Here is a 115343-nt window from a genome sequence, read left to right as displayed (position 1 = left end):
TAAGATTCCTCCTGCATTCTGAAATTTTGCTGAAGCTATTCACTTTTGGCAAATTCATCGGCCAGTTTATTAAACTGTGCATCACTTGTTTTTCCTGAAGTAATAACGGTTCTGTACCTGAAGGTTACAGACTGATTTGGTTCAAGCGTATAATTCAATTCTTTTTTACCGTTTGTAAAAACCTTTTCTCCGAGCGGGTTAGCAGCAAATAAACCATAACCTCTTGCATGCCAATACGTTGGATAATTTACATTTTTAGGGTGATCAATAATACAAATTGAAATATCTTCATTTTTGATTTTTCCGCCTAAATTAGCCCATCTTGCCCTTGTACTCCAGGCAGCTTCTCCATCTATATTTTCGCTGGTATGGTATTTCCCGGTAATTCCTGTATTATCAAGCTTATCTACTTTTGTCTGAATACCATTAGCATCTACAAAAACATCAGGTTTATCAGAAGGATGCTCCAATTCACGGGCCACACGGATTGCAAACATTCCGTCTTTCACATCATTGAAGACAACCTTTTCATTCAGAGCTGTTAATGTTGTAATACGATCTATGATTCTCTGATCTCCGTTTGCATGGAAAACGTAGGTAGTTTTTTCCTTCAATAAAGTCTTTCCTTTTCCATCCGTGTCGATCCAGTCAGCAGTAACCTTTAAAGTAGCTTTGCCGTAACCTCCGTTTGTCTGCACAATTCCGGTATGTTTGATTGTTCCATATTTTGATCTGTCTTTAATAGCAGTCGAGTTATTCCAGAAATCAAAGCCATTCACCGACTCATAATTAAGCCACATGCCTACATGGTGCGGGTGATCTACACGCTCGCCTGCTCTGGTAGCAAACGGATATCCCCTGGTAATAGTTGTTCCTTTTGAGGTTAAAATCGGGAACAAAACAGGCTTTTTCAGGATAGAATCACTTGGAAAGAAATAATCAGTAAACGGTTTTCCATCCACTAATACATTAATCTTATGTTCAGCATCCTTAATAACAAGTTGAATCCGGTCTTTTTTATTTTGTGCATATAATCCTGTACCAAACAAGGTCAGAGCAGCCATTATAAAGTAACGTTTCATAAATTACAGATTTAAAAGAATTGGTTGTGAATTAAACGATTTAATAACCAAAGTTGAAATAATGCATTTTTTACTCAAAATAAAGAGTATTATTCATACTAAAAGACACTGGTACTCCCCTTAGTTTCAATAAAAAAGCCGGGCAGATTGCCCGGCTTTCAGATAAGCATGTTAAATTAATACCCCGGGTTTTGTGGGAATCCGGATGCTCCTCCCTGCGATCTGTCGATCTGCGTCTGAGGAATCGGTCTCAAAACGTGAGTATCTTTAATATTCGCTGCAGCATCAGAGTTATATTGTTTAACTCTTGGAACAAGATTTCCCCAACGTTTCAAATCTAACCAGCGGGTTTGTTCACCAAGCAATTCACGACCACGTTCTTCCATCAGGAAATCCATTGTCATCTGTGCCTGAGTTATTTCCATAGCCGATTCTTTTCCCGGCCAGGCCGCACGGCGGCGAACCATATTGATAGCATCTGTTGCTTCTTTAGTTTTGCCTTGCAACAACTGCGCTTCTGCTAAAATCAAATATGTATCAGCTAAACGGAAAGCTAAATAATCACGGCTACCAGCTTCGTATGTTTTATCAGGACGAAGCGGATCCATAAATTTAACCAATGTCGGGAAAAGCGCCTGGTTATATAAACTTGGTACCAGAACCTGATAAGGTTTTGCTGCACGCTGAGCCAGAGTCCATTCTACTCCAGGAATATAAATGGTTGTATCACCCGGTTTGAAAGTCACAGATTTTTTAGAGTTATCAAATACGTTGGTAAATGTTCCTCCGGCTGTGTTACACAACCAGGTATCTCTGAATGTCTTTTTATAACGGCTATCGTTCACACGATCTTTAAATACAGTCTCCAAAGCATAAGTAGTAGGTTTCAAACGCTTAAATGGTCGGTCATAAATAATATCACGCTGCATACCGGCCTGAACATCGTATTGCATACCAAAATACAAGTGAAGTGTATTTCCGGCACCATCTGTCAATGGATCTGAAGTATATTGAATAGAGAAAATCACCTCATCATTGATCTCTCCGGCACCTTGCGTAAATACACTGGCAAAGTCAGGTAATAATTTGAAACCGTAACTGCTGATTACAGTCTGGGCATAAGTAGCAGCCTTTGCATAATCATCAGAAGCTTTTGCAGAAGAAGTTGCTTTTGTCAGATAAACACGGGCTAACAAATGCTCAGTAGCAGCTTTAGTGGCACGGCCATAGTCTGACGCTTTTGCTGTTTTTTCCAGATCAGGCAATGCAGCTTCCAAATCAGCAATAATTGCTTTATACATATCTGCTTCAGAAGCTCTCTTTGTTACTTTAGTTGGTACAACTGTTTCAGAAAGGCGTAAATCTACCCCGCCGAATTGCTGTAACAGGATGAAGTAAAAATGAGCTCTCAGAAATTTCATTTCTGCAACTCTCTGTTTTTTAACCGCATCTGTAATTCCTGTGATTTTAGGAGCTCTGTCAATTACTGCATTACAGGTATTGATTCCTTTATAAGTTTCATCCCACAACTCCTGAATGATACTTACTGTACCGATTAATTGGGAATCATAGAAATGGAAACCTTTAAAACTACCATCAGCACCTGCCTGATAAAGGTCGGTACCGTATTCTGTCATGGTTACCCCTCTTTCTGTACCATAGAAACTTCTCAATGAAGAGTATGCAGCATTCACTGCAGCATTGAAGCCGGCAGCAGTATTAATGTAATCACTGCCAATGTTGGAGATTACTTCCTCCTTCAGAACATCTTTACATGATTGGCTGACAAACAAGCAGGCCAAAACACTTAAGGTTTTTATTGATTTTATAAAATATGAATGTTTCATTGTCTTTCGAATTAATAATTGTAAGTAATTGAGAGTCAACATTAATGACTTGAAGTTTTGAGTATTAATCCAAATACTTAGAACTTAACATTTAAACCAAATGTCATAACTCTTGTTGCAGGTGTAACGTCGTTGTTTACGTTTCCATCTGAAGTCTCAGGGTCAACACCGTTGTATTTTGAGCGGTATGATGAGAAAATAAATGGTTGCTGAATACTTGTGTAAAGACGTAACGACTGCATACCGAATTTCTTAGCAACTTTATCAGGGAAAGTATAACCGAAGTTAATGTTACGAACTTTCACGAATGAACCATCAAAATAAATGATTGCAGTGTTGTAAGCAGGGAATTCCTGGTTAAAGTTTGGTCTTGGGAATTCGTTAGTCGGATTGTTCGGAGTCCAGTAATCAACTTTAATCTGGTTGTAACGACCTTGAAGATAGTTACTGTTCTGGTGGAATTTACTCAAAATCATCTGACCTACGCGGGCATAGACAAAGAATGATAAATCAAAACCTTTGTAGCTGAAACGGTTTGTGATACCTCCGCTGAAATCAGGAATATCAGAACCTAACAATACGCGGTCATCTGCTGTAATTTTACCATCACCGTTTGTATCCTGTACTTTAATCTGTCCGACTGTACTTCCATAAGATTTAGCAAGATCTGCTTCGCTTGTCTGCCAGATACCTGCTTTTTTGTAATCATAGAATTCTGTAAGCGGATAGCCGATGAACCATTTGTTACCCGGATCATCAATTGCTCCGTTGTATAAAGAAAGAATTGCTTCTGAGTTTTTAGTGAATGTGAAATCAGTTGACCATTTGAATCCGCTTTTTGAATCAACGTTAACTGTTGACAAACTTAACTCAATACCTCTGTTACGGGTTTCACCAACGTTACGTGTAACTGAGTTGAAACCAACTGAAGTAGGCAATTGATCAGAAAGTAATAAATCTGTAGTATTTGTCTGATACAATTCCAATGAACCTGACAATCTTCCTCTGAAGAAACTAAAATCTACCCCTATGTTTTTAGAAGTTGATGTTTCCCATCTCAAATCAGGGTTACCGATTGTATTTGGACGATAACCGTATGCAGCAGTGTTATTCCATGCATAAGATGTACGGCCTAATAAACCTTGTGTCTGATACGGAGCAACCCCCTGGTTACCTACTGAACCATAGCTGGCACGGATTTTCAACTGGTCAAGGCTGGTAATATCTCTCATAAAAGGCTCATTACTCAAATTCCATGCTACTGCGATACCCGGGAAATTACCGTATTTGGTATTTTCTCCGAAACGGCTTGAACCATCACGACGAAGTGTCAGTGTCAGTAAGTATTTATCATTGTAGTCGTAGTTGATACGAGCCATATAAGAGTTCAATGTCCATTCAGTAAGTGAGCTCTTATAATCTAATACGGTACTTGCGTTACCTAAATTATAAAACTGCTGAGTTTCAACCGGAACGCCCTGTACACCGATACCAGTCACTTCATAATTGTCTCTCTGGATTGAGTGTAAAGCTGTAAAGAGGAAATTGTGAACTTTATTGAATCTTTTGCTGTAAGTAACAATGTTTTCAAGGGTATAGTTAAAGCCTAATCTTGTAGTATCAGCTGCTTTAGGGTTACCACCTTTGATATCATTCGTTTGCGCACCAATAAAACGGCCGATTCTTTGTGTATTAAAGTCAGGACCAAAGTTTACACGGTATTTCAAACCTTCAAGGATATTAACCTCAGCGTAAATACTATTGAAAATACGGTATTTTTTAGTTTCATCTACCTGAGCACCCGGAACAAGTTCTGCCATCGGGTTTGTAAGCAAAGCATCACTGGTTTGTGAGAAAATGATATTTCCCTGATCATCATATGCTTTAGCCAACGGGTTTTGAGCCAGCGTTGCACCATAAGGGCTTCTGTTAGCACCATTTCTCAAGCTGTACATCATATAAGAAGAAATACCGACTTTTACCGCTTTATTGATCTGGTGATCAATGTTAACACGAAGAGAGGTACGTGAATAATCCAACCCCGGAATAATACCTTTATCCTGGAAGAAACCACCTGAAATATAAAACTGAGTTTTTTCATTACCGCCCTGCACACCAATTGTATGGTTTTGCTGGAAACCCTGACGAAGCATCATTGACTGATAATCAGTTGTTCTGTTATTGGCAATACCATCTAATTCCACAGCTTCGAATAATTTTGAGTCAGCAAAAGCATCAGCTACTCCTGTCGGAACAAGGTTTCCGTTTGCATCTTTATAAGTACCGATTGTTCTGCGGGACTCACGTTTCATTTCGGCATATTCTGCTCCGTTAAAAAGTTTGATTTTATCCAAAGCATCTGTAACACCTACATAAGTATCATAGCTGATAACGGTCTTTCCTTTCGGCGCACCTCTTTTTGTTGTAATAAGTACAACTCCGTTTGCTCCTCTTGCTCCATAAATCGCTGTAGAAGAAGCATCTTTCAGAATTTCCATTGAAGCAACGTCATTTGGGTTAAGGTCTTCATAACCACCTGCCAAAGGAATACCATCTACTACATAAAGAGGATCGTTACCAGCGTTAAATGAACGACGACCACGAATCAATACTTTCGGAACTGTACCAGGTTTACTACCTGACTGTGCAACGTCCACACCGGCAACGCGTCCCTGCATAGCCTGTCCCAGGTTGGTAATCGGCATTTCAGTGATTTGCTTTGCCGTAACAGATGAGATAGCTCCGGTCAACTGGCTTTTCTTTTGAGTACCATAACCTACTACCACTACTTCACTTAATGATTTGATGTCAGATTCAAGTACTACGTTAATAACACTTTTTGAGCCAACGGTTATTTCCTGTGAGTTAAATCCGACTGCACTGAAAACAAGTACGGCTTTATTATTAGCTACAGAAATTTTAAAATTACCTTCTCCGTCAGAATTAGTACCCTTCGTTGTACCTTTTACTGAAATACTCACGCCCGGAACACCTTTTCCATCCTCTGCCCCGGTGACAGTCCCCGAGACATTGATCTGCCCGAAGCTGGATAGGCTTATCAGAACGCCAACGGTGCCTAATAACCACTTTTGTAATAGTTTTTTCATAGGATTTTTTGTTTTAGTATATGTTTATTTTTTATTAATTGTTTTACAGATCGATTCCCAGAGCTTGTCAATTTCAGTTTCGTCGAGCTGGTCCTCTGTCTGTTCTTTTTGAATTAATTCTTTGGCTAACTCCATTTCAGGGATTTTTTGTGGAAAAAATAGTTGAAACGTTTTCCAGAAATCTGAAAGTACCTGATCATCCGGGTTCCTGACCCAATGAATAAATTCCTTATCCGAGATAAAATCTTCGACTTGAAATTGCTTAATACTGGCAAACCTCTTTTGATTCATAAAATTTCACTATTCTAAGAATAATTTACACTTTATACCCAAAGCCAAGCCCCCTGGTTTTCTACTCAAAAGATTTAAAAAAAATGAAAGTTGGAACTTAGTATTATGCAGATGCTACTACATGAAGATGTCCGATACTGACTGTACGTTAAAATATTAAAGAGGTTTCAAATTCAGCATGAGCGGCAATAAATTACCGCTACCAATGTTTTTGTCAGTTCAAAATCAGCATATTAGCAAAGGATTAATAAAACAGGAAGTACAGAGTTTTCTCAGAGTAATTGCAACAAAGCAATTATTCCGTAATAATTATGACTCTTTAAGTACGGGAAGAAATCGGATTAATACCAGGCCAGCTGTTCACCCCGGAGATGTTCCTTCAGAATTTTCAAGGCTCCGAAAATCAGATTATAAACAGACTGAGGATTAATTTTCATGAAAGTTGAAATCTGATCAGTATCCATGTCATGAAAGTAACGAAGAGAAAGTGCCTCTTTCTGACGTTTACTTAAAAACCGGAAAGAATCATTCAGAAGAAAACCAACCTTATTTTCATCCTCAATAGAAAGCATGGCCGTTTCATGAGAAAGCACAAAATCAGGATTCTCGGAATAGTAATTCGCCTGATGCTGGAAATGTTTCTGCTGATTTTCCAGTTGACGAACTAATTTTCTTTTGATTGAAGCCATCAGATAATATTTAATCGAAGTAGTCTTGCCTATTGTAGCATGATTTCTCCACAATTCCACAAACAAATCATGCAAACAATCTTTTATAAGTTCACGGTCCTGGGTTATACCTGTACTGTAACTATAAAGCACATTTACATAGCTTTTGTAAATCTTAGTAAATGCTTCATGGTCACCTGTTCTGAAAGCATCCCATAACGCTTCTTCGTCGTAAATTTTAGTCATTGATTTTTGAGGAAAAGTAAAATTTTTATCCATCTTGGTTTTGTCTTCAATTAGGTCTCTGAAAATGGAAATAGCCCCGTTTTCCTGAATCCTTTCACTAATTTAATAGTATAAAATAGTATTATTCAAGGCTTTTTTTGAATATTTTTCTGTAAACGTTTACGGAAACGTTTACATTCAGAATTTCAGAAAAACTTATTTTTAAAGCTGAAAACAAAAGATTCTTTTCCCTAATTAAATGACCGCATCTGATTTCAAAAACAAATCGCCCTAATTACAGCATATCATTTTTTAATCGGCAATGAAATTCTGCTTCATTGATTATATTTGTGTAACCGAAATACTTCAATTAACAAAAGGCAATTCGGGATAATTTTTATTTACTTCATTACCTAAAAATCAAAACTCTATGAGGAAACTCTTCAGAACCATTTGTTTATTATGGTTGTCAGCAGTAGCATTACACGCTCAGACACTCACCTTCCCTAGAAATGGTGTTCAGGACGAAAGACCTAACCTGTACGCCTTTACAAATGCCACAATCATTCAGGATGCCGGTACTACAATTGAAGGAGCTACTCTTTTAATTAAAGGTTCTGTTATCGAAGCGGTAGGCAAAAACATTGCTATTCCCGCCGGAACCACCATTATTGATCTGAAAGGCAAACGGATTTATCCTTCCTTTGTTGAACCCTATTCTTCCTATGGTTCACCTGAAACCAAAAAAGAAGCAAGAGCTTTCAGAGGAGATCCCCAATTCGAATCTAAAAAACCGGGAGCTTATAACTGGAATCAGGCTATTCTTCCGGAAAATGATGCGGCAGCTCTTTTCACAGGAAATTCAGCTCAGGCTGAAGAATTAAGAAAACTCGGGTTCGGAGCAGTAGTATCTCATATTCAGGATGGTATTGTAAGAGGAACGTCTTCCTTGATTGCCCTGATTGACGGAAGAGACCAGGAAGCTTTGTTAAAAAGTAAGGTTTCTGCACATTATTCTTTCTCAAAAGGGAGCTCAACGCAAGATTATCCTAATTCATTGATGGGTTCTGTTGCGCTGCTCCGCCAGACATACTATGATGCGGATTGGTATAAAAAAGCAAAGAAAAACACGGAATTCAACATCTCATTAGATGCCTTTAACCAGAATCAGGGTATTCCGCAGGTTTTTGAAGCAAATGACAAACTCAATATTCTTCGTGCTGAAAAAATAGCCAAAGAATTTGGCGTTCAATATATTTACAAAGGTTTTGGTGATGAATACCAAAGAATTGATGATATTAAAGCAAGCGGAGCAGCTTTAATAATTCCACTGAATTTTCCTTCTGCCTATGATGTTGAAGATCCTTTTGATGCAAGTGTAGTTACATTGGCAGAAATGAAACACTGGGAGCTGGCTCCGGCAAATGCATCCTATTTAGCCAAAGCTAATATTCCTTTTGCTTTTACCTCAAGCAATTTAAAGAACAAATCAGACTTTTTGACCAATCTGCGCAAAGCCGTTGAATATGGCTTAGATGAGAAAGCGGCTTTAGCAGCCCTGACTTCCGTACCTGCACAGCTTTTAAAAGTAGAAGATAAAGTAGGCAGCCTGAAACCGGGATTACTGGCCAATTTCTTAATCACTTCCGATAACATCTTTAAAGACGGAAGTATTGTTTATGAAAACTGGGTAAAAGGTAAAAAATATGTTTTGGCTGATTTGGCCGTTGCTGACCTTAGAGGAAATTATGATTTGATACTGGGTTCTAAATCTGGTTTAAAATTGAATATTTCCGGAAAGGCTGAAAAACCTGAATATCAGATTATCGTAACGGATTCTATCAAAGTAACGCCTAAAGTAAGCCGTTCAGGAAATCTCCTGACCTTTATTTTCAAGACGGATCCTAAGAAAGACAAGGGCGATACCAGAATCAGTGCATTATATGATAAAAATACCATCAAAGGCTCAGGTGAAAATGGCGAAGGTACATACACTTCATTTCTTGCCAGTTTAAAAGACGCTTACAAGGAGACTCCGGCGAAAGCTGATACAGCAAAGAAAGCGGTTCCTGAATTGGGAAAAATCACCTTCCCTTTTGGTACTTATGGCAGCGAAGAGAAGCCTAAAACCGAGACAATCCTTATTAAAAATGCTACGGTATGGACTAACGAAAAAGGAGGGATTCTTCAAAATACAGATGTTTTGCTTCAAAACGGAAAAATTGCACAGGTTGGTAAAAACCTTTCTTCAACCGGCGCAAAAGTAATTGACGGAACAGGAAAACATCTCACAAACGGAATTTTTGATGAACACTCTCATATTGCGCTGGTATCTGTCAATGAAGGCACACAATCTGTTTCTGCTGAAGTAAGAATGGAAGATGTTGTTAATCCGGAAGACGTAAACATTTATCGTCAGCTGGCCGGTGGAGTTACTTCTTCTCAGTTATTACATGGTTCTGCTAATTGCATTGGCGGTCAGTCAGCTATTATTAAATTAAAGTGGGGAGAAACGGCTGAAGCAATGAAGATTAAAAACATGGATGGCTTTATCAAATTTGCTTTAGGAGAAAACGTAAAACAGGCAAACTGGGGAGATCGTGCAAGAATCAGATTCCCTCAAACCAGAATGGGTGTGGAACAGGTGATGATGGATGCATTCCTCAGAGCAAAAGAATACGAAAAATCATGGAATGACTACAATAAGGCTGCGAATAAAGCCTCTTTAACACCTCCCCGCCGTGATTTGGAATTAGATGCTTTGGTTGAAATTCTCAATAAAAAACGTTTCATTACCTGTCACTCATATGTACAGTCTGAGATTAACATGCTGATGAAAGTAGCTGATTCTTTAGGTTTCAAAATAAACACTTTCACACATATCCTCGAGGGTTATAAAGTTGCGGATAAAATGAAAGCGCATGGAGCAAGCGGTTCGACTTTCTCCGACTGGTGGGCTTATAAAATGGAAGTAAAAGAAGCCATTCCTTTTAACGCTGCGTTGATGTCTAAAGTCGGAATTAACACTTCTATCAACTCTGATGATGCTGAAATGGCTCGTCGTTTGAATCAGGAAGCCGCAAAAACCGTATTGTATGGCGGAATTTCAGAAGAAGAAGCCTGGAAAATGGTAACCTTAAATCCTGCTAAAATGATGCACCTCGACAGCCGTATGGGAAGTATCAAAGCTGGCAAAGAAGCTGATGTTGTTCTATGGAACAACAATCCGCTCTCTGTATATGCAAAACCTGAAAAAAGTATTATCGACGGAGCTATCTATTTTGACATCGAAAAAGACCTTGTCTTACGTGAAAAAATTGCCTCTGAGCGTAATCGCTTAATCCAGAAAATGCTGAGTGCAAAAGCAGGTGGTGCTGCTACCGTGAAACCTGAAGGTAAAAAGGCCAAATTAATGCATTGTGATACCATGGAAGAAGGAAGTGTTATCGTAGGAGCCGATGCTGAGACTACACACAGCGATTCAGGAAAATAATAATTCAAAAATTGACGACAATCAGATGAAAAACATCAAAAATATATTCAAAATCTTAATGCTGGGAGGTTTGGGTTTCCTTGGAAATTCATCTTATGCGCAGAATCAGGCTCCTGGTGGACCTCAGGGAAAAGCAATTGCACTCACCGGTGCAACAATTCACGTTGGAAATGGTCAGGTAATTTCAAATGGTACGATTGTTTTTGACAAAGGAAAAATCACTGCAGTTGGAGATGCTTCTACAAATTTTGACAAAACCAATACCGAAATAATCAATGTTTCCGGAAAACATGTTTATCCTGGCTTGATTTCTCCGGCCAATCAATTAGGTATGGTTGAAATCTCGGCTGTAAGAGCGACGGATGACCAAACAGAAGTTGGTGCCATTAACCCTCACGTGAGATCTTTAATTGCCTATAACACCGACTCAGAGCTGATTCCTACAGTAAGAGGAAATGGTATTTTACTTACTCAGGCGACACCGCTTGGAGATATTATCACCGGGATGTCATCTGTAATGCAATTAGATGGCTGGAACTGGGAAGATGCTGTTTTAAAGAAAGATGACGGTGTACATTTGAACTGGGTAGGTTATTTCAAACGTGAACTCAACGTTGAGACTTTTACTTTTATCCAAAAGAAAAACGATAAGCGTGATGAACAGCTGAGAGAAATTGATAAAACCTTTAATGATGCCATTGCCTATGCACAAATCAAAAATCCTTTTCCGGTTAATGTAAAAATGGAAGCGATGAAGGGTTTGTTTGACGGAAGCAAAAACCTGTACATCGGAGCAGATTATGCCAAAGAAATTCTTGAAGCAGTACAGTTTGCCAAGTCAAAAGGTGTTAAGAAAATCGTTATCATCGGCGGAGAAGAATCATTATCGGTGGCTGATTTCCTGAAGGAAAACAGTATTCCTATCATTGTAAATACTACTCACCGTTTACCAAACCGTCCGGATGATGACACGGACTTACCTTATAAATTACCTCAGTTATTGTCGCAAAAAGGTGTGTTGGTCGGTTTAGGTTATATCGGTCTTAACTGGCGTACCCGCAATCTGCCATTCCTTGCCGGAACAGTAGCAGGCTACGGTATGAGCAAAGAAGACGCTTTGAAACTGATTACTTCAAATACCGCTAAAATCCTGGGAATTGACGAAGTAGTAGGAACGCTTGAAAAAGGCAAACATGCTACACTTGTTGTTTCAGAAGGAGATTTGCTGGATATGCGCACCGCTAAAGTTGAGCAGGCTTTTATTCAGGGCAAGAAAGTTGACCTTGATGATAAGCAAAAACGTCTTTACCGAAAATACGCTGAAAAGTACGGTAAATAGTTATAAATATCTCTGGAGTGAAAGCCCGTTTCAAGTTGAAACGGGCTTTCACTTTTTATAATCTTTCAGGCTTTGCTGAAAACAGATACTGTTAATTATTCAAATAATATTTCATAAATTCCCTTTTATAAAATCAATGTCAGATTCATAAACCAATTCAAGCCATTTAACTAAATGCTTCTTAAAAACATACGCATCTTCTGTTTATTGCCCGCTCTTATTCTGTTTTTCAAGGCAGAAGCGCAGAATAACACTTTGATTGCCCCGGATATTCTCACTTATAAATGGAAGGCAGAATGGATTGCCCCTCCTGGCGTTTCTCTAAAAGATTTTGGAGTATTTCACTTCAGGAAAACCTTCGAATTATCTCAGAAACCCAAAAGTTTTGTCGTACATGTTTCAGGAGACAATCGTTATCGCTTATTTGTAAACGGACATTATGCACTTGCAGGACCTGCAAGAGGAGATTTAATGCATTGGAATTTTGAAACTATTGATATTGCACCATTTCTTCATGCGGGTACCAATGTGATAGCTTCGGTAGTCTGGAATTTCGGAGAAGATAAACCCTGGGCGCAAATCAGCAATAAAACAGCCTTTATTTTACAGGGAAATTCAGAAAATGAAGCTATACTTAACACCAATAAAAGCTGGAAGGTTACAGAGAATAAAGCCTATAAAAGCATCCCCATAGATGGTGCAAAAATGCAGGCTTTCATGGTAACAGGCTGCGGAGAAGATGTTTCCGCCTCCGCTTATATTTTCGGATGGGAAAAACCTGAATTTTCAGATATTTCCTGGCAAAATGCCAAAGGACTAGAGCCAGGTTTTCCATACGGGGCAGGAACAGGAGCCGGCTGGTATCTGGTTCCCAGGCAAATTCCTCAAATGGAGGAAAAAGAACAGGAAATTCAGGAAATCAGAAGAGTCAGCGGTTTAACATCTCCGATTCATACCGACTGGTTAAAAGGCAAAGGGATACTGACTATTCCGGCGAAATCTAAAGTCACCATTTTACTGGATCAATCTTTTGAAACAACAGCCTATCCGGAACTCAGCGTTTCAGGAGGTAAAAACGCTTCAGTAAAACTAACTTATGCGGAAGCTTTAATCGATGCGAAAAGACAAAAAGGTAACAGGAATGTCATAGAAGGAAAAGAGATTTCAGGCAATTATGATATTTTCAGACCGGACGGAACTGCACTGCGAACCTTCAGACCTTTGTGGTTCCGGACTTACCGTTATATAGAACTGAACATTGAAACCCAAAATGATCCGCTTATTATTAATTCTTTCAAAGGGATCTTCACGGCTTATCCTTTTGAAGAAAAAGCATCTTTTTCAAGCAATGACCAGAATCTGAAAAATATCTGGAATGTAGGCTGGCGTACGGCACGCTTATGCGGAGGCGAAACGTATTTCGATTGCCCCTATTACGAACAATTGCAATATACCGGAGATACCAGGATTCAGTCATTAATCTCACTCTATGTAAGCGGCGACGATAGATTGATGCGAAAAGCATTAACGGATTTTGATAATTCGATGTTATCGGAAGGGCTTACGCAAAGTCGTTATCCATCCAATATTGTACAGGTGATTCCTCCTTTCTCCCTTTTTTGGGTTTCTATGAATTATGATTATTGGATGCACAGAAAAGATGATGCCTTTTTAAAGCATTTTTTACCAAATATTGAGAAGGTTTTAGCTTGGTATGAACAAAGAATTGATCCTCATAAAAACATGCTCGGACCAATGCGCTGGTGGAATTTTGCTGATTGGAATACTACCTGGCCCTGGGACTCAAAGAAAGATAACGGAGGTGTTCCTGAAGGGGCTTCTGATGGCAATTCTTCAATCCTGACTTTTCAATTTGCCTACACGTTAAAACAAGCCTCCGCTTTGTTTGAGTATTTTGGCAATAAAGAAAGAGCTATTTATTACCGGACCTTAGCCGATGTGCTGGCAAAATCAACCTACGAACTTTGCTTAGATGAAAACAGGAAAGTAGTTGCCAATACTCCTGAAAAGAAAACATTCAGTCAGCATGCTTCAATCTTTGCTGTACTTTCCGGAGCTGTACCCAGAACGGAAGAACGGGCTTTGATGGAGAAAGTTTTAAATGACCAGTCTTTAAGTCAGGCTACTTTTTATTTCAGATTTTATCTGACACAGGCTTTGAAAAAAGCCAATATGTCTGACAAATATTATGAATCATTAACTCCCTGGAGAGAAATGCTGAAGTTAGGGCTTAGTACTTTCGCAGAAAATCCGGAGCCTGTCAGATCAGACTGCCATGCCTGGTCTTCTTCTCCTAATTATGATTTTCTGGCAACAATCTGTGGGATTATGCCGGAACAACCGGGTTTTGAAGAAGTCCGGATTCAACCTGCATTTGGAGAATTGGATAAAATTGAAGGCAAAATGCCACATCCGAATGGTCAGATTTCCGTAAAACTGAGCAGGAAAGGAAATGGCGTTAATGGAGAAATTATCCTTCCCGATAATGTTTCCGGAAAATTTGTCTGGAAAGGAAAAATCCAGCCTTTAAAAGCGGGCTTCCAAACTATAAGTATTGAGTAATTGTGTTCAAAAAAATCCTGCTTACAATCAAAAAGCTGTAAGCAGGATTTTTACTGAGATTCGCCGCAAATACTATCTCGCCACTTCAATTTTATATTTCTTACCTTTCATTTTTTCTTCTCTGATGCGGTTAAGTAAATCTTTTACTTTTTGTTTTTTAACCGCCGCAAATGAGATAAAATCTTTTACTTCGATAAGACCCAGATCTTCTTTTTCAAGTTTCCCTTTTTGGGAGAAAAAGCCTACAATATCGACCTTATTAATCTTATTCTTTTTACCTCCGCTGATGTAAATGGTCAAAAACTCCGGAGGCTGAGGCAGAGGGTTATTCTCTGAAAGGCTCAGTTCTTCCAGGGAATCATCTACATAAGCCGGACGGTGTTCATTTCTGTGAAAAATCAGATAAGCCGTGCCTGAAGAATGCATCCGGGCAGTTCTGCCATTTCTATGCACAAATTCATGCTCCTGTAAAGGCAGATGATAATGAATAACATGCTTCATTTCCGGAATATCAAGTCCTCTGGCTGCCAGATCGGTTGTTACCAGATAATTGACGCTTCCGTTTCTGAATTGAATCAAGGCCCGTTCGCGGTCATCCTGATCCATTCCACCATGATAAAACGCAGAGTAAATCCCAGATTCGTTCAGTAATTCACTCGTACGCTCGGCAGCATCTCTGTGATTACAAAAAATCAAAGCTGCTTCTGAGTTTAAAGAACAGATCAAATCAAATAATGTATTGACTTTATCCTTTTCTTCAGAAATTACTATTTTCATCTCCAATCCTGTCTTAACTTCTTCCTTAGGAATGAAATTAAGCAGTGTTGGTGAAGAAACTCCGGCAAATTCAGGAATTTTAATCCCGGCAGTAGCCGAAACCAAAACCCGCTTTTTAAGCTTACTGAGTCCCACGATAATAAAGGACATCTGATCCTGAAAACCCAAATCGAGCGACTTATCAAATTCATCCAATACGAGCGTATGAATGCCGGAAAGAGAAAAAGTTTTTCTGGTTAAATGATCTGCAATTCTTCCCGGAGTACCAATGAGTAAAGCCGGAGGATTACTCAGATTTTGTATTTCTGTGGCCATCGCATGCCCGCCGTAGCAAACATTCACTTTAAAACCCGTAGCCATTTTCTTCCAAACCTGTTCGATTTGGATAGCCAGTTCTCTCGATGGTGTGAGAATAAGGCATTGAACTGCATTTTTATCAGGATTAAGCAATTGCAGAACCGGCAAAAGAAATCCCAGTGTTTTTCCGGAACCTGTCGGTGAAAGTAAAAGTGTATTTCTGTCGTTAAGAATTGCCTTTTGAGCTGCTTCCTGCATTGGATTAAGAGACGGTATCCCTAAATTCGACAAAACTTGTTGAATCTGATTATTGGTTTGCATACCACAAAGGTAATACTAAAAGAGTTGATGAAGTTCTTTTTTTAGTTCTGACACAAATCCGGCAAGTCACTAAAGCAATTTCTTACGAACTCTTTTAATTTTCTGTTTAAAGTCTTCCAGGACTTCTTTTTCTACTATGTCGTCGGGAATTTCAGGAATTTCCGACTCATCATAGTCATCATCTTCGACTTCAGATAATTGAGGAATGTCGGCTTCCGGAATATTTTCTCTGATTTTTTCCAGGTCTATACTTTTAAGGGCATCTTCCCTGGACTGGCCGATGATCGGGATATCCCATGTTTTTTCCTCCTGATTCGGTGTTGCAGTTCCCTCTTCCGCTGCATTACTGATTTGTTCGAAATGATTTTGAAAAAATCGTTTCCACTTTCCTTTCATAATTTTAATTTAAGATGGCTTAGTAGCAAAAATCACAAATAACTATACCATCAAACAGTGAATAATGTTTTGGGAAATTTTATTCTCAGGCGGAAAATTTATTCTCAAACTGTAGATTTTAAGGTAATTTGCAAAACAAAATGACAATTTTAGCAAGAAAATCATCATGATTCCGGTAAAAGACTTATTATTTTTTGCATTGGCAGCATTTGGACTGGTGATTAGTCCGGGACCGAACATGATTTATCTTATTTCCCGGTCAATAACACAGGGGAGAAAAGCGGGGCTTATTTCATTGATTGGCGTAATTTGCGGTTTCCTGTTCCATATTGTTATGGTCTCGGCAGGCTTAACCGCCGTGCTCTTTGCCGTTCCTGTGGCTTATTCAATTCTAAAAACTTTAGGCGTATTTTACCTTTTATATCTTGCCATTCAGGCGGTAAAACCAGGCAGCAAGGGGATTTTTGAAATGAGAAGTGATTTAAAAGAAGACAGATCAGTGAAACTTTTCAGCATGGGATTCTTTACCAATGTACTGAACCCCAAAGTTGCTGTGTTTTATTTATCTTTCTTTCCGCAATTCATAAAACCGGAATATGGTTCTGTTCTGTTACAAAGTCTTCAGTTAGGTCTGACGCAGATTTCGGTAAGTTTTACGGTAAATGCTATTATCGTTTTATCGGCGGCCAGAACTGCTGTCTGGTTTGCACAAAATCCTGCCTGGATAAAAATACAGAAATGGTTTATGGCAGGAATTTTAGCAGGATTGGCCTTAAAAATGGCTTTCAGTAAATCAAAATAAAGTTTTTGAGTCTTAAGCCTTTGGTGAATTTACCGGAGAATTTTTCTTTTCTTCCTTCGGGCCTCTCAGGTGAATAACCAAACCGTTGAGAAAATTCCTAAGAATCTGATCTCCGCAAGGTTTATAATTAGGATGGTCTTCACTTCTGAAAAATGCACCAATCTCCGCTTTGGAAACCCTGAAATTCACCAGTTTAAGAATCTCTACAATCTCATCGTCTCTCAATTGAAGAGCCACTCTGAGTTTCTTTAAAATATCGTTGTTTGACATAATTTTGAAAGGATTTATTACGCAAAGTTAACTTTTCCTTCCGGATTTCCTGCAAAATGCATGTTCTTACGATACCTCGCAATTCATCATACAGTTTTTGAAAAAAGCCTTTCTTCAGATTTTCCTCTTAACATCCTTTTGTCAAAAGCCATGCAAATATTTCGGAGAAAAGCCTTCCCTTTTTCGGTAACAATCAGGTTATTTCCTGTCATTTTCAATAAACCATCGGCTTCAAAATCAGCCATTTTTTCCATGAAAACATTTTTTTCCTCAAAATCCCGGTCATCTTCATTTATCTGTACGGATAAATTACACATAATATCAAGAATCTGTTTTCTGGTAACAAGATCTTCATCGGAAAGTATATGGCCTTTCACAACCGGCAGTTGGTTTGCATTAATCATTGCATAATATTTATCCAGATCTTTGGTATTCTGGGCAAAACCATACCATGAATCACTGATAGAAGAAACCCCTAAGCCAATCAGCACTTTGGTCTGGCTGGTGGTATAACCCATAAAGTTTCTGTGCAGCTGCTGATTCCCTGCGGCTGCAAACATCTTATCTCCCGGAAGTGCAAAATGGTCCATTCCTATTTCAGAATATCCTGCTTTTTCGAATAAATCCCTGCCCGTTTCATATAATTCTCTCTTCAAAACAGCTGAGGGTAAATCCTCCTCTCTGTAACCTCTTTGTCCGTTTCCTTTCAGCCAGGGCACATGCGCATAGGAATAAAAAGATAACCTGTCGGGTTTAAGTGCAATCGTTTTCTCAATCGTATCAATTATTCCTGATAACTTTTGAAAAGGCAATCCATAAACTAAATCATGGCTTATGGAGTCATATCCGATTTCCCGGCTCCAATCTGTTACCTTTCTGACATGTTCAAAAGGCTGAATGCGATGAATAGCTTTCTGAACTATCGGATCATAATCCTGTACACCGAAACTTACCCTCCTGAAACCAAGATCATACAATTTTTGTAAGTGTCCGAAAGTGGTATTATTAGGATGTCCTTCAAAACTGAATTCAAAATCTTTTGAAAGACTGACCGTATTGAGAATCCCCAGCAAAAGCTTTTCCAGTGATTCCGCTGAAAAAAAAGTCGGCGTCCCGCCACCGAGATGTATTTCTGAAACTATCGGTTTCTCATCAAAATACCCTGCATAGAGACTCCATTCTTTTAATAAAGCCTGAATATAGGGCATTTCCACTGCATGATTTTTTGTAATGCGCTTATTGCAACCACAGAATGTACAAAGACTCTCGCAATAGGGTAAATGAATATAAAGACTGATTCCTTTCTCTGAATTAGTCTGAGAAAATGCCTTTTTTAAAGACCCGATCCATAATTCCTCCTTAAAATCAGCTGTCTGCCAGTAAGGTACAGTTGGGTAACTCGTATAGCGCGGTCCGGGGACATTGTATTTCTCTATAAGATTCTGCATGGTTTTCAGGGAATTATGATCTGACATTTTCTGAGAACAAAATTACCTGCTGCAATCTTTCCGCTTAATGACTTTTATCAATTGTCAAAATGACTCATATTATTACAATAATTGGTTTTATGCTTTTCAGACAGGTTTAATGCATTTGTAAGAATGTTGTTTTTTTGCTTTATTTGAACATGGAAAAACATCAACAATTTAAAAGAGAGTTAGGATTACTTGATTCAACGATGATTGTCATCGGTTCAATGATTGGCTCAGGCATTTTTATCGTCTCGGCAGACGTTACCCGTAATCTGGGATCTCCGGGTTATTTATTACTTGCCTGGGTTATTACAGGCATAATTACTTTGATTTCCGCACTCTCCTATGGAGAATTAGCAGGAATGATGCCCAATGCCGGAGGACAATATGTCTATCTCCGGGAAGCGTATAACCCTTTGGTTGGTTTTCTTTTTGGTTGGACTACCTTTCTGGTCATAGAAACAGGAACCATTGCTGCAGTGGCAGTAGCTTTTGCCAAATATACTGGTGTTCTCTTCCCGAAAATTATTGGTACAGAACATAAATTTCTCATCTTTGATACACAACAGTTACTTGCCATTGCCCTTATATTATTTCTCACATTTGTCAACCTGAAAGGCGTAAGAAACGCAAAACTTGTCCAGTTAATTTTTACAGTAACTAAAATCGGAGCTTTACTGGCTCTTGCCGTAATTGGTATTATCGTGGGTACTAAAGTAGGTATGTGGGAAATTAACTCTTTAGAGTTCTGGACTCCTCAGACTATCATTTTCGAAAAAGGCAAAATTGTCGATATTAAATACCTTTCAGGTTTAGGTTTATGGTCAGCAATGGGACTTGCTTTAATTGGTCCTCTATTCTCATCTTCTGCCTGGAATAACATTACTTATACGGCCGGAGAAGTTAAAGATCCGAAACGTAACATTCCCTTGAGCTTATTATTGGGGACACTTACGGTAAGCGCACTTTATATTCTGGCAAATGTGGCCTATTTAATGCTTTTACCTGCCAAAGGCTCTCCTGCAGGCGCAGATACATTGGCAAGAGGTATTATGTTTGCTTCCAATGATCGTGTGGGAACGGCTGCGGCTGAAATGATTTTTGGAAATCCGGGTGTATTTATCATGGCTATTTTCATTATGATCTCTACTTTCGGATGTAACAACGGAATTATTTTATCAGGAGCGAGAGTGTATTATGCAATGGCAAAAGATGGACTTTTCTTCAAAAAAGCAGGGGATTTAAATAGCAAAGGTGTTCCGGGATTTTCATTGGTTATTCAATGTGTATGGGCATGTTTACTATGTTTATCAGGCACTTACGGAGATTTACTTGATTATACAGTTTTTTCTATTCTTGTTTTTTATATTCTGACGATTGCCGGGGTATTTATTCTGAGAAAAAGACAACCGGATGCTCCCAGACCTTATAAAGCTTTCGGCTATCCGCTAATTCCGGCAATTTATTTGATTTTTGCCGTTGCTCTATGCATCAATCTCCTGATTTTCAAGCCAGTTCCTTCATGGGCGGGCGTAGGCATCGTAGCTTTGGGTATTCCGGTCTTTTATTTCTGGAGAAAGAAAAAAGCTGATTAATCTATTTACCTGGTCAATTTCAATTTAACCATTTTAAACTATGACTAAAAAACATTTTTGTCTGAAACTTATTCCTGCAAGGCCTACTTTTGCACAGGATATGACTGAAGCGGAAAGAGAAATTATGCAAAAACATGTCGTTTACTGGAAGGAACTCATGGATCAGGGACTTGTTATTGTTTTCGGTCCGGTTTCGGATCCTGCCGGAACTTATGGATTGGGAATCGTGGAAGTTGAAAATGAAGAACTCCTTAAAAGCATGACTGAAAATGATCCGGCAAGCAGTATCAATCATTATGAGATTTATCCTATGAGAGCCATAACACCTCAAAAATAGAAAAACGGGGATAGCATCAAGGTGCTATCCCCGTTTCCGTTAAAATAAGACCTATTCCAGAATTAATTCTATAACCGGCACTTCAGTATCCGGCTTTTTAACCGGAAGTCTTAATACCAGGTTCTCCCCTTCTTCTTTAAATTTTACCTCCGAACCATCATTCAGGATTTGAGCGTATTTCACTTTTCCTTTATAACCATCCAGACTTAAAACATCGATCGGCCATTCCAAAACATGTACATAAAGGCGTTTTCTGTCTGCATTATAAGTCAGTAATGAATTATCAGGCTTTTTAAAACCTGCGGGAGCTGCTGTACAGCCATATATCGCACGGCTGTTATATTTCATCCACTCTCCTATTCCCTTCAGGCGTTCATCCGCTCTGACGTCAAACAAACCTCTTGAGGTCGGTCCTACATTTAAAAGTAAATTACCTCCTTTACTAACGGTTTCTATAAGCATACTGATTAACTGCGGAACACTTTTCCAGCTTGTTTCATCTCTGTGATAACCCCATGACCCGGAAAAAGTCTGACAAGTTTCCCAGTTTACTTTTTTCCCTTTTTCTGATACCCATTCTTTAGGCATAAATTGTTCCGGCGATTTAAAATCCCAGCCCCAGTCGGTATCTCCCAGATCCAGACGATCATTCACAATAATTCCCGGTTGTAATTTTCTGATTATTTTAAGAAGATTTTCCGAATCCCAGTCCTCATGTCCTTTTCCATCTTTTCCCGGATATGAAAAATCAAGCCAGAGTTCATCGATTTTACCAAATTGAGTCAATAATTCAGTAACCTGATTTTTAAGGTATTGCTGATATTTTTTAATATCTTTTTTAGAATTTGCCGCTCTGGCCTCCGCATTATCCCGCATCGGATGAATGTGATCTACCGGGAAATCAGGATGATGCCAATCGATCAGAGAATAATAAAATCCGACTTTCAGTCCTTCCGCTCTGAAAGCATCTACCATTTCCTTTAACAGATCACGCTTTATCGGAGTATTTGTCACTTTGTAATCAGTATATTTAGAATCCCAGAGACAAAAACCTTCATGGTGCTTTGTGGTAATTACGAAATATTTCATACCCGCTTCTTTAGCCTTCCTTGCCCATTCTTTCGGGTTATACAAATCAGGTTCAAAATTGTTGAAATATTTCTCATACTCTTCATTTGAGATCTTTTCATGATTTCGTACCCATTCGTGTCTTGCGGGCATAGAATATAGTCCCCAATGAATAAACATTCCAAAATGGTCATTGTGCCACCACTTCATTCTTTCTTCTTTTTGCGCATCTGTTTCATTGGCCCATGCGGGTCTGGTCTGCGCAAACAGAACCTGCGACAACGAAATAAAGAGAAGAATAATTGCAGGTAATTTTCTGATAATTTTCATAACACGCTTTAAATTAAGTTTCAGATAAGATATTTTATAAAAGTTTCCGGTCCTTTTCTCTAAGAGTTTTGAAATTCAAATAATACTCTCAGTCAAAAAAAGTACGAAAGCAGTTAGGTGAAAACCGCCCTGAAAAGCCTTTTTTTTACCATGCCTTATAGGGTTTCTTTTTCTTTCAGCATAAAAACAGGAGTATTGTTGCATTTTCAGCAAAAAACTTTCAAAAGGTCTCAGCAATTTCTATATTAGCCGGAACTTCATCTTAAACAACCTTAAACTTCTTGAAATATGGAAATGGATGAATGGAGTAGTTTTACCAAAAGAGTAACCATAAATGCCGGAATAGAGACTATCCTGAAGGCCTGGTGTACTCAGAAAGGTTTGGAAAGCTGGTTTCTGAGAACTGCGCTTTTCCGGGATTCTGAAAATGAACTCAGAAATCCTGACCAGTTTATTGCTGAAAACGACAATTACGAATGGAAATGGTTTGGCTATCCGGATTATGTGCAGGAAGGCAGAGTTATGAGCAGTAAGGAGGAAAACAGCCTTTCATTTAGTTTTACGGAAAATTGCCTGGTTACTGTAAAAATTATGAAAGAAAACGGGGAAAATCTGGTAGAACTTACACAAAAGAATATTCCCTTCGATATTAATCCCAAAACCAATCTTTATGTTGCATGCGGAGAAGGCTGGACATTTTATCTGGCAAATCTTAAATCCGTTCTGGAAGGAGGAATTGATTTAAGGAACAGGAATGATCTTATTCAAAATGTCATAAATGCCTGAAAAAGCTGAGGTTCTGATTTGAACCTCAGCTTTTAGTTTATTTTTTCAGTAATCCCATTGAATCAAGCCAGTTTTTAGCTCTTTCTATCCATTTGTCAGGGGTTGTTTTGTTATTTAATCCGAAACCATGCCCGCCTTTCGGATAAACGTGTAATTCTGAAGGAACTCCGTTTTTCTGCAAGGCTTCATAAAACGACAGGGAGTTTTTTACAGGAACAGCATTATCATCTCCGGCATGAACCAGAAAAGCAGGAGGCGTTTGAGCCGTTACCTGTTGTTCATTTGAATATAATTTCACAAGCTCTTCCGAAGGGTTTTTACCGATCAACTGCTCCGCTGATCCTTTATGGCCAAAGTCACCGAAACTGATAACCGGGTATATCAGAAGCATAAAATCAGGCCGGACATTACTGGCATCAGCATTGTCACCGACAGGTTTACTGAAATGTGTTCCGGCGGTAGAAGCCAAATGCCCTCCTGCTGAAAAACCCATGATACCAATTCTGTTTGGGTTAATTCCATATTTAGAGGCATCTTTTCTCACAATTCTGAGGGCTTGCTGCGCATCCTGAAGCGGCGCTATCGTTCTGTCAACCTGTGCATTTTCATTGGGGATACGGTATTTCAGTACAAAAGCTGTTATTCCCATTTTATTAAACTCTTTTGCTACATCTGAGCCTTCATGACTTGCAGCCAGAATTCTGTATCCTCCACCCGGACAAATAATAACCGCTGTACCATTTGCTATATCTTTGGGAGCCGGATAAACGGTAATTGCGGGAACAGATACTTCAGAGATTCTTAAAATCCCGTCTTTCCCCATTTCTGACTTTTCAGTGTTCGCAACAGATTTGGAATTAGGGACAGCTCCTGCATAAAGAGGCATTTCATTCTGAGCGTACGAGAAAGTCATCGACATAGAAAGACTTAAAACTGTAATAATTTTCTTAAACATAGTTAACTTTATTAGAGAGTATATTAAAAATCCGGTTCTTTTACCGGACTGACCTTAATTACTTAAAGTCCGTTTCTATTCAAATTTAATCTGTTTTGATTTTAATTCTGTGCTTTTCTGGTTTCTCAGGGTAATCAGAATCACAGCTGATATGATAAATAAAGCCGCGACAAGCATTAAAGGATTTAACTGTTCTCCTCCCAGAAGCCATCCTAGCATTAATGCTACAAGCGGATTTACATAGGTATAAGTAGCAACCTGTGTAGGAGGTGCCACTTTTGATAACCAACTGAATACCGAAAAACCTACAATTGACCCGACAATATAAAGATAAGCAAACCACAGATAAGCATTTACCGGAACATTTGCTAAATCAACATGGTTCCATTCTCCCAAAAGCCCACTGACTACCAACGTAACAATCCCTCCCGGAATCATCTGCGCAGCGGCAATCTGAGAGGTAGGGTAATTGTTAATATTTGCTTTTTTAACGATAAAAACACCCAGATCCCATCCCAAAATGGCAATAAAAAGTAGTAAAACTCCCCAGAAGAACATCCCTTCACCTCCTTTTAAGGCGACGTTTTTCAGGCTCATTAAAATTATTACACCTATTACTCCCAGTGCAGCGCCAATCAGTACATTTCTCCTGGGCTTTTCGCCGTCAAACCAGAAAATAATTACCAGTAAGATTGGACTGATTGCAAAGAAAAGAGAGGAGAATCCGGAAGGTACCCATTTTGCAGCGATAGACAGCAAACCATTTCCAATGGCAAGCATTAATGTCCCGGCTATAGCATTAACCCATAAAAATTTAGAGTCCGGTCTTTTGAAATTCTTAGAAAAAATCGCCCAGAGTAACAAGGTCGTCCCGGCAAGAACATTTCGCATACCTGAAGCAAACATAGACGGCACGTTTTCCACTACAAATCGTATAGCAAGGTAAGTTGATCCCCAAACCAAATATAAAGTTCCAAGTCCTGCCCAAATTCTTAACTGTTGATTTTTACTATTCATAATACGAAATTGGGAATTTTCAGGGAATTTTTTACTGATTTTTCCGGAAGTTTTTAACATAGAGTTCCATATTTACCGTTCTGAATTTTTGAAAACAGTTTTCTTTATTCAGATAAGTACCCCCTGAAAAAGCTGTTTTATCTATGTTTTAGGGCAACTTATGGTATTTCCTTCCGTTTCTTGATTAAATTTTGTAATTTTTGCTATCCATAAGTACTGTTTCCATTATTTAATCGGGCATTTCATCTAACTAAACAACACATGAGAAAAAAAGCATTACTCTTTTATTTTTGTTTACTGTCATTTGCCACGGCTTTCGGCCAAAAACTCCCTGGTATTTCCGAGAAAACTGCTTCTTTTAAGAAATATGAAGGATATTTTACTTTCTGGTGGGATGAGGATGCCGGAAAAATCTGGCTGCAAATCGATAAATTCAATCAGGATTTTCTTTATGTTTCTTCTCTTCCGGCAGGGTTAGGGTCTAATGACATTGGTCTTGACAGAGGTTTGCTCGGCGATGAAAAAGTTGTTTATTTCAATAAAGTGGGCCGGAAAATCTTACTGGTACAACCTAATCAGCATTACAGAGCACTTTCATCAGACCCTAATGAGAAAAAGGCAGTTGATCAGTCTTTTGCCTCTTCAACGCTGGCCGGGTTTACCGCAGAGGCTGAAGAAAACGGTAAATTTCTGGTAGATGCCACAGACTTCTTGCTCCGGGACGTCATGGGTGCAGCTGAAAGAATCAGAGACATGAAGCAAGGCTCTTATTCGCTGGACAAATCCCGTTCTGTGATCTATTTACCAAGAACGAAGAACTTTCCGCTGAATAGTGAACTTGAAGTATCCCTGACTTTTACCGGCGGAGATGATGCCGGAAACTTCGTAAAATCCGTTACTCCTTCTACCGAGGCAATTACTTTGAGAATGCATCATAGTTTTGTTCAGTTGCCTGATAATGATTACAAACCCAGAGTATTTGATCCCCGCTCAAGTTTTAATACTATTTCATATTACGATTATTCGACTCCCGTCTCAGAACCAATTGAAAAATATTACATTACCCGTCACCGATTAAAGAAAAAAGACCCTTCTGCAAAAAGTTCAGAAGCAGTAAAACCAATTATCTATTACCTCGACAACGGAACGCCTGAACCTATACGCTCGGCATTATTGGAAGGGGCAACCTGGTGGAATCAGGCATATGAAGCAGCCGGATACAAAAATGCCTTTCAGGTGAAAATCTTACCGGATGATGCCGATCCGATGGATATACGGTACAATATGATTAACTGGGTACACAGAAGCACCAGAGGCTGGTCATACGGTGCATCTGTAACAGACCCGAGAACCGGTGAAATTATCAAAGGTCAGGTTACTTTAGGTTCGTTGAGAGTTCGTCAGGATTATCTGATCGCACAAGGCTTACTTTCACCTTTTGAAAACGGGCAAAAACCCGATCCGGAGAAAGATCCGATGTTAAAAATGGCATTATTCAGGTTAAAACAATTGGCAGCACATGAGGTTGGGCACACGTTGGGATTAATGCATAATTATACAGCCAGTATCAATAACCGTGCTTCGGTGATGGACTATCCGAGTCCAACGGTAAAACTGAATGCCAAAGGAGAAATTGACATTTCAGACGCTTATGCCTACGGAATTGGGGAATGGGATAAGTTTTCAATCACTTTCGGTTATCAGGATTTTCCTGCAGGCAATGATGAAAAAGCAGGATTGAATAAAATTTTGCAGGATGCCAGAAGCAAAGGACTTCTGTTTCTGACAGATCAGGATGCTCGTCCTGCCGGTGGGGTAAGTCCGGTTGCACACTTATGGGACAACGGTAAAGATCCTGTAGAGGAACTTAAAAACACTTTAGCGGTAAGACAGAAAGCGCTGAGCAATTTTGGAGAAAAAAGCATTCGTGAAGGAGTTCCGATGGCATTCCTTGAAGATGTGCTGGTTCCGATATTCAATTTTCACCGCTATCAGGTTGAGGCAGCTGCTAAAGTGGTAGGCAGCTTGGATTACCGTTATGCGTTGAGAGGAGACGGACAAAGCCCTACCCTTGCCGTAAGTAAAGAGGCCCAGCAAAAAGCCCTGGATGCTGTTTTAGTCTGTTTAAGTTCAGAAACCCTTACTTTACCCGAAAACATCATCAAACTCATTCCTCCACGCCCGGCGGGATATTCTTCTTCAAGAGAATTATTCCGCAAGAGAACCGGATTAGCATTTGACCCTTTGTCAGCCGCAGAATCAGCAGCAGATTTTCCGCTGCAATTTCTTTTTCATCCTGAAAGAGCTTCAAGAATGATAGAATATGAAGCAAGAAACGGAGGTTTGGGGTTGGAAGAAATGATTAACCAGGTCCTTGAAAAAACATGGAAATCAACAAGATCTTCAAACCTTAACCGCAAAGTTCAGTTTATCGTCGAACAAGTTGTTCTGACACATTTAATGGCATTAAGCACAAATGATGCGGCGAACTATCAGGTTAAGGCTGTAGCGGGAAAAACACTTAAAGATTTAAAAGTTTATCTTGAGGAAACCAGAAAAAACACAAAGGACTCAGATTATCAGGCACATATTGATTATGCGCTTGACAGAATGAAGAATCCTTCTGCTGCGAAAGTGGCTGTTCACAAAGAATTACCTCCGGGAGCTCCGATCGGATGTGATGAAGAATAACTGATTGTTACACATTTTATAATGCCAATGGACAGGTTTTTATCCTCTGTGCATTGGCATTTTTTTTATGGAAAAATGAGCATTATCTATCAGTCGATAAGCCTTTTTCCTTTTGTTTCTTTGAGAAATAAAGCTCCGATAATAAACGTAGTTCCTGCCCAGAAAATCGGGTAAAAAATTCCTGAAAAGATAGAGCCTGTTGCCTCACCCAGCCATGTTGCCACAAAAGGTGCGCATCCTCCGAAGACGCCGTTAGCGAAATGATATGGAATGGAAAGAGAAGTATACCTGATTCTGGTTGGGAATAATTCTACCAGAAATGCTGCAATCGGGCCATAAGCCATCGTAGCGAATAGCACTAATGAAAAGCATATCAAAATCAGATAAAAAATCCCCGTGTAGGTCAGTTCAACAGTTCCGTTAATCAATGTTCCTTCAGCAGAAACAATTGTTGCCATTAATCTGAATAAAGGATAATAACAGACTGCGGCTAAAAGCATTCCTGTGAGCATGACTTTCTTTCTTCCGATTTTATCAGAAAGAGTTCCGAATATTACAAAAAATGGGGTGCCAAGTAACAAGGCAAAGGCAATTACAACATTGGTAGTGACAAAATCGACATTCAGAATTTTACCGATAAAGATCTGAGCATAAAATTGTCCGGTATGCCACACTACACCCTGCCCGATAATAGCTCCAAACATAGACAGCGCCATGAGTTTAATATTCTGAGAGCTAGCAAATGCCTCTCTGAGTGGATTTTTGGAAACAGTCCCTTCTGCTTTCAATTTTGCAAACAAAGGTGATTCCTGCATATTTTTCCTGATAAAATAAGAGACAATCACCAAAAATCCTGATAAACCAAATGGAATCCGCCAGCCCCATTCAGAAAAAGCGTTTTTACCTAAAAGAGCCTGACAACTCAGAATGACAATAATTGAAGTAAAGAATCCTAATGTTGCGGTTGTCTGGATATAAGAAGTGTATTTCCCCCGCTCACTGTCGGGTGCATGTTCAGCTACATAGGTGGTTGCTCCGCCATACTCACCCCCGAGTGCAAGTCCCTGGAGAATCCTTAGAACCAGTAAAATAGCCGGAGCCAAAAGCCCGATAGATTTATATCCCGGAATAAATGCAATGGCGAATGTAGAGCCTCCCATTAGTATTAAAGTGACGAGAAAAGTATATTTCCTTCCAACAAGATCTCCAAGTCTGCCAAAAACAATCCCTCCGAAAGGTCTGGCAATAAAGCCAGCTCCGAAAGTAGCAAGTGTAGATAAAAAAGCTGCGGTAGGGTTATCTTTAGGAAAAAATGCTAAAGAAAGTATCGTTGTAAGGCTGCCGAAAATATAGAAATCATACCATTCAATCACTGTTCCTACAGAAGAAGCAGTAATCACTTTCCAAAGCTTACTTTTATCAACCAGGTTATTATCAAAATCTGAAGTATTGACCACGAAACAGGAATTATATGATGTAATGAAAACTTTGAATAAAATTAGAGCAATTTTGTACTAAATCATTTTTTTAATAAATTTTTTCATGAAAAAATCTTATGTATTCTGATATTTCATATTAACTTGACATTGAATCTATTAGAAACCTCATATCCTAACCCTTCTCATTTAAAAGTCTACTTTTTTAGTAGAACGCTACTTTAAACGTTTAAAAAGCCTACTTTTGTTTATAAATTAGTTCAATCTAAAATTCCCGCCGTGAAAAAAATCGTAAATTTCTGTCCAACAGGGACTCAAACGAACAAAGAAAATTCCTTTGCACCCATTTTCGCCAATGAAATTATTGAAGAAGTATTAGCTTGCTATGAAATCGGGATTACAATGGTTCATCTGCACGCCAGAGATGAGCTGGGATTAAACACTTACAAAAGAGATACCTTTCAGGTTATCATTGATGGTATTAAAAAATACCTCCCCGATCTGGTTATTTGTGTTTCATTAAGCGGAAGATATTTCAATGAAATTTCGCTTAGAACAGAGGTGCTGAGTTTAGAACCTGATTTAGGTTCACTTACAATGTCATCTTTAAACTTTGCCCGCCAGGCCTCAATAAATGAACCGGATGTAATTCTGGCACTAATTGATAAAATGAATGAATTCGGTGTTCATCCGGAGATAGAATGTTTTGACTCCGGTATGCTGAATTATACTAATTTCCTTATCAAAAAAGGTATTTTAAAAGACCCCGTTTATATCAATGTAATCTTCGGGAATGTCTTTAATGCCCAAACGGATCTGGCTACAGTCAGTTCTATCCTGCAAAATATACCTGAAAATGCCAAAACCTGCTTTGGGGGTATCGGAAAAGATCAGTTAAAGGCAAATATTCTCGGTTTAGTTGAAGCTGATGGAATAAGAATCGGTTTAGAGGATAATCTCTATTTCAGAAATAAGGAAAAGGCCAGTAACGAGCAATTATTAAAAAGAATACACACAATCATGCAGGAAATGGATTACTCCTGTATGAGCTCTCTTGAATTTAAAAACTTAGGTTATGGAAATAAAAAAGCTTACCATTTTGGGTAAAAGTGATGCAACAATTACGATGATATTTGACAATCTGGAATCACTGAATTTATTTCCTGAAATTGATATTATTAATAACCTGAATCTTGAAATTGAAAAGCCGGTTGCCAATCCGAAATTTAACTTTCAATTGTTCAATTCTCTCCAGGGAAATACGATTTCTGCATTCCAGTTAGGCGTTATTCAGGTTAAAAGTAAGTTGAAAGTTTTTGAAAACTTTGGTATAGATGAAGAGAAATTTTACACATTAATTCATAAATCTGCCTGTATATCTTCTACAAGCGTATTAGGAAATGGTTGTCTGGTAAATTCTCTGGTATCGGTTGCAGCTCATACGGCCATCGGGAATTTTGTTTCAATCAATAGAAATGCCTCTGTTGGCCATCATACAACTATAAATGATTTTGTTACAATCAATCCCGGATCTCAGATTGCGGGGAATGTTACGATCGGCAGAGCTACTCAAATCGGAATGGGGGCCATCGTAATTGATGGTATTTCTATCGGGGAAAACTCAGTAATCGGTGCCGGTTCTCTGGTTACCAAAGATATCCCGGCTAACGTTATGGCATATGGTTCACCAGCCAAAATCATTAAAGAAATTTAAAATTTATGTTACACATTGCCACACCACTTTTCAGATATGAGTACCTGGAACAGATTTATGAATCCATTCCTAAAAATGAAGATATCATCTGGCATATCTCTAAAATTAAAGAACGACCTGCGCTGACATTCGATTTTCTGGCCGATCCAAGAGTCCGGGTTTATGAGTGTGATTGTCTGGATACGGATACTGTTACCAAAAGAAATGTAATTTTTGACCAGATTAAAGATGGTTATTTCTGTTTACTGGACGATGATACTGTTTTTGAACAGGAGATGTATAATGTTTACAAATCATTTTCTGAAAAACAGTTTAAAGGTATGGTCATCGGAGCACAAAAGTTTTCATCCGGAAAAATCAGATTGAAACCCACCTATCCGCATAATGGCACTTTTAAATTGACAATTGATACTGGAATGATACTTTCCAATTTTACTGTACTTAATAAGGTAAGATGGGAGTTCTCGGAAACGATTCCGAATGATGCACATTTCTGGTATAGATGTTATCAATTTTATGGAAAAGAGCTAACTATCTTAATACCTGATACAATATCTTTATATAACAAATTTGCCCCTTTCACGAGAATAAAGAAACAGATATTTGGTCGGCAAATAAGGTTTGAAATTCAAAATATAGTAATATTTCGTATCATCATTCTTATCTCCTCTATCCTAAATTTCTTCAGAAGATTATTTGGGATAAAACGTACATTTAAATTTCCTTAAACACAGATTAAGTTATCCTAATATTTATTGTTCTATTTTCCCAGGGGAAATGGTTATAGATTGGCTCTGCTCCTACAAATTGACAAAATCTGTGATATGCATCAGATTCCTTCAAATTCAGAATCAATAAATTATCTTTTCCCTTAAAATATTCTATAATCTCATTATTATAAGCATTGTAATGCCCAAGTAAAATTTGTTTATTATAGGGATCTTCAGGAGCAGAGCTGTATAAAGCTCTGTTGGCCTCCCACATCCAGCCTTTATAAACATATCTAGCATTTTTGAGGTCATCTTGACCAGGGATATCTCCCCTACCATAGAGTTTACCGTGAAATTTTGTGATTGAGTTATACCATTCTTCCGCTGAATCCCGGATGGATAAGATGAATTTACTCGCTTCAAATCTTTGGTCTAAATACCTGAAGGTACCTGGATATGAAAATGGAAAATCCTGAAAAACCTGAGCACTCTTACAATATTTAAGGATTGGCTCAAAATTACCTTTTCTGTATTGGGGTAACAATAACTCCGCTCTCCTCTGATCTCCTACATGAAATTTCAAATCCTGAAAAGCCTTCATCAGCGAGGTCGTTCCTGTTTTATTTCTTCCTATGCAAAATATTTTAGGATATGTATTATTGTTTTTACTAAAAGAAAAGGAAGTTTTTAAGGCATATAAATTACTGGCAATGAAATGATTCATAAATATTAATATTTAGTCCTGTGTTTAATCATATTGGTAAAATAATTCAGAAATAATTTAAAGATTTTTTCGTCTCCATTTCAGGTATCAATTTATGTATTTCCCTCCGTTTGTTAATGATTGTTAATAAAAATCTATCTACTAAACCATCATGTTTCTGATAAATCTAAACGACATAAAACAACAAAACATATGAAAAACAGCACATTCATTAATCAGACAATCAGAATCGCTGAAATAATTAAATCAGGTTTTTCAGCTTCACTTTTCACCCTGGTTCTGGGAGGTTTTCTTAGCCCGGTTCCTGTAATAGCTCAACACGGAGACCGTGAATTCCGTAACCGTGAAAATGACCAGCGAGACAGAGTTGAGCAACCTCGTCATGAAAACCGGGACAATCATAACAATTATGATAATAAGCAACGATACAATCAACCTCCGAGAACAGAGATGAGAAGATATCCCGGCAATCCTGCTCCTCGTCCGCGTTATGTTGAAAGAAATACGGTAATCATTGATCGTTCAAGACCGAGCTGGCAATATGCTTCTTTACCCAGAAGAAATACTGTCATTCAGGCGGTGCCTTCAACCTCGGTTTCCATTGCATTCGGTGGTATAAATTTCCGTTATAACAACGGTATCTATTATAAACCTTACAGAAATACCTATATCGTTGCTCCTCCTCCATTCGGAATCCGGGTGCGTTATTTACCTGTCGGTTTCAGAGTAGTAAATGTTTATAACAGAACTTATAACTATTACAACGGAGCTTACTACGAACCTGTAGGAAACGAATATGTCGTAGTTCCTCCTCCTGTTGGCGCATTGGTTGAGAGTATCCCTGACGGATACGAAACGCTTCAGATTAATGGAGAAACCTATTATATCGTAGATGGAGTACAATACAGAGCTGTAATCAACAACGGAGAGATCTGGTATGAAGTAATAAAAGTAGGTTAATTGAAATGTACCTTTTGATTCTGAACAGGGTATGGGAAATAAATACCATGCCCTGTTTGTTTTTTGAATTTTCAAACCTATCAGATTAATCCTATCAGAAAAATATCTCTAAATGCTACAATTAATTGATAATTAGCACAATTAAGCAAATATACTCAGTAACAGACTATCTGTCCTACCGACTAAACCAGCACCATTATCACGGAATAATTATAATTTTAAAAAAAAGAATCCTTTTAATTGTAATTTTCGTTAACTTTTAAAAGTTTATCACAATTTTATTTTGATTTAATAAATAATACATTTAACATTGGGTAATATTATTTGATAAAACCAAATAATATATCGCTTTATCAAAAAACACAGACAAACTAATAATTCTATTAAGTACAAATTATCAATTGGGTCAGCAACCTGTATTTTACAATTTTTTTCTGACGTTACAGCTTTCCAAAAACAACCCTTCAACTTATAATTGCTGGCTTTCTCATGGTTACCGATTTGTCGTGATGACAAGTATGTGTATTTAATTTATTCTGCAGAATATTTTCGAATCACTATGTTTCAGGTATAATATCAGTACCCGATCAGGTAATCATTTCTCACCAAATCCTTGCATAAAATCGCCACCCTGTCATACGGCAGGGCTGAAAGCTATTTGCCCTTGCATTCCATTTGATTTCATTTATATAACTTAAAAATGTGCAGTATGAAAAAACGACTATCTTCATTTCTCATTATTTCCTGTTTTCTGCTTATCAGCTTTATTTCAAATGCTCAGAACAAAATAATCACCGGAAAGGTACTGGATGTAAATGAGCCTATGCCGGCGGTAAGCATTGTATTAAAAGGAACAAATTTGGGTACAAGTACAGATGAATCCGGGAAATTTAAACTTTCAGTGCCTTCTTCAGGAGGAAAATTAATTTTTTCCTTCATAGGATTTACAACCAAAGAAATTGAAATAGGTACTCAGACTGAGATAAATATCACAATGGTTCCGGATGTTACTCAGTTAGCAGAAGTAGCCGTTGTCGGTTCAAGAAACGCGAAAAGAACACAATTAGATACTCCTGCTCCGGTTGATATTATTAATGTAAGTGAACTGGCATCAACGCTGCCACAACCGGATCTTGCACAAATGCTTAAGCAAATTGCACCTTCATTCAATGCTCTTAATGCTATCGGGGCCGACCTTGATTCACACGTTACGCCCGTTCAGCTGAGAAATCAACCTCCCAATCAAACACTCCTTCTGGTAAATGGTAAAAGAAGACACGTTTCGGCATTATTGCAGTTATACAATAAAACAGGACCTTCAACCTCTGCCGATCTGATGACCATTCCTTCTGCTGCCGTCAATAAAGTTTCAATCCTGCGTGATGGCGCGGCTGCACAATATGGTTCTGATGCCATTGCAGGTGTAATGAACCTTGAACTGAAAAGTACAGTCAATGAACTAACTGCCAGCTACTTCAGCTCAATTTATAAAGCCGGCGATGGCCTGACCAACCAGTTCATGATTAATTATGGACTTCCTTTGGGAAATAAAGGTGGTTTCATCAATATGTCAGGTGAAATTACAAACAGAAACAAGACCAGCCGTACACCGGATGGCGGTTACAGCGGTTCTATTTACGGAGATGCCTACCTGAATAATCAAATTAAGGATGAATACGGCAAAATTCAGATTACCAATCCGGAAGCCCTTGCAAATCCTGACAATGCTGCTTTGAAAACCGATGAAGGCCTGATGAAAGCAAGAGGTTTATCCCGAAGTGATTTCCAGATGATTAATGGTTTAAGTCAGATGACAAACGGGACTTTTTTTGTAAACATGGGCGTTCCATTGACTGCAACGAGCAGATTTTATGCTTTTGGAGGTCTTAATTACCGAAATACACTAAGTGGTTGCTATTACAGATTCCCCCGCCAGCAGGAACGCTCCAATTATGATATCTACCCGAATGGATTCCTTCCGCAACTTACTTCTATTCTGGCAGATAAATCTCTCGCAATGGGAGTTCAGGGGAAAATGGGTGTTTTTGATGTGGATTTCAGCAATACCTTTGGATCCAGCAGCATGGACTACGGCATGGTAAATACGCTGAATGCCTCTTATGGCAATGAATCCCCCACTACGATGAATCTGGGAGCTAATATTTTCAACCAGAATACCACCAGTATTGCTTTTTCTCATTATTTCAATGAGGCATTCGGCGGAGCCGTAAAAGGGGTAAACCTTGCTTTTGGTACAGAGATGCGGGTTGAAAATTTCACGATTAAACAAGGACAGGAAGAATCATATACCAAAGGTACTGCCGGTATCTTTGTGGCACCATCCGATAATTTCAATTACACAAAAAATATCAATCCCGCAGTAAAAGACGACAAAGGAAATGACATTATTCTTTCCAAAAAAGGAGATAAACTAGACTTCAAAAACTATTCTCCAAACTGTCAGTGCTTCAGAGGGTTTGCGCCGAATCAGGCAGCAGATGGTAAACGTGACATCATTGCGGGCTATGTGGATGTGGAAGTAGATGTAAGCAAAAAACTATTGATTGCCGCAGCTACCCGCTTCGAACGTTACAGTGATTTCGGAAGTGTTCTCACAGGAAAATTAGCGGCAAGATATTCTTTACTGGATAACTTAAATTTAAGAGGATCGGTAAGTAATGGTTTCAGAGCCCCAAGTTTACATGAATTATATTACGCTCAAACCTCAACAGGATTTACGCCCGCGGGGGTCGCTTTTGATGTAGGTTTCTATACCAATGGAAGTACTGCTGCAAAGGCACTGGGTATTCCTAAATTAACGCAGGAAAATTCTCAGAATGCCAGTTTGGGAATTGCATTCCAGCCATTATCAGGTTTTGAAATTACAGCAGATGCTTATGTTTTTACCGTGAAAAACAAAGTGATTCTTACAGGAAACTTCGAAGGAGATGCCGTAGGCGGACAATTTAAGAAGGTAGTCGGAGGAGGTGCTGCACAATTCTTTACAAATGGTGCTGATGTAAAATCAAAAGGGCTTGATTTAGTAATGAATTATACAAAAATCATTGGTTCAAAGAAATACATTGCCACTTTTGCTGGAAACTGGAATGATGTAGCTTTCGTTGCCGTTCATCCTGCCAAATTGAATTTAGGAACTGATGGAACACTTACAGAGGCACAAATCCAGGATTTATACCTTAGCCGTGCCGTTAGAGCAAGTTATGAAGAAGGGAATCCTAAACAAAAATATATTGCTTCGCTGACAGTACTGGACAAAAAATGGTCTGCTATGGCAAGAGCGGTATATTATGGCTCCGTAACTTCAAGAAGCGCATATGATGATGGCAAGGGAAATTATTATGATTATGATTTAACAGCAAGAACTACGATTGATGTTAGTTTAGGCTATGAGTTTCTCAAAGGTATGAAACTTTCTGTAGGAGGAGACAACATTTTTGACGTTTACCCAACCCGTATTTTACCTGATCTTGCCGACAATAATCGTTTTGGATATGAAAACTATCAGATGGGTTTTCAGGGAGCTAATTACTATGCAAGGTTAAGTTTCAAATTCTAATAATCTGTTCAATTTTTACATCAGGCCCTTGTCTGTTATCAGTGCAAGGGCTTCTTTATCCGGCAAGTAAAACGATCCCCTTTACAAAGAGCTTCTTAATTTCAGATAAAAAGGGTTCTCCACATGCCTTTTCGAATTATTCAGAACTAATTCTGCCGTACTTTTTCCCATTGCCTTAAAATCTGTTGAAATGGTAGTAAGTCCGTTGAGAATCAATCGCTTCAATGGTGTTTCATTGTAAGAAATTATACCTACGTCCTGTCCTAAAATCATCTGTTTCCCCATGATTTTATCAATAAGTGTTACCAGATCATCTTCCATCAGGTTAACGTAGGCTTCACCCTTCATAACATCCTCATTTTCAATCGAGTGCACTACCTCATGATCAAAAGCATAATTCTTGCAGAAGTTTTCAAAACCCTTGATAATTTCCTGAGGAAAATAGCTGTTTTCAGGGAAGATAATTTTGAGCTTTGTGTACTTCGACAACCTCTCAATTGCCTGTCCGAGCGCATGGTAAATATCGTTTTCAAAATTTTCATAAACAGCCCCAAAATCTCCCGTAATCTGAGGGACAATTTTATCAAGCAGAATCAGCTTTTCTTTAGGCAATGTATTTATTACCTGATAAGCCATTTCTTCTCCATCAATAAAATGAGGAATTATCACATAATGGGTATAATCTTCTTTTCTGTTATTAATCAGCCTTTTAAACAGGTTAAAATCATTGTTATAAATGTAAAAATCAATCGCAGCCTGGTCTCCCAATGCCTCTACAAATGAATCATAAATGATTTTTTTGTGATTACTCAGCTTATTGAAAAGTAAAAAAATCTTCAGATCCTGGGAATAATCCGTGCTTTTAATGTAGTATCCTTTTCCGGGCACAGAACCCAATACCCCAAGTCCGCGGAGGTAATTATAGCCCTTTTCTACTGTTACTCTGGCAATATTAAATTCAAAACTTATTTCATTGATTGAAGGCATAGAATCACCTTTTTTAACAATGTCCTTTTGAATGGCTTCCAGAATCGAATTGGCTAACTGATGGTACTTTGGCGTTGAAGAAAATTCATCAATTCTGATGACATCAATAATTTTGGGAGGCTTCATTATGTCAGGACTGTGTTACAACAGAAATTAAGATTACATGCCTTAATGGTTTTCAAAGCTATCACAGAATTAAATCAAAGCTAAATTTTACCGTTACTTTTTGCGAAAAAATATTGTTTTCCCGCTTTTCCGGCAATAAATATTTTCTCTTTTTCAATTCCAGGGCATAAAAAGAGGTTTTTCATACCTGAAAAACCTCTGTACTTTAATATTCCCTGATTGTATTTTTACTTTTCAGGGCCATTCCGGCAATTTCATCCTTTCGTCTGAAAACAACTCCTTTTTGCTTTAAAGCGTACTCAAAAAACTGCTTTGCCGCATTTACAACCTGTGGCGTTCCGCCTATTCTGTCATGAAAACTAACAGACATCATTCTTCGTTTTGTGGCTGATTCTGCGTACAACTGGTCAAATTCCATTTTCAGTTGAGCAAGAAACTGATCGGCTGAAAAATGCCGGCCTTCAATCAGTAAAATATCATTACACCTCAAAGTATAGGGAACTACCGCGAAATCCTTTTCCTTTACTTTAACAATAAAAGGCTCATCTCTGCTCAAATCATCAATATGGTATAAAAAACCTGCTTCCTGTAAAATTTCAAGTGTATGTTCACCTCTTCTTAACCAATTGGCATTATATCCTACCGGAGTCACTCCTGTTACCTTTTTCACAGCTTCCACTCCATCCATGATAAACTTTTTCTCCTCTTCGTATGAAAGGTTATATTGAGAAGACCAGTTCATACCATGTGCGGCAGCTTCATGTCCTCTTCCGACAATTTCTTTAGCAATCTGAGGGTTATTCAATACTGCGGATCCGACCATATGTGAGGTAACCTTAATGTTGTATTTGTCCCAGAGATCCAGCATTCTCGGAATACCTTCCTTATAACCATACTGATACCAGGTTTGGGCAGGCAGATCTTTAAAACCAGGCTGAAGATTTTGCGGGAAAGGACTTTCAGCATTATCCGGTTGTCCCCCGGCCTCAAATTGCATTGAAACTGAAATAACAAGCCTGGAGCTATCCGGCCAAAATCCTGATTCAGGCTTTTCAGCAGAAAATGCCTTATTTGAATCTAATAACCCTAATAAACCAAATCCGGTACCCATTTTCATAAAATCTCTTCTTGAATTCATCATTTTTGCAATTCCGATTTCTTAAATAATTGATTTTACGACTCCCCCATCCACTCTCAATGCCGCTCCATTTGTCGCGGACGAAAGCGGACTTGAAACATAAGTTACCAGATTGGCCACTTCTTCAGTGGAAGCAAATCTCTGAATCAATGATGACGGCCTGCCGTTTTTGAAGAAATCCTTTTCTACCTGCTCAGAGGTACTATTCTGCGCAGCAGCTAATTCCTCCAGAAATCCGGTAACTCCTTCGGATTTTGTAGGACCAGGTAAAATGGAGTTAACTGTTACATCTGAACCTTTGGTCAGTTCAGCCAAACCCCGGCTAACAGCAAGCTGAGCCGTTTTACTAACGCCATAATGAATCATTTCTTCTGGAATATTTACCGAAGATTCACTGGAAATAAAGATGATTCTTCCAAAATTATTCGCCAGCATTCCCGGGAAATAATGGCGGGATAAACGCACCCCACTCATGACATTTATCTCAAAAAATCTGAACCAGTCTTCATCTGTAATTTCCACAAACTCTTTTGGTTCGAAAATTCCGGCGTTATTGATCAGAATATCTACGGAAGGAACTTCTTTTAAAAGGCTGTTTATTTCCTCAATTTTAGCAAAATCTGCCACCACACCGGTAACAGAAGCACCCGGAACCAGCTCTTTCAGGGATTTAATTGCAGCATCAACCCTTTCCCGGGTTCTGCCGTTAATGATAACCTTTGCACCTTCCTGTAATAATTGCTTTGCAATAGTAAATCCGATTCCGGCAGTTGATCCGGTGACAAGCGCCGTTTTATGTTTAAGTTGTAAATCCATGTTAAGTCGTTTTTAAATTTTCATTTTTCCTGAAAACAATTACTAAAGCTATTAAAAAACCAGCAAAAGCAAGGCCGGCTCCTACCCATTCCGGGGAAGTATAACCTAAACCGGCCGCAATCGGCAATCCACCCAAGTAAGCTCCGATGGCATTTCCGATATTAAATCCTGCCTGACTAAGTGAGGAGGCAAGCATTTCCGATCCTTTGGCAGCATTAATCATTAAGATCTGAATAGGAGAAGCTACCGAAAAAGCCAGAGCTCCGGTTACAAAAGCCATAGCCAGGGCAGGAATCTGATATTGTGACACCAGAGAAACAGTAATTAATGAACCTACCATTGCCAGTAAAAGCAGGCAGGTGGCAATAGCCGGAGAGTGAGAATCAGCCAGTCTTCCGCCGATAAAATTTCCCAGCGCCATCCCTAATCCGGTAAGAACCAGAATCGGAGTAATAGCATTACTGCCAAAACCGGAAACTTCAGTTAGCAACGGGGCGATATAGCTAAACCACGCAAAAAAACCTCCGGTGCCGATCGCAGTGATGCCTATTACCAGCCAGGGCTGTAATCTTGTGAAAAGTTTCAGGTCTTTTCTGATATTTTTATTCTTGGCAGCCGGAAGCTCGGGTAGCCAGCTTTTAATACTCCAGATTGCAAAAAGTCCGATAAGGGCAATAATTACAAAGGTGATACGCCAGCTGAAATTATGTCCGATAAATGTGCCTAAAGGAACACCGATAGTATTTGCAATAGTAAGCCCTGCAAACATCACAGACACGGCTCTTGCTTCTCTGCCGGGATCAGCCAGCCTGCTCGCAACAACTGCCCCTACCCCAAAAAAAGCGCCATGAGGCAATCCGGCGAATAACCTTGAAATGAATAACAGCTCATAATTAGGGGCGAATGCAGACAATCCGTTGAAAATGGTAAACATTACCATGAGACCAATCAGAATCTTTTTAGGAGGATAATTCCCTGCTAATCCAACCAAAAGAGGCGCTCCCAATACTACGCCTAAGGCATAAGATGAAACCAGATACCCGGTAACAGGAATTGAAACATTCATGGCATGAGAGATGTCGGGCAAAATACCCATCATAACAAACTCTGTCATTCCAATACCAAACCCACCAATTGTGAGTGTAATCAAACTCAATTTCATTCTTCGGAGATAATAAATTAGTAATCGTAAAATATAAGTTTTCCCTTTAATATTTTCGGGAAGAAAAGACTGTTGATCTGTAAAATTAATGCCAGGCACTGGCATAATCCAGTAGTATTATATCTTCATTACGCAGTTTCAATTTTGTTGCTTCTATCAAAGCATCCAGCTGATTGAGATTGGTAGCACTTGCAATTGGGGCAGTAATTCCGGGTTTAGCAATTAACCAGGCGATAGCCACACTGGCCGGACTTGTCTGATGCCTTTCGGAAACGGTATCCAAAGCCTTCAGTATATTTAAACCTCTTTCATTCAGATAGGCATTCATTCCGCCACCTCTTGCACTTTTACCAAAATCAGCTGCGGAGCGGTATTTCCCTGTAAGAAAACCACTTGCCAATGAATAATAGTTAATGATACCGATGTTATTTTCAAGGCAAATTCCGAGTAATTCTTTCTCCAGTCCTTCTCTGGCATAAAGGTTATATTCCGGTTGAAATGTCTGATAAACCGGAAAATTATATCTTTTCGAAGCTTCCAGAGAAGCTTTTAATCTCTCTGCTGAAAGATTTGATGCCCCGATCCAACGGACTTTCCCTTCTTTTACCAATTGGCTATATGCTTCAAGGGTTTCTTCGACCGGAGTTGATTCAACATCCCAATGGGTCTGGTATAAATCTATGTAATCAGTTCTCAAACGTTTTAAGGAATCTTCAACCGCTTTAAGAATATATGCTTTTGAAATATCACGCTTTCCCTGACCCATATCCGAACCAACCTTTGTAGCAATGATTGCTTTATCGCGATTTCCCCGAAGTTTTAACCAGTTTCCAATAATGGTTTCAGATTCTCCACCTGAATTACCTGAGCCCCATCTTGAATAAACGTCGGCTGTATCTATCAGGTTAAAACCTCCTGAGACAAAAGCATCCAGTAATTCAAAAGATGTTTTTTCATCAATTGTCCATCCAAAAACATTCCCACCGAAAGTAAGCGGGGCGACTTGCAAATCTGTATTACCTAACTTTTTCTTTTCCATTGTTCAGCTTCTAAATAGTAAAACACCTTTTTATTCAATTCACAATCTTTCAAAAAGATTCCTTCGGTGTTTTATTTTTTGATTAAAGCATCAATACTGAATGCATTATGATTCAATGAGGAAAGCATTATAGCAAAAAAGAAAACATGAATCAGCTGAGAGGGAATAGCTGACCATTCTTCAATCAGACAGGAACCAAATACCAGTAAAATCATAACAATACCTCCGGAAAATAGGGTTTGACGGGTAAACAAGCCTAAAATCAGTAATATTCCGATCAAAAACTCTGCAACCGGCAGGACATAACTAAATGGAATCACCAATGCCGGAGGCAGCAGCGATTTTTCAAATTGCCCCACCATCCAGGCACTGAATCCGTTTAATTTAGGTAATCTGACCAATCCGTGGCCAAACATACTTGCACCGATGGCAAGTCTCAATAATAAAAATGTACTGGCTGTGTTAATCATATCTGGTTAAAATTTAGATTGTTACTATGACTTTACCTCTGGTACTTCCTGATTCTACCTGTAAATGTGCCTCTCCCATTTCCTGAAAAGAAAATACTTTTGAAATATGAGAACGAATGCTGCCGTCTTCAAGGAGTCCGGCAATTTCTTTCATATCTTCTCCATTAGATTCAACCAGAAAGAAGAAACCATTTAAGCCTAAAGCTTCTGCTTTTTCCGTAATCTCTGCATTTAACCCTGACGGAATGCTAATGATGGTAGCCCCTTTTTTCATAGTCAGAAAAGAACGGTCAATATTGTCTCCGCCAATAGTATCAAGCACGAAATCTACTTCTTTCACAAGGTCTTCAAAACGATGTGCTTTGTAATCAATATGCTCATCTGCTCCAAGGCTCAGTACAAAATCTCTGTTGGCTTCAGAAGCCGTACCAATGACGTATGCACCCAGGCGTTTTGCGATTTGTACAGCGAAATGTCCAACTCCGCCCGCCGCAGAATGAATAAGAACCCTAAATCCTTCTTTTATCTTCGCTTTTTGCGTCAGACCCTGTAAAGCAGTAAGGGCTGCCAAAGTAGCTCCTGCCGCTTCTTCATGAGAAATGCCGGAAGGTTTAAGTGCCAGATGGGTAACCGGAGCCGCTACATATTCTGCATAAGCATTTCCGAGACCGGGAAAGTTTACCATTCCGAATACCTCATCTCCCCTTTTAAAAGCTGTTACATTTGTACCGGTTTCAGTTACTGTTCCGGAAATATCCCAGCCCAAAATAATCGGGTGCTGATCCTTAATTCTTCCTGCTAATCCTTTTCCTGATCTTGTTTTAACATCTACAGGATTTATACTGATCGCTTTTACCCTGACTAATACCTCATTATCTTTAATTTCGGGAAGAGGAGTTTCATCTATGACCAGATTTTCTGTTCCTCCGAATTCTTTTAAAACAATTGCTTTCATAATTTTTGTTTATTTGATGACACAAAGTTCCCAAGAAATGTCGGCCCTGCACTTGTATAATTACAGGTTTATCCGGTAAATTTACGGGCATGAAAACAGAGAATTTATATCAGCCTTTTGAGGTAGAATACAAAGAATTAGATGAATGCCCGATTACGGCACATGTTCATAATTTCTTCGAATTGGTCTATATTGTTGAAGGTACCGGCGTACAATGTATTAATGATAACAAATTTCACTATCGCCCGGAGCATTTCTTTCTCTTAATGCCACAGGATTGTCATTCTTTTGAGGTAAAGACTGTCACCAAATTCTTTTTCATTCGATTCAATGACATCTATCTGAAAGCTCAGAAAATACAGAATCCTTACGGAGCACTAAACGACTGGACCAGGAAACTGGAATTTATCTTTCAGAATACCAACCATTTACCAGGCTGTATTTTAAAAAACAAAACAGATAAACTGTTGGTCAAGGCATTAATTGATGCTATTATCCGTGAACATATCAACCAGCAGCAATATCACCAGGAATTAGTACAACAGATTGTGAATACCCTAATTACCATCGTAGCCAGAAATATCTCATTTAATACGCCGCAAATAACCAAGAAAAGCGTCGTAAATGAAGTACCGCTGGATATTCTTCATTATATCCATCAAAACATCTATATGCCTGAAAACCTGAAAGTTGAGCAGATTGCTGCTCATTTTAATATTTCCGCGACCTATATCGGAGAATATTTTAAAAAGCATACCGGAGAAAATATTCAGCAATATATTACTAATTATAAGTTAAAATTAGTTGAAACCCGTCTGCAATACAGTGATTTAAGGATGAACGAAATAGCTTATGAACTCAATTTTACCGATGAAAGCCATTTAAACAGAATCTTCAAGAAATATAAAGGAATAAGCCCTTCAGAATTCCGGAAACAATTAACTAAAGTCTAAAGGCGGATCAGGCTTTGAACTTTTGTATTATTTAAGGAAAGCCTGTTTACTGAGTTTAGCACATTGATTTTTTGGGGTAAAAAGATTATATTTGTAATAATGGTTAATATAATTATTTCCTGAAAAATCTTGAAAAAACTAATTTCAATATTCCTTGTCGGACTCTTACTTTACAATATGATGGGTTTCTCCATTGTTTATTGGATAGGGTTAGAGAATCCTTTACAAAGGATTGAATCTGTTCCTCAAGCCACAAAATCAGAACAGGAATTTATAGTTGTCAAAATCCCCGTTTCTCTTCCCTATCAAAACGACTGGAAAACGGCGGTTCCTGCCGAAGGAAGCATTCATCAGGATGGCCGGTTTTATCAGATTGTTTCACAGCAATTAGTCAATGATACTTTATATACAGTCTGCAAGCCAGATATTAATGCAAGAGATCGTTTTTTCGACTTAGCAGCTCATATCAATGACCATATCAAACAAAATTCAAATACTTCAGGAAAATCATCAGAAAATCTGCTTAAAAGCCTTATTAAAGATTACATGGTTTCCAGAAAAACCCATGTCTTTTTTGTATTTGAATGGTTAGTGCCTAAAACAGTCCCTTCTTTCAGATTACCAGTAATTGCTGTCCATCTGTTTGTAGAATCACCCCCTCCGGAATTTGCCTGAAATTTCCTGCGATTTAACCTGGCGTGAAAACGATACAGGATCTGAATGATCAGAATCATTCACAGGATTTCTATTTCCCAGACATCGGTTTTGGTAAAAAACCAACAGGACTTATTTCAGATAAACAGGAATAAATCTTTTTGTATTTTTCTCAGAATTCTGTGTTCTCAATTCCTGACATTTCAAGATAAAATTTCTGAAAATCAGAATTTTACGGTACGTGTTTTCAGGGCAAATGATTCTTTCCTGATTATTTACAGCAAATATCCCATGGCACATATAAAATTATTAAACGAAGAACTTCCGGGCATTACCGGACTTTTAAACTATCGCCCTGAAACGGCAAAATCCCTGTTAAATCTGGCAGAAACACTTTTGAGGTCAGAATCGACCCTTACCAGCGGAGAAAGAGAGCTGATTGCGTCTTATGTATCACATCTGAACGGCTGTCATTTTTGTCATACCTCACACGGTGCCGCAGCGGCAGCGCATTTACAATGCGATCTGGATCTGATTGATGATATTAAACAAAACTTTGCCACTACCGGCATTTCACCAAAATTACGGGCTTTACTGAATATAGCAGCCAAAGTTCAGAAAGGTGGGAAAAATGTACTTCCCGAAGATATTACCCTGGCCAGAAATGAAGAAGCGACAGACAAGGAAATTCATGATACGGTATTAATTGCAGCGGCTTTCTGCATGTTTAACAGATATGTGGACGGACTGGGAACCTTTGCTCCCAAGGAAAATGAAGCTTATCGGCAAATGGGAGAAATGATGGCATTTGCCGGATACAATCGCCCCAGATAATATTCAAAATCCCTGACTCAAATCTCTAATCGAACCTAAAATGCCACATATACCACTTCCCGAACATTTACCGGGTATTACCGGCTTACTTGAATACAGCCAGGATACCGCACAGCCAATCCGTGAGCTAACGCAATTTCTGCTCAGAGGAGAGAACACACTCAGTGCCGGAGAAAGAGAACTGATTGCCACAATTGTCTCCCACAATAACGAATGTAAATTCTGTACTTCTGCTCATACCGCAGCAGCTGATTTACTGCTGGGAGAATCGAAAACCTGCAAGATTATCAAACAGGACATCGATAAGGCTGAGATCAGTGAAAAGATGAAAGCGCTTTTGAAAATTGCCAAAATGGTTCAAAAAAGCGGAAAATCTGTAACTAAGGAAGCCATCGAACTGGCGAAAAACAATGGTGCAACTGATCTTGAAATTCATGACACAGTGCTGATTGCCGGTCTTTTCTGTCTTTATAACCGATATGTAGATGGCTTGGCAAGCGTCACTCCTGCTGACCCCGGATTTTATGAATACCTGGGCGAACGCATTGTTAATCACGGCTATAACAGATTACCTCAGGGATACGATCATTTGAAAAACAAATAGAAAAATAAATATTCCGGCCATTTTCCAGAATCCGGCCGGAATATTAAACCCGACCAACAGATGAAACTATTATACAAACTCTATATTTTAACTATTCTCCTTCTTGGCAGCTTTTTCAGTCTTGCCCAAAACCCGGCAATTTCAGGTAAAGTTACGGATGCTGAAACGAAGAAGCCCTTAACAGGTGTAAGCATTTACGTAAAAGGAAAAATTTATGGCACGGTTTCCGATGCTCAGGGAAATTTCAACTTAAATATCTCTCCGCCAGCCACTTTGGTCATCTCTATGATAGGTTATAAACGGGTAGAGATTGCAGCCAGCACTTCTCCGATGAACCTTAGTATGCAGCCTTCTTCTGAGGAATTAGATCAGGTGGTAATTTCGGCTTCCAGAATTGAAGAAAATATCCTTCGTTCTCCGGTCAGTATTGAGAAAATGGATATCCGGGCCATTCAGCAAAGTCCTTCAGCGAACTACTTCGACGGATTGGTGAATCTTAAATCTCTTGATATGGTTACAAGCAGTCTTACATATAAACAAATCAATACAAGAGGTTTTAACAGTACAGGAAACAGTCGCTTCCTGCAATTGGTAGATGGGGTTGATAATCAGCCTTCAGGATTGGGTTTTGCCATGGGAAACCTGTTCGGTCCGCATGATATTGATGTGGAAAGTGTAGAATTAATCCCGGGTGCCGCTTCGGCTTTATATGGCCCGATTGCCTTTAATGGTATGTTAAATACACGCACTAAAAACCCTTTTATTTATCAGGGTTTAAGTGTACAAACAAAATTCGGGATTAACCATATTGGTGACGGAACAGGATTGGGAGCTAAACCGATGGGGGATTATGCAATCAGATATGCAAAGGCTTTTAATAACCGCTTCGCATTCAAACTGAATACCTCTTATTTAACGGGAACTGACTGGTATGCAAATAATTACACTGACATTGACCCCAATACGCCTGAAGCTAACAGAGGTCCTAATAATCCCGGGAGAAATGCGCTGAATATCTATGGAGATGAAGTGGCCAAAACCATTGATAAAATCGGCAGAGTTTCCAGAACGGGATATGAAGAAAAAGATCTTGCAACGTATGGTGTTTACAGTTTAAAACTGAACGGTGCACTGCATTACAGAATTACCGATAACCTGGAAGCTATTTATCAGGCTAATTTCAACCAGGGAACCGCTCAATATACCGGAAGCAGCAGGTTTGTCATCAATGATTTCAGGTTCATTCAGCATCGTCTGGAACTGAAAGGCAGTAATTTCTACATCAGAGCCTATTCAAATCAGGAACTTTCTACCAATTCTTACAATACCCGCTCATTGGGACAACTCATTAACAGAACCTGGGTAAGGGATTTAAACGGCAATGTCGTTTCACCGGATAAAGCTGATGCTACCTGGTTTGACCGTTATACTGCGGCTTTTAACGGAACAATAAATGGCGTAAGCGGTCAGAACAACAGCCTTGCCAGAGCCTTTGCTGATCAGGGAAGATTGCTTCCCGGCTCTACCGAATTTGAGCAGGCAAAGGATAAGCTGATTCAGACCAGAGGTTTAAGTGGTGCCGGGATTCTTAGTAACTGCAGTCTGAAACATATTGAAGGTTTATATGATTTCAGCCAGTATCTGAAAGTTTTTAACCTTCAGGTCGGTGGAAATTACAGAAAGTATTACCTGGACACGGAGGGAACACTATTTGATGACAAAGGCAAAAATCTAACCAACGAGGAATATGGAGCTTTTGCGCAGGTTTCCAAAGATTTATTGAATAAGAAACTGAAAGTTACTTTTTCAGGACGTTATGACAAGAATGAGAATTTCGACGGAAGATTTACGCCGAGGGCTTCTGCGGTCTTCTCTCCTTCTGACCAACATCATTTCAGAGCTTCTTATCAGACAGGTTTCAGAAATCCTACGATCGGAGATCAGTACATTAAACTGAATGTCGGACCTATTATTATTCTTGGAGGAGCTCCCGTAAATGCAGCAGGAACCAATGCTTATGAAAACTCTTACACAGCTGCCTCAGTAGGCGCTTTCGGGAGTGCTTTCGGAGCAGATCTGGCAAAAGGCGTGCCTTTTCCTCAGGCGGTTGAAAACAATAAAAATAAGCTGAAGAAATCGAATGTTCCATTCATAAAATCTGAAAAAGTACAAAGTTTTGAAATTGGCTATAAAGGACTTCTTTCTCCTCAGGTTCTCTTTGATGTCAACTATTATTACAGCCAATACACTGATTTTCTTATCAATACGGTCGTTATTCGTCCAAATAGCAATGTAACCTCTCCGGATGGCTCTATCAATACGCAGGCTGCTACAGATATTTTAACAGGAGGAACGCAGGCATTTCAGCTTTATACAAATGCTGCCGATAAAGTTTCTATTCAGGGAATAAGCGCAGGTCTGACACTTTCTTTACCGAAAAATTACCGGTTAAACGGAAATGCTACCTGGATAGATTTTAACCTGATGAATGCTGATCCTAATAATATTCCTGCATTCAACACACCAACCTGGAAAACCAATCTGACACTCAGCAATTCAAACGTAGCTAAAAACCTGGGCTTCAGCCTTGCCTGGCATTGGCAGACGGCATTCGACTGGTACGGAACTTTCAATGAATTACGCCCGGGACTTGTACCTGCTTACAGTCTGATTGATGCGCAGATCAGCCTGAAAGTACCGGCTTTGAAATCTGTCATCAAGCTGGGAGCCTCTAATCTGACGAACCAATATATTACACAGGCTTACGGTTCTCCGGCAGTTGGCGGCTTGTATTATGTCAGCCTGAACTTTGATGAATTACTGAGATAAAATAACCGGGTATCTCCCTGATCCTGATAAACTTAAACACATTTAAACAAGCATTTTATGGATACAATTGCTATATCTCCCCCGAAAGTAAATACCAGACACTGGTTTGCCTTCGCGCTTTGCATGATTAGTTATCTGTTTGGAGGGACAGTTTCAACCATTATGTCGGTTTATTTACCCGTTGCGATTCCCGAGCTGTTAAAAGATCATGCTTCTGAAGCCAGATTAGGAGAAATCGGAGCATATATAAGTGCGATTTTCATTTATGGCTGGATGTCCGGTGGTTTATTGTTTGGCATTATCGGAGACAAAATCGGCCGCAAAAGAACACTGACACTGGTAACAGGTCTTTACGGAATTGCAACTCTCCTGATCGTTTTTGTAAAAGACTGGCAAATTTTAATGCTTTACAGATTCCTTTCAGGAATGGGTGTCGGAGGGGTCTTGTTAGTCTCAACAGTATATATTTCAGAAATATGGGAAGAAAAAAGCAGAGCCATTGTTCTGGGAGTTCTGGCCGTTTCTTTCCCGCTTGGTATTGTAGCTTCTGGAGGATTAAATGTTCTTTTTCCTGTTTGGAGACAGGCATTCTGGCTCGGACTCATTCCAACAGGTATTGCCTTATTAATCTTATTCTTTTTACCGGAATCAACGAAATGGCTGCAATCCAAAAATGAAAATACTGATGAGAAACCTCCTTTCATTTTTGATGCACGGAATCTTCCGAATCTGCTTTCAGGTTCCTTGATCTTCGGTGCGGTTCTGATCGGATTATGGGGCATTTTCTCCTGGTTACCAACCTGGGTTCAGAGTTTACTTGAAGCGGGTCAGGATGGTAGAAAAGAACGCGGATTTACTATGATGCTTTTGGGTATCGGTGGAATTTTGGGAGGAATTTTATCAGGATTTCTGATCAATAAATGGGGAAGCCGTAAAACATTAATGGGAACTTTTATCGGTTGTTTTATAGCCTGCGGTCTGCTTTTTATTACCAATCAGCATTTCAGCAAAATCATTTATTTTGAAACAGCCTTTCTTTCACTCTTTTTCGGGATAAGCCAGGGTTCATTGTCCAGTTATATTCCGGCATTATTCCCGATTGCCATCAGAGCTACAGCTTCCGGTTTCTGTTTTAATGTCGGCAGGTTTTTTACGGCTACAGCGGTCTTTTTTGTTGGAACACTTGTCTCATTTTTCGGAGGTTTCGGAAATGCTTTGCTTACGTTTTCAATCACTTTTGTCATTGCTTTTATCGCAGCTTATTTCAGTAAAAACACTAAGTAAACAACCGTTTTTAAAACAATCATTATTAAAACGACTTTATAATATTTAATAAAATGGCATATATAACACTTCCCGAAGAGGATCTATTACCGGGCATCCGCGGATTAATGGCATTTAGTCCTGAAACATCCAAACCTCTTAATGCACTGGCGCAAGTGCTTTTGCATGATACCGACAATACTTTGTCGCCGGGAGAACGTGAAATGATCGCTACCTTCGTGTCTTCTGAAAACGATTGTATGTTTTGCAAAAGTGTACATGGAGCAGCCACGCGATGTTACCTTGAAGACGATGGCACGATAGTGAATCAGGTAATGTACAATTTTCAGGAAGCAGCTATTTCTGATAAAATGAAGGCACTTTTAAGCATTGCCCAGAGTGTTCAAAAGGGAGGAAAACATGTCAAAACCGGGCAAATTGAAAAAGCCAGGGAAGAAGGAGCCACAGATAAGGAAATTCATGATACCGTACTTATTGCTGCGGCTTTCTGTATGTTTAACCGTTATGTTGACGGACTGGGAACCTGGGCACCAGACAATCCGGCCGCTTATCTTCCCCGGGGAATAAAAATCAAAGAAGAAGGTTATGCCAATTATGATCCTATGAAAACAATTGTCAGATAGGATTTATACAACAAAAAACTGGCAAAGATGAGGCTTTTCTGAAAGACTACTCTTGTGCCAGTTTTAACAACAATCTGCATTTAACTTAATAAAACTTTGTCCTGCTTATTGTTCTTTTTTTCCGGTATCCTTTTCAAAATCCAGGGCCAGAGAGTTTAAGCAATAACGTAAACCTGTAGGACGCGGGCCATCTTCAAAAACGTGTCCTAAATGAGCTCCGCATCTGCTGCAAAGAATTTCTGTTCTTTCCATGCCGAAACTATTATCTGCTACTTCAAGAATGGCATCCTTATGAATAGCTTTGTAAAAAGAAGGCCAGCCTGTTCCTGAATCAAATTTAGTCTGGGAATCGAATAATGGTAATTTACAGCAAACACATTTATAGATACCTTTTTCATGGTTCTTCCAGTAAGCTCCGGAACATGCCAATTCCGTGCTTTTTCTCCGTGTAACTTTAAATTGTTCGGGAGTTAAAATTTTACGCCATTCATCATCCGTTTTTACAACAGTGAATTTATGCTCAGTGTTTTGTGCCATGCTATTACAAGATGTGAGTATGATACTTATAAATAACAAAAAGAGTCCATTTTTCATAAGATTACATTGTTTTTATTTACAATCATAATTACGAAATAAAACCCGTTTTAGTTGTCAATGGTTAAAGAATATTTGAAGAAATGTCAGCTATATGACCAAAAAGGCCGGAAACAAATGCTCCGGCCCTGAAATATTATCTTAAATGCATTTTAGCTGGGCTTATTTTTTCCTTTAGCAATCGTTAATAATAAAGAAGGTAAAAGAATCAGGTTCGTCAGCATAGCAACAAGCAATGTAATAGAAACCATTACTCCCATCGCAGCGGTACCTCCGAAACTGGATGCCGCAAAAATTGAGAATCCGCAGAACAAAATAATCGCTGTGTAAACCATACTCAAACCTGTGCCAAAAATGGTATTGGTTACTGCCTGAGAAACACTGTGACCTTTTTCATAAAGTTCCTGACGATACCTGGTCAGAAAATAAACCGTTCCATCAGAAGCAATACCGAAAGTAATACTGAATACCAGAATAGTAGATGGCTTGAAATGAATATCCAGAAAACCCATAATTCCGGCCGTAAGTGCCAAAGGAATTAAACAAGGCAGTTTCGACAAAATGATAATCGGAATTGATCTGAATAAAGCCATACCGACAATGGCAATCAGCACAATGGCAATCAGTAAACTCTCATACAGGTTATCAAGCAAATAATCATTGCTTTTCAGAAAAACAAGACTGTGCCCGGTCAGGCTTACTTTATATTCTGAAGGCTTGAATATTGAATCTACTTTCGGACGAATTTCATCCATCAGTTCTTTAATTCTTACCGAACCTACATCAGCCATCTGAAAACTCACCCTTGTGATACTTTTATCTTCATTCAGGAATGATTTCAATTGCTTGGCACTCGCCTTTCCATTCTGCACATATTCTGCCACTTTCGATAATTCCATTACGCCCGGCATAACAAAATATTTTGCGTCCCCTCCCCTGTACGCCTGATACAGAAATCGGGTTGCTTCTACAATTGAAACGGGTTTTGAAAACTCTTTATAGGCCGCAATTTTATTTTGCAGGGCTTTGATTTTGTACAATGCCTCAGCCTGGTTTCCAAAAATCCCATTTGGTTTTTTGGTATCAATCATTACTTCAAAAGGCAATACACCATTGAAATTCTTCTCAAAGAACTGCAAATCGGTATAAATCGGATCATTTTTCGGTAAATCATCTACTACAAAACCAATTACCCTGACTTTCGTCATGCCATAAATGGAAAGCAAAACCACCAGAATAACCGTCGCATAAATCGCATTTCTTTGATGATGAACCAGGTAATCAATCTTTTTCAGGAATATTTCAATCCATTTTACTTCAAGATGTTTTAAATGTCTGGCCTTCGGTAATCCCATATAATGCAGGAATATCGGAATCAACAAAATACAGATGACATAGGTAACCATTACATTGAGCGCAGCGACTACCCCGAATTCTACCAGCAAACTACTGTTGGTAAAATAAAATACCCCAAAGCCAATAGCTGTAGTGGTATTTGCCAGTAACGTGGACAATCCTATGCCCGAAACCATATTTCTGATAGCCTCTTCTTTATTACCATGCGCCATAAGCTCCGACTGATACCTGTTAATCAGGAAGATACAGTTCGGCACTCCGATTACAATAAGCAAAGGAGGTATCAGACCCGTTAAAATTGTAATTTTATAACCCAGCAACTGTAAGGTTCCGACGGAGAATACCACTCCGATTAATACCGTAAAAATAGAAAGAATGGTAAAACGGAAAGACCTGAAAAAGAACCATAAAATCAAGCCTGTTACCAATACTGCAAGTCCCATGAACAGTTTCATTTCACCAGAAACCTTCAGCATGGTAGCAGTTCTGATAAAAGGCATTCCCGAATAATGAAGCTCCGTTTTATGCTTTACTGAAAAATCATTAGCCAGTTTTCTGATTCTGTCAACGATGGCAATTCTTTTAAATGAATTAAGGTCCTTATCATTAAAAGTGATCGCCATAAGGGTCGTATTCGTCTTACGATTAATTACCACTCCTTCGTAGAAACGCAGGCTTTCAATGCTTTGGCGAAGGGTATCAAGTTCTGCCTGACTTTCCGGAGCTTTTGTCAGCAAAGGCTTTACATCGAAAGTCTTCTTTTCATCATTCCGCTCTAATTTATAGAGATTTGCCAGCGACAAAACATTCCTGATTCCCTCAGTATGTCGGATGTCTTCGGTAAGTTTATACCAGTCTTTGAATTTATCCAGCTCGTATAAGCCCGGCGACTGCCAGCCAATTACCATAATGCTTCCATCTTCACCGAATAATTTGCGAAAATGCTGGTATTCCTGCTCAATCGGATCATCAGCCGGAAGAATTCTGGAAAAATTATAGGAAAGTTCTATTTTACTTGCCTGATAGCCCATAAAACCGGTAGAGGTGAGTACTAAGACTATCCAAAAAACACGGTACTTTATTATCAAATCAGCGATTTTATTCCACATTTTAAAATTAGATTGTTTTACTCAAATCACACTTTCCTGCAAAAGTAATGATTACTCTTATTAAGTGCTGAAATAACCCCGTCATGATTTGAATATTACAGTTTTTACTGATTAAAATACAAAATCATTTCTCTTCCGGAAGCTGTCAGCCTTTATCCGGCATTCTTAATGCAATGGCCGTTTTTTTATCATTCCACCTTTGGTATCATTGATAGTATGTTGAATCACAAAGGCTTTCGGGTCTATTTTTTCTATCTCAATTTTCAGTTTCTGAACTTCCAGACGGGTTACAACTGAAAAGATAATTTTGCGGTCATTTTCTACCAGTCCGTTTTTTCCGAAACCTCCTTCACCTTTATAAACTGTAACGGCGATAGCGAGTTTTTTAACCAGAACTTCTTTTATTTCTTCTGCTCTTTCAGAAATAACAGTTACACCGATATACTCTTCGATACCTGTAATCAGGAAATCAACTGTTTTAGAAGCGGAAAGGTAGGAAAGCATTGAATAAAGCGCCGTTTCCAGATTGATTAAGAATGCGGAAGCGGCAAACAGCAAAACGTTAAAAACGGCAATAAAATCCCCTACAGATAAACTGGAATTACGGCTTACAAACACAGCAAGCACCTCCGTTCCGTCAATGACGCAGCCCCCTCTCATAGCCAAACCGATACCTGCGCCCAGGAAAAAGCCACCAAATACGGAAATAAGTAATTTATCATTTGTAAGATGCTGCATTTCAAAGAAATGAACAACGAGAGCAAGGCCTGCCACAGCCAGAAATGTTCTGATGGCAAATGTTTTGGAAATCTGTTTTGATCCGATGTAGATGAAAGGAATATTGATACAAAGAATCAGAATGGAAAGATCAATTCCTGTTAACCGGCTGGTAAGCAATGAAATACCTGTTACCCCACCATCCAGGAAGCCATTCGGCAGTAAGAAACCTTTTAGCCCTAAGGTTGCAAGAGCGATTCCGGCACAAATTAAGATTGCATCTTTAATATATTGTCTGAAAACCAGCCGTTGAACACGGGCTGGCTCTTCAAAGATTTTTAACTTTGGTGTCTTCATAATTTTCAATAGTTTACATATAATTAAAACAAAATAAGGAATGCCATTCCCTTTAATCTGACCCTCTCAGGGAATAATCTGCAAGGGAATGGCATTCTTCAAAATCAGATACCCTCTGTTTATTTAACAACACTCAGCGGTGCGGGTTCCGTAATAGTCTTCTTTTTCTTGCCGGTTCCTAAATCTATGACAATCGGAGCTGCCACAAAAATGGAAGAATAGGCCCCGAAAACAACCCCGACAAACATAGCAAACGAGAAACCTCTCAATACATCTCCACCTAAAACCAGCAAAACCGTAACTACCAGAAAAACTGTCGTAGCAGTCATTACCGTTCGGCTCATGGTATGATTTATGGATCTGTTAATCGTTTTCATAATCAATTCCTTGTCGTTCAGGTCGGCATCAGAACCGATTTCTTCTCTGATCCGGTCAAATACTACTACCGTATCATTAATAGAATAGCCAATTACGGTTAACACTGCGGCGATAAAAATCTGGTCTATTTCCAGTTCAAAACCAAATAAACGGGTAATACCAACCATTCCTAAAACGACCAGCGTATCATGCGTCAGGGCGATAATCCCACCCAGTGAATACTGCCATTTGCGGAAACGTATCAGGATATAAATAAAAATGGCAATCAGGGCATAAATGACTGAAATAAAAGATTGTTTAAGAATGTCATCAGCAATAGTCGCTCCTACTTTCGATTCGGATAAGATTACAGGTTTGGCATCTTTAAATTCCTTCAAACCATTTTCCAGTGCGGTACGAACTTTCTGATTAGCCTGAATCGACTCATCTTCAACCAGATAAGAAGTGGTAACTTTTAATTTCGTATCTCCGTTGAAGGTTTTTACTTCCACACCTTTTTCTTCAAAATTATCTTTTAATGCCTCTTTTACCTTTCCGGCTTCAACAGGTTTTGAAAATTCAACCACATAAGAACGACCTCCTTTAAAATCTACCCCCAGGTTAAAACCTCCCTGAGCCACAATGACGATCATTCCCAGGGCAATAAGTGACCATGAGAAAATATATGAAATCTTTCTCTTTCCGATAAAGTCGAAATTCATTCCCTTGAAAAGATTTCTGGAAATAAATGTTTCGAAAGTTACTTCCTGCTCTTTTCCGGCTTTTATCGCACGTTCAGCCATCCAGTCGACCAAAATATGAGAAATGTAAACCGCAGTGAAAACGGAGGTTACCAGACCGATGCATAATGTTACCCCAAATCCTTTTACTGAACCTGAACCGAAAAAGATCAGAATAATCCCGATTAAGATAGTTGTAACGTTTCCATCAATAATGGCAGAAAGTGCCTTTTCATAACCAATCTTTATGGCATTACGCAGGCCGGCACCCCGATGGAGTTCTTCCCTGATCCGTTCATTGATTAACACATTGGCATCAACTGCCATTCCCAGGGTAAGAACAACCCCGGCAATTCCGGGTAAAGTCAGGGCAGCCTGAATCTGAACAAGAACTCCGGAAATGAAGAAAACGTTAAACAAAAGGGCAATATTGGCCATCCAGCCTGGTTTTCCATAATAACACACCATAAAGATGATTACCAGAAACAAACCCAGACCCATCGACAGATATCCCTGATTAATTGCTTCCTGACCTAATGACGGGCCAACAAACGCATCTTCCACGATGTGTGTCGGAGCCGGTAATTTCCCTGCTTTTAATACATTTGCAAGATCTTTTGCTTCTTCAACGGTAAACGAACCTGAAATGGAAGAACGTCCGTTAGGAATTTCACCATTAATCATCGGAGCTGAATACACGTAATTATCCAGTACAATTGCCACACGCTTACCAATATTGGAAGCCGTAATATTTTTCCAGATTCTGGCTCCGGTTCCATTCATGGTCATGGTTACTTCCGGTCTCCCGCTCGGATCAAAATCCTGGGTAGCATCTGTAATTACATTCCCTTCCAAAGGAGCGGTTCCACCTTCTCCTCTTTTAATGGCTTCAATCTGAATGATTTCATCTCCGTTATTAGCTTCGATTCCTTTAGCATACCAGACAAGTGACAAATGGGAAGGAAATAAAATCTTTACTTCAGGGCGGCTTAATAATTCATTGACTTTTGCGGTGTCTTTTCTGAAAACACCCCAGCTTCTTCCCTGGTTATCAAGCGGAACAAATAATTTCGTCAATGCCGAACTCGCTGTAGAATCTTTTTTCACATTCCCGTCTGCTCCGGCCTTTGAAGAAAGCTTTCCGGCTAATCCTCCGTTTTTAGCAGAATCCGCTTTTGTTCCGGATAAATCCTGATTCAATATCGAAGCAGCACTTTTCTCCAGTTTCTCCTGATTGGATAAATATTCTGCCAAGGCATTAAGACTTTGCCCCCATTCATCAATCTCAGCCACTTCAACAAATTCCAGTTTTGCGGCCCCGGAAAGTAACTTTCTGGCTCTCTCAGGATTGTCTACACCTGATAACTCCACCTGGATTCTGTTTGTACCAGGTAAACGTTGTATATTAGGGTTAGCAACTCCGAATTTGTCAATTCTTGCCTGAACAATCTTATAAACCCGATCAACAGCACTGTCAATTTCCTTGTTAATTACTTTCCTGACCTGCGCATCTGAAGAAGTCGATTTCAGTTTGTCACGATTGACAGAATTAGCAAATATTGTAGCTAATCTCTGTTGAGGAGCTACGCTTGCAAATGCTTCAAAAAATAGCTCATTAAACGGTTTAGCAGAATTTACCTGGTTTTTTGCAGCAATTTCAATTGCTTTCTCAAAATTAGGATCACTACTCTTTCCGGATAATGCTCTCAGGATTTCTATAGGAGAAACTTCAATTACAGCATGCAAACCGCCTTCAAGATCGAGCCCTTTATGCAAAGCATAATTTGTTACTTCCTGATAGGTAAATCCCAGATAGACAGGCTGTTTCCAAAGCGAATCAATGTATCTGATTTTTCTGGAAGGGTCAAATTTCCCGTCTTTGGTGGTAGCATATTTAATAGCATCATCACGAAGGGAATTTGCTTTCCAGGTAAATGATAAAAAAAACAGGCATAAGGCTGAGATAATTCCCGTCAGCCAAAGAATCACACTTTTATAACGCATTTTAAGATTTTATTTTACGAATTAATTTTCCGATTTTAAAGATGATTGAGAGAATAGTTGTTCAGGGCAAAACAATGCCGTTAAACCCTATCCGAAAGATTCAGATGGGAGCATTACACATGAACAAATTGTAAAATCTTTAAATCAGGGAGCATTCGTAGCTATAAAATTCTCAAAAAGAATCTCATTGAGCGGAAAAGAGGAAACCGATACTTTCCTGAAACGGAGTTGACAGGAATACGATTTCGAAAGAAATGTAGTAAAAAACAGGGGGTCATTCGGATAGCAGAGGTCAACCCCTGCCGGAGCATGCTGTATTTCCGAAAAAGTCCTGAGAGATGAGCCTCCAAACTGGTTAATATGCTCATTTGACTGCTCCAGCTTGTATTTCTTATCCCCGGAACTATGTGCCTGCTCTACTGAAAATGCTTTACCGTAAACAGAAAACAACAATATCTGGCACATTAAAAATGTGCTGAATAAGCGTATTATGAGTTTCGTTTTCTGCATTTTGAATTACAAAAGTACTATCATTTTGGCAAGTATTCAAGGGAATTACTATTTACTAAACTTTTGACAAGCCTTAAAAATTGCCTTTCTGCGATTCTTTTTCGATAAATTAATCTGAGAAAAACAGTTTTTGTACAAAGATTGTCACAATATCTCCCGGTATTTTAGAGTATTATTTTACCGATAACAACTCTGTAAGAAAACCCATTTCAGGATATGAATCTGAATTAAATGTAATTAATTGGACAGAAATCATCCTGAAGCTTTAATTTATTCCGTAAAATCCTTTTTATAATCTAACATGAAAAAAAGAATTCTTCTTCTGTTTAAAACTATAACACTGCTGCTTGCTGCCATTTTATCAAATGCACAAAGTGATCCGGCTGCACTTCAATCCTGGAAAGACCAGAAATATTCTATGTTTATTCACTGGGGAAGCATTTATTCAGTACTGGGAGGTGTTTGGAAAGGACAGCCCGTTTCAAGAGGTTTGAGTGAGCAAATCCAGGCCCATGCCGGAATCTATAGTGATACCTATGCTAAAGTAGCCAAACAGTTCAATCCGGAATTATGGAATGCAGACTCCGTTGTTTTGCTGGCAAAAAGAGCCGGAATGCGCTCGATTGTTATCACTACCAAACACCATGATGGTTTTTGCATGTTTAAGACCAATACGACTGATTTTAATGTGTTTGATGCTACGCCGTTCAAAAAAGATGTAGTAAGAGATCTGTCTGAAGCCTGTAAAAGACATGGTATTCGTCTTGGTTTGTATTTCTCTCTTATTGACTGGCGTTTCCCGCAGGCGATGCCTATTTCAAGCCATAATTCAGATCAGGTGACCCCTGAGCTCCACGAATACAATAAAAAACAGGTAACGGAATTATTGAGTAATTACGGCACTATCTCCGAGCTTTGGTTCGATATGGGTTCTCAAAGTATTCAGCAAAGTAAAGAGCTCAGAGACCTTGTGCATAAATTGCAGCCTAATTGCATGGTTAGCAGCAGATTAGGAAACGACATGGGTGATTTCAATGTAATGGGTGACAATCAGGAGCCTGATTATATCATCGGAGTACCGTGGCAGTCTCCGGCTTCATTTTTTGACGAAACCTGGGGTTATCGCTCATGGCAGAAAAGAGGCAGTGAGGAAGACAAATTCAATGAAAAGCTGACAAGTCTTATCAAGGTTGTCAGTCGTGGCGGTAATTATCTTCTGAATATCGGTCCTAAAGGAGATGGTTCTGTTGTAGATTTTGAGAAAAATGTATTGCTGAAAATCGGAGCCTGGCTGAATCGTAATGCCGAAGCCATTTACGGAACCGGTATGGATCCTTTTCATGTGACTTTTGATTGGGGGCAAGTTACCAGCAGACCCGATAAATTGTATCTGCATTTGCTTAAAAATCCGGAACAGGGCGCGATTCTACTTCCAGGCATAAAAGGAAAAATCAGTAAAATCTATGTACTCGATGAAAAGGAGAAAACTGCAATTTTCAAGGAATCTAAAAATGGAATAACTATCACAGTACCAAAGAATCTTAAATCGGGTGAAGGTTTCAAAGTACTTGCCGTGGAATTTAAAAACGGATATTCAGTGGATCCTGCCAATGTGGTTCAGGCTTCAGGTAATGAGCTTACTTTAAATGGCCATAATGCTTTCAAATATTACAGCAATTCGGGAATTGACTATAACAGCCGTTTTAAAAGTACCGTAAAAGAAGTATGGACGCTTCAATCCGCACTCAATACAAATCTTAGCCCATATTTGATTTACAGTAATCAGGAAAAAGGAAAAGAGATTGATGTTACTTTTAACAATAAAGTCCAGACGGTAAAACTTGACGGAGAAGATGCACTTGTACTTGAAAATGACCTGATGGGACTTACCTGGGGACATATCTATCTGGCAGGTCCGTTCTCAAGCGGGATTGATGAGGTTCCCGGAAAAATCGGAGAGATTGACCCTTCCAAAGGCTGGCCGGGAAGCAGCAACAAACCCTGGGAAGTAAAATCAAACTGGAAAAATGATGTAGTATATTCATTGCCTGCCGAAACTTACGAAGGTTATTATCTTTTGCAGGATATCAATTCTCCTAAAGATCAGTCTATTCTGGTAGAAATAACCAGCGGCGACGGCGTTTTGGTAATGTTAAACGGCAAAGAACTTTTTGTTCATAATAACCCGGCTAAAGCGGAAAGTCAGAAAGACATTATTATGCTTCCTTTAAAAAGCGGGAAAAATCAGCTTCTGGTAAAAGTAAGCAATACTTTCAAGAAAAATATCCCAGTTTCAATCAATACCAACATTCAGCAGGTACTTTACCGCAAAGCACTTGATCAGTTTTCGTTACAAAAAATGCAGTTTTATCCTTTGAGCTGGCAGCTACACAATGCTCCGACTCTTCATCAAACCTTGAATCTGCCAAATCTTTCTCTGAAATTACAAAAGAAGTAATACGATATATTAAGCTAAAAAGGCTTTGATCCAAACAGATCAGAGCCTTTTTTCTTTTCAGGCTGATTCTCTGTTTTGAGATATAATCCTCCGTACACAAAAAAGCCATCTCACTACTAAAGTACATTATTCCGACTTTAATAATAAGATGGCTACGGTTAAAGCCTGGCTCGGTTTTACGATTCCAAGTACTGACCGAAAATCGGAAAGAAAGGCATTTTACCGAAAATGGAAATAATTCAGAGGTTAAACGTGGAAAAGCAGAATGCTCAGAAAGAATCATTTAATTAAAGTAATGGCTGGCATACTGCTTTCCGGTAAAATTCATAAAATATGCCGGAAATCAGATCATTTCACAGCGATAGCCAAGCTGGCGAAGTACCATAACGATTCTTTCCGGAGGGGTAAAGCCTTCTACTGCTACCTGAAGAATCTTATTAACATCCTGAAAATCAATATTAAAACTGCTTACATTCAAACTTTTAAGGGCATCCCAAACAGCCTGAATACCAATCGGCGAGGAGATATTTGTTTTAAAGACCAGTATTTTCATAATTACATTGTGTTTATTTGGGGTTTTTAACGAAGTACTTATCCATCAGCCACATTTGCGCGTCTGAACGGTTGTCAAAGATATTAACGTCGCAACCATAGGTTTTCTTGGCCAGATACTGAGAAACATTTTTCCAGATCGTCAGCATGAAGATAGAATTGGTAACCATAGCTACCCCAAAACACTTCTCCTGAAAATCTTTTCGGTATCCTCTAAACCATTCATTTTCAATCTTTACCACGCCCCTGTCCTTTGAAGGCTGACCATCAGGGTAATCGAACAGAAGCCCGAAACTTCCTCCTTCAGCAATCATTTTACTGATTTCAGAAAGGTACTTTTTTGTTTCCTCTTTAGTCATTTTCTGTCCCATTCTTAGTGTAAAGACCGGGCATTGGTAATGTTTGGTTATTTGTACCATGGCTTAATTGGCATGTATGGTATTCCGGAAAATCATCTCTAAATCTACTCTTTCACAGGCTAAATGAAGCAAATGCCTGAATTCCTTTGCCTCTTCCACCGTAAGAAACATACCTGTGGCAGCAAAATCAGAATGAGAAGGGTTTTTATCCCGCTGACTTGAGGTTTCTATGATATAATAATTGCTGCTTTCAGGGGCATCATCTAACCGCTTTATGAAAGTTACAAGGGATTTCCAGTCTAAAGCCAGAAGAATATTTTTGTACTGAATCTGAATTTCAGTACAGCAATTACATTGTGAAATGCAGGAAAATTCCGTTTGAACCAGAATTTTATGAAATACAGTATCTCTTTTCATTTTTGCGATAGATTTTGTGTAAGTTTAGAAACAGCCCCGACATTGTCAGGGCTATTGACTGTTATTTTGTAAAGTATGATAACCATGCAACACTTTACTGAAATGCAATTGGTAGGAACTTTCTCAACAGAATCAAGTCGTTGCCCAAGTCTTGAGTTCCAAACAAGGCTTTTGACGTTATGTTTGAAAATCAAGTACACTCACTATTTTGTCAAAATTTATTTCTTTTCCTCTCCTGAAATTCAACGATATATCTGAGAAACCAGAATCAGAATCAATAATTCATACTTTTTTGTAATTCAGAAACCAGCATGCTTTTCTAAATATCAATCCGGGAACAGTTCATTTGAACGATATTGTATATACGCAAAATATCAATGCGACAATGCCCGAATCATTCTGTCAAATTAACCCTCACCCACTTCTCTTTTACCTTAGCTCTGAGCTGTTCTGCAATTATTACATTACAAAGGTAAACACTTATTTAGAAACATTCCAAATAAAATCAATATTATTTTGAATTAGTCTAAATAAATACTAGTTTTGTCGTGTCAGAAAAATATGATGACCACCATTTAAAATTTCTGGTAATGATTCCGAAAACGGGATTTAGCAGATATTTATTCACTTTAAAATAATTAACTCATTATGAACAAGATTGCCAAAATTTCAACCCTTCTACTACTAAGTGCTAACGTTTTCGCACAGAAGTCGCAGGATGTTCAGGCTATCAAAGGCCAGTGCGGATGTCATGAAGTAACTTTCGAATACGCCGAAACATTTGCTCCTAAAAAGGATTATAAATTTCACGACCGGAAAAAAACCGGAGGTCTGGAATGGGTTTTTGTAGATGAAGAATCTAAGGATAAAGTTGTAATCCAACATTTGTTAGTGGTTGGAGATACTATGATTATTAAGCATTGGAGAGAAGACTGGCAATATGAAAATACTGATTTGCTGGCTTATCAGAAAGATATGGACTGGAAACCATTGGTTTTGAGCAAAGATCAGGTGAAAAAGCAATGGACTCAAAAGGTATTTGAAGTGAATGATGCACCAAGATATGAAGGAACTGCACAATGGATTCATGCAAACGGAAAGCATTACTGGGAAAATACAACAGACGCTCCTCTTCCGAGAAGAGAATATACCACCCGTTCAGATTATAATGTTTTAAGAAGAACCAATCATCATGAAATCACTGATAATGGTTATATCCATGAGCAGGATAACGATAAGGTAATTCGTTCGGCTCAGGGAGATGAGGTGCTGGTGAAAGAAAAAGGCTTGAATATTTATAACAAAGCGGATGATTCAAAATGTAAAATCGCTTCGGAGTGGTGGGCCAAAAACAGAGCTTATTGGGTAGATGTCCGTAATGTCTGGGGACAAATTCTTGCTCAGAATAAAGGATTAAGTCTTAAATCAAAATCTGAAGATGGAAAGATGATGTGGAAAGAGCTTGATGATTTAGTTGAAGATTTCAAGAAGAAAAATGTAACTGATTCAAATGCCCGTCAGACAGCGATCAGAACAGTCATCAACAAATATCTGAATAACAAAGAGTTATACTCATTCAGAAACTAAAAAAACGAATTACAAAGGGTTTTCGGGTAGATTTCTATTCGAAAGGTGTTCGAGGTTGCTTACCAGTGTTTTTTGTAAAAATAAATGGTTTCATAAGTTCTTTACTATAAATTACTACACGAATAGTTAGAATAGCGTAATCCGGCTTGGATTACGCTATTTTTGTTTTATCAGCTTAAGAACCAACTACTCTGATCTTAAATCAATATTGATAATTTTTGTCGGAAACCATACTTTCATTTCTCCTACTCCGCGATTCGAGCGTGCAAAATAAGGAATTGCTAAAAAGTCCTGCGTGCGGGTAGATACACTCTGCTTGTCTTCGCTGATAATTACAGCTTTTGCCGAACCTTTCAGGGTCATTACACCATTCAGTAAATCAGGACGAAATTCAGCATTGAGGTTTACATTTTCAGGTAACAATAAATTGCCTGTAAGACCACTGTTATCCGAAAATTCAGCACAATAAACCAATGGCCCACGCTCTAAAGCGATTTTTCCGATATCATCTTTCACATTTTCATTTGCTTTTACTTTTCTGATTTCCATTGGTAAATTCAATTCAATCAAATCTTTTTTCTTCCATTCTCTGTTTAAAACAGCATATCCGTTTTCCAGCTGATAATCAACTTTCTGTCCATTGATTTTCAAAGAAATTTCAGGCTTTTTGCCATCAGAGTAGGTATAAAGATCTGATGGGAACGGTTCATTTTTCGCCCAGCCCGGAATACGGACATATACTTTGAAAGAAGCATTTTTCAAAGGCTCAACATTTATCTTAATATTGCCATCCCAGGGATAATTACTCTGCTGGCTGATGCTTACACTATTTTTAGCGTCCAGCTGAAACTGAGTACTGCTGCTGATAAACAAATTCAGGTACAAACTATTGCCTTTCTGGGCATAAATATATCCCGGAACAGAAGGAATGAGTCTGCTGATATTTGTAGGACAACATGAACAGCCAAACCAAGGTGAGCGCTTATTTTCTCCGCTGATTGTACCGTCTCTCATATTCATTTCCAGCGGATTTGTGTAATAGAAAGACAGTCCATCCAAGCCGATTCCGGCAATAAGTCCATTGTAAAGCGTACGCTCCAGTACATCAAAATATTTGGCATCTCCGTGAAAAGAGAACATTCTTAAGTTCCAGTAAACACTTCCGATTGCGGCGCAGGTCTCACAATACGCTGATTCATTTGGCAAATCATAGTTTTTGCCGAAACGTTCTCCGTCACCTGCTGTCCCAATGCCTCCGGTCAGATAGGTTTTCTTTCCAACAGCATTTTCCCAGATTTTATTAATTGCATTCACATAAGCCTGATTATCAGTTAATGCCGCTACATCTGCCATTCCTGAGTAAAGATAAACAGCTCTTACCGCATGTCCGGTTGCTTCGGTCTGCTCAATTACAGGTTTATGATCCTGCCAGTATTCTCCGGTTTCCCAGACATTATCAGATTCCTTGGAAGTTTTGGCATACTTTCTTTTTCCCCGGGCGTCGATAAAAAATCTGGCTAAATTCAGGTATTTTACATTTCCGGTGGCACGGTATAATTTCGCCAGACCCATTTCAACAATCTCATGTCCGGGTGCTACGGAAAGTTTGCCTTCTCCAAAAACCTGATCCAGTAAATCTGCATTCCTGATAGCAATATTCAGTAAACTCCTTTTCCTGGTTGCCTGAAAATGAGCTACTGCTGCTTCGAAGAGATGACCGGAATTATACAATTCATGACTTAATTCATGCTCTTTCTCCCAACGGGCTTTTCCCATCCAGGCATGGGTGCTGTTCATGGTTCTTGCGGTATATAAATATCCGTCCGGCTCCTGGGCATTACCGACAATAGTAATCATTGAATCGAGGTACATTTCCAGTTTTTTGTCCGGATGTAAACTCAATGAATAAGAAGCCCCTTCAATCGTTTTATAAATATCCGTATCATCAAAAGGATATTGCGTGCAAAATTTGCCTTCATGATTCGCTGCCTGTATGAAATTTTTAACCCTGCCGGTTTCTTCCGACTTCTTAAAAGCAAGGGGAATAGTTGCTGTTCTGTTCACCTCAAGGCGATGAGACCAGAACTCATCTGTCAGTTTTACCTCTGTAAAAGGAATCGGTTTGTAAGGATAATCTTTATTCTGCGCATTGGTCTCAGCAATAAACGACAGCAATGTCAATAAGATCAGTATTTTCTTCATCATATAAATAGTTTAAAATTATACTCTTTTGGTTAAAACAAGGGATTATTATACAAAAATAGATATTTGCGTAAATTTGACACAATCATACTGGCAGAAAAGATTTTCTGCTGTTACTTTCTATTTCACTACCGGAAAAGCAACAATTCTAAGTCTACTGCATCCGTAAGGAATCAGGGTAATATCATAAATCCGGTCTTCCACTTCTCCCTGATAAATCCCTTCTCTGGTAGTAACAGGTTGACGGGCAACACCTTCCACGAGTTTCCAGTTGGGAATTTTTCTGGCTTTTGTCTTAATTTCAACCGGTGAATTAGCGGCATTCCAGACAAAATTACCTGTAAGGTCTTTTAAAATTACCTCTGAATTTTGAGAAGGATTATTGAGGAAAGCCTTTGGCAATCCGTAATTCCAGTCACTTTTCGGCGTAATTTCATAGAACGTTCCTTCTTCTTTAATTTCCTTTTTAGTCCATTCTTCTTCAATTTTTAAAGCGTAAACCAAAGGCCCTCTTTCAACCGTTCTGGAGTTTCTGGCCCAGTTTGAGGTATTAACCTCCATCGGAAACTGAAGGGTTAATTTGTCGTGGTTGCTCCATTTTCTTTGAATTTTAATAATCTGACCACCTTTAGCAGTTCTTAACTTATTACCGTTTAAAGTAATTATCGCTTCCTTACACCACGCGGGTATTCTCAATTCCAGGGGAAAACTGACGGATCCGGAAGTATTCAGTGTAAAGTTTATGCCCTCGCCAAAGGGATAAGCGGTTTCTTCATCGATACTAACCTCCTGTCCGTTTCCTACTTTCGCTTTAATGGTATTTGGCCCGTAAACCAAAGCAGCTAAACCTCCTTCCGGTGTTGCATACCATAAATGTTCGACATATTTTGTCCATCCCTGATGCATATTGGAAGTGCAGCAGGTATATCCGGCATAATGTCCGAAAACATTATTCATCCCTCTTTGGAAAGGAAGTGAGAAATCATACACCCCTCTGCTTACCTGTACCTGATTGGCAATCTGAAAATATTGCCTCGACATGTAGTCATCAGTAGTTTGCGTAGGAAGTGCATTAAAGGTCATTCTTTCCAGCGCATCCATATAGGTTTGATCTCCGGTAATTCCGATAATTTCTTCGAGAGAAAACATGGTTTCCACAATGGCACATAATTCCGTTCCCTGAGTTGGCTCGTTGCCATGTAAATCTTCATCTCCGGAAAACATACCATGAGGCAGGCCATGCAAAGTCATTATATCATTCCAACCTGTTTTTAAAGCATTCAGCAACAAAGGATTCTTTCTGGCCTGATAATAAATAGCCGGTAATTTGATGCCCATGCCAACATTTACGGCATGTCTGTCCATCCATTTATCTCCGGTCTGATTAGCAGCGGCCTGCATTACCCAGTTCCTTTTTCCCAAATAATCTGTCCAGGGCGTGGTTTGGGTGTAAATAATATCACCAAGTTCCAGCAGGAAAGCCTCTCCGGTAATATTGTACAACCAATAAACAGCCATCAGATTATCCCCGCCTCTTGATTTTGACCATTCGTTCCAATGTACCAGAGGGCATGTTTTCAGGTTGTTAAATTGATACCGGAAGTAATTCGTCATGAATTTAATGACACGCTGGTCATTGGTAGCTGTATAATATTGCTGTAAAACTTTCAGCATAACCATTCTCGGCCACCAATCTTCTCCCTGCTCACAGGATTCTATGGTTTTATGTTCTAATTCATGTTTGGTGTAAGGACCGAAGAAACCATTCTTTCTTTGCGTTGAAATCGACCAGTTTACATACTTTAAAACCTTGTCTTTTAACAGCTGATCGTCCAGCAGATAAGCCAGAGGCAACGCTCCGTCAAGCCAGTAAGGGGTTTCCTCCCAACCATCTCCCTTTCCTCCCAACCAGCCATTATCGTCTTTTATTTTGGGGAAATATTCATCCAGGTGTCCGGTAGCACCATTCTTCATAACGGATAACTGCTGATGCAGCCAGCCTTTTGGTTTTATATTTCCCAAAGGAATTTCGAGGTATTTCAAAGGCGCCAAAGGAGCTCTATTGTTCATATACAAAGGTTTCTGAGCCCTGGTAACAGTCAATCCTGACAAACCTGTTAACAGCGTAATGATTATTTTTTTTAGCATTTTAATACATTGTTTGAGCAGGTAAATTATTCATTAATTGTTACATTTCTGACCTTTGCAGGAAGCCAGACCTGCATCTGATTTGCGCCTCTGTTGCACCAGGTATAATATGGAATTGCTGTGATATTCCGGTTAACAGTCTGAACATTCTGCCCGTCTACAGAAATAATCAGTGAAGGGACACTTGCTTTCAATGCCACAACCGACTCTCCTGCAACCTCCTGATTTTCAGGAGAAAAAATCGTTTTTTCAGGCAGGATAATGTTGGAAACTTTTCCTTCATTATCTGCTCCTTCCACACAATAAACCAATGGTCCTCTTTGAACCGCCAAACGATCATTATCTGCTTTTACCTCATTTCTGGCAGTAATTTTCCTGATTTCCATCGGAAGATTCACGCTTACTTCATCTCCTGCATTCCATTCTCTGTCTATTTTCGCATAACCCTTTTCTACTGTATAATCAATCTCTTTACCGTTTACTTTTATTACAGGTTTTTCTTTGGAAATTTCGGTATAATGGTACAAATCTCCGGCAATAGATTGCTCATTTACCCAACCAGGTATTCTGAAACTGACGATAAATCTGCTCTTTTTCTTAGGACTGACATTGAGCTTCACCAGGCCATTCCAGGGATAATTCGTTTGAAGCTGCACTGCTACCTCGCCACTTTTCAGCGGAATAATGGTATTACTTCCCACAAACAGGTTAACCCAAATCCCATTCTCGGATTTACTGTAAATATAATCTCCCAGAGAAGCAATTAAGCGGGCGATATTTGAAGGGCAGCAAGCTGTGCCAAACCATTCACTTCTCTGATAATTTCCGGAAGAAGCCAAAGGATTTCCGTAAAAGAATCTGTCTCCTGAAAGCGAAAGCCCGTCTAAAGCACCATTGTAAAGACTCCTTTCAAGAATATCCATGTATTTTCCTTCTCCGGTAAGCATATTCATCCGCTGATTCCAGAAAACCATGCCGACAGAAGCACAGGTTTCACAATATGCATGTTCGTTAGGCAAATCATAATCCTTACTGAAACCCTCATTACTTCCACTGGATCCGATTCCTCCGGTGATGTACATATTCCGGTGAACCACATCATCCCAAACAGTTTTCATTGATCTGATATATCCTTCATCTCCTGTAATCGAAGCCACATCGGCAGCTCCTGTGTACAGATACATCGCACGTACCGCATGTCCGGTGATTTCAGTCTGTTCTTTTACCGGAACTTTATCCTGGCAATAAGCAGGATCCTTCCAGTTATCCCAGATTACACCTTTCCCGTAACCATGTCCTCTTTCAGAAAGATACCAGTCAGCCAGTTTCAGATAACGCTCGTCGTTTGTGGTTCTGTACAACTTGACAAGTGCCAGTTCTACTTCCTGATGCCCGGTAATCCAATGTCTGTTTGCCAGTCTGAACGTTTCATCAAGATGATTGGCAAATTTTATAGCCACATCCAGTAATTTTCTTTTTCCGGTTGTATTAAAATAAGCGACAGCTCCTTCGATTAAATGCCCGGCATTATAATCTTCATGTTTTTCCATATCAGTCCAGCGCTTTTCCAGACCATTTAAGGTATAATAGGTATTCAGATATCCGTCAGGCTGCTGTGCCGCTGCAATTTTATCAATCCATTCATCTGTTTTCTTTTCAAGACTGGCATCAGGGTGATTTTTCAGAGAATAAGCTATCGCCTCAATGGCCTTAAAAACGTCAGAATCATCATAATAAATACCTTCATGCTTCTCTCCTGCCTTTCTGGCAACTTTTTCAAAATTCCTGATTCTCGGTGTTTTTACTTCTGTCTGATAAATACAGGTATTCAGTGTTGTCGTTGCTACTTTATCAAGTTTAGGTTTCCAGAAGCTATCGGTTATATTTACTTTTGAAAAGCTTACAAAAGTTACTTTTTGCAAGGGCTGCTGTGCAAAAGAATCAAGTGTCAATCCGCACATTGCAAGAGCAAGAACTTTATTTTTCAGGTTAATTTTCATGTTAATCATTTTTATTCAGGTAGTTTTTCATTTTGACTGTTTATTATTTCTTTGATGTTTCTTTAAAAAAACGATTTCTGCATCGTTTCTGGCAAAGGCATAAAGCGCTTTATTATCCGCTTGTCTGATCTTTTTTATATCTCTTACTTCTCCGGAAATATTGATCCCTGAAGATAAAATGCTGATGGCTCTCAGACCATTTTTCTGATTACTGAGATAAAGATTTCCATAACCTGCATCATAACGGCCTTCAAACGGGCTTACTCCCCAAAAATTACCCGCTGCAATCACATCCGGCTTTAGGTCTTCATTAAAATCATCCACTAAAAAAGAGAAAACCGGAGCATACTGCGCTGTATTCGGAAGTTTCTGAACAGACATTTTTTTTCCTTCATTGATCAGGGCAACAGAACAGAGCATTTGGGCATTTAATACCTTATTCATTCCTGAAATGCCTTCAAAAATCTCCTCTACAGAATTTCCGGCAAAGCTTTTATAATCGGTAAATTTCTTCCTGAATATGCCAGGAATGGCTTTTTCCAGTTCTTCCTTTCCCAAAAAAGGATAATACCTGCTTTTTTTCTCAATAGCCAGTATAGGGTCAATCAGTCCGTTTCCATCCAAATCTTCGATATATAGTTTTAAGGGAAATTGTTCGCTGGCATGTAATTTGGAATTTTCGCCAAGGTTCCCGACAAGTAAATCCATTTTTCCATCTGAATTGATATCGGCAGATTTAATGCAATTCCACAAGCCATTTGTAGCTGACAAACCAAATTCACTGGTATAATTCTTTAATTTCCCTTGTATATTTCTGAAAACCGAAACCGGCATCCACTCTCCTGCCAATACCAGATCCTGCCATCCGTCAAGGTCTAAATCAATCCAAATGGCATCGGTAATTAATCCTGCTTTTTGCAATTCCGGACAAATCCTTTGGGTAGCGATGGTAAATAAACCTTTGCCATTATTTAAAAGGATGTAAGAATCAGGGATTTGCCCGTAATTTCCGCTGACGACCCTTCCTCCGACAAACAAATCCAGATCGCCGTCGTGGTCAATATCACTCGGAATGGCTACCGATTTATTACCAGATAAAGCTGGAAAATTCCAGGATCTGCTAAAATTTCCTTTCCCGTCATTTAAGTATAGCCGGTCAGACAATGCTTCATTTTTTTCATTCAATTCATTCCCTCCGCTTACCACATACAAGTCTGAATCTTTGTCGCCATCGGCATCAAAAAACATCGCATTTACATCTTCAGCAATGGCATCTTTCTCAAAATTTGCCTCGTTACTGGCTTTAAACTTCCCGTTTTTTTGCTGTATAAACAGTTTTCCGGCCTGCAAGGCGGCACCGCAAACATAGAAATCTTCCAGTCCATCGCCATTTACATCTGAAACCGCCAGTTTCGGGCCTTGCGTAGAAACTTTATGCGGGATTAAAGGTTGGGTATTAAAGTCAGTAAATTTATTTTCTTCATGTTTATAAGGCAATCCGATCTGTCCGCTGACATCCTCAAAAAGAGGCGGTTCATTCGCTTTATTTACAATAATTCCTTTCGCATCTTTCTGAAAAAGCAGTAGTTTCTGATCAGCTTTTACCTTGGTCAAAATCTGAATCCGCTGATCCGGCCAGAGAATTTCAAGGGTATCAATGACATCATTTTCTCCTAAGCCAAAATGAATATTTTTCCAGGAACTGCTTTGAAAACCACGGTTTCCGGTGAGAAAATTAAGCTGTGTCCTGCCTTTACATTTAAGGGTCACTCTTGCTCCAAATCCGGCTGAATTTGGTTTTTCTCCATTCAGCAATATGGCCAGATAATGATTCCGGCTTGTTTTTTCAGTATTATTCATAAAAATACCTGCCGGAGCATTAATGTTATTTACGACCAGATCCAGGTCACCGTCATTGTCCAGATCAGCATAAGCCGAACCATTTGAAAGGGAGGGAATGTCCAGTCCCCAATCTTTGGTTTTATCGGTAAACTGTATATTTTCTGTTCCCTTAAAAATATAGCTGCTGACCTTGCCTTCGGGCATCAGCTTTATGGCTTCCAAATCAGCCGTTCTCGTTTGCTGCAATTTCTGCTGAATACTTTCATTCGCAACATATTTGATATAGTCAAGATCGTTGGGCCGACGGGAAATTCCATTGCTGACAAACAAATCTTTGATGCCGTCATTATCAAAATCGGCTAAAAGCGGCGACCAGCTCCAGTCTGTTGCGGAAACATTGGCAAACAAACCTATTTCACTAAATCTTCTGCCACCGCCAAGATTTAGCTGCACACAATTCCTGGCATATTGATGATGAAATCCAAAATCAAGTTTGTATTGATAAACATCTGCGGCATCATCGCCGGAAGAAGATTTCAGGATTTTTTCATCTTCGGGAAGCATATCCAGTGTGATCAGATCGAGCCAGCCATCATTGTTGATATCAGCGATATCACTTCCCATCGAAAAACGACTTTCATGCCCGAATGCCTCGTTGTTTATTTCAGAAAAAGTACCATTGCCATTATTGAGGTAATAGTAGTCATTTTCATGAAAGTCGTTGCTGACATAGATATCATCCCAGCCATCATTGTTTAAATCGGCAGTTATGACATTCAATCCATACCCAACAATACTACTGTAAATTCCCGCACTTTCTGTTACTTCTGTAAATCTTTTGCCATCATTTCTGAAAAGCTTATCCCCGCTTACCTCATTTTTTTCCTTGCGGGCAGAGGCTTTTCCATAACTGGAGGTGGAATGAACAGAATGATTTACCAGAAACATATCCAAATCCCCGTCTCTGTCATAATCAAAGAAAGCCGCCTGTGTGTTAAATCCTTCTGTATCCAGGCCATAAGCTGAAGCTTTTTCGGTAAAAGTCAGGTTACCATTATTGATAAAAAGCTGATTTTTCCCCTTTAAATTCCTGAATTTCCCTACAGCACACAAATAGATATCCAGTAAACCATCGCCATTCACATCTGCCATAGTCACCCCGGTTTTCCAGTTCCCAAGTCCTTTTACGCCAGCTTTTTCGGTAATGTCTTCAAACACAATTTCCCCGGCTTTTTTTCCTTTGTTGAGATACAATTTATTTTCATGCTGATTTGAAGAAAAATAAATATCCTGCAGGCCGTCGTTGTTAATATCTCCGATCGACACCCCTCCTCCGTTATATAAGTAAATGTAATCCAGAATGTTAAGAGAATCTGTATCATACACTTCATTCACAAAGGTTATTCCGGTTTCCTCAGGACTCAGCTTTGTAAACAGTGGCTGAGGCTTATTGCAGGAGCATAAATTGATCAGGCAGAAAAACCCTGCAATCATTCCGGAAATGAATGATTTTTGGAGAATGTCCGATATCCGTTTTCTTTTTTTCAAATGTATGTGCTGATTATACTTCAATGTTAGATCCTCTTCAGTTTCAGTTTCTTAATAACATTTCCTCCGACCTTCTTTCCCTGAATCTGTCCGTTCTGAATGGCATCAGAGAAATGGATACCTCCGTAAAGTCTTGAAATTGCTGCTTCTTCTGCCGCTTGTCTGAACGATTGAAATTTCCTTGGCGCCAGACCATACGGCACTTCCACATTATCTGCATAAGCTACAGAATCTCCTAAAAATTGTGATAACACCTCTGCAGAAGCAGTTGAAATAACAGAATGTCCGCTCAAATACTCCGGAAAAGGTGGTGTTTGCAGCATAGGTTTCCATTCGGGGTCAGTCAGTTTTCGGATAGCCGCTTCCGGCCTGATTCTATTGCTTCTGTATTTTTCATCCCAGCAGGTAATGAATGCATCCATCAGGGTAATGGCTAAAACGGTATGAATCTGCAAAGATTTGTTAAAATCAAGCTTTTTTTGCTGACAGGCAATTCCAGCAATTCCCATCCAATGTCCGCCCGGTGAAATCTTTTTAACCCCGATCTGTAAATGCCCTTCGTCCTGCATGGCAAACGGATTACAATCCCAGAAAGCAGCAATATTCTTCTGTTCATGGCTCAGAGAAACACCTGTAATTCTTACTTCTTCCATCAATTTAAAAAACCGGGATCCTTTTTCTGCGCTGTATTCTGCCGGGGGAACTGGTTTAAATACGGAAGCTGAATCTAAAGTAAATGGTCTTACTTTATTAAAATAGGGTTCTATGGCACCAAAAAAAGCCGGAGGTGTCGGGAACCAGTATCCCTCACCTTTCTCAGGAGTATATCTGGGATAATCACTGATTTTAAAATAGCCATCTTTTTTAGCATATTTTAAAATCTCTTTTGCGATTTGCCCGGCGTATTCCTCCGATCCTTTTACCACATTTTCATTCATGCCGTTCTTAAGACAGGAATCGATAATTATTTTACGCTTTTCTGCCAGTAATTTCCCGGAAGGCTGCATTTTACCTGCGGTTTCCAGAATGGCAAGAACAGCAGCCAGCTGATATGAATATGCTGAAATTACAGGTTGGGGAATTTTTGGATATTCATTTAAAATCCCCGCCATCCCATGAAAAGCTGTATCATGCTGAGCTAATACTTCATAACCTGCCAGAAATGCATAGGCGTAAAATCTTGAGGCCAAAGGAGGATTCGTTACATCATGAAGCATCAGTTTCGTCATTTCATCTGTGCATTTTTTCAACTCAGTGCCATCCGGTTGAAAAACCTGCTGTTTTTTTGTGCTGCATGCTGTCAGCAGGATAATTAATACCGGAAACAGCCATATCTTCAATTGTTTTTCCATTCATCAAAACATCTAAATCATCATTTGTTAATTAGTCTGTAGGTTTTCAAAGGCTGATTATTTACGCCAATCAAAAGCAAATCATTGATCTCCAGAAATGACCTTATATCTCCTCTGACCTGTAAACCGGAAATCTGATTGGGAACAAAGCTAAAATGCCCTTTCCCATCTCCTTTCAGGGTTGTACCAAATGAAGCGGAACATTGTCCCATTTTGATTCTTGTGTGAGAAACGTTTCCCCCCAGAATCAGATCTTTCTTTCCATCATGGTTAAAATCAAGCGATTTTATCGCAAACCAGGGGGTAAACTGTACCTGTTCTGGTAATTTCTCTTCCCTAAATTTTCCGGAAGAATTGCTTAAAAACAATTTCGTTTCAAAAGTATCTGCCTTTAAATATCTGGCATTTTTCAGTTCATCTTCCGAAAAAACATCCTTTACCGCAGCATCTGCATAGCTTTTATAATCCGGGAAACGGGTTCTCATGGCACTGATCTGATCCAGCAGTTCGTCTCTTGAAATATAAGGATAACTTTTCCCCTGAATGTAATAACTGAGAATCGGGTCTATGGCATTATTTTCATCAAAATCCTTGTAAAGCAATTCCGCCGGATATTGCTCGCTGGCTTTTATCTGAGCATTTAAGCCTGAATTTCCGGCAAGAAGGTCCATTTTCCCGTCACCGTTAAAATCTTCAAGCAATAATTTTGTCCAGCAACCATAAGGTACTTTATCAAAATATTTTCCGGTAGTTTCTTCAGTCAATTTTCCATGATTATTCAGCCAGATCCTGACAGGCATCCATTCTCCGATAACAATCAGATCAGGTTTTTTATCTCCGTTTAAATCTGTCCAGGCCGCATCTGTAATCATGCCGGTTTCTTTTAAGCCTTTGGCAATGGAATAAGTCTGATCAATGAAATTGCCTTTTCCGTCATTAATAAGTACATAACTTCCGGGATTTTCAGGATACCTTCCCGGAATCACTCTTCCTCCCACAAAAAGATCGGGATGACCATCCCCGTTTACATCCCCGACTCTCACACAACTACCGCTTGAAATCATCAGAGGAATGGCTTTCAGACTCAATGTAAAGCGGCCTTTCCCATCATTGAAATATAAATAATCCTGCAAACGCATGTCGTCCGGTAAAAAGTCATCATATCCTCCCGTACAAACGTAGAGGTCCATGTCGCCGTCATGATCTGCATCAAAAAAAACAGCATCTGTTTTTTCAGCATCCTTTGAGCTGGCAAAATCTTTCTGGTCAGACTTTTTAAAACTGCCCTTCTTTTCCTGAATAAAGATGACTCCTTCCTGGCCTGCCGCTCCGCCAATATAAAGGTCTTCCAGCCCATCTCCGTTTACATCTGCCTTTGTCATACAAGGACCACTGAAGGAAAGCGAACCGGTAAGCAATGGCTGCCTTTTGAAATCATTAACCTGATTTTCAAGATGTTCAAAATTTACCGGAGAATCCAGTGAAACAAAAAACTTTTCTGTTGCGGAAGATTTTTCGTCTTTTCCGGGCAAAGCATTTTTTTCCTGAAGTTCCAGCAATTTGTTTACCGGAACATTTTTAAGAACCTGTTTTTTTCCACTGTTCCATCTGATAAGGATTGAGTCAGCTTTAGTATAATTGGCCAGTCCAAAATGCAAAACAGGAGAAACGCTGGACTGAAATCCACGGCTCATTAACTGCTCCTGAGTTTGCAGCGAACCTTTACAAAAAACAGAAACCTTCGCTCCTATACCAAATTTATTATTCCCTTCTCCTTTCAGTTTAACTCTCAGATAGTTGTGATGAGAAATTTCATTGCTGTTATTTTTATAGACAAATGCTTTGGCATCAATGTTATTGACTACCAGGTCCAGATCTCCGTCATTATCCAGGTCGGAATAAGCAGCCCCGTTGCTATTAGAGTCCTGACCCATTCCCCAAAATTCGGTTTTATTGGTAAAAGTTAAGTTTTGATTGTTGCTGAAAATATAATTTTTCACGTTTGAAGAAGGCATCTTCTTTACCAGATCCAACAGATTTTTCCGCTGAACCCGCCCCTGATTATCCCTGAGGTAATCCCCCATATATTTAAGAAAATCCATGTTGGTATAATCATGCACATATCCATTGGTGATAAATAAATCTTTCCAGCCATCGTTGTCATAATCTGCAAAAAGAGGTGCCCAGCTCCAATCGGTATTGGAAACTCCTGAAAACTGACCGATTTCACTGAATGTACCATCGCCGTTGTTCAGATGAAGCATATTCCGCATATACTGCTTATGAAGGCCCGCTCTTTCACGCAATTCAAACAACTCATAATTATCATTGGCAAATAACAACTTTTGTCTGTGGTTATCTTCCGGCAGCATATCCATCGTCATGATGTCTGTCCAGCCATCATTGTTAAAATCCGAGACATCATTTCCCATTGAAAACTGAGAAGTATGAGAAAGCATCTGATCCGTTTTATCTGAAAAAGTACCATTCTGATTATTGATAAAGAGGTAATCCGGAGCAAGGTAGTCGTTCGACAAATAAATATCCTGCCAGCCATCATTGTTCACATCAGATATGGAAACGCCCAGTCCGTAAGATAAACGTGTATTCAAAATTCCACTCGAACTGGTAATATCTTTAAAGAAATTCTGATTATTCTGATACAATTTCACTCCGGTCAGTTCATCATGTGTATTCATCATCCTGCGGATAGTTGATTCATCGAGGTTTTCAAATCTTCTCGGACTATGATTAAGCAAAAGCATATCAAGGTCACCATCGTGATCATAATCAAAAAAAGCGGCATGCGAGCTAAAAGCAGGATCTGCCAGGCCATATTTTTCTCCTTCTTCAAGAAAATGCGGAATCCCTTTTCTGTCATTGCCCTGGTTAATATACAATAGATTTTTTCGCTTTTCTGCTTCCAGATTTCCGGAACGGCAAACATAAATATCAAGTTTCCCATCCCCGTTTACATCTGCCAGGGTCACACCTGTTTTCCAGTTTTCAGCGCAGGCTACTCCGGCTGCCTCGGTAATATCCTGAAACTTTAGTTTTCCCAGATTAAGATAAAGTTTATTGCTTTTCTGATTGGCTGAAAAATAGATATCATCCAATCCGTCATTATTCAAATCTCCTGTAGCCACACCACCCCCATTATATGAGTATTCATAAACCAGAGAATTGGTAAATTCATCTTCTTTCAGGTCATTGCTGAAAGTGATATTCGTCTGGCTGTCGGACAGTAATTCAAAAACGGGCTTTTCTTCAGGATTTTTGCAGCGGGAAAAGGTTAAAACCGTAAAAAAGACCCATAGAATCCTGAAAAAGCTTTTAGCCGCACTGACATATTTTATTTCGGTTTTCATGAATTACTGTTTGGTCAATTGGTATTTTGGTTCAACTATTTCCTTAAAATCCTTAAGATAAAGCCCAACCGAAACCAGGTTATTGATTCCGGTTGAGCTGATTTCAGGGGTTTTAATTATAGCCCTGATTTTGTTTTAGTTTTGAGTTTTTATTGAGTTCAGCCTGCGGAATAGGCAGTAAATTCCGGTAATCTCCGTTAGGTTTATGCGAAAGCCATGATTTTTTGGTAAAAATGCCAAAACGAACCATATCCTGACGGCGGCGGCCTTCCATAGCAAACTCCCAGCCTAATTCATCCAAAAATCTGCCATATTGAATATCTGTACCCCCTTCTTTCAGGGTAATTACACCATTCCTCGACAATCCATATTGGTAAACACTGCCTTTCAGCAAGTCATTTCCCATAACGATTGCTTTCTGAGGATTATTCCTGAAACTTCTTTGTCTTACCTGTGTTACAATCAAAGCAGCCGCATCAGCATTTCCTTTTCTCAAAAGACATTCAGCCTTTGTCATTAAAATATCAGTATATCTGAACAAAGGCACGTCATTACTCATATTTATCCTGATACCCTGTTTAAATTCATATTTTCCAAGACGAAACCCGTGAACTTCCTCTGAAGAATCAACACCGGGCAGCTGGTTAATGAAATTGAGTGGTTTCCCGTTAAAAGCTCTGAAACTCCCTGTTAACGGAGTACCATCTGCCGCATATTGCTGTCCCTGAATCCAGGTATCCTTCAAACGACTATCTTCAGGATCATAGGTATCGATAAATTGCGGAATAGCGCAGGTACCTCCCCAACATGCACTCTCTACATTATACGTCTTCTGATTTGCCGGCTGAAGAGTCTCCATGACAAGGTTAAAACCTCCTGCATAAATTTCATCAAAAGGAATGGCAAAAATGATTTCCTTCGAGTTTTCATTTGCCGTTTTAAAGATATCTTTCTGGTTGCTCTCTAATTGAAATTTACCGGAAGTGATAATCTCTTCACAGGCTGCAAGGCATTTGTCCAGTTCTTCTGTTCCGGAATAGACCTTCGCATTCAGATAAACTTTGGCAAGTAATGCCAAAGCTGCCCATTTATTGTTAAAACGGCCATAAGTTGTTTTATCAGAATTAGTACTTAAAACAGGCAAAGCATCTGTAATTTCTTTCACAATAAAAGCATATACATCTTTTCTCTGGCTCTGGTCAGGAAGGAAACCTGCCGGAACGTCAAACTTTGTTACAATCGGTACATTGCCGAAAATGTCACAAAGTGTATAATAATAAGATGCCCTCAGCACTTTTAACTCAGCAAGGATATTCTCTTTCCCGGTAGCTACGGGAATCTGCCCTGATTCTATCTGGTATATAATTCTGTTGCAATTGGTAATTCCTCCGAAGGCATTATTCCAGTTATCAGAGGCATTCCCTTCCTGGGGAGTCCAAACGTGTTCGTGCATCCTCCGGTAAATTCCACCATCTACCCAACCATTCGGTCTTGCCGGAATAACAATTTCATCAGCCGAAATTTCCTGTGTTCTGAAAAATGAATTTCCTCCCATCATAAGGCTCCTCCAGTTCCCGTAAGCCGGGCCCACCAGGGAGGAAAGATCTGCTGAAGTTGGAACAAACTGACTGCTGACAAGCTGTGAGAAATTACGGTCTTCCAGTTTTGTACAGGAATTGGCTAAAATACCTATTCCTCCTAAAAAACCTATAACCCCTAATGTTCTGTATATTGTTTTCATATTAGATTTCATATTTTGAAAAATTGCCAAGTTAAAAAACTTAAAAATTCAAATTCATCCCGAATGTAAAAGTGCGGACAGTAGGATATTTATCACGGTCATCATTGCCCGGTGACAAACCACCACGGTTCACTTCCGGATCAATTCCTTTGTATCCTGTTATCGTTAAACTATTCAGTACGGCAACATATAATCTTGCTCTTTTGATAACTTTAAAAATCGGATGAGTAAAATTATAGCCGAGTGTAATATTGTCAATTTTCCAGAAATCTCCATTTTCAATATAGTAACTGTTGTATTCAAGCGGAGTGTTTTTATTGAGAACTGCTTTGCCAAAAACTTTATCCTGTGCTGTTTTCAATTGATTATACTGGGTAATTCCAGGATTTTCATAATACATTCTCTGGAAATTAAGAATCTGATAATCAAAAGCACCTCTCATAGTGATGCTTAAATCGAAGTTTTTGTAACGGAAATTATTATTCCAGCCCGCATAGAAAGCAGGCAAACCATTGCCCAAAATTTTCTTATTCTCTTCTCCGCCTTTATCCGTTGAGCGCTCTCCGGTTTTTGTTTCATAAATCCACTTTCCGTCATCTGTAACATCCACTACTTTATAACCATAGAAGTTACCGATTTTTTCTCCAACCTGCACTCTGTGTGTATAAGTCTGAATGGGTTCTCCGGTATATCCAGTCGTAAAAAAGTCATTGGTTGTTTTATACTGATCGTTTGACAGGGATACCAGTTTATTGGCATTGGTTGAATAATTAAAACTGGCGTTCCAGTCAAAATCCTTGCTTCTCACAACTGCTACATTCACCATTACTTCAATTCCTTTATTTTCCATTACCCCGACATTGGCAGTGGTAAAGGGATATAAATTGGGAGGAGTTGGCACCGGATAATCATAAATCAGGCCATTTGTCCGGCGGTTATAGAAGTCCAAAGAACCGGAAACCCTTGATTTAAGAAAAGAAAAATCAACTCCGACGTTGGTCTCGTGTTTTTCTTCCCAGCGCAGATACGGGTTAGGGTTATTAATCGGGGCCAGATTCTGTACCCATTGACCGTTTACCAGAAAGTTTCCTGAATAACCTAATCGGCTTACTCCCAGAAAAGAAGCTCCGGGAACAGTACCTGTTACCCCATAACCTGCACGAAGTTTCAATTCGTCTATTCCTTTTGCATTGCTCAGGAATGACTCTTTGTTAATCTTCCAGCCTACTGAAACTGCGGGGAAATTACCCCATGGCTCAATAGCTCCCAAAAGTTTTGAAGAAGCCTCATGTCTTAAACTGGCTAATAAAATGTACTTATCTGCATAACTATAAGTAACCCTTCCGAAAAATCCGATCAGGTTAGAAGCCAGCTTATTGCTGTAAATCGGGGCTAAGCCTTTTTTCAAAGCATTCCCGGTTCCGATGTTATTATAAGTGAATTTATCTGTAGGAAAATCCCAGTTTTGCATCCAGTAATCTTCGCTCAGAAAATCCTGATAACTGTAACCAGCCAAGGCGGAGAACTTATGGTCATCCATTGTTTTGCGGTATTCAGCCGTTAATTCTATCAGCCCGTCAGTGTTCTGGGTAGTTCCTCTGGAAGCATACCCGTTTTTGGTATCTCTGATGGTAGAAATATGGTTTTTAGTTTCTGAATATCCTCTTATCTGGTTGAATCGGTTTTGTGAGAACAAAGCCTTCATTTCAAGTCCGTTAACCGGTAAGAAAGAAAGACTTCCGGCAAGACGGGTATTCTGAGAAGTATTTTCTCCGTCAGATTCATACAAACGTGCCAGCGGATTCTCATATACATAAATCCCGGGTTGTTCAAACCAGCTTCCGTCAGGGTTTTTAATCGGAGAAGTAGGGTTCCGTATCAGGGCCTGACGATAAGCACCCCCGTTAAAACTAACACCGTCTCCTGTAGTAGTATAAGCATTATTTGTATTGATAAAATTGATGTTTAATTTCAGTTTTCCATCAAACATATTGTGATTCACATCCAGTCGTCCGGTCAGTGTACGATTATCTGATTTCTGAAAAATCCCTTCAAAAGAGCGATAATTAACATTTGCAAGATAATTTGTCCTGCTGTTACCACCTCTCAGTGTCAGGTTATGAACATGAATCAACGGGGTGCGTGTCGTTGCTTTCAACCAGTCGGTATCACTTCCCAGGTCTTCAAACGGTACTCCTTGTTTAATAAGATTCCGGTAATCTGAGGCGCTGAACATTTCCGGTTTTCTGGCAATTGTCTGGGTACTTACATATCCGTTGTATTCTATCGAAGGTTCAATATTGCCATTGGCTCTGCGGGTAGTAATCAGAATTACCCCGTTGGTTCCTCTGGTTCCGTAAATAGCTGCTGCAGAACCATCTTTCAAAACATCGATCGACTCAATGTCTTCAGGTGCCACTGTATTCAAACCACCCGGAATACCATCGATTAACACCAGGGGATCGGTGCTGGAATTGATTGAGCTGATCCCGCGAAGTACGATCTGAGAGGTTGAAGTCGGATCGCCGCTTGGTGAACCGATCGTTAAACCTGCTACTTTTCCCTGCAATAATTGTCCTGCATCAGTTACGGCGCCTTTTATGAAATTTTCAGACTTCACTGTAGCAACCGCACTGGTGAGTTCACTTTTCTTTTGTGTTCCATAACCGATTACCACAATTTCATTAAGCTGTGTATTATCATCGCTCAGGGTCAGGTTAATAATTTTCTGTTTTGAAACCTGAATTTCAGAAGGTTTATACCCGATTGAGGTAAAAATAAGAACAGATTGCTCATTTCTTACAGAAATGGTGAATTTGCCGTTTACGTCAGTTACTGCGCCGGTGTTCGTGTCTTTTTCACGGATGGTAACTCCCGGGATACCTTCTCCTTTGTTATTGATAACCGTTCCTGAAACCGTAATAAGCGCGGATTCTGTTTCGGCGAGGGACCTTGATTCGAGTGCTTCGACACTGGGTATCTCACTGCTGGTCAATAATATTCTTTTCTTGTTTACTTCAAATGAGATTTTCAGAGGGGTTAATAATTTCATCAGTAATTCAGAAAGGCGTTCGTTTTTCGCTGAAATTGAAACCTTGCGTTTTGACTGAATTACCTCTGCACTGTACATAAATTTGACATCAACCTGTCGTTCGACCAAAGACAAAATTGATTTGATGTCACTATTCTCTGCCTTAAGGGTTATTTGCTGATTGAGAACCTCCTGAGCATGAGCATCTCTACCCATTACTAAGCTGGTAAAAAGCACAACCATACAAAATTGAATCAACGTCACCTTCATAATAATTAATAGTAATCGTTGGGAATCTTGGTTCATTTTCATACTTTTGACTGTTTTGATTCGGTTTTGGAAACTACTGGACAAAACATTCCCCCGAAGGTTTTGTGCAAAAAAACCTTCATTGATAAGTCAATAAACCGGGGAAATAAACTTAAGCCGATGGTGGTGCAAACACTATCGGTTTTTTTGTGGAAGATCAGGTAAAATTATGTTTTCATAGTTTAAGATTTAAAATTATGGGATAATGATTTCTACTTTTTACAACTTCTTACATTCATGACAATCTGACCGTCAATTATTTCATAGCGCGCATTGGTGGCTTTACAAATCAGGTTGAGCTTCTCAATCAATGGCTCGTCAGCCAGGGATGCCGTAAGCGTACAATTTTTTACCTGATTTTCATCCACGACAATCTTTATCCCGTAAGCTTTTTCCAACTTATTGAAAACCTCTGTCAAAGGAGATTCTTCAAAAATAAAATCGTTTTCCTTTGTCACGTGGTCAATGATAATCGGGTCATTTACCAGTTTCTTTTCGTATTGTGCGGCTTCTTTTTCATACGAAATCTCCTGATTAGCTGTCAGAATAATCCCTCTTACAGAAGGATTTATGTCTTGTCTGACTTTCTGCCAGTCGTCTTTTGTAAAAACAGAAACTTTTCCTGTTTTTACAATGACACTCATTTTCTTCTCTTCGTCAAATGACCTGATGGTAAAACTTGTACCCAGCACCTTTACAATCAGGTTATTAAAATGTACCACAAAAGGCTTGTCAGGATTTCTGACGACTTCAAAAAACGCCTGACCTTTTAACTGCACATTTCTGATCTCGTCATCAAATGTCATCGGATAAATAATGGAGCTGTTAGGCTCTAATGTCACCTTACTTCCATCAGCCAGTGTAACAACCTGAGGACTAGCGGTATTGTTTAATTTTTCAATCTGATCTTTCTCCGTCAGCTCTGTGGCGATAAAGCTTTTTTCCTTATTTCCGGCACTTTTATGCTTAATGTAATAAGTCAATCCAATACCTAATACCAGCAGTACGGAGGCTGCCATGGCAAAACGTCTGAAGAAATGATTCGCAGGTCTGATCTTTTCCTGAAGACTTTCCCGGGTATGGTACTTTCTTAATAAATCATCTGCTTTCACCCGAACGTAATCATCTGAAACCTGCGGTAAATCATCTGCTATTCTGAGCAGGTATAATTTCGCAATTTCTACTTCCTCCTTTTTCTCAGGATGGTATTCCAGCCAGGAAGTCCACTGTGTTTCTGAAACCAATTCTTTATCATAAACCCAATCTCTGAATGACGGGTCATTTATAAAATCTATGGCTTTGAAATTTTCATAATTATTCATAGAAAATTTGCGATTTATCCTCTTTTGCTACGATTAGAACAAATTGTGTCATTTATACTCATTTCAAATCATATTTTTTCGATTATTTTTTCAAACAAACCATAAGTGACTGATAATCTGAAAATTAAAGAAGAGAAATAATTAATAATAACACCCAGTTATTACGGAGTATGGTGATACTCTGTTGAAGGAGATTTGATACAGACTGTTTATTTATGCCCATAATCTGTGCAATTTCATCATTGCTCAGGTTTTCATAGTATTTGAGAAATAAGGCTTCTTTCTGGCGTTTCGACAACAGGGTAAAAAAATGATTAATTTTAGAATGAAGCTCTTCTGACTCATCTGCCTTTACGAGTATCTCTTCGATATTATCAATTTCAACCAGCAAATCATCTTTTTCGATCAGGCTGAACGACAAGGAATCGTCGTTTATCGCACGGATCAGGTTATTTCTCAGGGCTTTAAAAAGGTAGTTTTTAACGGATGGAGGATTTCCAATAAAATTTCGTCTCTCCAAAAGTTCAAGAAAGAGATCCTGTATTACGTCTTCAATTAAAGAGTGTTTCCTGGTAAACTTCGTACCATAATGAAGCAGAGAGCGAAAATACCGGCTCATTAATTCACTCAATGCCTTTTCATCACCGCTTTTAAACTGACACCAAATTTCAGAATCCGTAACTTGCTGATCTAAATTGTCAAGTGATATTTTCATTTTCAAAGGGTTCTTGGCTCAATAATTTCATGGAAAATTTAATAAATCATGGTCTGGACCCCACTTGTAGCATTTAATTTTACACCTAATCAAGAGTTTATTATATTTTTCGAATATAAATTTTACAAATATGTAGATTATTATGACAAGCCGTCAAAAAAAACAATCAATATTTTACCATTATCATTTTATTAATGTTCTTCCTGACCACCAACCGGGCCTCACTCCTCAAAGTTGTAACCTGAAAAAACTTCAAAGGGTTTACACAGAAATCTGAAGACCGATTTCTGTGTAAACCCTTTCTATATCCTTATTTCCTGACCGGAAATCTTACACAAAACAACTTTCCCAATCTTTCCAGACAGGCTGATAACCTTGTCTTTCAATCATTTCCGCAATTTCTTTCGGGCTCCTTTCGTCACTGATCTCAAATTGTTCAAGTGATTCCGGTTCTACTACATATCCTCCCGGATTGGTTTTAGAGCCTGCACTGATTGAAGTAATACCAAGTTTTATCACATGATCTCTGAAAACCGGATTTTCACGGGTGGACAAAGAAAGCTCTACTTCCTCATTGAAAATTCTGAATGCGCAAATCAACTGAACCAATTCACGGTCAGACATTTCAACTTTGGGATCTAGTCCACCGGAAAAAGGACGTAATCTGGGAAAAGAGATAGAATATTTTGTCTGCCAGTATGTTTTTTCAAGGTAGTCAAGATGTAAAGCTGTCAGAAAACAATCTGTCCGCCAATCCTCCAAACCGATTAATACGCCTAAACCCATTTTATGGATCCCAGCTTTTCCCAGGCGGTCAGGCGTCAGCAGACGATACTCAAAATTAGCCTTTTTTCCTTTAGGATGATGGAGGCGGTAATCTTCCTGATGATAAGTTTCCTGATAGACCAACACAGTATTCAGCCCTTCTTCGATAAGCTCCTCATAATCAGTTTCATCCAGAGGTTGTACCTCCATTGAAATCAGAGAAAAATATGGCCGGATCAACTGCATTACCCTTTTTAAATATGGAACTCCCACAGTTTGATTCGCTTCTCCGGTCACGAGCAGAACATGATCATAACCCATTGATTTTATGAACCTTACCTCCTGCAAAATCTCTTCATCATTGAGTGTTTTGCGTTTTATTTTATTGTCAAAACTAAATCCGCAATACGTACAGATATTCTGGCATTCATTCGAAAGATACAAAGGCACATACATCTGAATGGTTTTCCCGAAACGTTTTTGAGTTAATTTATGACTTAATTGTGCCATTTCCTCCAAAAAAGGCATGGCAGCCGGAGAAATCAGCGCTTTGAAATCTTCCAGATTACGTCTGCCATCTGAACGCAATGCCGATTGCACGTCTGCTGAAGTTTTAGCCAGAATGCTTTCTTTTATTTCCTGCCAGGAATATTTTTCAAAAACGGATTGAAAGTCGGTATTCATAGAAAAATGCTTTAGGCTTTATTTCAGCCAACATTTTATTTATCAAATTAAAATCTGGAATCAAATGCTCAGTTATTCAGGAACTCCGTAAGCGGACTGCTTGCTACCGCCTGTCGGCTTGGTTGTGCCAGTTTTGCCTCAAATGCCATTCTTCCGGCTTCTACTGCCATTTTGAAAGCCATAGCCATCGCTACTGGATTTTGAGAAACAGCGATTGCTGTATTCACCAACACGGCATCTGCCCCGATTTCCATCGCTTTCGCAGCATCTGAAGGAGCGCCAATACCAGCGTCAATCACCACAGGAACTTTACTTTGTTCGATGATAATCTCCAGAAAATCAATTGTTTTAAGGCCTTTATTACTACCAATCGGAGAGCCCAAGGGCATTACTGCGGCTACTCCTGCATCTTCCAGTCTTTTACACAAAACCGGATCTGCATGAATATAAGGCAAAACGATAAAACCTAGTTTGGCTAATTCTTCTGCGGCTTTCAGACTCTCAATCGGATCTGGTAACAGGTATTTCGGATCCGGATGAATTTCAAGTTTTAACCAATTGGTTTCCAATGCTTCACGGGCAAGCTGAGCGGCAAAGACTGCTTCTCTGGCTGTTCTGACACCGGAAGTATTTGGTAAAAGGTTGAATTGCGGATGCAAAAGATGAGAGAGAATATCATCATCCTGACCCTTCAAATCTACTCTTTTCAAGGCAACTGTTACCAATTCCGAGCCGGAAACCAGCAAACTTTCTTCCATCAGACTGGCAGAACTGAATTTACCTGTTCCTGTGAAAAGTCTGGAATTGAATGTTTTATCTGCTATTTTTAATGACATCTTTTTGAAAATTCAGGTTGAAAACAAGCGATTTCAAACGCAATAAATCCGATTGGATTATGGACGAACCAACGATAATTCTTCCAAAAAACCTGATGTTACCCATGAAGGATTTTCAGCCAGGTTAATCACAGAAGAAACCGCCACGCCATATAATCCTGCTTGAAGCAGTAAGGGAACATCTGCCAATAAAACACCTCCGATACCCACTACAGGCAGTTTTAAGCCTTCTGCCTGACATTGTTTCATTAAAATCCGGTAGCCCTCAAGTCCGATAATCGGACTCAGGTTTTCTTTGGTTTTTGTAAAACGATAAGGTCCGCAACCAATGTAATTGACTTTTGCTTCATGTAAAGTCCGGATATCATCAAGGGTATTTGCTGTACCTCCGATAATAAAAGTGTCTCCTAACAGCTTTCTGGCTTCAACTGGTGATAAATCAGTCTTCCCCAAATGCACGCCATCAGCTTCTATTTCCTTTGCAAGGGCCGCATTGTCGTTGAGGATCAATCTGGTCTGAAATTGTTTACAGACTTCCTGAGTCTTCAGCGCAATGGCTTTCCAATCTTCGTAAGATTTGTTTTTTACCCTTAATTGCACCCAGTCTGCTCCTCCCCTGCAAGCTCTTCCGGCTTGTTCCCAATGGCTGATATCAGGTAAATCCTGTGTGATATAATGTAATCTGGCTATTTCCATGATGGTAATTAATATTGATTTTAAATCGGAAAAACATGCTCCGATAATTAATCCTGAATATGATATCCTAACAAATCAGGCGTTGAGGCCAGAAAATGTGTAACATATTGCTTGGCTTTCAGACATGAATCATAAATGTTAAAACCTAAAGCAAGATTCGCTGTAATAGCAGAGGATAACACACATCCGGAACCATGCTTTTCCCCGTTTGCAATCCGGAGTCCTTCAAAAACCTGTTGCTGCTCCTGCCAGTATAATAAATCATTGCTAAAGTCATTTTCAGCATGTCCGCCTTTGAGGTAAACTCCGATACTCTTCCCAAGTGTCAGTGCTTTCTGGTCCATCCCTGATTTATGCGGCACAAGTTTGTCAAGTTCCGGTAAGTTTGGCGTAATCAGAAACATCTTTTGCAGGAGGTTCTTCAGTACAATCAGATTAAGCTCCCTGTGAAAATCAAAACCTGCACTTGCTTTCAGAATCGGATCAAAAATAATCTTTACGGCAGGGTTAAAACGCAGTAATTCGTTGACAATTCCATCAAGTATTTCAAGGTTTTCAACCAGGCCAATTTTCACGAAATCAATGGTATAAGTTCTGAAAAGTATTTCCAGCTGGCGAAAAATATCTTCTTTACTGACCCATTTCAACCCTTCAAACTGGTAATCATTCTGAAAAGTCAAAGCCGTGCACACTCCTAAACCGTAAACCCTGCTGGCTTCAAATGTTTTAATATCTGCCAGTATCCCGGCTCCGCCGGAAGGGTCAAATCCTGCAATACTCAACACAAAAGGGCGATCTGTCATACTGCTGAATTTTGAGTATTTTCAAGGCTTTTCTGCCAGTTTATAAGGGGGTTTTCCGCCTGCCAGATACTTCCTAACAAAGCCGTTCCGCTAAAACCAATTTCCCGTAATTCCATAATTTTCTCTGCGCTGACACCACCCAATGCGATCACCGGAGTCTTTATCTCTGTTTTCTGAAAAAATCTTTTTAAATCCGGTAATTCAAATCCGGCAGGATAACCGGCTTTGGAAATACTATGATAAACAGGGCTCAGAAAAACATAATCCAATGAAACCGGCAAAGCAGTAATTTCTTCAAGAGAGTGAAGAGAAGCGCTGACAGTCAGCCCCCTGGTTCGTATTTTCTTAACCAGTTGTTTCAACTCCAGCTTATCCATTTCTTCCAGTAACCTTCCGGTTAGATGAATTCCTTTCAGATTATACCGATTAATCAGCTGATGGTGAGCATGAATGACAATTCTCCGAAGGAATTGGGGTTTAATTTCCTTCAGAAAATGCTCAAATTCATCAGAACTCATTTCCGGTTTCCGCAGATGAAATGTTTCCAGACCTGACTCAAACAGTTGCTGAATCAGGTCTTTTTCATTTACCAAGGATGTCGGATTTGAAATTACAATCAGTTTCATCATCATTTAAAGATAAACTTCTGCGCCCTCTTCCATGAACTTTTTAGATCTTTCTTCCATGCCTCGCAATAAAGCCTCCTTCTCATCTACCCCCTGATTTTCAGCATATTCCCGCACTTCCTGTGTGATCTTCATTGAACAGAAATTAGGGCCGCACATAGAACAGAAATGGGCGATTTTAGCACCCTCTGCCGGAAGCGTTTCATCATGAAATTCACGGGCTGTATCCGGATCAAGTGAAAGGTTAAACTGGTCTTCCCAACGGAATTCGAAGCGGGCTTTACTCAGCGCATTATCTCTTACCTGTGCACCCACATGCCCTTTGGCAAGGTCTGCCGCATGTGCCGCAATTTTATAGGTAATCACACCATCTTTAACGTCTTTTTTATTAGGCAAACCCAGATGCTCTTTCGGCGTTACATAACACAACATGGCGCAACCAAACCAGCCAATCATAGCCGCCCCGATCCCGGAGGTAATATGGTCATAACCAGGTGCTATATCTGTGGTCAATGGCCCAAGCGTGTAAAAAGGTGCTTCATGACATTCTTTCAGCTGCTTGTCCATGTTCTCCTTAATCAGGTGCATCGGTACGTGGCCTGGCCCCTCAATCATTACCTGTACATCATGCTTCCAGGCTATTTTCGTCAATTCTCCCAGGGTTTCCAGTTCGGCAAATTGTGCAGCATCATTGGCATCCGCAATACTTCCCGGGCGTAAACCGTCTCCTAAAGAAAAAGCTACATCATAGGCTTTCATTATTTCACAGATTTCTTCAAAATGTGTGTAAAGGAAATTTTCTTTATGATGAGCCAGACACCATTTTGCCATGATACTTCCACCTCTTGAGACAATTCCGGTTACACGTTTGGCTGTTAAAGGAACATAACGCAATAATACCCCTGCATGAATGGTGAAATAATCAACTCCCTGTTCTGCCTGTTCAATTAATGTATCTTTAAAAATCTCCCAGGTCAATGCTTCCGCTTTTCCTCCCACTTTCTCCAGGGCCTGGTAAATCGGTACAGTTCCAATCGGTACAGGAGCATTACGAATAATCCATTCACGGGTTTCATGGATATTTTTTCCGGTTGATAAATCCATTATGGTATCTGCTCCCCAGCGGCAGGCCCAAACTGCTTTCTCAACTTCTTCCTCAATACTTGAGCTTACAGCAGAGTTACCGATATTGGCATTGATTTTTACCAGAAAGTTACGGCCTATAATCATCGGCTCACTTTCGGGGTGATTGATATTTGAAGGAATAATTGCTCTTCCGCTGGCGATTTCTTCTCTGACAAATTCGGCAGTAATAGCTCCCGTTGGCGTATTTGCACCAAAACTATGTCCTTTATGCTGATGTCCTGCCGACTTTAGTGATTCGATTTTCTGATTTTCCCGAATGGCAATATATTCCATTTCAGGGGTAATTATGCCTTTTTTGGCATAGTGCAATTGTGTAACATTTCTGCCCGGAACAGCTTTCATTGGTTTTGCCAGGTGTTCAAAGCGAAGTGCATCCAATGTATTATTGGCCAATCGTTCTTTGCCATAATCTGATGAAATTTCCGGTAATCTCTCCACATCTCCACGATCCAGAATCCAGCTTTCTCTTAAGCGTGGTAAGCCTTTTTTTACATCTATCTCAATATTCGGATCGGTATAAGCTCCGCTGGTATCATAAACAGTTACTGAAGGATTCTGCTCTACTACTTTACCATTCACCTGGGTAGTTTCCAATGAAATCTCACGCATTGCTACCTCTATATCATGCAATTGCCCTTTTACATAAATTTTGCTGGAATTTGGAAAAGGCTTGCGGCTAATTACACCTGTTTCAGGTGCGTGATCGGGTTGTTTTTTCATTTGTGAAATTGTTTAGCGAATCGCCGCAGGCATCAAACCTCCGGCTGGATATTTAAGAATATTTTAGATTTGCTGTATGCAGGAAAAGAGAGAAAGAAATTTCCCTCCTTCTGTCCTGAATCAACCTCCCTGAGAGGCTCTGATTATAGTCACCTGATCATTTTCCTGAAAAACAACCTGTTCCCAGTCTGATTTGGTGATTACAAAATCGTTGATGGCGATGGCAAGGCCTTTCAGATGAGCCACTTGCTGATCACGGAGGAGTTGCGGAATGGTTAATTTCCCGGTTAATTCCACTGGCTGGTTATTGACAAAAATAGTCATGATAAACGTTCGGTTAATTGACAAAAAGACTATAAACCTTAGGAGAATCTCAAAACCTGATGGGTTGCAGTTTTGTACAAAAATGTACATGAATCGAAAAGTATATGCAAAACTACACGCCAACTGGACGTATATCGGAAGAAACATTGACTCATATCAGTTTTCAACCAGGTATTTTGCACGCTTTTTCCTTCGCAACCATTACGTTGTTCAGGTTCAAAGGGTATAATCTCAGCCCGTATATTAAGGCACCCCTAAAGTCTGGGACAAACTTACAGAGTGTTTTTGTCAGAAAAAAGGATTTTTTTGATTTTTTTGAATCTGAGATTCTGGAGAAAAAAGAGAAAAGTATAGCTAAGAGGAGAAAAAGAACAGAGATAAGACAAAAAAACGGGAAAAATACATTGATTTTTCCCGTTGCTGATGCAAAGAGGTGAGAGAAGAATTTCAACCTCTTTTGCCTTTATTTATCTTCTAAAATCCTGTGTGAGGCTAAAAAGTAATCCAGCGGCCTTCTTTTGATGCCTGTTCTTTGGTATAACTAACGCCATCTACTTTCAATCCTTTTGCCTCTAAAAGAGAGATTATTCCGCCTTTATTCGACAAAGGTGTATTTTTGGAAAGCTGGATCGTCAAAGTACCTCCCGAAGGAATCAGACCGCTTAGTGTTTCTTTCTTTTTCATGTTATTTGCTAAAGACCAGTCTTTCAAATCAATAGCCGATTCGGTCGGATTAAATAACAATACTTTTTCATTGCCCTCTTCCTGTCCTTTCGGATTAACCAGTGCTGCAACAATTTTTACCAGAGAATCTTCCGAAACAGTAACCGGATCCGGTTCAGCAGGAGTTGGTGTACCTGGCACCGAAGGATCCGGAACAGGCTGAGTGGCAGTAACCGGATGGCCTGTCACATCATCGGTATGAATAGCCTGAGATTGAAAACGAAGGAAAATAGCCACCCAATTGCCAGAAGACGGATAATTGATTAACATTCCTCCATCCTGCCAAACTCCGTTGTCATTGGAAAATCCTCCGGATCTGGGATTTCCCTGATTCATGTGGATGTCATGAATACCCTGATCCGGAATATCTGTAAAATATTTATCATGAGGCTTGGAAGGAGACCATTTTTCCCCGAAAGCATACACTATCCCTTTTTCATCAATGGCTTTTTTGATATAAAAATCAAACAAATCATTAAGGTCATTATTTTTCCCGGTCTGCTCATCCGGAATGATTTTCATCGTTGAAATATCGAACAAATTCCCTCTGATATAATCCAGTGCTCCGCTGTTTACTTTCGAAGGCAGGGTATTATAACCAAAAGCTAATCCCTGAAGAATGTTCAGTATCGGATGCGTAAATCCATCAATAATACTGTAAAATAAATCGGAAGGAGTTTCTGAAGATCGGACGTTCACTGCAATTCTGAAGAAATCACCCTTGGTATCAATCTTAATCTGATAATGATTGTTAGCCTGCCAGCTGTTTCTGAAATTGGTGGGAATACCCTTAAGTACTCCGTAATTTTTAAGGCTCATAATTATTTAGGTCTGAAAAATGAATTGTTATTTCTTCCCCAAAATAAATTATTCCTTCCGATTTTTCTTAGCGTGTAAATACGCTTTTTATTCAACGGCACCACCTGCATAATTCACTGTTTATCAATATCTTTCAGGTTAAATTTTTGTAAAATAATTTTCAGAATTAAATATGCCGTTTCATTTATTTTCTGTTTAATTTCATCCTGAACTTTATTCCTTTAAAACAAAATCTCTCTCAGCTCATGGAAAACTTTCACTATCCTTTGTTCCCGCAAGGTAATTCTGAAACAGAGCAAATTGCAGGTTTTCTCAGCAATCTGAATAACTTCTTTCATGATTTCTACCTTGCTCCTTTCAATTTTCAGGAATACATTAACGGAGAAATCCCGGCATTCAGAGATTTATTTTCAAATGCCTGGGAAGAACTGAATTCTATACTGGATGATTGTGCATATCAGGTTCATTATAAAGATTTTAATTTCCGCACGATCGGTTTTTCCGGAAATAATCTGCAACTCAAAGCGACTGCCATAAACTATACCTGCGGGCAACTCCGGGAATTGATTTCAGAAACCCTTCCGGATTTTCAGCAAAGTGATAATCTGAATAGCTATCTGGTCTGGCTTACTAAAATCGCAGTGTTCAAATTGAGCAAAACTGTTAAAAAAATTCTGGAATGGTTTAAAAAACTACTGAAATTGTTAAATTCAATCTTATCAAGCCTGTCAGCTGCTTTTCCTCAGATAGAAGCTATTAAAGAATTAAAAGATATGACAGAAAGTGTCTGGGAATTTACCAGCGAAGAAGTTTAAAAATACACTGATTATAAGTCGTTTATAAATCAAACGTTATCGGTAAAAAGAGAATGACAATATTTTTTTCAGAAAAAATCACTTATATAATTAAACCAAATTCCTCTTTGCCATTCAAAGATACAAAACAGACAATCTCAGCGTGAAATCAAGAAAAGCATATCGCTTATTACTTATAGGTTTTAGCCTGCTCACTATTTTGGTGGGAAGTATGTCTTTTAAGTCTGTTCCGGCTCCCTGCACTTCTAAAGACTCTGTTCAAAAAATCAACAGATTCAATCCTCATCAGGCGTCATTACAAAATATTCAGGAAAAATTCAGTAATCAATCTGATCAGGATGACAATGATAACTTTCCTGATTCAGGTCTTATAGCATTTGAAGAACCCCTGACATTTAATCAGACCCTTCTTCCGGAAACTTCGTCTGACTTTTGCAAATATTCTGCTGCCACCGATAAATTGCGGCTTTATATTATCAATAAGTCTCTGATCATTTAGCTCCTGCTGATTAACAACAGTTAATTCAGTTACGAAGGAGTATCCTTTTAATTGTATTTTTTCAGAAATCTCTTATATTCGTATAAAATGAAACGTAAGTGGTGAATAAGCTATTTGCTATTTCCGGTGATCATTTTTCTACGAAAACTTTAAACAACTTAGTCATCTAACTCTATGAGATCAAAGCTATTCTGCATAGCCTGTCTTTCTGTGATGATTGGCTGCTGTGCAAACAGTTTCGGGCAAGACACGCTAAGTCTGACCCTACCACAAGCCGAGCAACGTTTCTTACAGAAAAACTTTGTATTGCTAGCCCAAAAATTTAATGTAAATCTGGCAGAAGCCGCCGTTGAACAGGCTAAACTCTGGGACAACCCGAACTTACAGGTTGAACTCAATGCTTACAATCCGAATACCGGAGGTGTTTTTCCATTGACAAATGCAACGGGAGACCCTAACAATCCATCCGGTGGAGCTTACATGTTTCAGCTTCAGCAAATGATTAACCTGGCAGGTCGTCGTTCCAAATTGGTGAGTCTTTCTCAAACAGGAGTTGAACTCCAGCAGGCAGCATTTCAGGATCTGATGAGAAGTCTTCGCTTTCAGCTGGCTCAATCATTCGGAAACCTGAGTACTGAGCAAAAGCAGATGAAAATGCTCCAGCTGGAAGAGAAACAGATTTCAACGCTTTTAACTGCTTTCAAAGCTCAGCTGACGCTGGGTGTTATTCCTGAATATGAAGTAACAAGACTGGAACTGGAGCAAAAAAATCTGGGAAGTGCAGTCAAAAATCTTTCTGACCAGATCAGTCAGGATCAGGCAACGCTCAGGATCTTACTGGTACAAAACGGTCAGACGTATATCGAAGGAGTTATCGAAGATAAACAGGAAGTCTCTCCTCTTCCGAGTCTGAATCAGTTACTCGAATCCGCTTATGCCAACAGACCTGACTTACAGGTAGCAGATAAAAGCGTCTTATATAATAAACAAAATCTGACTTATCAGAAGGCACTTGCCACTCCGAGATTGATGCTGGGTGCGGACTATCAGCGTTTCGGCTCTGCCTATCCTTCTTTCTGGGGCTTACAGGCGGCCATGGATCTGCCCTGGAAAAACAGAAATCAGGGGAATATTCAGGCAGCTAAAATCGGTATAGAGCAATCCGGGCAAAACCTGAATCAGGCTAAACTTCAGGTTGAACAGGATGTCACTTCCGCTTATCAGCAATTACAGCATACACTGGCATTAAAAAGCACATTTACCCCTGATTATATTCAAAGGATTCAGGAGGTTTCCAAAAATGCCACTGACAATTACGCCAAAAGAACCATTGATCTGATAAGTTTCATTGACAAAATCCGGGCTTATAAGGATGCTCAATTGAATATGATTGATCTTGATAATCAACTGTTTCAGACTCAGCAGCAAATTAATTTTGTAACTAATACAAAGACTTTCTAATACCATGAAAAACAGACAATTCAGCTCAAAATTATGGTTCGTATCTATTACCTTTTCAGTGCTTATAACCTCATGCAGTGGAAAGAAGAAAGCTGTGGAAATGGAAAGTAAAGACATGGATTCGGCTTTTAAAACTGATACCGTACATCTGAGAAACTTCGAAAAAGAACTTCAGTTTACCGGACAGGTTTCCTTTGACCAGAAACAGGTAGGAAAAGTATATTCCATGATCAGCGGGAATGTGACCGAAGTAAATGCCGAACTGGGAAGTTTCGTAAAAAAAGGACAGACGCTTGCTAAAATTCAAAGTGCGGATGTCAGCCAGTTTCTCAAAGATTATAATACTGCGAAAGCCAATTATGATATTGCCAAAAGAAATGCAGACAATACTGAGGCTCTGTATAAAACAAAGTTTTCAAGTGAAACGGATTTGACCAATGCCAGAAAACAACTGGAAATTGCCAATTCAGAACTGGATCGTTCTTCTCAGGTATTAAAACTTTACGGAGAAGGGCAGTCTGGTCATACGCAAAACGGACAGCCATCCTTTACGATAAAAGCTCCTGTAAGCGGTTATGTGGTTGAAAGAACAATTAATCCGAATATGCAGATTCGTTCGGACAACGGAAATTCTATTTTCACCATTTCCAACCTGTCAGATGTATGGGTTCTGATCAATATTTATGAATCAGATATCGATGCTGTTAAAACAGGGCAGTCCGTTAATATTACTACACTTGCCTATCCGGGAAAGATTTTCCAGGGAGTTATTCAGAACATTAGCCAGGTATTAGACAACGACAGCAAAGTATTACAGGCCAGAGTTGTTTTACCCAATCCGGGGAATCTGTTAAAACCTGATATGTTCTGTACCATCCGCATGACAGCCGGGAAGGAAATTTATGGCAAAACGGTCAAAATGCTGGCTGTAAACCCTAAAGCGGTTATTTTCAGTCAGGATAAATATTTTGTAATTCAGGATAATGGCAAAGGGAAATACACCACAGTTCCGGTAGAAGTAATCCGAAGTACCTCAAAATACAGCTTTGTCAGGGGGAATCTGAAAGAGGGTGATTTAATTGTGACAGAGGGGGCTTTATTACTTTTCAATGAATTAAATAACTAAGAGCCATGAACAAACTTATTAAAAACTTAATTGGCTTTTCCCTCAGACATAAGTACGTTGTTTTCTTCGTTACTCTGCTTGTTGTGATTGCCGGGGCTATCAGTTTTTATAATACCCCGGTTGAAGCCTATCCGGATGTTACCAATACCGAGGTTGTCATTATTACCCAATGGCAGGGAAGAAGTGCAGAAGAAGTTGAACGGTTCATTTCCGTTCCGATCGAAACCGAGATGAACTCTATCGGTCATAAAACTGCCTTGCGTTCTATTAACCTTTTCGGGCTTTCTTTCATCAAAATTGTCTTTGAAGATGGCGTTGATAACTTCAATGCCAGAATGGAAGCCTCGCAGAAACTGGCTAACGTGGACCTCCCCGATGGCGTTTCGGCAGAAATACAGCCTCCGGCCGGACCAACCGGAGAGATTTACAGATTTACACTCACTTCACCGACCAAAACCAATACGGAACTTAAAACCTTAGAGGATTGGGTAGTAGAAAAAAACCTGAAGGCAGTACAGGGCATTGCTGATGTGGTAAGTTTCGGCGGACATATCAAGACTTTTGAAGTAAGTGTAAACCCAAATCTTCTGACGAAATACGGATTAACAGCACTTGATGTTTACGGAGCTTTACAAAGAGCTAACGTAAATGTCGGCGGAGATATTTTGCGGGAAGGCCAGCAGGCATTTGTGGTCAGAGGGATCGGTATTGTTAAGAATGTGCCTGATATTGAGAAAATTATCGTTAAAAACATCAATGGTGTACCCATCAGAATGACCAATATCGGTAAGGTACGGGAATCTTCTTTACCTCAAATGGGGATTGTCGGAAGAGACAATCACGATGATGTGGTAGAAGGTATCGTCTTAATGAGAAAAGGGGAAAACCCCGGAGATGTACTTCCTGCCCTTAAAGCAAAAGTGGAATATCTGAACAATACGGTTTTACCCGCTGATGTTAAAATAAAAGTATTTTACGACAGAACAGAACTCAATAACCATACGCTTCATACCGTCGGGGAAAATGTAGCAATGGGTATTTTTCTGGTAACAGTTATCCTTTTGATTTTCCTTGCAGACTGGCGTACTACAGCAACAGTTGCTATGGTTATTCCGTTAGCCTTGTTATTTGCTTTTATTCTGATGAGAATGAAAGGAATGACCGCCAATCTTTTGTCAATCGGTGCCATCGACTTTGGTATTATCATCGATGGTGCAGTGGTAATGGTAGAAGGTCTGTTTGTGATGCTGGCACACTGGGCAGAACATGACGGAATGGAAGCCTTCAATAAAAGGGCAAAAATGGGGAGAATCCTGACAACGGCAGTTGAGATGGGAAAATCTATTTTTACTTCAAAACTGATCATTATCACAGCGCTTTTGCCGATATTCTCTTTCCAGAAAGTAGAAGGTAAACTATTTAGCCCTCTGGCCTTTACGATCGGATTTGCCTTATTGGGTGCCTTACTGCTGGCTCTCACGCTTGTACCGGTACTCAGCAGCATCTTACTCAACAAAAACGTAAGGGAAAGACACAATCCGATTATCGAATGGCTGAACCGGAATTATGCTCCTTTACTGGATCATGTAATGCAGCATCCTAAACGAGCGGTATCTACAGGTCTGATCGCACTTGGTCTGGCACTTGGCTCTTTTCACTTTGTAGGATCAGAGTTTTTGCCTCATCTCAATGAAGGTTCTATCTATGTGCGTGCGTCCATGCCATTATCAGTAAGTCTGGAAGACAGTTATCATTATACCCGCAAATTCAGACAGGTTTTTGAGCAATTTCCTGAAGTCCGCGGAGTGATTTCACAAACCGGCCGGCCAAACGACGGAACAGATGCTACAGGTTTCTTCAATCAGGAGTTTTTTGTGGATCTTTTTCCAAAAGAGGAGTGGAAAAGAGATATTTCAAAAGATGAGCTGATTTCAGAAATGCAGGTAAAACTCAATAAATACCGGGGCATCGATTTTAACTTTTCTCAACCCATTTCCGACAACGTTGAAGAAGCTGTTTCCGGGGTAAAAGGCTCAATTGCTGTAAAAATTCAGGGGCCGGACTTAACGATCCTGGATAAAAAGGCGGATGAAGTTTTTGCCCAGTTGAAACGTGTAAAAGGGATTGAAGATTTAGGTATTTTCAGAAATTTAGGTCAACCGGAATTAAGAATCACCCTCAATCCTGATAAAATGGCTCAATATGGTATTGATGCCGCAGATGCCAATGCCGTCATAGAAATGGCAATAGGTGGAAAAGCTGTCAGTCAGGTTTATGAAGGTGAACGAAAATTTGACCTGCGTTTACGTTATGATCTGCCATACCGTTCTTCGATAGATCAAATCAGTAATCTATTGGTGCCAACCTTAAACGGAGGAAAAATCCCGTTAAAAGAAATCTCAACTATCGGTAATATTGCCGGACCTGCCTTTATTTACCGGGAAAACAATAGTCGTTTCATCGCCGTGAAATTCTCCGTAAGAGGCCGGGATCTGGGAAGCACAATTGCAGAAGCCCAGAAAAATGTGAACAAAAACGTCAGGCTCTCAAAAGGTTATGAAATAAAATGGAACGGGGAATTTGAAAATCAGGAGAGAGCAGAACATCAGCTTTCCATTGTAGTACCGATCAGTATTCTTTTGATTTTCTTCATTCTTTTCGTCTCTTTTGGCAGTGCACTGGATTCCATTCTGGTATTACTGAATGTGCCTTTTGCCTTAATCGGGGGTATTCTGGCGCTGTTATTTACCGGAGTTAATTTCAGTATTTCTGCCGGGGTCGGGTTTATCGCCCTTTTTGGTGTAGCTACTCAGGATGGCGTAATTCTGGTGAATAAATTCCGGCATAATCTCAAAGAAGGAATGCCGTTGGTGCAAGCAATTAAAGATGGTGCCAAATCCCGTTTACGGCCTGTAATTATGACAGCCCTGATGGCTTCTCTGGGTTTGCTTCCGGCAGCTTTATCAACCGGAATCGGCTCTGAAACGCAAAAACCACTGGCCATTGTGGTAATCGGAGGATTAATTACTGCAACGATTTTGTCTCTGCTGATTCTTCCAACAGTTTATGAGTGGATTTATAGCAGCCGTGAAAGAAGAAAAAGCTTAAAGTAAAAAGTAATCTATTTGTCTGTTTTACAGCAATCGCCCTCTGATATTTGGAGGGCGATTCTTTCAAATCTGAAGGTTTTCCGTAAGACTGAACAATTCGTGATAAAAACAAAAAGTACCTTAAAATTCAGATAATATTTTTCAAAAAAAATGCCGTTTTGCATTAAACGTTTTCCTTACTAAATACTCAAAATACCAGTTACCTTAACAGTTTAAACATTCCTTCAATCTCTTAAATTAAAATTTGTTATGAAAACTAAATTTTTTGTTGCTGCATTCAGTGCATTTGTTCTTTCAGTAAGTGCATTCGCTCAAACACCTCAAGAAACTGCTAAAACTGCCACAAAAGAGGCTAAACACGAGGCTAAACATGAAGCTAAAAAAGCTAAGGAAGAAGCCAAAGAAGTAAAACACGAAGCTAAAGAAGCTACTGCAAAAGCGAAACACGAAGCTAAGCATGAAGCTAAAAAAGCGAAAGAAGAGGCTAAAAAAGTGAACTAATCCGATAAAATTCCGGAATTAATACCTTTTATCAAGTACCCCGGTAATTTTCAGAATATCTGACTTATCGGGGTTTTTCGTAGTCTATGAAATTATTAACGAGGAACAAGTTGTAAAAAACGGCTCCCATTCAGCACATAAATGAAAGCCTTTTAAAGTCATCCGGTATTTAAATCACTTTCTTAGTCAGAATGGTGATTATTAAGCCGACTAAACCGACAGCAGCTATGAAAAGTACAATTCTGGTCCATAGTTTCATTTTTCGTTTCCTGGGCTTACTCCCAAGATACTTGTGATAGTGGTAATCAGACATATAAAATTTAGTTTAGTAGTTAAGGGTGCTATTAATCTTATTCTAAAGATATAAAAAAAATCACTTATCAGATGTTAATTATTTTTTAAAAATATGTTTATTCGTAGAATAAAACTGATAAAATAAGAATATTTATAATTTTTATTATCCAAACACAATACCAGTTCTTCTCTCTACCGATTCTTACATCTCTCTCCTCCATATTTTCTACGAGGATTCTTTTTTATTTTCCGACAGAAAAAACCTTATTCTATCATTCAATTCTTCAGGCTATACATTCCTTTTACCTTAAAAGCATCAGTACGGCAGGATGTACATCTGGTTTAAACACAAAACCCTAAAACCTGGCTTAATTCGGATTTAGGGTTTTGTGCTGTTTATTTCAGGTAATTTCTAATACCCTGGATTCTGATACATTTTCTCCGGATTCAATTTGTACTCATCAAACGGAATAGGGAAATAATAATCTTTGGTCCCGAAATTGGAAACCTTAGCGGTTCCGTAATCTGCCTGTGATTTAGCCTGCATATAAGTAACTAATTCGGCTGAAGTAAAGAATCGAAGCAAATCAAACCAACGATGGTGCTCAAATGCCAGTTCCACTCTTCTTTCATGCAAAATGGCCAGTTTCAATGTCGGGAATTTCTTACTGTAATTCTCATTGTTTAATGAAGTCTGGTAGTTTGGCATATTAGCTCTTTCACGAACTAAATTAAGATACTGAATCGCTGAAGCCTCATCACCCAGGTAAAGGTTCACTTCTGCCAACATTAATATTACATCAGCGTATCGAAGTAAAGGCCAGTCGTTTCCGCCATAACCGCTGGTTCCGGCTGCGGCACTCGCATCTCTGAATTTAGTAATGTACCAATCTTTTACCGAAGCATCATTAGCATATTTGATAGAGAAGTCTTTACGAAGGTCATTGTCTTCATATTCTTTTACCAAGTCAGCTTTTACATTTCCCCCTACTCCGCTGCTAGGTTTCAAAGAGTTAATAGTTTCTCCTTTAGCCTGATTATTTGCCGCAATAGATGAAGAATAATTGAGATCCCCCTGCTTATTTACAATCTGAAAAATAATCTCCGCATTGGTAGATTTCTTGTTTACATCAAAAACATCAGCATAAGGGATTTCTTTCAGATTACCGAAAGCTCTCATATCGTAAGCAGCTTTAAGATACGTTTTGGCATTATTCAGATTCGTAGTTCTGTTACCCTGATCAAGTGTTGTTGCCATGGTAAGATAAACCTGTCCCAGCAAGGCATTTGCTGCTGCTTTTGACACTCTTCCTTTTCCCGTAAGTGGCTGCTGGTTAGGCAGTCCGCTTGATACAGCTTCCTTCAGATCAGCTACGATTTGTTCATACACTTTTTCTTTCTTCTCTCTGAAAGTGTTTGAGGCGATTTCACCTGTCGTATTTAACTGTTTGGTAATCAACGGAACATCTCCCCATTTACGCACCAGGTGGAAATAAGTGAGGGCACGAATAAATTTTACTTCTGCATTATACTGATCTTTATTGGCAGGCACTACAAACGTTACTTTATCAATATTTGAGGTAACCTGATTACAACGTGTAATCGTCTGGTAAAGGGAAAGCCAGTGGCTTTTCAGATAAGTATTACTTGGCAGAATAGAAAAATCATTGAACTGAAACGGTTCTCCGGCGTTAGACTGGTTATCGTTTCTACCAGCATCATCCGAGCGCTCGTCTGTATAAAGTCCGCTGTTTTCTCCGATATTATTTGAGCTGCGCAAAGACTGGTAAACGCCATTTACAGCCAGAAGTACGTCATTTTCAGATTGAAAATAATCCTTTGCAGCTACCGCGTTCGGGTCTGTCTGCGAAAGGAAGTCTTCACTACATCCGGTAAACAATGTAGTCAAGGTGATTATTACTAAGAATTTCTTTATCATTATTTCAGTTTTTTAAGTCAGACTTTGAGTACCAGGAGATTTTCGTGTTTGTACAAAAACCCCCTTTTTAAATCAGAAAGTAAGTTTAGCACCGATGTTATAAGCTCGCATCAACGGATACTTTCCATAATCAACCCCCGGAGTCAGGTTTGCTCCGTTGTTGTAATCAACCTCAGGGTTATATCCTTTGTATTTGGTAAGGGTGAAAGCATTGTCAACACCTATGTAAATTCTGGCATTTGAGATAGCTTTCTGAGAACCTAACCATTTTTCAGGCAGGGTAAAACCTACCGTCATATTGGTACAGCGAAGGAATGAACCATCCTGCAGATAGAATGTTGAAAGACGTGTACTGTTACTTTGTGTTCCCCCGCGTGAGGCTCTGTAAACCATTCCGTTTCCTGGCTCAGCTTCAGATCTGTAACGATCCGCTACTGAAGCATACTGATTTCCTGATCCTTCCATGTTGTAGATGTAATAATCCTGTCCGTCCAATACCTGGTTACCATAAGAACCATTAAATGAAGAACTGAAATCCAGGTTTTTGTAAGTGGCAGAAATGGCAAAACCATAAGTAAATTTAGGATATGGCGTTCCGATGATTGTTTTGTCAAGATCATTTACTACACCATCTCCGTTTACATCTTCGAAATAAAGATCTCCAGGTTTCAAAGGATTACTTGAGGCAGTAGAACGTGCCGGGCCTTTGATTACATAACCTTTAGGGAAAGATTGCGTAGCAGAATTATAGGCTGCATTATCAGCAGCAATATTTTCCATATCCGACTGGCGAACCATTCCTTTCACTTTAAAACCATAGAACATACCGATTGGCTGTCCTTCCTGAGTGATGTGTGTAAGATATGAACGCTCTGCACCGTTAGTGATAATCGTGTTTGAACCACCCATATCCAGCACTTCATTTCTGTTGATTGAAATGTTTCCGCTTACGTTCAGACGGAAGTCAGAACTTTGAATTACACGTGTATCAATCTGTAAATCAAGCCCTTTATTCTGCACTTTCGAACCTTTCAGGTTGGTTAAGACAGAAGAAACTCCTGAAACAGCAGATACAGGCTGGTTAAATAATAAATCAGAAGACTGACTGATATAGTAGTTGGCAATCACAAAAACACGGTTATTGAAAAGACCGATATCTGCTCCGAAATTGTATTGAGAGGTAGATTCCCAACCAAGACTTAAATCACGGATAGAGTTAGGTGCGATAGCAGACTGGATAGTATTGTTTCCAAAAACAACTCCTACCGGGCTCGACATGGTCTGAAGGTAGTTATAGTTACCGATGTTGTTATTTCCACTCAACCCCCAGCTTGCACGAAGTTTAAGAGAGTATTTTTCTCCGAATTTTTCATTGAAAAAAGATTCCTGAGAAACATTCCAGCTTGCTGAAACAGAAGGGAAATTACCCCAACGGTTCAAAGGGCCAAAACGGGAAGAAGCATCTCGTCTGAAAGAAGCTGTCAGGAAATATTTCTCCTTGTAATTATAAGCTACACGGCTTAAATATGACAGCAATGTAGTGGTTGACTTAAATGTACCAGTTGTTCCTGTATTCAGGGTTAAGTTACTCGGATCAGCTCCTTTTCCTGTAATTTCTTCAATTCTGTCATTCTGGTAACCGTTTGCGGAAAGACTGATCTGGTCAATATCAAGTTGCTGGGCAGTATATCCGGCTAAAGCACTGATGCCGTGAGAACCGAATTGCTTGTTATAATTGGCTGTAAATTCTACCAGTTTATCTGTTTCATTACGATTCTGAGCTACTGAGTTTGCCGCAGCAATTGCCTGAGGAGAGCCCGGAGGGTTAGCACCATTACTCAAAGTTGTAGGCGAATAGAACTCATATTTTTCATTATATGTCTGCAAACCAACGTTTACTTTTCCTGATAAACCAGGTAAAATTTCATACGTTGCATTTCCGCTAAATGTTCCCCGCAAACCTTTTCTTGAAATATGTGTTTCTGTCGCTAAAGCAACCGGGTTTTCAATAGTTTGGTAAGCGTACTGAGAAGAAAGTCCTGCCATTTCATTTTTTCTCAAACTTCCGTCGTCATTATAAGCTCTGAAAAAAGGCATGTAAACCAAAGCTCCCAGGATAGGCCCCTGATTGAAACGACCTTCCTGAACTTCACGGTTTGTATTAGAAGTAACAGCCAGGTTTCCGGCAACTTTCAGCTTTTTACTAACTTGTCCGTCAATATTCGCTCTGAAATTATAACGTTCCTGTTTGGTGCTTTTGATAATCCCCGGCTGACTCATATATCCACCGCTGATTGAATATCTGCTTGTGCTGTTTCCTCCGGCAAATGAGAGATTATGTCTCTGCATCATACTGGTCTGATACAATTCATCCTGCCAATCTGTGTTGTATTTCGGTTTAATGAGTTTTTGAGAAGCAAAATCATAAAATTCTGCCGGAATACTTACAGAAGAGGCATTTCCTACTTTGGCAACACGTGTGGCATTATCATCTGAAAACATGGCATCAGTCCAGGGCTTTCCTGCATTTACTACCAGGTCACGATAGGTATTATTATGTCCGTCAATCAATAATTGTGCAGCCTGCTCCGAATTAAGAAGATCTACTTTCTTACTCAATTGATTCAATCCGTACTGTACATCATATTGAAATACACCTTTTCCGTCTTTTCCTCTTTTAGTTGTAATAATGACAACCCCTCCGGCAGCTCTTGAACCATAAATGGCCGCAGAAGCCGCATCTTTCAGAATGTCAATGGTTTCGATGTCATTAGGGTTGATAAATAAGTCATTTCCAACCGGATAACCGTCAACAACATACAAAGGATCAGAGCTGGCATTGATTGAGCCAACACCTCTTACTCTGATTTTAGTACTTACGTAAGGCGCTCCGCTCACCTGAGAAACCTGAACACCGGCCACTTTACCAACCAAAGCCTGTCCGACTGTTGGTGTAGAAAGGTTTAATTCCTTTGCTTTTACGCTGGAAACAGCACCGGTAATATCACTCTTGCGAACTGTAGAATATCCGATTGCAACAACTTCCTGAAGCTGATAAGCCCCTTCTACCAGTTGTACGTTGATTACTGCACCTGAATTTCCTACAGCTACTTCCTTTGTTTCATAACCTACGAAAGAAAATACAAGTTTTGTACCTTCGGCTACTGAAATCGTATATTTTCCGTTAGCATCTGTTACAGTTCCTTTTCTGGTTGTTTTATCCAGAACATTCACGCCGGGCATAACCTGCCCTTTTTCATCTGTAACCACTCCGGTTACAGCAAAGTTTGCCGACTTCTGATGTCTGATTATTAGAGGAGCGGCATGAGAAGTATGAGACTTCATTACGCCGGACACTACAATCAACAGGAGGATGGCTCTCAGCCATACCTGTTTTTGTAATTGTTTTTGCATTAGCTTAATTGTTAAAATAAATTGGGTTGTGATTAAAATTTTACCAGCCGGATTCCGTGAAGTGAACATTAGCTTTCCTTGATGAAGTAACGGCAATACCTTTATTGCTTTTGCCGATTAAAGCAAATCCCTCCAGCTCATCCGTTTTATCGAAGTCTATGGTTTTCAGTATTACTTCATGCCCCGTTTCCATAGATTTGCTGAAATCCAGAAAAGTGAATCTCCAGCGACGGCCTTCTATCTGATTCTGGATGAGTACAAGTATATTTTTGTCAGCGATCCAGTGAAGATTCTGCACCCAGGGGCCGCAGCTGAATTTCTTAACAAGAACTCCATTTTCAGAAGTTTTAGAAGCCTTTTTCAACGCTGACGGATCGTATATACGCACTTCATTGCTTTTGTTTCCGTAATCAGCTGTTGCAACAAACCATTTGTTCTGATATTTAACATATTCAGGTCTCGTTCCCTGAATACAGGCATCATCTTCAATGGTATTAAGTAAATTTCCGTCGAGGGTATGTGTTTTTTGCAAACCTTTCCAGTCAACGCAGTAAATCACTGCTTTCCAGCGTGTACCTTCAGGATTCAGGCGAATGCTGTTTCCGATAAATGTGGGTAATTTCTCATGACAGGCTATTCCGGTAGGATGATTGATCAGGTCTTTTCCTTCCAGTGTCAGTTTATACTCATTTCCGGTATATCTGAGGGAATCCTGCTCGTGAGTATATTCTCTGATCATTCCTACTTCTCTGTCTCCGTAAAGAAAGACCTTGCCATTCAGGACGCTCACTCCCTGACAGGCCCCTAATGAATCTATATTGAATGTTTTCCGGACGGAAAGGGCAATTTCATGGGTAGAAACTGTATAAGACATCATACAGATTCCAAGCAGGAAAAGAACCGGAACAGTATTTGTCTTCAATGACAGTTTCCCGGCAATCAGCTTAGATAAACCGAAGGATTTACATTTTGATTCCATACATCAGACTTTAGAATTGGGTTAAATGAATCGTTTGAGATTTGCATACATTTAGGGATCAAGAGGTTCTAAAGGATTAATGTGAAGGGCGTCAATAACAGGGTAAAACTCCGCTTCTGTCTCTGAAAGTCGCTTTCCTTTGCGATAAGGAACATGATTCAGCTCTTTTTCACATCTTTTGTCAAGATTTAACTCCTGAATATAAAGACTTTGCGATTTAGAGGTAGAAGTAATACATGGCTTTTCATAGGGCATTCCGTAGCGGAAAATCAATCTGACAGTATTCCGCATATTGGTGGTAGTATGTCTGGCATGCGGTTCCAGAATAACAGCGCTGGCCGGGACTTTCAGTTTTTCAATGAGAAATTTCCTCATTTCAAAAGCCTCGTTATATTTGGTTTTATAGGGATGTACATTTCCTCCGGAAACCACTAAAAAAGGTGCTAAACCCTCAAAATAACGCAAAGCAGCTACGCGACATCTCAACATTCCTTCAGCACTTAAGGGAACTTTAGTATCATCAGGTCCGGAACCGGGAATTAAGATCAGGGTGTAAGAATAATTTTTCCACTGTATGGTCTTAATTTTTTCAAAAGCCGCTTTGTTGACCGTTGAAACCATTGGTTCAAAATCTGCGGCCTGCTCTCTTTCATTCAATTCCAGTAACCACAGAGAAGCTGTCATTGAAGGCAGGAAGAAAAGGGTTGTTTTTTTACATTCTTCGAATAAAGCAGTATTCAGGTCTCCGACAAACTGATTATAGTTTTTTGACTGAACATGAAAACCGGTAGAATCTATCAGAGGATAATTGGCTTTCTTTCCTTCAGCATATACCCCGATCGTAAAGTTTATTCCATTGGCATCCTGTTCCCAGGCTTTCAGCAACAAATCCGCAGGAGGTAATTTTTGAAATAAAATATAAGTTCCGGAAGGAATAAGGTGTTCATTTATCAGTTTTCCCAAAGAATTTTCAGGACTGTAAAGTGCTTTCAGCCTTGCTCCGATTTCCGAAATCTCCAAAGCACTGAACTTCATTTTTTCTGTAATACAAAAAGGATTTGTCTGACAATTTTTTGACGCACTGCCAATCGCTGACAACTTATTTTTCAGAATAGCCGTTAATATCTGATCTTTTGAAAGAAGTTCTTTTACCGCAGGAATCTGCTGGAATAAGGTTAACAGGTAATAGTTTTTGGATTGGACAAAGCCAGGCTTTTGAATCAACCGGTAGCCAGGTTTGGGACCGGGATTCAGACCTGAGGAAATATTGATGGATGCCAGAAAAAGAAGAACGTAAACTATTCTTTTCATATATTTAATACCTTTTGACTTACTGAAGAATTACATGCTTTCTCCGGTAAATCTTTTAACTTTCAAACTTGAACTGATACAGGATTTATAAGGCACAAATTTACCCGTCGTATTTTATCCCAAAGTGACAGAATGAATATCTAAATGTTAAATCTGAAGGATAGTTTTGGCAGAACCGAAGAGTTATATACTGTTCTGATGGAAAAATTGAACTATTCGAAGAAATTCCAAAAAATGATTTTTGAAGGGATTTTCATACACCAAAAAACATACTTGAAATACTATAATCAAATTCATCATTTTTTTAAGGCATTTCAAATAAAAAAATACACCATTAAAACAAAAGCACAGAATGTATATCATTCTGTGCTTTTGTCATTCCTCCAAAAAATAATGATCGTTATCCGGCAAATTCTTCCAAGGTTTTTTTATCAGCAGACATAATTCTTTTTCTATGCTGCGTTCCCCAATCGGCAAGTTCATTTATTACTTTCTCCAGGGATTTACCATAGGTTGTCAGTTCATACTCAACTGTTACAGGTTTTGTATCATAAACAGTTCTTTTTACCAGCTCATTAACTTCAAGGTCTTTTAATTCTTTTGAAAGCATTTTAGCGGTAATTCCTTCAACTTCTCTCATCAAATCCATAAACCGCATTTTTCTGAAACTTAATGAACCGATTATAGCAATTTTCCACTTGCCATTTAAAATATCCAATGCATCACGAATTGCCATTAAATGTGCCCCACAATCTGCGTGATTCTTTTCTACCTGCTTTTCTTCCATCTTTTATCTCTTTGGAAACGACAATCCCATATTCAGGCGTTTCCGAGCTATTGTTCATTAAATTGACTAAACAAAGATACAAATCACTTTACAAAGAAAAAATATTAAATAAGCAATCAGGGAGAGACCAAAATACTGTATACATCTGACAATCAAAACATTACACAAATACGGTCAAATTTTCACAATGAAAAGCTAAAAGATCATTTCATTACACAAAAACAGCCATTGAATTAAGTTAATTATCAATTGGTTACATTACAGTTTTTTCAGGATTGTAAAACAGCATGAAAACATTGATATTTAATCCCTTAATGGGGATGCCAAGTCTCTTACAAATCGAAAAGGGCATAATTAAAATAGGAGAATTTTTGCATTACCCTGATAGAATCTGTCAGGGTAATTTTAATTTTCGCCAAAATTATTCAGGGAAGATATACTTTTCTGTCTTTCATAATTAATTTATGCTGCTGTACCATCGCTTTGATGGTTCTTATCACCGTTTCTACCCGCAGCCCGGTCATGTCCGCAATATTCTGCCTGGTCAGTTTTACTTCAAACGGGCCTTTCACAGCCGCTTGTCTTTTCAGATACTTCATCAAAGTAGTAATCTGATGTTCGGCATCATGATTTGAGATTTCTTTCATAATCATAGCTTTATACTGCAGTCTTCTTGAAAGAATTTCGGTGAAAGAAAGGTGTATTTCAAAATTGTATTTTAACAGTTCCATTAACTGGTCAAAAGATAATTTATACAATAAGGTTTGCCGGGAAGCAATCACAGAGGCAGGATATGGAAATCTGCCAAAAAGTGCAGGTTCTCCAAAACTCTGTCCATCAGTAAAAATTCCCTGAATAAACTCCTTTCCTTCACTATTCCAGTTAAGCATCTTCACTTCACCTGTAATAATCTGATAGTAAAATCTTGCTTCCTCAGTCTCCTGAAATAGGATTTCACCTTTTTTCAATACTTTCTGAGAAGCCCCGAACTGCTCTAAAATTTCTGCTGGAATCATAGTCCGATATGATTTATGTCATAAATGTGAGTGAACATTAGCACTCAACTTTGTGATACAAATTTAACATATCAGATCATGGAAACTCCTAGTAATTATCCGACAAATTTTGCATTAAAAGCAGAAAACAACAGAGCAATCTGGTCTGCCGCAGCGATCATGATTCAGGCAAATGTACTGGCTCCTCTCACCCTGCTCAGTATGAATACTTATCATGGCGGAGACTGGCAGCTGGCTTGCTGTATCACCTGTTTTTTTATGGTGGTGATCCCGGTTTTGTCTGCACAGCCGATGCTATGGGTGGCAAGAGCCTTTTTACTGAGTACCAGTGTGCATCTTGCTATTATTCTCTTTAATTTTTTAAGCTGATAAGTTATCCGGAAACAACTGTCTATTTATGGAAATTTGTTTTAGCAGGAAAGACTTTTGTTTCTGGCACGATAAATATAGCAATACATTCTTTTGTTTTTCCGGAGATTCTTGCGTTTATTCGTATGGATTTTTAGAACAGTACCCGGATAACAACATACTAATTTATGAAAATCAGGAAGTTTATTACAGGTTTTATAAAATCGGTTTTAAGCTTACCTGATTCTTTTCAGTATCTTTACAAAAGGCTTATTATCTGGTAATATTCTCTAAAAGCAATTTGCTCCATCCTTCTTCTCCCATATTTCTGATTTCCTTTTTCCGTTCCTGCATCAGTTTTTTTATCCGGCTTCCGTACGTCCAGCAAGTTCCCTGGCGAATAGATAATAATTCGGAAAGTTTGTAAGAGGAAATTTTTCCTCCGGAAGAATAAACCAGAAAAATGATGTAAAATGCTTTATTAATGGGAATTCTGACATTTTCAAGCATGGTGTGCATGGCGGCAGATTCTTCATATGCACATTTTGTACACCTTCGGCTGTGAAAACTTCCCGGATAAAATTCCTTGTTACCACATTTCAGGCAAACATATCCTTTACTCCATTTCAGATCGGCCAGGTACTTGAGGCAGGTTTCCTTATCCGGATAAACCCGGCTGAATTCTGCAAAATCTACCTCTTTTGACATGACTCTGTCGCGGGTAACTTTCTCAATATCTGTCTGCAAAGACTGATTATCCTGCTCCAGCAACACCAGCATCAGGGAAATTTCTTCAGATTGCTCTTTCAGTAACTGGTTTCTTTCCGTAAGTTCTTTATTCTGTTTATCAATAATTTCTGACTTTTCAATAATTTCCTTCGTCCTCGCTCTGATCTGTTCTTCCAGCTCCTGGTTGATTATTTTTTGTAATTTTTCATTTTGCTGCATTTGTTCAATCGTATGCCTCTGTGCTTTTTCTTTTTCAATTTTAAGCACTCTTACCCGCTCTCCAATCGCAAATGACAGGAAAATCATTTCCATCACAAACCCAAAACTCAAACTGTAATAAATGAATAAAGAGTGAGGTAACCATTCCAGTTCGAGGGCACGGAATAGCTTGATAAAAAAGCCAGCCAAAAGAAAACTATAACCTATTACAATGTATTTGGCCGGAGGATATTTTTTGTATAAACTGTAACAACCACAATAATAACATACCAATAAAGGCACAATTTCAACGATTTTATAGATAAACCAGTCGTTTTTAAAAACCAGACAAATCAGAAAGTACAGCGTTCTTAACACAATTGTCCAATTAATAAGCTGATACAGTTTCGGGGCATTTTTTCTGAGTTGAAGGATACTTTGAGAAAATAATAAGATCGATATACTGACAAAGAAAAGCGCTATGCCATAAGCATATTGATTCCAAACCGGAAACGATGGCCATAAAAACTGATAAGCCAGTCCTTCTGTACACAATTGATAAAGACTAACGCTTATATTATACGCAACGTAATACAGATATTGTTTTTGTCTGAAAGCCAGATACATCATGAAGTTGTAAAGGCTGAAAACCAATATCATTCCATAGAATATCCCAAAGAAAAAATATTCATACAACCCATAGGCAATAAAGCGGTTCAGAGAGCGCAGGTAAATGATAATATTTGAAATTTCGTGCGATCTCAGACGGACATAATAGATTTTATTCCTTCCGGCATCCGGATTGATGTTTACGGTAAAGTTTTTATGAGAGAAATTCCGGAATTTAAACGGATATTTATCTCCCATGTTTTTCACAGAAAAATGGCCGTTATTATCCGGGACAAAGACCGTTATTTCGTCAATAGTCTGGTCAAAAAACTCTAAAATCCATCTTTTTTCAGAAAGATTATCTGCATTTATTTTGAGCCGGAGCCAGTAAATGCTCTTTGTATGATAGTTTTTAAAAGTATGTTCGGGAGTTGGTTTGAACAACTTACTCCATGCCGACTCTCTGATTGCATTTATTGTCAGGGAAGCGTTTTTATCTTCGAGGTATTCTATCTCATTGTACAATAACCTGTGCTCCTCTTCAGAGTCAGTAATCCGCACTTCTTTCTGAGCGAAACATGGATCCTGAACAAGCATTAAAATGCCTGTCAGCCATAAAAACAAAGCATATATTCCGCCAGACAGTCTGAACATTTTACTGTTTTTGATTTGCCGCCCAGAAAATAGCATTTTTGAACAACTGAACGTAAGCCTCATTTTCAAACAGCTTTGGTGAATGTCCCATAAAAATATAAATATTCCTGGCCTTAAAAGCCGGATTTGTCCAGACTACAGGATGATCTCCCATTTTAATTCCTGTTTCGGGCTGATAAGAAGATTCATCCACACTGGCTAATACCTGTACATTTTTCCTTGGACTTTTATCATAAATGTACCATTCCTCCTGATTGATCTGAAAAGAGGAAGGAACATTTTTCATCACCGGATGGCTGCTCTTTTCAACATTCACTTTCCCTGACACAAAAGTCGGAATATAGTTTTTATATCTGATTCCTCCCATAAAATCAGAAAACCAGTCCCACATTTTAAAACCGTCAAATTCTCCTAATAAAGTAGCATGATGCAAACCAATCCAGCCCCCTTTTCCTTCCGAAATATATTTCACAAAAGCCGTTTCTGCTTCTTTAGTCCAACCATAAGGCGGATAATCCAGCTGGATAAACAGTTGAAACTGAGACAGATATTTTTCATTAACCTTTTCGGTATTTTGAAGATATTCCACAGAGAAATTTCTTTCCTGAGCCAGTTTATCGAGCCAGATAGCGGCACGTTGTGAAAAGAGAATATGATGTCCTCCGTTTTCTGCCAGCACTAATACTTTAAATTCGGGCTTGCTATTCTGCCCGGAGCAGGCTAAAGCACCGCTTAGGAGAAAAAATATGGTTAAAAGTTTTAAAACTGCTTTCATGCTTTTGTGAAAAAACTCAAAAAATAATGGTTTTGCAAAATGTCATTAATTTTCCGGAAAGCTGTCTGCCTCTGGATTCATTATCTGTAAAATTAAAACAGTGTTTTAAAAAGCAGAAGCCCCCCGAAAGACACTAAATCCGGGAGGCCTGCTCGTCAATTAATAGTTCACAGAGTTTTAAAATTATTCTTCAAAATCAATTTCTGTAAGAAGGATGATATTGTCATTTGGTTTATCTTTCTTAATTACAAAGAAATACACATCATGTTTTCCGGAAACAGGGTTATTCAGATTTCCTCTGATATGCTGAAGATTTTTCAGGTCGCCGGTTGCCTTGTAAGCCGTTCTGCTGATAACAGGGCCTGCCTGAGAATCTATTCTAACCTCTATTTCTCCGTCTTTTTTCTGAGAACCGTACTCATAAGTAAAGCCTTTTATGCCGGTAAGATCAATATCTTTAAAGAAAATATAAGATTTATGATCCCCCTCCGAAAGACGGTTTCCGAATCTTGGAAATCCGCTGTATCCATCAGCAAAAGCAGTTTTTACTTTGGCATTTCTGAGACTTATCTGCTCAGAACCTGTAATTGGCCCGAC

Annotated in this window: 86 protein-coding genes and 1 riboswitch (1 of these 87 running past the window's edge); of the genes, 29 read left to right on the top strand and 57 right to left on the bottom strand. The window is 39.2% G+C overall.

Annotated features, from left to right (window positions below; genetic code table 11):
* Positions 1–35: 35 nt before the first annotated feature.
* The 5 genes from BM179_RS01415 to BM179_RS01395 all read right to left on the bottom strand — a co-directional run bounded on the left by BM179_RS01415 (position 36) and on the right by BM179_RS01395 (position 7241).
* Positions 36–1082, bottom strand: coding sequence for a DUF6807 domain-containing protein (locus BM179_RS01415; protein WP_092011012.1), 1047 nt, complete (start codon positions 1080–1082; stop codon positions 36–38).
* Positions 1083–1258: 176 nt separating this feature from the next.
* Entirely contained in the window at positions 1259–2929 is a 1671-nt protein-coding gene (locus BM179_RS01410) for a RagB/SusD family nutrient uptake outer membrane protein (RefSeq protein WP_092011009.1), read from the bottom strand.
* A gap of 77 nt (positions 2930–3006) precedes the next feature.
* Positions 3007–6036, bottom strand: coding sequence for a SusC/RagA family TonB-linked outer membrane protein (locus tag BM179_RS01405; RefSeq protein ID WP_092011006.1), 3030 nt, complete (start codon positions 6034–6036; stop codon positions 3007–3009).
* Between the two features lie 24 nt (positions 6037–6060).
* Positions 6061–6327, bottom strand: coding sequence for a hypothetical protein (locus BM179_RS01400; protein ID WP_092011003.1), 267 nt, complete (start codon positions 6325–6327; stop codon positions 6061–6063).
* Positions 6328–6668: 341 nt separating this feature from the next.
* Positions 6669–7241: an RNA polymerase sigma factor gene (locus BM179_RS01395; RefSeq protein ID WP_177219270.1), complete on the bottom strand. Its 573-nt coding sequence runs from the start codon at positions 7239–7241 to the stop codon at positions 6669–6671.
* A 409-nt stretch (positions 7242–7650) separates the two neighbouring features.
* Here BM179_RS01395 and BM179_RS01390 point away from each other — a divergent pair, with 409 nt between their 5' ends.
* The 3 genes from BM179_RS01390 (at position 7651) to BM179_RS01380 (ending at position 14635) form a co-directional block, all read left to right on the top strand.
* Positions 7651–10713, top strand: coding sequence for an amidohydrolase family protein (locus tag BM179_RS01390; RefSeq protein WP_092010996.1), 3063 nt, complete (start codon positions 7651–7653; stop codon positions 10711–10713).
* 25 nt (positions 10714–10738) lie between these two features.
* Positions 10739–12052 carry an amidohydrolase family protein gene (locus BM179_RS01385; RefSeq protein ID WP_092010993.1) on the top strand — a complete coding sequence of 438 codons (1314 nt, stop codon included), beginning with the start codon at positions 10739–10741 and terminating at the stop codon, positions 12050–12052.
* A 174-nt stretch (positions 12053–12226) separates the two neighbouring features.
* Positions 12227–14635, top strand: coding sequence for an alpha-L-rhamnosidase-related protein (locus tag BM179_RS01380; protein WP_092010990.1), 2409 nt, complete (start codon positions 12227–12229; stop codon positions 14633–14635).
* Between the two features lie 72 nt (positions 14636–14707).
* On the opposite strand, the gene BM179_RS01375 is transcribed toward BM179_RS01380, so the two are convergent.
* On the bottom strand, positions 14708–16030 hold the full coding sequence (locus BM179_RS01375) for a DEAD/DEAH box helicase (RefSeq protein ID WP_092010987.1): 1323 nt from the start codon (positions 16028–16030) through the stop codon (positions 14708–14710).
* A 69-nt stretch (positions 16031–16099) separates the two neighbouring features.
* Complete coding sequence (locus tag BM179_RS01370; RefSeq protein WP_092010985.1) at positions 16100–16426, bottom strand: hypothetical protein; 327 nt, start codon at positions 16424–16426, stop codon at positions 16100–16102.
* Between the two features lie 166 nt (positions 16427–16592).
* On the opposite strand from BM179_RS01370, the gene BM179_RS01365 reads away from it, so the two are divergent.
* The gene (locus BM179_RS01365) at positions 16593–17228 is read left to right on the top strand and encodes a LysE family translocator (protein ID WP_092010982.1); all 636 of its coding nucleotides are present in this window, start codon (positions 16593–16595) and stop codon (positions 17226–17228) included.
* A 12-nt stretch (positions 17229–17240) separates the two neighbouring features.
* Here the strand turns inward: BM179_RS01365 and BM179_RS01360 are convergent, their stop codons facing one another.
* Together BM179_RS01360 and hemN are read right to left on the bottom strand one after the other, a co-directional pair.
* Positions 17241–17498, bottom strand: coding sequence for a DUF1456 family protein (locus tag BM179_RS01360; RefSeq protein ID WP_092010979.1), 258 nt, complete (start codon positions 17496–17498; stop codon positions 17241–17243).
* A gap of 86 nt (positions 17499–17584) precedes the next feature.
* A complete protein-coding gene (gene hemN / locus BM179_RS01355) occupies positions 17585–18946 on the bottom strand; it encodes an oxygen-independent coproporphyrinogen III oxidase (RefSeq protein WP_092011984.1) in 1362 nt (453 codons plus the stop codon).
* Between the two features lie 179 nt (positions 18947–19125).
* Between hemN and BM179_RS01350 the strand changes: the two genes are divergently transcribed.
* Complete coding sequence (locus BM179_RS01350) at positions 19126–20565, top strand: APC family permease (protein WP_092010976.1); 1440 nt, start codon at positions 19126–19128, stop codon at positions 20563–20565.
* Positions 20566–20605: 40 nt separating this feature from the next.
* Positions 20606–20902, top strand: coding sequence for a YciI family protein (locus BM179_RS01345; protein ID WP_092010973.1), 297 nt, complete (start codon positions 20606–20608; stop codon positions 20900–20902).
* A gap of 51 nt (positions 20903–20953) precedes the next feature.
* Here the strand turns inward: BM179_RS01345 and BM179_RS01340 are convergent, their stop codons facing one another.
* Complete coding sequence (locus BM179_RS01340) at positions 20954–22300, bottom strand: alpha-L-fucosidase (protein WP_092010970.1); 1347 nt, start codon at positions 22298–22300, stop codon at positions 20954–20956.
* Positions 22301–22588: 288 nt separating this feature from the next.
* On the opposite strand from BM179_RS01340, the gene BM179_RS01335 reads away from it, so the two are divergent.
* Positions 22589–23086 carry an SRPBCC family protein gene (locus BM179_RS01335; protein WP_092010967.1) on the top strand — a complete coding sequence of 166 codons (498 nt, stop codon included), beginning with the start codon at positions 22589–22591 and terminating at the stop codon, positions 23084–23086.
* A 37-nt stretch (positions 23087–23123) separates the two neighbouring features.
* On the opposite strand, the gene BM179_RS01330 is transcribed toward BM179_RS01335, so the two are convergent.
* Entirely contained in the window at positions 23124–24041 is a 918-nt protein-coding gene (locus BM179_RS01330; RefSeq protein ID WP_092010964.1) for an alpha/beta hydrolase, read from the bottom strand.
* Positions 24042–24116: 75 nt separating this feature from the next.
* Positions 24117–25058, bottom strand: a complete 942-nt coding sequence (locus BM179_RS01325; RefSeq protein ID WP_218159132.1) for an EamA family transporter — start codon at positions 25056–25058, stop codon at positions 24117–24119.
* Positions 25059–25319: 261 nt separating this feature from the next.
* Between BM179_RS01325 and BM179_RS01320 the strand changes: the two genes are divergently transcribed.
* Positions 25320–27749, top strand: a complete 2430-nt coding sequence (locus tag BM179_RS01320; RefSeq protein ID WP_092010958.1) for a zinc-dependent metalloprotease — start codon at positions 25320–25322, stop codon at positions 27747–27749.
* An 89-nt stretch (positions 27750–27838) separates the two neighbouring features.
* Here the strand turns inward: BM179_RS01320 and BM179_RS01315 are convergent, their stop codons facing one another.
* Complete coding sequence (locus tag BM179_RS01315; RefSeq protein WP_092010955.1) at positions 27839–29206, bottom strand: MFS transporter; 1368 nt, start codon at positions 29204–29206, stop codon at positions 27839–27841.
* Between the two features lie 258 nt (positions 29207–29464).
* Here BM179_RS01315 and BM179_RS01310 point away from each other — a divergent pair, with 258 nt between their 5' ends.
* From BM179_RS01310 to BM179_RS01300, 3 genes are read left to right on the top strand one after another with little or no spacing between them, the layout of a single operon-like run.
* Positions 29465–30292: a beta-keto acid cleavage family enzyme gene (locus BM179_RS01310; RefSeq protein WP_177219269.1), complete on the top strand. Its 828-nt coding sequence runs from the start codon at positions 29465–29467 to the stop codon at positions 30290–30292.
* Positions 30261–30899 (top strand): acetyltransferase, encoded by a 639-nt coding sequence (locus tag BM179_RS01305; protein WP_092010950.1) that lies wholly within the window; start codon positions 30261–30263, stop codon positions 30897–30899. Before BM179_RS01310 ends, BM179_RS01305 begins: the two co-directional genes overlap by 32 nt.
* Positions 30900–30904: 5 nt before the next feature.
* A complete protein-coding gene (locus BM179_RS01300) occupies positions 30905–31627 on the top strand; it encodes a hypothetical protein (protein WP_092010947.1) in 723 nt (240 codons plus the stop codon).
* A gap of 7 nt (positions 31628–31634) precedes the next feature.
* Here BM179_RS01300 and BM179_RS01295 read toward each other — a convergent pair whose 3' ends face one another.
* On the bottom strand, positions 31635–32333 hold the full coding sequence (locus tag BM179_RS01295; RefSeq protein WP_092010944.1) for a sulfotransferase: 699 nt from the start codon (positions 32331–32333) through the stop codon (positions 31635–31637).
* A gap of 192 nt (positions 32334–32525) precedes the next feature.
* Here BM179_RS01295 and BM179_RS01290 point away from each other — a divergent pair, with 192 nt between their 5' ends.
* Both BM179_RS01290 and BM179_RS01285 read left to right on the top strand, forming a co-directional pair.
* A complete protein-coding gene (locus BM179_RS01290; RefSeq protein WP_092010941.1) occupies positions 32526–33293 on the top strand; it encodes a DUF6515 family protein in 768 nt (255 codons plus the stop codon).
* A 709-nt stretch (positions 33294–34002) separates the two neighbouring features.
* Positions 34003–36870, top strand: coding sequence for a TonB-dependent receptor plug domain-containing protein (locus tag BM179_RS01285; protein ID WP_177219268.1), 2868 nt, complete (start codon positions 34003–34005; stop codon positions 36868–36870).
* 81 nt (positions 36871–36951) lie between these two features.
* On the opposite strand, the gene BM179_RS01280 is transcribed toward BM179_RS01285, so the two are convergent.
* The 7 genes from BM179_RS01280 to BM179_RS01250 all read right to left on the bottom strand — a co-directional run bounded on the left by BM179_RS01280 (position 36952) and on the right by BM179_RS01250 (position 43563).
* Positions 36952–37983: a GntR family transcriptional regulator gene (locus BM179_RS01280; RefSeq protein WP_092010935.1), complete on the bottom strand. Its 1032-nt coding sequence runs from the start codon at positions 37981–37983 to the stop codon at positions 36952–36954.
* A 205-nt stretch (positions 37984–38188) separates the two neighbouring features.
* A complete protein-coding gene (locus BM179_RS01275) occupies positions 38189–39124 on the bottom strand; it encodes a polysaccharide deacetylase family protein (RefSeq protein ID WP_218159131.1) in 936 nt (311 codons plus the stop codon).
* A gap of 18 nt (positions 39125–39142) precedes the next feature.
* Positions 39143–39937, bottom strand: coding sequence for an SDR family NAD(P)-dependent oxidoreductase (locus BM179_RS01270; protein ID WP_092010933.1), 795 nt, complete (start codon positions 39935–39937; stop codon positions 39143–39145).
* A 1-nt stretch (position 39938) separates the two neighbouring features.
* A complete protein-coding gene (locus BM179_RS01265; RefSeq protein WP_092011979.1) occupies positions 39939–41099 on the bottom strand; it encodes an MFS transporter in 1161 nt (386 codons plus the stop codon).
* 85 nt (positions 41100–41184) lie between these two features.
* Positions 41185–42138 carry an aldo/keto reductase gene (locus BM179_RS01260; protein WP_092010930.1) on the bottom strand — a complete coding sequence of 318 codons (954 nt, stop codon included), beginning with the start codon at positions 42136–42138 and terminating at the stop codon, positions 41185–41187.
* 71 nt (positions 42139–42209) lie between these two features.
* The gene (locus tag BM179_RS01255) at positions 42210–42608 is read right to left on the bottom strand and encodes a DoxX family membrane protein (protein ID WP_092010927.1); all 399 of its coding nucleotides are present in this window, start codon (positions 42606–42608) and stop codon (positions 42210–42212) included.
* 13 nt (positions 42609–42621) lie between these two features.
* A complete protein-coding gene (locus tag BM179_RS01250; protein ID WP_092010924.1) occupies positions 42622–43563 on the bottom strand; it encodes an NADP-dependent oxidoreductase in 942 nt (313 codons plus the stop codon).
* Between the two features lie 89 nt (positions 43564–43652).
* Between BM179_RS01250 and BM179_RS01245 the strand changes: the two genes are divergently transcribed.
* The 7 genes from BM179_RS01245 to BM179_RS01215 all read left to right on the top strand — a co-directional run bounded on the left by BM179_RS01245 (position 43653) and on the right by BM179_RS01215 (position 51344).
* Positions 43653–44516: an AraC family transcriptional regulator gene (locus tag BM179_RS01245; protein ID WP_092010921.1), complete on the top strand. Its 864-nt coding sequence runs from the start codon at positions 43653–43655 to the stop codon at positions 44514–44516.
* A 129-nt stretch (positions 44517–44645) separates the two neighbouring features.
* Positions 44646–45191 (top strand): hypothetical protein, encoded by a 546-nt coding sequence (locus tag BM179_RS01240; RefSeq protein WP_143095116.1) that lies wholly within the window; start codon positions 44646–44648, stop codon positions 45189–45191.
* 270 nt (positions 45192–45461) lie between these two features.
* Positions 45462–46004, top strand: coding sequence for a carboxymuconolactone decarboxylase family protein (locus tag BM179_RS01235; RefSeq protein WP_092011976.1), 543 nt, complete (start codon positions 45462–45464; stop codon positions 46002–46004).
* A gap of 40 nt (positions 46005–46044) precedes the next feature.
* Positions 46045–46608 carry a carboxymuconolactone decarboxylase family protein gene (locus tag BM179_RS01230; RefSeq protein ID WP_092010914.1) on the top strand — a complete coding sequence of 188 codons (564 nt, stop codon included), beginning with the start codon at positions 46045–46047 and terminating at the stop codon, positions 46606–46608.
* A gap of 60 nt (positions 46609–46668) precedes the next feature.
* Positions 46669–49437, top strand: coding sequence for a TonB-dependent receptor (locus tag BM179_RS01225; protein ID WP_092010911.1), 2769 nt, complete (start codon positions 46669–46671; stop codon positions 49435–49437).
* A gap of 57 nt (positions 49438–49494) precedes the next feature.
* Positions 49495–50721 carry an MFS transporter gene (locus BM179_RS01220; protein WP_092010909.1) on the top strand — a complete coding sequence of 409 codons (1227 nt, stop codon included), beginning with the start codon at positions 49495–49497 and terminating at the stop codon, positions 50719–50721.
* Between the two features lie 53 nt (positions 50722–50774).
* Positions 50775–51344, top strand: coding sequence for a carboxymuconolactone decarboxylase family protein (locus tag BM179_RS01215; RefSeq protein ID WP_092010906.1), 570 nt, complete (start codon positions 50775–50777; stop codon positions 51342–51344).
* Between the two features lie 105 nt (positions 51345–51449).
* Here the strand turns inward: BM179_RS01215 and msrB are convergent, their stop codons facing one another.
* From msrB to BM179_RS01190, 5 genes are all read right to left on the bottom strand, one after another.
* Positions 51450–51881, bottom strand: a complete 432-nt coding sequence (msrB, locus tag BM179_RS01210) for a peptide-methionine (R)-S-oxide reductase MsrB (protein WP_229632874.1) — start codon at positions 51879–51881, stop codon at positions 51450–51452.
* Between the two features lie 209 nt (positions 51882–52090).
* On the bottom strand, positions 52091–54403 hold the full coding sequence (locus BM179_RS01205) for an efflux RND transporter permease subunit (protein ID WP_092010901.1): 2313 nt from the start codon (positions 54401–54403) through the stop codon (positions 52091–52093).
* A gap of 165 nt (positions 54404–54568) precedes the next feature.
* The gene (locus BM179_RS01200) at positions 54569–55477 is read right to left on the bottom strand and encodes a YitT family protein (protein ID WP_092010898.1); all 909 of its coding nucleotides are present in this window, start codon (positions 55475–55477) and stop codon (positions 54569–54571) included.
* A 119-nt stretch (positions 55478–55596) separates the two neighbouring features.
* Entirely contained in the window at positions 55597–58578 is a 2982-nt protein-coding gene (gene secDF / locus BM179_RS01195; RefSeq protein WP_092010895.1) for a protein translocase subunit SecDF, read from the bottom strand.
* A 144-nt stretch (positions 58579–58722) separates the two neighbouring features.
* Positions 58723–59088, bottom strand: a complete 366-nt coding sequence (locus tag BM179_RS01190) for a hypothetical protein (RefSeq protein ID WP_143095115.1) — start codon at positions 59086–59088, stop codon at positions 58723–58725.
* A 301-nt stretch (positions 59089–59389) separates the two neighbouring features.
* On the opposite strand from BM179_RS01190, the gene BM179_RS01185 reads away from it, so the two are divergent.
* Complete coding sequence (locus BM179_RS01185; RefSeq protein ID WP_092010889.1) at positions 59390–61546, top strand: alpha-L-fucosidase; 2157 nt, start codon at positions 59390–59392, stop codon at positions 61544–61546.
* Positions 61547–61889: 343 nt separating this feature from the next.
* On the opposite strand, the gene BM179_RS01180 is transcribed toward BM179_RS01185, so the two are convergent.
* The 3 genes from BM179_RS01180 to BM179_RS01170 are packed head-to-tail and all read right to left on the bottom strand — an operon-like array spanning position 61890 to position 62874.
* Positions 61890–62099, bottom strand: coding sequence for a hypothetical protein (locus BM179_RS01180; RefSeq protein WP_092010886.1), 210 nt, complete (start codon positions 62097–62099; stop codon positions 61890–61892).
* A gap of 13 nt (positions 62100–62112) precedes the next feature.
* Entirely contained in the window at positions 62113–62517 is a 405-nt protein-coding gene (locus BM179_RS01175; protein WP_092010883.1) for a SpoIIAA family protein, read from the bottom strand.
* A gap of 3 nt (positions 62518–62520) precedes the next feature.
* On the bottom strand, positions 62521–62874 hold the full coding sequence (locus tag BM179_RS01170) for a DUF6686 family protein (protein ID WP_092010880.1): 354 nt from the start codon (positions 62872–62874) through the stop codon (positions 62521–62523).
* A 648-nt stretch (positions 62875–63522) separates the two neighbouring features.
* On the opposite strand from BM179_RS01170, the gene BM179_RS01165 reads away from it, so the two are divergent.
* Complete coding sequence (locus BM179_RS01165; RefSeq protein ID WP_092010877.1) at positions 63523–64461, top strand: DUF6607 family protein; 939 nt, start codon at positions 63523–63525, stop codon at positions 64459–64461.
* Between the two features lie 186 nt (positions 64462–64647).
* Here the strand turns inward: BM179_RS01165 and BM179_RS01160 are convergent, their stop codons facing one another.
* The 18 genes from BM179_RS01160 to BM179_RS01075 form a co-directional block, all read right to left on the bottom strand.
* On the bottom strand, positions 64648–66666 hold the full coding sequence (locus BM179_RS01160; protein ID WP_229632873.1) for a glycoside hydrolase family 127 protein: 2019 nt from the start codon (positions 66664–66666) through the stop codon (positions 64648–64650).
* Positions 66667–66783: 117 nt separating this feature from the next.
* A complete protein-coding gene (locus tag BM179_RS01155; RefSeq protein ID WP_092010874.1) occupies positions 66784–68811 on the bottom strand; it encodes a beta-L-arabinofuranosidase domain-containing protein in 2028 nt (675 codons plus the stop codon).
* 26 nt (positions 68812–68837) lie between these two features.
* Positions 68838–70811 (bottom strand): glycoside hydrolase family 127 protein, encoded by a 1974-nt coding sequence (locus BM179_RS01150; RefSeq protein ID WP_092011971.1) that lies wholly within the window; start codon positions 70809–70811, stop codon positions 68838–68840.
* Positions 70812–70838: 27 nt separating this feature from the next.
* Positions 70839–74147 carry a VCBS repeat-containing protein gene (locus tag BM179_RS01145; protein ID WP_092010871.1) on the bottom strand — a complete coding sequence of 1103 codons (3309 nt, stop codon included), beginning with the start codon at positions 74145–74147 and terminating at the stop codon, positions 70839–70841.
* Between the two features lie 80 nt (positions 74148–74227).
* Positions 74228–75553, bottom strand: coding sequence for a vanadium-dependent haloperoxidase (locus BM179_RS01140; protein ID WP_092010868.1), 1326 nt, complete (start codon positions 75551–75553; stop codon positions 74228–74230).
* A 20-nt stretch (positions 75554–75573) separates the two neighbouring features.
* On the bottom strand, positions 75574–78921 hold the full coding sequence (locus BM179_RS01135; protein WP_092010865.1) for a VCBS repeat-containing protein: 3348 nt from the start codon (positions 78919–78921) through the stop codon (positions 75574–75576).
* A gap of 112 nt (positions 78922–79033) precedes the next feature.
* A complete protein-coding gene (locus tag BM179_RS01130; RefSeq protein WP_092011968.1) occupies positions 79034–80662 on the bottom strand; it encodes a RagB/SusD family nutrient uptake outer membrane protein in 1629 nt (542 codons plus the stop codon).
* A gap of 40 nt (positions 80663–80702) precedes the next feature.
* Positions 80703–84005: a SusC/RagA family TonB-linked outer membrane protein gene (locus BM179_RS01125; RefSeq protein WP_092010862.1), complete on the bottom strand. Its 3303-nt coding sequence runs from the start codon at positions 84003–84005 to the stop codon at positions 80703–80705.
* Between the two features lie 209 nt (positions 84006–84214).
* A complete protein-coding gene (locus BM179_RS01120; protein ID WP_092010859.1) occupies positions 84215–85324 on the bottom strand; it encodes a FecR family protein in 1110 nt (369 codons plus the stop codon).
* Positions 85325–85448: 124 nt separating this feature from the next.
* Complete coding sequence (locus BM179_RS01115; protein ID WP_092010856.1) at positions 85449–86039, bottom strand: RNA polymerase sigma factor; 591 nt, start codon at positions 86037–86039, stop codon at positions 85449–85451.
* Positions 86040–86369: 330 nt separating this feature from the next.
* The gene (gene thiH / locus BM179_RS01110; RefSeq protein WP_092010853.1) at positions 86370–87488 is read right to left on the bottom strand and encodes a 2-iminoacetate synthase ThiH; all 1119 of its coding nucleotides are present in this window, start codon (positions 87486–87488) and stop codon (positions 86370–86372) included.
* Positions 87489–87556: 68 nt separating this feature from the next.
* The gene (locus tag BM179_RS01105; RefSeq protein WP_092010850.1) at positions 87557–88324 is read right to left on the bottom strand and encodes a thiazole synthase; all 768 of its coding nucleotides are present in this window, start codon (positions 88322–88324) and stop codon (positions 87557–87559) included.
* A gap of 57 nt (positions 88325–88381) precedes the next feature.
* Positions 88382–89020 carry a thiamine phosphate synthase gene (locus BM179_RS01100; protein WP_092010847.1) on the bottom strand — a complete coding sequence of 213 codons (639 nt, stop codon included), beginning with the start codon at positions 89018–89020 and terminating at the stop codon, positions 88382–88384.
* 47 nt (positions 89021–89067) lie between these two features.
* Positions 89068–89823 carry a hydroxymethylpyrimidine/phosphomethylpyrimidine kinase gene (locus BM179_RS01095; protein ID WP_092010844.1) on the bottom strand — a complete coding sequence of 252 codons (756 nt, stop codon included), beginning with the start codon at positions 89821–89823 and terminating at the stop codon, positions 89068–89070.
* Positions 89820–90455 carry a thiamine phosphate synthase gene (locus BM179_RS01090; protein ID WP_092010841.1) on the bottom strand — a complete coding sequence of 212 codons (636 nt, stop codon included), beginning with the start codon at positions 90453–90455 and terminating at the stop codon, positions 89820–89822. Before BM179_RS01090 ends, BM179_RS01095 begins: the two co-directional genes overlap by 4 nt.
* Entirely contained in the window at positions 90456–92315 is a 1860-nt protein-coding gene (thiC, locus tag BM179_RS01085) for a phosphomethylpyrimidine synthase ThiC (RefSeq protein ID WP_092010838.1), read from the bottom strand.
* Positions 92316–92435: 120 nt separating this feature from the next.
* The gene (gene thiS / locus BM179_RS25165) at positions 92436–92639 is read right to left on the bottom strand and encodes a sulfur carrier protein ThiS (RefSeq protein ID WP_177219267.1); all 204 of its coding nucleotides are present in this window, start codon (positions 92637–92639) and stop codon (positions 92436–92438) included.
* A gap of 170 nt (positions 92640–92809) precedes the next feature.
* Positions 92810–92905, bottom strand: a riboswitch (TPP riboswitch).
* A 226-nt stretch (positions 92906–93131) separates the two neighbouring features.
* The gene (locus BM179_RS01075) at positions 93132–94181 is read right to left on the bottom strand and encodes a DUF2278 family protein (RefSeq protein ID WP_092010832.1); all 1050 of its coding nucleotides are present in this window, start codon (positions 94179–94181) and stop codon (positions 93132–93134) included.
* 245 nt (positions 94182–94426) lie between these two features.
* On the opposite strand from BM179_RS01075, the gene BM179_RS01070 reads away from it, so the two are divergent.
* The 6 genes from BM179_RS01070 (at position 94427) to BM179_RS01045 (ending at position 101693) form a co-directional block, all read left to right on the top strand.
* Positions 94427–94996: a hypothetical protein gene (locus tag BM179_RS01070; protein ID WP_092010830.1), complete on the top strand. Its 570-nt coding sequence runs from the start codon at positions 94427–94429 to the stop codon at positions 94994–94996.
* 142 nt (positions 94997–95138) lie between these two features.
* A complete protein-coding gene (locus BM179_RS01065; RefSeq protein WP_143095113.1) occupies positions 95139–95495 on the top strand; it encodes a hypothetical protein in 357 nt (118 codons plus the stop codon).
* Between the two features lie 174 nt (positions 95496–95669).
* A complete protein-coding gene (locus BM179_RS01060) occupies positions 95670–96956 on the top strand; it encodes a TolC family protein (RefSeq protein WP_092010824.1) in 1287 nt (428 codons plus the stop codon).
* Positions 96957–96960: 4 nt separating this feature from the next.
* On the top strand, positions 96961–98082 hold the full coding sequence (locus BM179_RS01055; RefSeq protein WP_092010820.1) for an efflux RND transporter periplasmic adaptor subunit: 1122 nt from the start codon (positions 96961–96963) through the stop codon (positions 98080–98082).
* Positions 98083–98087: 5 nt separating this feature from the next.
* A complete protein-coding gene (locus BM179_RS01050) occupies positions 98088–101195 on the top strand; it encodes an efflux RND transporter permease subunit (protein ID WP_092010817.1) in 3108 nt (1035 codons plus the stop codon).
* A 246-nt stretch (positions 101196–101441) separates the two neighbouring features.
* Entirely contained in the window at positions 101442–101693 is a 252-nt protein-coding gene (locus BM179_RS01045) for a hypothetical protein (RefSeq protein WP_092010814.1), read from the top strand.
* A gap of 169 nt (positions 101694–101862) precedes the next feature.
* On the opposite strand, the gene BM179_RS25505 is transcribed toward BM179_RS01045, so the two are convergent.
* The 7 genes from BM179_RS25505 to BM179_RS01010 all read right to left on the bottom strand — a co-directional run bounded on the left by BM179_RS25505 (position 101863) and on the right by BM179_RS01010 (position 111433).
* Positions 101863–102006: a hypothetical protein gene (locus BM179_RS25505; protein ID WP_218159130.1), complete on the bottom strand. Its 144-nt coding sequence runs from the start codon at positions 102004–102006 to the stop codon at positions 101863–101865.
* 393 nt (positions 102007–102399) lie between these two features.
* Positions 102400–103926 carry a RagB/SusD family nutrient uptake outer membrane protein gene (locus tag BM179_RS01040; protein ID WP_092010812.1) on the bottom strand — a complete coding sequence of 509 codons (1527 nt, stop codon included), beginning with the start codon at positions 103924–103926 and terminating at the stop codon, positions 102400–102402.
* Positions 103927–103998: 72 nt separating this feature from the next.
* Complete coding sequence (locus BM179_RS01035; RefSeq protein WP_092010809.1) at positions 103999–107340, bottom strand: SusC/RagA family TonB-linked outer membrane protein; 3342 nt, start codon at positions 107338–107340, stop codon at positions 103999–104001.
* 40 nt (positions 107341–107380) lie between these two features.
* The gene (locus BM179_RS01030; protein ID WP_229632872.1) at positions 107381–108319 is read right to left on the bottom strand and encodes a hypothetical protein; all 939 of its coding nucleotides are present in this window, start codon (positions 108317–108319) and stop codon (positions 107381–107383) included.
* 51 nt (positions 108320–108370) lie between these two features.
* The gene (locus BM179_RS01025) at positions 108371–109630 is read right to left on the bottom strand and encodes a YdcF family protein (RefSeq protein WP_092010806.1); all 1260 of its coding nucleotides are present in this window, start codon (positions 109628–109630) and stop codon (positions 108371–108373) included.
* Between the two features lie 400 nt (positions 109631–110030).
* Positions 110031–110417, bottom strand: coding sequence for a winged helix-turn-helix transcriptional regulator (locus BM179_RS01015; RefSeq protein WP_092010800.1), 387 nt, complete (start codon positions 110415–110417; stop codon positions 110031–110033).
* A 425-nt stretch (positions 110418–110842) separates the two neighbouring features.
* Positions 110843–111433, bottom strand: coding sequence for a Crp/Fnr family transcriptional regulator (locus BM179_RS01010; RefSeq protein ID WP_092010797.1), 591 nt, complete (start codon positions 111431–111433; stop codon positions 110843–110845).
* 78 nt (positions 111434–111511) lie between these two features.
* Here BM179_RS01010 and BM179_RS01005 point away from each other — a divergent pair, with 78 nt between their 5' ends.
* Positions 111512–111802, top strand: a complete 291-nt coding sequence (locus BM179_RS01005) for a hypothetical protein (protein ID WP_092010794.1) — start codon at positions 111512–111514, stop codon at positions 111800–111802.
* 252 nt (positions 111803–112054) lie between these two features.
* Here the strand turns inward: BM179_RS01005 and BM179_RS01000 are convergent, their stop codons facing one another.
* From BM179_RS01000 to BM179_RS00990, 3 genes are all read right to left on the bottom strand, one after another.
* Positions 112055–113971 carry a 7TMR-DISM family protein gene (locus tag BM179_RS01000; protein ID WP_229632871.1) on the bottom strand — a complete coding sequence of 639 codons (1917 nt, stop codon included), beginning with the start codon at positions 113969–113971 and terminating at the stop codon, positions 112055–112057.
* Between the two features lies 1 nt (position 113972).
* Positions 113973–114746: a ThuA domain-containing protein gene (locus tag BM179_RS00995; RefSeq protein WP_092010791.1), complete on the bottom strand. Its 774-nt coding sequence runs from the start codon at positions 114744–114746 to the stop codon at positions 113973–113975.
* Between the two features lie 183 nt (positions 114747–114929).
* Positions 114930–115343, bottom strand: partial view of a ThuA domain-containing protein gene (locus BM179_RS00990; protein ID WP_092010788.1) — the 3' portion only. Its footprint extends 3054 nt past the window's final position; the window shows 414 of its 3468 coding nt (coding positions 3055–3468); its start codon lies beyond the right edge, outside the window; its stop codon occupies positions 114930–114932.

Source organism: Pseudarcicella hirudinis, from assembly GCF_900115665.1.
Classification (GTDB): Bacteria; Bacteroidota; Bacteroidia; order Cytophagales; family Spirosomataceae; genus Pseudarcicella; species Pseudarcicella hirudinis.
This window is presented reverse-complemented; position numbering and strand designations above follow the sequence as displayed.

What these genes read in the sequence shown, in the direction of transcription:
- BM179_RS01415 (WP_092011012.1), bottom strand. Translation starts at nt 1,082, where the DNA reads ATGAAACGTTACTTTATAATGGCTGCTCTGACCTTGTTTGGTACAGGA.
- BM179_RS01410 (WP_092011009.1), bottom strand. Translation starts at nt 2,929, where the DNA reads ATGAAACATTCATATTTTATAAAATCAATAAAAACCTTAAGTGTTTTG.
- BM179_RS01405 (WP_092011006.1), bottom strand. Translation starts at nt 6,036, where the DNA reads ATGAAAAAACTATTACAAAAGTGGTTATTAGGCACCGTTGGCGTTCTG.
- BM179_RS01400 (WP_092011003.1), bottom strand. Translation starts at nt 6,327, where the DNA reads ATGAATCAAAAGAGGTTTGCCAGTATTAAGCAATTTCAAGTCGAAGAT.
- BM179_RS01395 (WP_177219270.1), bottom strand. Translation starts at nt 7,241, where the DNA reads ATGACTAAAATTTACGACGAAGAAGCGTTATGGGATGCTTTCAGAACA.
- BM179_RS01390 (WP_092010996.1), top strand. Translation starts at nt 7,651, where the DNA reads ATGAGGAAACTCTTCAGAACCATTTGTTTATTATGGTTGTCAGCAGTA.
- BM179_RS01385 (WP_092010993.1), top strand. Translation starts at nt 10,739, where the DNA reads ATGAAAAACATCAAAAATATATTCAAAATCTTAATGCTGGGAGGTTTG.
- BM179_RS01380 (WP_092010990.1), top strand. Translation starts at nt 12,227, where the DNA reads ATGCTTCTTAAAAACATACGCATCTTCTGTTTATTGCCCGCTCTTATT.
- BM179_RS01375 (WP_092010987.1), bottom strand. Translation starts at nt 16,030, where the DNA reads ATGCAAACCAATAATCAGATTCAACAAGTTTTGTCGAATTTAGGGATA.
- BM179_RS01370 (WP_092010985.1), bottom strand. Translation starts at nt 16,426, where the DNA reads ATGAAAGGAAAGTGGAAACGATTTTTTCAAAATCATTTCGAACAAATC.
- BM179_RS01365 (WP_092010982.1), top strand. Translation starts at nt 16,593, where the DNA reads ATGATTCCGGTAAAAGACTTATTATTTTTTGCATTGGCAGCATTTGGA.
- BM179_RS01360 (WP_092010979.1), bottom strand. Translation starts at nt 17,498, where the DNA reads ATGTCAAACAACGATATTTTAAAGAAACTCAGAGTGGCTCTTCAATTG.
- hemN (WP_092011984.1), bottom strand. Translation starts at nt 18,946, where the DNA reads ATGCAGAATCTTATAGAGAAATACAATGTCCCCGGACCGCGCTATACG.
- BM179_RS01350 (WP_092010976.1), top strand. Translation starts at nt 19,126, where the DNA reads ATGGAAAAACATCAACAATTTAAAAGAGAGTTAGGATTACTTGATTCA.
- BM179_RS01345 (WP_092010973.1), top strand. Translation starts at nt 20,606, where the DNA reads ATGACTAAAAAACATTTTTGTCTGAAACTTATTCCTGCAAGGCCTACT.
- BM179_RS01340 (WP_092010970.1), bottom strand. Translation starts at nt 22,300, where the DNA reads ATGAAAATTATCAGAAAATTACCTGCAATTATTCTTCTCTTTATTTCG.
- BM179_RS01335 (WP_092010967.1), top strand. Translation starts at nt 22,589, where the DNA reads ATGGAAATGGATGAATGGAGTAGTTTTACCAAAAGAGTAACCATAAAT.
- BM179_RS01330 (WP_092010964.1), bottom strand. Translation starts at nt 24,041, where the DNA reads ATGTTTAAGAAAATTATTACAGTTTTAAGTCTTTCTATGTCGATGACT.
- BM179_RS01325 (WP_218159132.1), bottom strand. Translation starts at nt 25,058, where the DNA reads ATGAATAGTAAAAATCAACAGTTAAGAATTTGGGCAGGACTTGGAACT.
- BM179_RS01320 (WP_092010958.1), top strand. Translation starts at nt 25,320, where the DNA reads ATGAGAAAAAAAGCATTACTCTTTTATTTTTGTTTACTGTCATTTGCC.
- BM179_RS01305 (WP_092010950.1), top strand. Translation starts at nt 30,261, where the DNA reads ATGGAAATAAAAAAGCTTACCATTTTGGGTAAAAGTGATGCAACAATT.
- BM179_RS01300 (WP_092010947.1), top strand. Translation starts at nt 30,905, where the DNA reads ATGTTACACATTGCCACACCACTTTTCAGATATGAGTACCTGGAACAG.
- BM179_RS01295 (WP_092010944.1), bottom strand. Translation starts at nt 32,333, where the DNA reads ATGAATCATTTCATTGCCAGTAATTTATATGCCTTAAAAACTTCCTTT.
- BM179_RS01290 (WP_092010941.1), top strand. Translation starts at nt 32,526, where the DNA reads ATGAAAAACAGCACATTCATTAATCAGACAATCAGAATCGCTGAAATA.
- BM179_RS01285 (WP_177219268.1), top strand. Translation starts at nt 34,003, where the DNA reads ATGAAAAAACGACTATCTTCATTTCTCATTATTTCCTGTTTTCTGCTT.
- BM179_RS01280 (WP_092010935.1), bottom strand. Translation starts at nt 37,983, where the DNA reads ATGAAGCCTCCCAAAATTATTGATGTCATCAGAATTGATGAATTTTCT.
- BM179_RS01275 (WP_218159131.1), bottom strand. Translation starts at nt 39,124, where the DNA reads ATGATGAATTCAAGAAGAGATTTTATGAAAATGGGTACCGGATTTGGT.
- BM179_RS01270 (WP_092010933.1), bottom strand. Translation starts at nt 39,937, where the DNA reads ATGGATTTACAACTTAAACATAAAACGGCGCTTGTCACCGGATCAACT.
- BM179_RS01265 (WP_092011979.1), bottom strand. Translation starts at nt 41,099, where the DNA reads ATGAAATTGAGTTTGATTACACTCACAATTGGTGGGTTTGGTATTGGA.
- BM179_RS01260 (WP_092010930.1), bottom strand. Translation starts at nt 42,138, where the DNA reads ATGGAAAAGAAAAAGTTAGGTAATACAGATTTGCAAGTCGCCCCGCTT.
- BM179_RS01255 (WP_092010927.1), bottom strand. Translation starts at nt 42,608, where the DNA reads ATGATTAACACAGCCAGTACATTTTTATTATTGAGACTTGCCATCGGT.
- BM179_RS01250 (WP_092010924.1), bottom strand. Translation starts at nt 43,563, where the DNA reads ATGAAAGCAATTGTTTTAAAAGAATTCGGAGGAACAGAAAATCTGGTC.
- BM179_RS01245 (WP_092010921.1), top strand. Translation starts at nt 43,653, where the DNA reads ATGAAAACAGAGAATTTATATCAGCCTTTTGAGGTAGAATACAAAGAA.
- BM179_RS01235 (WP_092011976.1), top strand. Translation starts at nt 45,462, where the DNA reads ATGGCACATATAAAATTATTAAACGAAGAACTTCCGGGCATTACCGGA.
- BM179_RS01230 (WP_092010914.1), top strand. Translation starts at nt 46,045, where the DNA reads ATGCCACATATACCACTTCCCGAACATTTACCGGGTATTACCGGCTTA.
- BM179_RS01225 (WP_092010911.1), top strand. Translation starts at nt 46,669, where the DNA reads ATGAAACTATTATACAAACTCTATATTTTAACTATTCTCCTTCTTGGC.
- BM179_RS01220 (WP_092010909.1), top strand. Translation starts at nt 49,495, where the DNA reads ATGGATACAATTGCTATATCTCCCCCGAAAGTAAATACCAGACACTGG.
- BM179_RS01215 (WP_092010906.1), top strand. Translation starts at nt 50,775, where the DNA reads ATGGCATATATAACACTTCCCGAAGAGGATCTATTACCGGGCATCCGC.
- msrB (WP_229632874.1), bottom strand. Translation starts at nt 51,881, where the DNA reads ATGGCACAAAACACTGAGCATAAATTCACTGTTGTAAAAACGGATGAT.
- BM179_RS01205 (WP_092010901.1), bottom strand. Translation starts at nt 54,403, where the DNA reads ATGTGGAATAAAATCGCTGATTTGATAATAAAGTACCGTGTTTTTTGG.
- BM179_RS01200 (WP_092010898.1), bottom strand. Translation starts at nt 55,477, where the DNA reads ATGAAGACACCAAAGTTAAAAATCTTTGAAGAGCCAGCCCGTGTTCAA.
- secDF (WP_092010895.1), bottom strand. Translation starts at nt 58,578, where the DNA reads ATGCGTTATAAAAGTGTGATTCTTTGGCTGACGGGAATTATCTCAGCC.
- BM179_RS01190 (WP_143095115.1), bottom strand. Translation starts at nt 59,088, where the DNA reads ATGCAGAAAACGAAACTCATAATACGCTTATTCAGCACATTTTTAATG.
- BM179_RS01185 (WP_092010889.1), top strand. Translation starts at nt 59,390, where the DNA reads ATGAAAAAAAGAATTCTTCTTCTGTTTAAAACTATAACACTGCTGCTT.
- BM179_RS01180 (WP_092010886.1), bottom strand. Translation starts at nt 62,099, where the DNA reads ATGAAAATACTGGTCTTTAAAACAAATATCTCCTCGCCGATTGGTATT.
- BM179_RS01175 (WP_092010883.1), bottom strand. Translation starts at nt 62,517, where the DNA reads ATGGTACAAATAACCAAACATTACCAATGCCCGGTCTTTACACTAAGA.
- BM179_RS01170 (WP_092010880.1), bottom strand. Translation starts at nt 62,874, where the DNA reads ATGAAAAGAGATACTGTATTTCATAAAATTCTGGTTCAAACGGAATTT.
- BM179_RS01165 (WP_092010877.1), top strand. Translation starts at nt 63,523, where the DNA reads ATGAACAAGATTGCCAAAATTTCAACCCTTCTACTACTAAGTGCTAAC.
- BM179_RS01160 (WP_229632873.1), bottom strand. Translation starts at nt 66,666, where the DNA reads ATGATGAAGAAAATACTGATCTTATTGACATTGCTGTCGTTTATTGCT.
- BM179_RS01155 (WP_092010874.1), bottom strand. Translation starts at nt 68,811, where the DNA reads ATGCTAAAAAAAATAATCATTACGCTGTTAACAGGTTTGTCAGGATTG.
- BM179_RS01150 (WP_092011971.1), bottom strand. Translation starts at nt 70,811, where the DNA reads ATGAAAATTAACCTGAAAAATAAAGTTCTTGCTCTTGCAATGTGCGGA.
- BM179_RS01145 (WP_092010871.1), bottom strand. Translation starts at nt 74,147, where the DNA reads ATGATTGCAGGGTTTTTCTGCCTGATCAATTTATGCTCCTGCAATAAG.
- BM179_RS01140 (WP_092010868.1), bottom strand. Translation starts at nt 75,553, where the DNA reads ATGGAAAAACAATTGAAGATATGGCTGTTTCCGGTATTAATTATCCTG.
- BM179_RS01135 (WP_092010865.1), bottom strand. Translation starts at nt 78,921, where the DNA reads ATGAAAACCGAAATAAAATATGTCAGTGCGGCTAAAAGCTTTTTCAGG.
- BM179_RS01130 (WP_092011968.1), bottom strand. Translation starts at nt 80,662, where the DNA reads ATGAAAACAATATACAGAACATTAGGGGTTATAGGTTTTTTAGGAGGA.
- BM179_RS01125 (WP_092010862.1), bottom strand. Translation starts at nt 84,005, where the DNA reads ATGAAAATGAACCAAGATTCCCAACGATTACTATTAATTATTATGAAG.
- BM179_RS01120 (WP_092010859.1), bottom strand. Translation starts at nt 85,324, where the DNA reads ATGAATAATTATGAAAATTTCAAAGCCATAGATTTTATAAATGACCCG.
- BM179_RS01115 (WP_092010856.1), bottom strand. Translation starts at nt 86,039, where the DNA reads ATGAAAATATCACTTGACAATTTAGATCAGCAAGTTACGGATTCTGAA.
- thiH (WP_092010853.1), bottom strand. Translation starts at nt 87,488, where the DNA reads ATGAATACCGACTTTCAATCCGTTTTTGAAAAATATTCCTGGCAGGAA.
- BM179_RS01105 (WP_092010850.1), bottom strand. Translation starts at nt 88,324, where the DNA reads ATGTCATTAAAAATAGCAGATAAAACATTCAATTCCAGACTTTTCACA.
- BM179_RS01100 (WP_092010847.1), bottom strand. Translation starts at nt 89,020, where the DNA reads ATGGAAATAGCCAGATTACATTATATCACACAGGATTTACCTGATATC.
- BM179_RS01095 (WP_092010844.1), bottom strand. Translation starts at nt 89,823, where the DNA reads ATGACAGATCGCCCTTTTGTGTTGAGTATTGCAGGATTTGACCCTTCC.
- BM179_RS01090 (WP_092010841.1), bottom strand. Translation starts at nt 90,455, where the DNA reads ATGATGATGAAACTGATTGTAATTTCAAATCCGACATCCTTGGTAAAT.
- thiC (WP_092010838.1), bottom strand. Translation starts at nt 92,315, where the DNA reads ATGAAAAAACAACCCGATCACGCACCTGAAACAGGTGTAATTAGCCGC.
- thiS (WP_177219267.1), bottom strand. Translation starts at nt 92,639, where the DNA reads ATGACTATTTTTGTCAATAACCAGCCAGTGGAATTAACCGGGAAATTA.
- BM179_RS01075 (WP_092010832.1), bottom strand. Translation starts at nt 94,181, where the DNA reads ATGAGCCTTAAAAATTACGGAGTACTTAAGGGTATTCCCACCAATTTC.
- BM179_RS01070 (WP_092010830.1), top strand. Translation starts at nt 94,427, where the DNA reads ATGGAAAACTTTCACTATCCTTTGTTCCCGCAAGGTAATTCTGAAACA.
- BM179_RS01060 (WP_092010824.1), top strand. Translation starts at nt 95,670, where the DNA reads ATGAGATCAAAGCTATTCTGCATAGCCTGTCTTTCTGTGATGATTGGC.
- BM179_RS01055 (WP_092010820.1), top strand. Translation starts at nt 96,961, where the DNA reads ATGAAAAACAGACAATTCAGCTCAAAATTATGGTTCGTATCTATTACC.
- BM179_RS01050 (WP_092010817.1), top strand. Translation starts at nt 98,088, where the DNA reads ATGAACAAACTTATTAAAAACTTAATTGGCTTTTCCCTCAGACATAAG.
- BM179_RS01045 (WP_092010814.1), top strand. Translation starts at nt 101,442, where the DNA reads ATGAAAACTAAATTTTTTGTTGCTGCATTCAGTGCATTTGTTCTTTCA.
- BM179_RS25505 (WP_218159130.1), bottom strand. Translation starts at nt 102,006, where the DNA reads ATGTCTGATTACCACTATCACAAGTATCTTGGGAGTAAGCCCAGGAAA.
- BM179_RS01040 (WP_092010812.1), bottom strand. Translation starts at nt 103,926, where the DNA reads ATGATAAAGAAATTCTTAGTAATAATCACCTTGACTACATTGTTTACC.
- BM179_RS01035 (WP_092010809.1), bottom strand. Translation starts at nt 107,340, where the DNA reads ATGCAAAAACAATTACAAAAACAGGTATGGCTGAGAGCCATCCTCCTG.
- BM179_RS01030 (WP_229632872.1), bottom strand. Translation starts at nt 108,319, where the DNA reads ATGGAATCAAAATGTAAATCCTTCGGTTTATCTAAGCTGATTGCCGGG.
- BM179_RS01025 (WP_092010806.1), bottom strand. Translation starts at nt 109,630, where the DNA reads ATGAAAAGAATAGTTTACGTTCTTCTTTTTCTGGCATCCATCAATATT.
- BM179_RS01015 (WP_092010800.1), bottom strand. Translation starts at nt 110,417, where the DNA reads ATGGAAGAAAAGCAGGTAGAAAAGAATCACGCAGATTGTGGGGCACAT.
- BM179_RS01010 (WP_092010797.1), bottom strand. Translation starts at nt 111,433, where the DNA reads ATGATTCCAGCAGAAATTTTAGAGCAGTTCGGGGCTTCTCAGAAAGTA.
- BM179_RS01005 (WP_092010794.1), top strand. Translation starts at nt 111,512, where the DNA reads ATGGAAACTCCTAGTAATTATCCGACAAATTTTGCATTAAAAGCAGAA.
- BM179_RS01000 (WP_229632871.1), bottom strand. Translation starts at nt 113,971, where the DNA reads ATGTTCAGACTGTCTGGCGGAATATATGCTTTGTTTTTATGGCTGACA.
- BM179_RS00995 (WP_092010791.1), bottom strand. Translation starts at nt 114,746, where the DNA reads ATGAAAGCAGTTTTAAAACTTTTAACCATATTTTTTCTCCTAAGCGGT.